This window comes from Hyphomicrobium sp. (assembly GCF_041659645.1).
GTDB lineage: Bacteria > Pseudomonadota > Alphaproteobacteria > Rhizobiales > Hyphomicrobiaceae > Hyphomicrobium_B.
The window spans coordinates 568,308-682,059 of sequence record NZ_JBAZXX010000004.1; the positions used below are offsets into that span (position 1 = coordinate 568,308).

116 protein-coding genes and 1 tRNA gene are annotated in these 113,752 nt (G+C 60.5%); 69 read left to right on the plus strand and 48 right to left on the minus strand.

All coding sequences use genetic code 11. The annotated features are described in order from the left end of the window. Positions 1-51: 51 nt before the first annotated feature. On the minus strand, positions 52-489 hold the full coding sequence (locus WC811_RS17140; protein ID WP_372646539.1) for a GatB/YqeY domain-containing protein: 438 nt from the start codon (positions 487-489) through the stop codon (positions 52-54). 170 nt (positions 490-659) lie between these two features. Here WC811_RS17140 and carA point away from each other — a divergent pair, with 170 nt between their 5' ends. From carA to greA, 7 genes are all read left to right on the plus strand, one after another. Then, positions 660-1,859 carry a glutamine-hydrolyzing carbamoyl-phosphate synthase small subunit gene (gene carA, locus WC811_RS17145; protein WP_372646540.1) on the plus strand — a complete coding sequence of 400 codons (1,200 nt, stop codon included), beginning with the start codon at positions 660-662 and terminating at the stop codon, positions 1,857-1,859. Between the two features lie 40 nt (positions 1,860-1,899). Continuing rightward, entirely contained in the window at positions 1,900-2,931 is a 1,032-nt protein-coding gene (locus WC811_RS17150) for a ChaN family lipoprotein (protein ID WP_372646541.1), read from the plus strand. Between the two features lie 111 nt (positions 2,932-3,042). After that, positions 3,043-3,672, plus strand: a complete 630-nt coding sequence (locus WC811_RS17155) for a hypothetical protein (RefSeq protein WP_372646542.1) — start codon at positions 3,043-3,045, stop codon at positions 3,670-3,672. 32 nt (positions 3,673-3,704) lie between these two features. Then, on the plus strand, positions 3,705-4,412 hold the full coding sequence (locus WC811_RS17160; protein WP_372646543.1) for a hypothetical protein: 708 nt from the start codon (positions 3,705-3,707) through the stop codon (positions 4,410-4,412). A gap of 104 nt (positions 4,413-4,516) precedes the next feature. After that, a complete protein-coding gene (locus tag WC811_RS17165; RefSeq protein ID WP_372646544.1) occupies positions 4,517-5,743 on the plus strand; it encodes an MFS transporter in 1,227 nt (408 codons plus the stop codon). Positions 5,744-5,895: 152 nt separating this feature from the next. After that, a complete protein-coding gene (gene carB / locus WC811_RS17170) occupies positions 5,896-9,171 on the plus strand; it encodes a carbamoyl-phosphate synthase large subunit (RefSeq protein WP_372646545.1) in 3,276 nt (1,091 codons plus the stop codon). 152 nt (positions 9,172-9,323) lie between these two features. Beyond that, a complete protein-coding gene (gene greA / locus WC811_RS17175) occupies positions 9,324-9,800 on the plus strand; it encodes a transcription elongation factor GreA (RefSeq protein ID WP_372646546.1) in 477 nt (158 codons plus the stop codon). Positions 9,801-9,812: 12 nt separating this feature from the next. Here greA and WC811_RS17180 read toward each other — a convergent pair whose 3' ends face one another. Next, a complete protein-coding gene (locus WC811_RS17180) occupies positions 9,813-10,379 on the minus strand; it encodes a hypothetical protein (protein WP_372646547.1) in 567 nt (188 codons plus the stop codon). A 27-nt stretch (positions 10,380-10,406) separates the two neighbouring features. Further along, positions 10,407-10,895: an Lrp/AsnC family transcriptional regulator gene (locus WC811_RS17185; RefSeq protein WP_372646548.1), complete on the minus strand. Its 489-nt coding sequence runs from the start codon at positions 10,893-10,895 to the stop codon at positions 10,407-10,409. 145 nt (positions 10,896-11,040) lie between these two features. Here WC811_RS17185 and WC811_RS17190 point away from each other — a divergent pair, with 145 nt between their 5' ends. Beyond that, positions 11,041-12,072, plus strand: coding sequence for a mitochondrial fission ELM1 family protein (locus WC811_RS17190; RefSeq protein WP_372646746.1), 1,032 nt, complete (start codon positions 11,041-11,043; stop codon positions 12,070-12,072). Positions 12,073-12,092: 20 nt separating this feature from the next. Continuing rightward, entirely contained in the window at positions 12,093-12,842 is a 750-nt protein-coding gene (locus WC811_RS17195; protein ID WP_372646549.1) for a CPBP family intramembrane glutamic endopeptidase, read from the plus strand. A 73-nt stretch (positions 12,843-12,915) separates the two neighbouring features. On the opposite strand, the gene WC811_RS17200 is transcribed toward WC811_RS17195, so the two are convergent. Continuing rightward, positions 12,916-13,632 carry a DUF1003 domain-containing protein gene (locus WC811_RS17200; RefSeq protein ID WP_372646550.1) on the minus strand — a complete coding sequence of 239 codons (717 nt, stop codon included), beginning with the start codon at positions 13,630-13,632 and terminating at the stop codon, positions 12,916-12,918. Between the two features lie 149 nt (positions 13,633-13,781). On the opposite strand from WC811_RS17200, the gene ettA reads away from it, so the two are divergent. Next, a complete protein-coding gene (gene ettA, locus WC811_RS17205; RefSeq protein WP_372646551.1) occupies positions 13,782-15,440 on the plus strand; it encodes an energy-dependent translational throttle protein EttA in 1,659 nt (552 codons plus the stop codon). Positions 15,441-15,568: 128 nt separating this feature from the next. Here ettA and WC811_RS17210 read toward each other — a convergent pair whose 3' ends face one another. The 3 genes from WC811_RS17210 to WC811_RS17220 form a co-directional block, all read right to left on the minus strand. Further along, positions 15,569-16,195, minus strand: coding sequence for a PRC-barrel domain-containing protein (locus WC811_RS17210; protein ID WP_372646552.1), 627 nt, complete (start codon positions 16,193-16,195; stop codon positions 15,569-15,571). A gap of 267 nt (positions 16,196-16,462) precedes the next feature. Beyond that, positions 16,463-17,050, minus strand: coding sequence for an ABC transporter substrate-binding protein (locus WC811_RS17215; RefSeq protein WP_372646553.1), 588 nt, complete (start codon positions 17,048-17,050; stop codon positions 16,463-16,465). Positions 17,051-17,192: 142 nt separating this feature from the next. Beyond that, entirely contained in the window at positions 17,193-17,813 is a 621-nt protein-coding gene (locus tag WC811_RS17220) for a hypothetical protein (protein ID WP_372646554.1), read from the minus strand. 163 nt (positions 17,814-17,976) lie between these two features. On the opposite strand from WC811_RS17220, the gene WC811_RS17225 reads away from it, so the two are divergent. From WC811_RS17225 to metH, 4 genes are read left to right on the plus strand one after another with little or no spacing between them, the layout of a single operon-like run. Then, positions 17,977-18,990: an ArsR/SmtB family transcription factor gene (locus tag WC811_RS17225; RefSeq protein WP_372646555.1), complete on the plus strand. Its 1,014-nt coding sequence runs from the start codon at positions 17,977-17,979 to the stop codon at positions 18,988-18,990. Next, positions 18,990-19,904, plus strand: coding sequence for a methylenetetrahydrofolate reductase [NAD(P)H] (gene metF, locus WC811_RS17230; RefSeq protein ID WP_372646556.1), 915 nt, complete (start codon positions 18,990-18,992; stop codon positions 19,902-19,904). The genes WC811_RS17225 and metF overlap by 1 nt, the downstream gene beginning before the upstream one ends. 26 nt (positions 19,905-19,930) lie before the next feature. After that, positions 19,931-20,992 (plus strand): homocysteine S-methyltransferase family protein, encoded by a 1,062-nt coding sequence (locus WC811_RS17235; RefSeq protein WP_372646557.1) that lies wholly within the window; start codon positions 19,931-19,933, stop codon positions 20,990-20,992. Positions 20,993-21,001: 9 nt separating this feature from the next. Beyond that, positions 21,002-23,698, plus strand: a complete 2,697-nt coding sequence (gene metH, locus WC811_RS17240) for a methionine synthase (protein WP_372646558.1) — start codon at positions 21,002-21,004, stop codon at positions 23,696-23,698. Between the two features lie 313 nt (positions 23,699-24,011). On the opposite strand, the gene WC811_RS17245 is transcribed toward metH, so the two are convergent. The 4 genes from WC811_RS17245 to WC811_RS17260 all read right to left on the minus strand — a co-directional run bounded on the left by WC811_RS17245 (position 24,012) and on the right by WC811_RS17260 (position 26,827). Then, positions 24,012-24,245, minus strand: a complete 234-nt coding sequence (locus WC811_RS17245) for a hypothetical protein (protein WP_372646559.1) — start codon at positions 24,243-24,245, stop codon at positions 24,012-24,014. A gap of 161 nt (positions 24,246-24,406) precedes the next feature. After that, entirely contained in the window at positions 24,407-24,904 is a 498-nt protein-coding gene (locus WC811_RS17250; RefSeq protein WP_372646561.1) for a GNAT family N-acetyltransferase, read from the minus strand. A gap of 1 nt (position 24,905) precedes the next feature. Further along, the gene (locus WC811_RS17255; RefSeq protein WP_372646562.1) at positions 24,906-26,027 is read right to left on the minus strand and encodes a polysaccharide deacetylase family protein; all 1,122 of its coding nucleotides are present in this window, start codon (positions 26,025-26,027) and stop codon (positions 24,906-24,908) included. Continuing rightward, positions 26,024-26,827 (minus strand): enoyl-CoA hydratase, encoded by an 804-nt coding sequence (locus tag WC811_RS17260; RefSeq protein WP_372646563.1) that lies wholly within the window; start codon positions 26,825-26,827, stop codon positions 26,024-26,026. The genes WC811_RS17255 and WC811_RS17260 overlap by 4 nt, the downstream gene beginning before the upstream one ends. 201 nt (positions 26,828-27,028) lie before the next feature. Here WC811_RS17260 and cysE point away from each other — a divergent pair, with 201 nt between their 5' ends. The 3 genes from cysE to WC811_RS17275 are packed head-to-tail and all read left to right on the plus strand — an operon-like array spanning position 27,029 to position 28,638. Continuing rightward, positions 27,029-27,856, plus strand: a complete 828-nt coding sequence (gene cysE, locus WC811_RS17265) for a serine O-acetyltransferase (protein WP_372646564.1) — start codon at positions 27,029-27,031, stop codon at positions 27,854-27,856. A gap of 20 nt (positions 27,857-27,876) precedes the next feature. Next, positions 27,877-28,092, plus strand: coding sequence for a DUF3126 family protein (locus WC811_RS17270; protein ID WP_372646565.1), 216 nt, complete (start codon positions 27,877-27,879; stop codon positions 28,090-28,092). A gap of 15 nt (positions 28,093-28,107) precedes the next feature. Continuing rightward, positions 28,108-28,638 carry a gamma carbonic anhydrase family protein gene (locus tag WC811_RS17275; RefSeq protein ID WP_372646566.1) on the plus strand — a complete coding sequence of 177 codons (531 nt, stop codon included), beginning with the start codon at positions 28,108-28,110 and terminating at the stop codon, positions 28,636-28,638. Positions 28,639-28,697: 59 nt separating this feature from the next. Here the strand turns inward: WC811_RS17275 and WC811_RS17280 are convergent, their stop codons facing one another. The 3 genes from WC811_RS17280 to WC811_RS17290 form a co-directional block, all read right to left on the minus strand. Next, a complete protein-coding gene (locus WC811_RS17280; protein ID WP_372646567.1) occupies positions 28,698-29,378 on the minus strand; it encodes a transglutaminase-like cysteine peptidase in 681 nt (226 codons plus the stop codon). 160 nt (positions 29,379-29,538) lie between these two features. Further along, entirely contained in the window at positions 29,539-30,168 is a 630-nt protein-coding gene (locus tag WC811_RS17285; RefSeq protein ID WP_372646568.1) for a PilZ domain-containing protein, read from the minus strand. A gap of 169 nt (positions 30,169-30,337) precedes the next feature. After that, positions 30,338-30,973, minus strand: a complete 636-nt coding sequence (locus WC811_RS17290; protein WP_372646747.1) for a PAS domain-containing protein — start codon at positions 30,971-30,973, stop codon at positions 30,338-30,340. 245 nt (positions 30,974-31,218) lie between these two features. On the opposite strand from WC811_RS17290, the gene WC811_RS17295 reads away from it, so the two are divergent. After that, entirely contained in the window at positions 31,219-31,956 is a 738-nt protein-coding gene (locus tag WC811_RS17295; RefSeq protein ID WP_372646570.1) for a rhomboid family intramembrane serine protease, read from the plus strand. 187 nt (positions 31,957-32,143) lie between these two features. Continuing rightward, positions 32,144-32,572, plus strand: coding sequence for a CBS domain-containing protein (locus WC811_RS17300; protein WP_372646571.1), 429 nt, complete (start codon positions 32,144-32,146; stop codon positions 32,570-32,572). Here the strand turns inward: WC811_RS17300 and WC811_RS17305 are convergent. Both WC811_RS17305 and hisI read right to left on the minus strand, forming a co-directional pair. Then, on the minus strand, positions 32,554-33,552 hold the full coding sequence (locus WC811_RS17305; protein ID WP_372646572.1) for a patatin-like phospholipase family protein: 999 nt from the start codon (positions 33,550-33,552) through the stop codon (positions 32,554-32,556). The two genes, WC811_RS17300 and WC811_RS17305, sit on opposite strands and share 19 nt — an antisense overlap. A 163-nt stretch (positions 33,553-33,715) precedes the next feature. Then, positions 33,716-34,144, minus strand: a complete 429-nt coding sequence (gene hisI / locus WC811_RS17310; protein WP_372646749.1) for a phosphoribosyl-AMP cyclohydrolase — start codon at positions 34,142-34,144, stop codon at positions 33,716-33,718. 252 nt (positions 34,145-34,396) lie between these two features. Between hisI and WC811_RS17315 the strand changes: the two genes are divergently transcribed. The 6 genes from WC811_RS17315 to WC811_RS17340 all read left to right on the plus strand — a co-directional run bounded on the left by WC811_RS17315 (position 34,397) and on the right by WC811_RS17340 (position 39,304). Next, a complete protein-coding gene (locus WC811_RS17315) occupies positions 34,397-34,858 on the plus strand; it encodes an iron-sulfur cluster assembly scaffold protein (RefSeq protein ID WP_372646574.1) in 462 nt (153 codons plus the stop codon). 296 nt (positions 34,859-35,154) lie between these two features. Continuing rightward, the gene (locus tag WC811_RS17320) at positions 35,155-35,760 is read left to right on the plus strand and encodes a hypothetical protein (RefSeq protein ID WP_372646575.1); all 606 of its coding nucleotides are present in this window, start codon (positions 35,155-35,157) and stop codon (positions 35,758-35,760) included. Positions 35,761-35,817: 57 nt separating this feature from the next. Continuing rightward, the gene (gene yidD, locus WC811_RS17325; protein ID WP_372646576.1) at positions 35,818-36,096 is read left to right on the plus strand and encodes a membrane protein insertion efficiency factor YidD; all 279 of its coding nucleotides are present in this window, start codon (positions 35,818-35,820) and stop codon (positions 36,094-36,096) included. A 109-nt stretch (positions 36,097-36,205) separates the two neighbouring features. Next, on the plus strand, positions 36,206-38,149 hold the full coding sequence (gene thrS, locus WC811_RS17330) for a threonine--tRNA ligase (protein ID WP_372646578.1): 1,944 nt from the start codon (positions 36,206-36,208) through the stop codon (positions 38,147-38,149). A gap of 20 nt (positions 38,150-38,169) precedes the next feature. After that, positions 38,170-38,979, plus strand: coding sequence for a hypothetical protein (locus tag WC811_RS17335; protein WP_372646579.1), 810 nt, complete (start codon positions 38,170-38,172; stop codon positions 38,977-38,979). Positions 38,980-39,055: 76 nt separating this feature from the next. Next, complete coding sequence (locus WC811_RS17340) at positions 39,056-39,304, plus strand: YqjD family protein (protein WP_372646580.1); 249 nt, start codon at positions 39,056-39,058, stop codon at positions 39,302-39,304. Positions 39,305-39,427: 123 nt separating this feature from the next. Here WC811_RS17340 and WC811_RS17345 read toward each other — a convergent pair whose 3' ends face one another. The 3 genes from WC811_RS17345 to WC811_RS17355 all read right to left on the minus strand — a co-directional run bounded on the left by WC811_RS17345 (position 39,428) and on the right by WC811_RS17355 (position 42,536). Beyond that, entirely contained in the window at positions 39,428-40,231 is an 804-nt protein-coding gene (locus WC811_RS17345; protein ID WP_372646582.1) for a GTP-binding protein HSR1, read from the minus strand. 86 nt (positions 40,232-40,317) lie between these two features. Next, the gene (locus WC811_RS17350; RefSeq protein WP_372646584.1) at positions 40,318-41,151 is read right to left on the minus strand and encodes a lysophospholipid acyltransferase family protein; all 834 of its coding nucleotides are present in this window, start codon (positions 41,149-41,151) and stop codon (positions 40,318-40,320) included. 167 nt (positions 41,152-41,318) lie between these two features. Next, on the minus strand, positions 41,319-42,536 hold the full coding sequence (locus WC811_RS17355) for an FAD-dependent monooxygenase (RefSeq protein ID WP_372646585.1): 1,218 nt from the start codon (positions 42,534-42,536) through the stop codon (positions 41,319-41,321). A gap of 241 nt (positions 42,537-42,777) precedes the next feature. Between WC811_RS17355 and WC811_RS17360 the strand changes: the two genes are divergently transcribed. The 8 genes from WC811_RS17360 (at position 42,778) to WC811_RS17395 (ending at position 47,623) form a co-directional block, all read left to right on the plus strand. Continuing rightward, complete coding sequence (locus WC811_RS17360) at positions 42,778-44,097, plus strand: porin (RefSeq protein WP_372646586.1); 1,320 nt, start codon at positions 42,778-42,780, stop codon at positions 44,095-44,097. Positions 44,098-44,368: 271 nt separating this feature from the next. Continuing rightward, on the plus strand, positions 44,369-44,710 hold the full coding sequence (locus WC811_RS17365; protein ID WP_372646587.1) for a hypothetical protein: 342 nt from the start codon (positions 44,369-44,371) through the stop codon (positions 44,708-44,710). Positions 44,711-44,843: 133 nt separating this feature from the next. Beyond that, the gene (locus tag WC811_RS17370) at positions 44,844-45,173 is read left to right on the plus strand and encodes a septum formation initiator family protein (RefSeq protein ID WP_372646588.1); all 330 of its coding nucleotides are present in this window, start codon (positions 44,844-44,846) and stop codon (positions 45,171-45,173) included. Between the two features lie 143 nt (positions 45,174-45,316). Further along, positions 45,317-45,643, plus strand: coding sequence for a DUF5076 domain-containing protein (locus WC811_RS17375; protein ID WP_372646590.1), 327 nt, complete (start codon positions 45,317-45,319; stop codon positions 45,641-45,643). 208 nt (positions 45,644-45,851) lie between these two features. Continuing rightward, positions 45,852-46,217, plus strand: a complete 366-nt coding sequence (locus WC811_RS17380; RefSeq protein ID WP_372646592.1) for a hypothetical protein — start codon at positions 45,852-45,854, stop codon at positions 46,215-46,217. A gap of 239 nt (positions 46,218-46,456) precedes the next feature. Further along, positions 46,457-46,717 carry a hypothetical protein gene (locus tag WC811_RS17385; RefSeq protein WP_372646593.1) on the plus strand — a complete coding sequence of 87 codons (261 nt, stop codon included), beginning with the start codon at positions 46,457-46,459 and terminating at the stop codon, positions 46,715-46,717. 75 nt (positions 46,718-46,792) lie between these two features. After that, a complete protein-coding gene (locus WC811_RS17390; RefSeq protein WP_372646594.1) occupies positions 46,793-47,047 on the plus strand; it encodes a GlsB/YeaQ/YmgE family stress response membrane protein in 255 nt (84 codons plus the stop codon). Between the two features lie 102 nt (positions 47,048-47,149). Continuing rightward, positions 47,150-47,623, plus strand: coding sequence for a type II toxin-antitoxin system RatA family toxin (locus WC811_RS17395; protein ID WP_372646596.1), 474 nt, complete (start codon positions 47,150-47,152; stop codon positions 47,621-47,623). Here the strand turns inward: WC811_RS17395 and WC811_RS17400 are convergent. The 5 genes from WC811_RS17400 to WC811_RS17420 all read right to left on the minus strand — a co-directional run bounded on the left by WC811_RS17400 (position 47,613) and on the right by WC811_RS17420 (position 51,548). Further along, positions 47,613-48,485 (minus strand): pentapeptide repeat-containing protein, encoded by an 873-nt coding sequence (locus WC811_RS17400; protein WP_372646598.1) that lies wholly within the window; start codon positions 48,483-48,485, stop codon positions 47,613-47,615. The two genes, WC811_RS17395 and WC811_RS17400, sit on opposite strands and share 11 nt — an antisense overlap. Beyond that, entirely contained in the window at positions 48,482-48,973 is a 492-nt protein-coding gene (locus tag WC811_RS17405) for a CinA family protein (protein ID WP_372646599.1), read from the minus strand. The genes WC811_RS17400 and WC811_RS17405 overlap by 4 nt, the downstream gene beginning before the upstream one ends. 108 nt (positions 48,974-49,081) lie before the next feature. Next, a complete protein-coding gene (locus tag WC811_RS17410) occupies positions 49,082-49,567 on the minus strand; it encodes a MarR family winged helix-turn-helix transcriptional regulator (RefSeq protein WP_372646600.1) in 486 nt (161 codons plus the stop codon). Positions 49,568-49,743: 176 nt separating this feature from the next. Beyond that, positions 49,744-50,364: a cation transporter gene (locus WC811_RS17415; protein ID WP_372646601.1), complete on the minus strand. Its 621-nt coding sequence runs from the start codon at positions 50,362-50,364 to the stop codon at positions 49,744-49,746. Next, on the minus strand, positions 50,361-51,548 hold the full coding sequence (locus tag WC811_RS17420; protein ID WP_372646602.1) for a bifunctional 2-C-methyl-D-erythritol 4-phosphate cytidylyltransferase/2-C-methyl-D-erythritol 2,4-cyclodiphosphate synthase: 1,188 nt from the start codon (positions 51,546-51,548) through the stop codon (positions 50,361-50,363). Before WC811_RS17420 ends, WC811_RS17415 begins: the two co-directional genes overlap by 4 nt. Positions 51,549-51,832: 284 nt before the next feature. Here WC811_RS17420 and dusB point away from each other — a divergent pair, with 284 nt between their 5' ends. The 9 genes from dusB (at position 51,833) to WC811_RS17465 (ending at position 63,402) form a co-directional block, all read left to right on the plus strand. Further along, positions 51,833-52,819 (plus strand): tRNA dihydrouridine synthase DusB, encoded by a 987-nt coding sequence (dusB, locus tag WC811_RS17425; RefSeq protein ID WP_372646603.1) that lies wholly within the window; start codon positions 51,833-51,835, stop codon positions 52,817-52,819. Beyond that, a complete protein-coding gene (locus tag WC811_RS17430) occupies positions 52,816-53,985 on the plus strand; it encodes a nitrogen regulation protein NR(II) (protein ID WP_372646604.1) in 1,170 nt (389 codons plus the stop codon). The genes dusB and WC811_RS17430 overlap by 4 nt, the downstream gene beginning before the upstream one ends. Next, positions 53,985-55,430 carry a nitrogen regulation protein NR(I) gene (ntrC, locus tag WC811_RS17435; protein WP_372646605.1) on the plus strand — a complete coding sequence of 482 codons (1,446 nt, stop codon included), beginning with the start codon at positions 53,985-53,987 and terminating at the stop codon, positions 55,428-55,430. The genes WC811_RS17430 and ntrC overlap by 1 nt, the downstream gene beginning before the upstream one ends. Before the next feature lie 247 nt (positions 55,431-55,677). After that, positions 55,678-58,008 carry an ATP-binding protein gene (locus tag WC811_RS17440; RefSeq protein ID WP_372646606.1) on the plus strand — a complete coding sequence of 777 codons (2,331 nt, stop codon included), beginning with the start codon at positions 55,678-55,680 and terminating at the stop codon, positions 58,006-58,008. Between the two features lie 32 nt (positions 58,009-58,040). Further along, positions 58,041-59,441, plus strand: a complete 1,401-nt coding sequence (locus WC811_RS17445) for a sigma-54-dependent transcriptional regulator (RefSeq protein WP_372646607.1) — start codon at positions 58,041-58,043, stop codon at positions 59,439-59,441. 11 nt (positions 59,442-59,452) lie between these two features. Beyond that, entirely contained in the window at positions 59,453-60,316 is an 864-nt protein-coding gene (locus tag WC811_RS17450) for a D-amino-acid transaminase (RefSeq protein WP_372646608.1), read from the plus strand. Between the two features lie 184 nt (positions 60,317-60,500). After that, the gene (hfq, locus tag WC811_RS17455) at positions 60,501-60,749 is read left to right on the plus strand and encodes an RNA chaperone Hfq (protein ID WP_372646609.1); all 249 of its coding nucleotides are present in this window, start codon (positions 60,501-60,503) and stop codon (positions 60,747-60,749) included. Then, a complete protein-coding gene (gene hflX / locus WC811_RS17460) occupies positions 60,746-62,164 on the plus strand; it encodes a GTPase HflX (protein WP_372646610.1) in 1,419 nt (472 codons plus the stop codon). The genes hfq and hflX overlap by 4 nt, the downstream gene beginning before the upstream one ends. An 11-nt stretch (positions 62,165-62,175) precedes the next feature. Then, the gene (locus WC811_RS17465) at positions 62,176-63,402 is read left to right on the plus strand and encodes an FAD-dependent oxidoreductase (RefSeq protein ID WP_372646611.1); all 1,227 of its coding nucleotides are present in this window, start codon (positions 62,176-62,178) and stop codon (positions 63,400-63,402) included. Here WC811_RS17465 and mazG read toward each other — a convergent pair. Continuing rightward, entirely contained in the window at positions 63,399-64,274 is an 876-nt protein-coding gene (mazG, locus tag WC811_RS17470) for a nucleoside triphosphate pyrophosphohydrolase (RefSeq protein WP_372646613.1), read from the minus strand. The genes WC811_RS17465 and mazG overlap by 4 nt on opposite strands. A gap of 71 nt (positions 64,275-64,345) precedes the next feature. Beyond that, positions 64,346-65,035 (minus strand): DUF2306 domain-containing protein, encoded by a 690-nt coding sequence (locus WC811_RS17475; protein ID WP_372646614.1) that lies wholly within the window; start codon positions 65,033-65,035, stop codon positions 64,346-64,348. On the opposite strand from WC811_RS17475, the gene WC811_RS17480 reads away from it, so the two are divergent. From WC811_RS17480 to WC811_RS17500, 5 genes are all read left to right on the plus strand, one after another. Further along, the gene (locus WC811_RS17480) at positions 65,034-65,519 is read left to right on the plus strand and encodes a hypothetical protein (RefSeq protein WP_372646616.1); all 486 of its coding nucleotides are present in this window, start codon (positions 65,034-65,036) and stop codon (positions 65,517-65,519) included. The genes WC811_RS17475 and WC811_RS17480 overlap by 2 nt on opposite strands. A gap of 75 nt (positions 65,520-65,594) precedes the next feature. Further along, positions 65,595-66,323, plus strand: a complete 729-nt coding sequence (locus WC811_RS17485) for a hypothetical protein (protein ID WP_372646618.1) — start codon at positions 65,595-65,597, stop codon at positions 66,321-66,323. A 17-nt stretch (positions 66,324-66,340) separates the two neighbouring features. After that, positions 66,341-66,697, plus strand: a complete 357-nt coding sequence (locus WC811_RS17490; protein ID WP_372646620.1) for a hypothetical protein — start codon at positions 66,341-66,343, stop codon at positions 66,695-66,697. Between the two features lie 144 nt (positions 66,698-66,841). After that, the gene (locus tag WC811_RS17495) at positions 66,842-67,612 is read left to right on the plus strand and encodes a glycosyltransferase family 25 protein (RefSeq protein ID WP_372646622.1); all 771 of its coding nucleotides are present in this window, start codon (positions 66,842-66,844) and stop codon (positions 67,610-67,612) included. A gap of 141 nt (positions 67,613-67,753) precedes the next feature. Then, positions 67,754-68,296 carry a hypothetical protein gene (locus WC811_RS17500; RefSeq protein ID WP_372646623.1) on the plus strand — a complete coding sequence of 181 codons (543 nt, stop codon included), beginning with the start codon at positions 67,754-67,756 and terminating at the stop codon, positions 68,294-68,296. 127 nt (positions 68,297-68,423) lie between these two features. On the opposite strand, the gene WC811_RS17505 is transcribed toward WC811_RS17500, so the two are convergent. Beyond that, complete coding sequence (locus tag WC811_RS17505) at positions 68,424-69,953, minus strand: leucyl aminopeptidase (protein ID WP_372646624.1); 1,530 nt, start codon at positions 69,951-69,953, stop codon at positions 68,424-68,426. Between the two features lie 394 nt (positions 69,954-70,347). Here WC811_RS17505 and lptF point away from each other — a divergent pair, with 394 nt between their 5' ends. From lptF to rsmA, 6 genes are all read left to right on the plus strand, one after another. Then, the gene (lptF, locus tag WC811_RS17510) at positions 70,348-71,538 is read left to right on the plus strand and encodes an LPS export ABC transporter permease LptF (RefSeq protein ID WP_372646625.1); all 1,191 of its coding nucleotides are present in this window, start codon (positions 70,348-70,350) and stop codon (positions 71,536-71,538) included. Beyond that, positions 71,535-72,629, plus strand: coding sequence for an LPS export ABC transporter permease LptG (gene lptG, locus WC811_RS17515; RefSeq protein WP_372646627.1), 1,095 nt, complete (start codon positions 71,535-71,537; stop codon positions 72,627-72,629). Before lptF ends, lptG begins: the two co-directional genes overlap by 4 nt. 3 nt (positions 72,630-72,632) lie before the next feature. Continuing rightward, positions 72,633-75,176: an LPS-assembly protein LptD gene (locus WC811_RS17520; RefSeq protein ID WP_372646628.1), complete on the plus strand. Its 2,544-nt coding sequence runs from the start codon at positions 72,633-72,635 to the stop codon at positions 75,174-75,176. A gap of 170 nt (positions 75,177-75,346) precedes the next feature. Beyond that, positions 75,347-76,687 (plus strand): peptidylprolyl isomerase, encoded by a 1,341-nt coding sequence (locus tag WC811_RS17525; RefSeq protein ID WP_372646630.1) that lies wholly within the window; start codon positions 75,347-75,349, stop codon positions 76,685-76,687. After that, positions 76,671-77,720 carry a 4-hydroxythreonine-4-phosphate dehydrogenase PdxA gene (gene pdxA / locus WC811_RS17530; RefSeq protein ID WP_372646631.1) on the plus strand — a complete coding sequence of 350 codons (1,050 nt, stop codon included), beginning with the start codon at positions 76,671-76,673 and terminating at the stop codon, positions 77,718-77,720. The genes WC811_RS17525 and pdxA overlap by 17 nt, the downstream gene beginning before the upstream one ends. Next, positions 77,717-78,589 (plus strand): 16S rRNA (adenine(1518)-N(6)/adenine(1519)-N(6))-dimethyltransferase RsmA, encoded by an 873-nt coding sequence (gene rsmA, locus WC811_RS17535; RefSeq protein ID WP_372646632.1) that lies wholly within the window; start codon positions 77,717-77,719, stop codon positions 78,587-78,589. The genes pdxA and rsmA overlap by 4 nt, the downstream gene beginning before the upstream one ends. Here rsmA and gmk read toward each other — a convergent pair. The 9 genes from gmk to WC811_RS17580 all read right to left on the minus strand — a co-directional run bounded on the left by gmk (position 78,586) and on the right by WC811_RS17580 (position 86,638). Further along, positions 78,586-79,263 (minus strand): guanylate kinase, encoded by a 678-nt coding sequence (gene gmk, locus WC811_RS17540; RefSeq protein ID WP_372646633.1) that lies wholly within the window; start codon positions 79,261-79,263, stop codon positions 78,586-78,588. The genes rsmA and gmk overlap by 4 nt on opposite strands. A 1-nt stretch (position 79,264) precedes the next feature. After that, positions 79,265-80,155, minus strand: coding sequence for a YicC/YloC family endoribonuclease (locus WC811_RS17545; protein WP_372646634.1), 891 nt, complete (start codon positions 80,153-80,155; stop codon positions 79,265-79,267). A gap of 100 nt (positions 80,156-80,255) precedes the next feature. Continuing rightward, the gene (gene mltG / locus WC811_RS17550; RefSeq protein WP_372646635.1) at positions 80,256-81,605 is read right to left on the minus strand and encodes an endolytic transglycosylase MltG; all 1,350 of its coding nucleotides are present in this window, start codon (positions 81,603-81,605) and stop codon (positions 80,256-80,258) included. A gap of 132 nt (positions 81,606-81,737) precedes the next feature. Beyond that, positions 81,738-83,000 (minus strand): beta-ketoacyl-ACP synthase II, encoded by a 1,263-nt coding sequence (gene fabF, locus WC811_RS17555; protein WP_372646636.1) that lies wholly within the window; start codon positions 82,998-83,000, stop codon positions 81,738-81,740. Between the two features lie 137 nt (positions 83,001-83,137). After that, on the minus strand, positions 83,138-83,380 hold the full coding sequence (locus tag WC811_RS17560; protein WP_013215676.1) for an acyl carrier protein: 243 nt from the start codon (positions 83,378-83,380) through the stop codon (positions 83,138-83,140). Positions 83,381-83,781: 401 nt separating this feature from the next. Next, on the minus strand, positions 83,782-84,525 hold the full coding sequence (gene fabG / locus WC811_RS17565) for a 3-oxoacyl-[acyl-carrier-protein] reductase (protein ID WP_372646637.1): 744 nt from the start codon (positions 84,523-84,525) through the stop codon (positions 83,782-83,784). Between the two features lie 10 nt (positions 84,526-84,535). Further along, on the minus strand, positions 84,536-85,483 hold the full coding sequence (fabD, locus tag WC811_RS17570; RefSeq protein ID WP_372646638.1) for an ACP S-malonyltransferase: 948 nt from the start codon (positions 85,481-85,483) through the stop codon (positions 84,536-84,538). Positions 85,484-85,646: 163 nt separating this feature from the next. Further along, a complete protein-coding gene (locus WC811_RS17575; protein ID WP_372646639.1) occupies positions 85,647-86,171 on the minus strand; it encodes a VOC family protein in 525 nt (174 codons plus the stop codon). A 224-nt stretch (positions 86,172-86,395) separates the two neighbouring features. Continuing rightward, the gene (locus tag WC811_RS17580; RefSeq protein WP_372646640.1) at positions 86,396-86,638 is read right to left on the minus strand and encodes a hypothetical protein; all 243 of its coding nucleotides are present in this window, start codon (positions 86,636-86,638) and stop codon (positions 86,396-86,398) included. Between the two features lie 371 nt (positions 86,639-87,009). On the opposite strand from WC811_RS17580, the gene rpsF reads away from it, so the two are divergent. The 11 genes from rpsF to WC811_RS17635 all read left to right on the plus strand — a co-directional run bounded on the left by rpsF (position 87,010) and on the right by WC811_RS17635 (position 97,458). Next, the gene (gene rpsF, locus WC811_RS17585; protein ID WP_372646641.1) at positions 87,010-87,594 is read left to right on the plus strand and encodes a 30S ribosomal protein S6; all 585 of its coding nucleotides are present in this window, start codon (positions 87,010-87,012) and stop codon (positions 87,592-87,594) included. A 3-nt stretch (positions 87,595-87,597) separates the two neighbouring features. Continuing rightward, positions 87,598-87,852: a 30S ribosomal protein S18 gene (gene rpsR / locus WC811_RS17590; protein WP_372646643.1), complete on the plus strand. Its 255-nt coding sequence runs from the start codon at positions 87,598-87,600 to the stop codon at positions 87,850-87,852. Positions 87,853-87,966: 114 nt separating this feature from the next. Beyond that, positions 87,967-88,917: a DUF2232 domain-containing protein gene (locus WC811_RS17595; RefSeq protein ID WP_372646644.1), complete on the plus strand. Its 951-nt coding sequence runs from the start codon at positions 87,967-87,969 to the stop codon at positions 88,915-88,917. A 52-nt stretch (positions 88,918-88,969) separates the two neighbouring features. Beyond that, on the plus strand, positions 88,970-89,548 hold the full coding sequence (gene rplI, locus WC811_RS17600; RefSeq protein WP_372646646.1) for a 50S ribosomal protein L9: 579 nt from the start codon (positions 88,970-88,972) through the stop codon (positions 89,546-89,548). 146 nt (positions 89,549-89,694) lie between these two features. Further along, a complete protein-coding gene (locus tag WC811_RS17605; RefSeq protein WP_372646647.1) occupies positions 89,695-91,203 on the plus strand; it encodes a replicative DNA helicase in 1,509 nt (502 codons plus the stop codon). A gap of 34 nt (positions 91,204-91,237) precedes the next feature. Continuing rightward, positions 91,238-92,380 (plus strand): alanine racemase, encoded by a 1,143-nt coding sequence (gene alr / locus WC811_RS17610; protein ID WP_372646648.1) that lies wholly within the window; start codon positions 91,238-91,240, stop codon positions 92,378-92,380. Between the two features lie 4 nt (positions 92,381-92,384). After that, the gene (gene radA / locus WC811_RS17615) at positions 92,385-93,761 is read left to right on the plus strand and encodes a DNA repair protein RadA (protein ID WP_372646649.1); all 1,377 of its coding nucleotides are present in this window, start codon (positions 92,385-92,387) and stop codon (positions 93,759-93,761) included. Between the two features lie 55 nt (positions 93,762-93,816). Further along, entirely contained in the window at positions 93,817-94,449 is a 633-nt protein-coding gene (locus WC811_RS17620) for a CvpA family protein (protein ID WP_372646650.1), read from the plus strand. 90 nt (positions 94,450-94,539) lie between these two features. Continuing rightward, positions 94,540-96,027 (plus strand): amidophosphoribosyltransferase, encoded by a 1,488-nt coding sequence (gene purF / locus WC811_RS17625; RefSeq protein ID WP_372646652.1) that lies wholly within the window; start codon positions 94,540-94,542, stop codon positions 96,025-96,027. Positions 96,028-96,063: 36 nt separating this feature from the next. After that, on the plus strand, positions 96,064-96,813 hold the full coding sequence (locus WC811_RS17630) for an SDR family NAD(P)-dependent oxidoreductase (protein ID WP_372646653.1): 750 nt from the start codon (positions 96,064-96,066) through the stop codon (positions 96,811-96,813). 252 nt (positions 96,814-97,065) lie between these two features. Further along, positions 97,066-97,458 carry a DUF930 domain-containing protein gene (locus tag WC811_RS17635; RefSeq protein ID WP_372646654.1) on the plus strand — a complete coding sequence of 131 codons (393 nt, stop codon included), beginning with the start codon at positions 97,066-97,068 and terminating at the stop codon, positions 97,456-97,458. A gap of 27 nt (positions 97,459-97,485) precedes the next feature. On the opposite strand, the gene WC811_RS17640 is transcribed toward WC811_RS17635, so the two are convergent. The 7 genes from WC811_RS17640 to WC811_RS17670 form a co-directional block, all read right to left on the minus strand. Next, complete coding sequence (locus WC811_RS17640; protein WP_372646656.1) at positions 97,486-98,283, minus strand: MBL fold metallo-hydrolase; 798 nt, start codon at positions 98,281-98,283, stop codon at positions 97,486-97,488. After that, on the minus strand, positions 98,280-99,098 hold the full coding sequence (locus tag WC811_RS17645) for a TatD family hydrolase (RefSeq protein WP_372646657.1): 819 nt from the start codon (positions 99,096-99,098) through the stop codon (positions 98,280-98,282). The genes WC811_RS17640 and WC811_RS17645 overlap by 4 nt, the downstream gene beginning before the upstream one ends. 53 nt (positions 99,099-99,151) lie before the next feature. Further along, entirely contained in the window at positions 99,152-100,690 is a 1,539-nt protein-coding gene (gene metG / locus WC811_RS17650; RefSeq protein ID WP_372646658.1) for a methionine--tRNA ligase, read from the minus strand. 50 nt (positions 100,691-100,740) lie between these two features. Next, on the minus strand, positions 100,741-101,862 hold the full coding sequence (locus WC811_RS17655) for a DNA polymerase III subunit delta' (RefSeq protein WP_372646660.1): 1,122 nt from the start codon (positions 101,860-101,862) through the stop codon (positions 100,741-100,743). Further along, positions 101,862-102,491, minus strand: coding sequence for a dTMP kinase (gene tmk, locus WC811_RS17660; protein WP_372646661.1), 630 nt, complete (start codon positions 102,489-102,491; stop codon positions 101,862-101,864). Before tmk ends, WC811_RS17655 begins: the two co-directional genes overlap by 1 nt. 29 nt (positions 102,492-102,520) lie before the next feature. After that, on the minus strand, positions 102,521-103,699 hold the full coding sequence (locus tag WC811_RS17665) for a D-alanyl-D-alanine carboxypeptidase family protein (RefSeq protein ID WP_372646663.1): 1,179 nt from the start codon (positions 103,697-103,699) through the stop codon (positions 102,521-102,523). Between the two features lie 122 nt (positions 103,700-103,821). Next, on the minus strand, positions 103,822-104,973 hold the full coding sequence (locus WC811_RS17670) for a septal ring lytic transglycosylase RlpA family protein (protein ID WP_372646664.1): 1,152 nt from the start codon (positions 104,971-104,973) through the stop codon (positions 103,822-103,824). 285 nt (positions 104,974-105,258) lie between these two features. On the opposite strand from WC811_RS17670, the gene WC811_RS17675 reads away from it, so the two are divergent. Beyond that, positions 105,259-105,348, plus strand: a tRNA-Ser gene (locus WC811_RS17675). 147 nt (positions 105,349-105,495) lie between these two features. On the opposite strand, the gene WC811_RS17680 is transcribed toward WC811_RS17675, so the two are convergent. Together WC811_RS17680 and WC811_RS17685 are read right to left on the minus strand one after the other, a co-directional pair. After that, on the minus strand, positions 105,496-106,857 hold the full coding sequence (locus WC811_RS17680; RefSeq protein ID WP_372646665.1) for a tetratricopeptide repeat protein: 1,362 nt from the start codon (positions 106,855-106,857) through the stop codon (positions 105,496-105,498). Positions 106,858-106,974: 117 nt separating this feature from the next. After that, the gene (locus tag WC811_RS17685; protein ID WP_372646666.1) at positions 106,975-108,174 is read right to left on the minus strand and encodes a YbfB/YjiJ family MFS transporter; all 1,200 of its coding nucleotides are present in this window, start codon (positions 108,172-108,174) and stop codon (positions 106,975-106,977) included. 497 nt (positions 108,175-108,671) lie between these two features. Here WC811_RS17685 and WC811_RS17690 point away from each other — a divergent pair, with 497 nt between their 5' ends. From WC811_RS17690 to cysC, 3 genes are all read left to right on the plus strand, one after another. Next, positions 108,672-109,118 (plus strand): DUF1810 domain-containing protein, encoded by a 447-nt coding sequence (locus WC811_RS17690; protein WP_372646668.1) that lies wholly within the window; start codon positions 108,672-108,674, stop codon positions 109,116-109,118. Between the two features lie 189 nt (positions 109,119-109,307). After that, the gene (locus WC811_RS17695) at positions 109,308-109,649 is read left to right on the plus strand and encodes a hypothetical protein (protein ID WP_372646670.1); all 342 of its coding nucleotides are present in this window, start codon (positions 109,308-109,310) and stop codon (positions 109,647-109,649) included. Between the two features lie 205 nt (positions 109,650-109,854). Continuing rightward, complete coding sequence (cysC, locus tag WC811_RS17700) at positions 109,855-110,496, plus strand: adenylyl-sulfate kinase (protein WP_372646671.1); 642 nt, start codon at positions 109,855-109,857, stop codon at positions 110,494-110,496. Positions 110,497-110,568: 72 nt separating this feature from the next. On the opposite strand, the gene WC811_RS17705 is transcribed toward cysC, so the two are convergent. Both WC811_RS17705 and WC811_RS17710 read right to left on the minus strand, forming a co-directional pair. Then, the gene (locus WC811_RS17705; RefSeq protein WP_372646672.1) at positions 110,569-111,111 is read right to left on the minus strand and encodes a peroxiredoxin; all 543 of its coding nucleotides are present in this window, start codon (positions 111,109-111,111) and stop codon (positions 110,569-110,571) included. A gap of 130 nt (positions 111,112-111,241) precedes the next feature. After that, positions 111,242-112,117 carry a ParA family protein gene (locus WC811_RS17710; protein WP_372646674.1) on the minus strand — a complete coding sequence of 292 codons (876 nt, stop codon included), beginning with the start codon at positions 112,115-112,117 and terminating at the stop codon, positions 111,242-111,244. Positions 112,118-112,800: 683 nt separating this feature from the next. On the opposite strand from WC811_RS17710, the gene WC811_RS17715 reads away from it, so the two are divergent. Then, the gene (locus WC811_RS17715; protein ID WP_372646675.1) at positions 112,801-113,229 is read left to right on the plus strand and encodes a hypothetical protein; all 429 of its coding nucleotides are present in this window, start codon (positions 112,801-112,803) and stop codon (positions 113,227-113,229) included. A gap of 6 nt (positions 113,230-113,235) precedes the next feature. On the opposite strand, the gene WC811_RS17720 is transcribed toward WC811_RS17715, so the two are convergent. Next, positions 113,236-113,712 (minus strand): hypothetical protein, encoded by a 477-nt coding sequence (locus tag WC811_RS17720; RefSeq protein WP_372646677.1) that lies wholly within the window; start codon positions 113,710-113,712, stop codon positions 113,236-113,238. Positions 113,713-113,752: the final 40 nt, after the last annotated feature.

Consider the following 113,752-nt stretch of genomic DNA (forward strand, 5'->3'; position numbering starts at 1 on the left):
AGCACGGGCGCAATTTCTGTGCACGCGCATTGAGCACAACGCGCCGTGCCATCAGGCGAGCGCCGCCTTCACCGCCGCGCTGGCCTTCTGGAAATCCATCTGCCCGGCATACTTGGCTTTGAGCACGCCCATCACCTTGCCCATATCCTTGGGCGAAGCCGCGCCAGCTTCTTTGATGGCGTCGGCAATGGCGGTGGCAACGGCGGCTTCGTCCATTTGCTGCGGCAGATAGGCTTCGATGATGTCGATCTCGGCTTGCTCGACGGCTGCAAGCTCTGGACGGCCCCCGCTTGTATACTGAGCGATTGAATCCCGTCGTTGCTTCACCATCTTGGTCATGACTGCAAGGATACCCGCGTCATCCAAGTCTTTCTTCGCTTCGATCTCTGCGGATTGAATGGCCGCGTTGATGAGCCTGAGTGTTCCCACTCTTTGCTTTTCGCCGGCTTTCATCGCCGTTTTGAGGTCCGCGTTGATCTTCGCGCGCATGGTGCGTCTCCTTGAGGTCTGAAGAATGGTTTACGGGTTGCGCATATGCCCGGGCAAGCCTTTGCGACGAGAGAACTTTCTCGGCCTGTCCGTAATTGACGTCGAAAGGTCGTTACCCTAGGTTCCGCGCGACTTGGCGCCCCCACACGCTTTCCATTAACGGATGACAGATGACCGCACCGGAACCCTGGACAGAAGTGCCTCTGACGGCGCGCCTCGTGCTCGACGACGGAACCGTCATCGCCGGACGCGGTCTCGGTGCAACGGGAACAGCCGTCGGTGAGGTCTGCTTTAATACTGCGATCACCGGCTATCAAGAAATCCTGACGGATCCGAGCTACGCCGCGCAGATCATCACCTTTACCTTTCCGCATATAGGCAACGTCGGTGCCAACCCGGAAGACACCGAGACATCGAACCTTGCGTCGCGCTCGGGCGTGCGCGGTTGCATTCTGCGCGCCGACATCACCGCTCCGTCGAACTATCGCTCGGCCGACAATCTCGATGCTTGGCTGAAGACGCGCGGCATCATTGCCATCTCCGGCGTCGACACCCGCGCGTTGACGGCGCGCATTCGCGAGCGCGGTATGCCGAACGGCGTCATCGCGCACGCTCCGTCGGGCAAGTTCGACATTGAGGCGCTGAAGGCCGAAGCGAAGTCCTGGCATGGGCTCTTGGGGCTGGACCTCGTTCCCGAAGTGACGAGCGGCCAGAGCTATTCGTGGGACGAGCAGCGCTGGGTCTGGAACAAGGGCTACGAGCGCAACGAAAACCCCGATTTCCACGTCGTCGCCGTCGACTACGGCCTGAAGCGCAACATCCTGCGCTGCCTCGCGTCGGCCGGCTGCAAAGTCACCGTCGTGCCCGCGACCGAGAAGGCTGAGGATATCTTGGCGCGCAAGCCCGACGGCGTATTTCTCTCCAACGGACCCGGCGACCCGGCGGCGACCGGCGAATACGCTGTTCCCGAGATCAAGAAGCTCGTCGATAGCGGTAAGCCGGTGTTCGGCATCTGCCTCGGCCATCAAATGCTCGGCCTCGCGCTCGGCGCGACGACGAAAAAGATGCACCAGGGGCATCACGGCGCCAACCATCCCGTGAAGGACTTCACGACCAACAAGGTCGAGATCGTATCGATGAATCACGGCTTCGCGGTCGACCGCGATAGCCTGCCGGACGGCGTCGTCGAAACCCACATCTCGCTGTTCGATGGTTCGAACTGCGGCCTGTCCCTCCAAGGCAAGCCGGTGTTCTCCGTGCAGCATCACCCCGAAGCGTCGCCAGGTCCGCAGGACAGCCATTATCTCTTCACGCGCTTCGTCAACATGATGCGCGAGCAAAAAGGCTTGCCGACGAGCCGCGAGCGCTGACAGCCAATCCGTGCTCTCACCGGATCAAATGATGGTTTTCATGCGCAGCTGTCTCGCTGCTGCTTTCCTGTTCGTCGGCTACGCGGCGAACGCAAACGCCTGCTCGTCCGAACAAGGACCGTTTCTGCAGGAAATTGCACGCACCACGAAGTCGTGTGCGCATCCGCTGTGCGGGCAAATCTACGCCACGGCAAAGCCGTTTGCGGAAGATCCGAAAGAGCCGTGCCCCGACGATGAGTGGCAGCGCCTCAAATCGGCGGCGTCCGCCGCGCTGGCGTCGGGCGGCGTGCTGATCCTGGGCGAAGCGCACGACAACGCCACACATCACCTGCTGCAAGCAGCCGCAGTCACGGAATTCGCGCGGCCTTCGCCGCCGAACGTGACGGCTATCGTGTTCGAGCAGCTTCGGGACGATCAGCAGGCAGGCATCGATAAGGTCATCGCTCAACAGCAGAGCGGCAGGTCGGTGACGGTCGCCGATGTCAAGCAACTCGTCGATTGGCAGAAAGCGAAGTGGCCCGATCTCTATGATCCGCTGTTTGAAGCGGTCATCTCAGCCAAGCGGCCGTTCTATGCCGGGGACGTGTCCCGCGCCGAAATCATGAAGGCCGCCAAGGGAGGCGAGGGCGCTCTTTCCGCCGACGACAGCAAACGCCTCGTGCTCGACGTGCCACTTGGCGCCAAGTTCGATGCGGCCTCGATCAAGGAAATCGAAGACGCTCATTGTGGCGCGCTTCCGCAAGAAGCCTTTGCCGGCATGGCATTCGCACAGCGCTACCGCGACGCCCATTTGGCCGACGCAGTATTGAAGGCCGTACAACAAAACGGCTCGGCAATTCTGATCGCCGGTACGGGCCATGCCCGAACGGATCGCGCGGTCCCCTGGTACATCCGCGAGCGCGCAGCACACAAAAAGGTCGTGTCGGTCATGTTCATTGAGGTCGATAACGACAGGACCGATCCGCACGCCTACGTTCCGCTCGATCCCGACGGCGAGCCCGCCGCCGACTTCGTCGTTTTTACACAGCCTGCCGAACGCGGCGATCCGTGCGAGAAGATGCGCAAAAAATAAGCGCTCCCCATCTTCCCGTGTTGCGATGCCCAAAATCAACCTTGCCGAACTTTAAGATCGCATCTGCGGCAAATTTGCTTATAACCCGGGAAAAACTCTGGGAGGAATTTGATGCGCCTGTTCGTTATCGCTGCCGCAGTTCTCGCGGCCGCAACCCCGGCATCCGCCGCCGGGACGGATTGTTCTGCGGATGTCTTGGTCGCCATTCAGAAACAGCTGGCATTGAAGTCGTTCCGGATCGAGTTCACCCAGCCGACGGCCGAAGGCGAGGCGCACATGAAGATTGACTATGTGCCTCCGATGAAAATGCTCCAGACCGTAACGTCGCCGGCGATGCCCGGCGAGCAGCAGACAATGCTAGTCAACGATCGCGCATTTTCGGGCTCAGGCGGCAGTTTCGAAGAACTTCAACCGCAATTTACGCAATCGATCGTTGCCGAAGTTACCTCGGCACTCGCTCGGCCGACCAAACTTGAGGGTTATGAGTGTCTCGGGACGGTGAAATACGAAGACCAGGATCTCTTCGGCTACCGCTTCGAAGACAAAACCCATCCCCAAACGGATCCGTCGAAGGCGATTGCCCGAACCATCTACGTTGATCCCAAATCCGGATTACCCGCCTACAACGTCATCGCCTCTCTCGCCGCGGGCGCGAAGCCGCTACGTGAGGTCAAATACTCGTATCCGACCGACATCGAAATCGTTGCGCCGACGAACGCGCCCGTGCAAAAGCTCCGTTAACGCCGTTCGCCGGCATCGTTTGGGACATCTCCATGCGCCGTACTGCAATTGCCATTGTTTTGATTGCCGCGTTTTCAGGCCAGGCGTCGGCGCAGGTCCCGGAGGCAACCCCCGCGCCCGCCAAGCAGAACGCCAATCCGTGCAGCGATGAAGTTTCCGCGGCGCTTCAAAAGCTCCGGAAGTCGTCGTGGTTCCGCATGGACACGCAGATGATCACCGAGAACGGTCCGACAACGATGCAGATCGACTACGTTCTGCCGGACCGGATGCATCAGACCGTCACGCAAAAGCTCACCAATCAGACGTCTGAGCTGATCCTTATCGGCAACAACGCATGGTCGAAGCAGAATGGCAGCTGGCGGCCGGTTCCGCAGCAGGTCGCCGCACAGCTCCGCGAGCAGATGGACGATACGGTCGTTAAACAGCAGACCGACGTCGGCAGTTATTCCTGCAAAGGACGCGCCCAGATCGACGGCCGCGACGTTCTTTCCTACAAGCTCGACAGCGAGTCCGAAAAGGGTTCGAGTGCGCCCCAGAACCAAGCGTTCCGTATGTTCTTTGTGGACGCGATGACGGGGCTGCCCGCGAGCAACGCTCTCTTGGCGCCTGGGCACGAAGACAAGCCCATTTTCAAGACGAGCTATTCCTTCCCGATCGACATGAAAATCGAACCACCGAAGGACGTTTCTTCAGATCCGCCTGCTGAGCCGGCGAAACCGGCGCCTGCCGAGGGCAAATAAGCCTTTTCAAGGCCTCTGCGGCATCACGGAGCCGGATGGCAGCCATGTCGCCACGCGCGATGCAATGAACCCGCTCCGGCGTTAAAAGCGCGCCGGAGATTCCAATGACCGTCATCGATTCATCCCGCGCCGCGCTACGTTCGCCGGTCGCAAGCGCCTCTCTCGCTGTCCTTCTCGCCGTGAGCTTCTGTCATTTGCTCAACGACGTGATGCAGTCGCTGTTCGTCGCCATCTACCCGATGCTGAAGGAGGATTATCACCTCAACTTCTGGCAAATCGGCCTGTTGACGATGGCCTTCCAGATTACGGCGTCGTTGCTGCAGCCATTCATCGGTCATTACACCGACAAGCGCTCGGTTCCGTATTCGACGAGCATTGGCATGGGCTCGACGTTCGCCGGCCTGATCCTGTTGGCGTATGCAAATAGCTACGCCGGACTTCTTGTCGGCGCCGCCTGCGTCGGTATCGGATCGGCGATCTTCCACCCCGAATCTTCGCGCATCGCGCGCCTCGCGTCCGGCGGACGTCACGGCTTCGCCCAATCGCTATTTCAACTCGGCGGCAATTTCGGAACGGCAATCGGTCCGCTTTTGGCGGCGTTCATCGTCATACCGCACGGCCAGATGAGCATCGCGTGGTTCGCCGCGATCGCGCTCGTCGCGATGGTGATCTTGTGGAAGGTCGGCCAGTGGGCCACTGAAGTCGGCGCCAAGCGCCGGGGCGGCGTCCAAAGCGCCACGCTGATACATTCGCGCGGCCGAACCGCCGTCGCATTGACGGTGCTTGCTGTGCTCGTCTTCTCGAAGAACATCTACACGGCAAGCTTCGCGAGCTTTTATACCTTCTACGCCATCCATCACTTCGGCATGTCGGTACAGGCATCGCAGTTGATGCTGTTCGCATTTCTCGGCGCGTCCGCCGTCGGTACGATCCTCGGCGGACTGTTTGGCGACCGCTTTGGTCCGAAGATGGTGATCTGGTTCTCGATCCTCGGCTGCCTGCCGTTCTCGCTGGCGCTGCCCTACGCCGATCTCACTTGGACAGTCATTCTTTCGATGCTGATCGGCCTGATTCTGTCGTCGGCATTTCCGGCCATCGTCGTGTTCGCCCAGGAACTCGTCCCCGGCCGAGTCGGCATGATCGCCGGCATCTTCTTCGGTGCGGCATTTGGAATGGCGGGTATCGCCGCCGCCGTGCTCGGTCTGGTCGCCGACGCGAAGGGCGTCGATTACGTATTCGAGATTTGCTCGTATCTGCCATTCCTCGGGCTTTTGACGGTGTTCCTCCCGGGAACCGACAGGCCCGAATATGACAAACTAAAAACAGCTTAAATTGCCTTTGGGGCAGAGAACTTCGCGACGCGGTAATTTCGGGGTTTCCCCGGGCCAACGCATTGCCTATAAGCCCCACTTAGCCCGACGTTCCACCCACCCCTGAGCCGACCGCGCCCGCAGCGCGAGCCTCGGCCAATTTGTTGCGCCCCATGCCAAAACGCACCGATATTAAGTCCATCCTCATCATCGGCGCCGGCCCGATCGTCATCGGTCAGGCGTGCGAGTTCGACTATTCCGGCACTCAGGCCTGCAAGGCGCTGAGGGAGGAGGGCTATCGGATCATCCTGGTCAATTCGAATCCCGCAACGATCATGACCGATCCTGATCTTGCCGATGCGACGTATATCGAGCCGATCACGCCTGAGGTGGTGGCGAAGATCATCGCCAAGGAGCGCCCCGACGCGATTCTGCCGACGATGGGCGGCCAGACTGCGCTCAACACCGCGCTCGCGCTTCACAAGCAGGGCATTTTGCATCGCTACGGCGTTGAGCTGATCGGCGCCAAGGCGGAGGCCATCGATAAGGCCGAAGACCGCCAGCTTTTCCGCGAGGCGATGGAAGAAATCGGCCTTGAAACACCGCGCTCACGCATGGTGAACACGCGCGAGGACGCATCCGCGGCCCTCGAACACGTCGGCTTGCCCGCGATCATCCGGCCGTCGTTCACGCTGGGCGGTACCGGCGGCGGCATCGCCTACAATCGCGAAGAATTCTTCGAGATCATCGATCGCGGTCTTGACGCTTCGCCGACCTCTCAGGTTCTAGTCGAGGAAAGCGTCCTCGGCTGGAAAGAGTACGAGATGGAAGTCGTTCGCGACAAGGCGGACAACTGCATCATCATCTGCTCGATCGAGAACATCGATCCGATGGGCGTCCACACCGGCGACAGCATCACGGTCGCGCCAGCGCTGACATTGACCGACAAAGAATACCAGATTATGCGCGACGCCTCGATCGCGGTTCTGCGCGAGATCGGCGTCGAGACGGGCGGCTCGAACGTTCAGTTCGCGGTCAATCCCGCCGACGGCCGCTTGATCGTCATCGAGATGAACCCGCGCGTGTCGCGGTCCTCCGCGCTGGCGTCGAAGGCGACCGGCTTCCCGATTGCCAAGGTCGCGGCGAAGCTCGCTGTCGGCTATACCCTCGACGAGATCCAGAACGAGATCACGGGTGGCGCGACGCCCGCGTCGTTCGAGCCGACGATCGATTACGTCGTCACCAAGATTCCCCGCTTTGCGTTCGAGAAATTTCCCGGCGCCGACACCACTTTGACAACGTCGATGAAGTCGGTCGGTGAAGCCATGGCCATCGGGCGCACATTCGCGGAAAGCCTGCAAAAGGCGCTCCGCTCGATGGAAACCGGCTTGACCGGCTTTGACGATATTCGGTTCGAGGGCCTCGGCCAGGGCGACGACAAGAACGTCGTTCGCGCCGCCGTATCGCGTCCGACGTTCGACCGCCTTTTGAAGGTCGCCCAGGCCTTCCGCGAAGGCTTCTCGCTCGACGAGATCCATCAGTATTGCAAGATCGATCCGTGGTTCCTCGCTGAGATCAAGGCCATCATCGACACGGAAGCCCGCATCATCGCGCACGGATTGCCGAAGACAGCTTCGCAGTTGCGCGGCCTCAAGGCTCAGGGATTCTCGGATGCGCGCCTTGCGAAGCTCGGCAAGGTCAGCGAAGCTGACGTCAGCAAGATGCGCAAAGATCTCGGTGTCATGCCGGTCTTCAAGCGCATCGATACCTGCGCCGCCGAATTCGCGTCGCCGACCCCTTATATGTATTCGACCTATGAAACGGGCCTTACCGGTGAGCCCGTCTGCGAGGCCGACCCGAGCGAGAAGACCAAGATCGTCATTCTCGGAGGCGGCCCGAACCGCATCGGCCAGGGCATCGAGTTCGATTATTGCTGTTGCCACGCGTGTTTCGCGCTGACGGCGGCCGGCTTCGAAACGATCATGGTCAACTGCAACCCCGAAACCGTCTCGACCGATTACGATACGTCCGATCGGCTCTTCTTCGAGCCGTTGACCGCCGAAGACGTTCTCGAAATCATCCGCGTCGAAAGCGCGAAGGGGACGCTCAAGGGCATCATCGTTCAGTTCGGCGGACAGACGCCGTTGAAGCTTGCAAGCGCGCTGGAAGAAGCCGGCGTCCCGATCCTTGGGACGTCGCCCGACGCCATCGACCTCGCCGAAGACCGCGACCGCTTCAAGGTGCTGATCGATAAGCTGAAGCTCAAGCAGCCCAAGAGCGGCATCGCCAAGACGCCCGGCGCCGCGCGCGGCATCGCCGAAGAGATCGGCTATCCCGTAGTCATTCGGCCGTCGTATGTGCTCGGCGGCCGCGCGATGGAAATCGTCCATGACGGCGCCGAGGTCGATCGCTACGTCGCGCGCCTTTCCGCGACCCTCGACAGGCCGTCGGAACTTGTGGTGTCGGACAAGCGCCCGCTGCTGATCGACAGCTATCTGACGGATGCCGTCGAGGTTGACGTCGACTGTCTGTCAGATGGCAAGGATACCTTCGTCGCCGGCATCATGGAGCATATCGAGGAAGCCGGTATTCACTCCGGCGACAGCGCCTGTTCGCTGCCGCCGCATTCTCTGTCGCCCGCGATCATCGCAGAACTCGAACGGCAGGCACGCGAACTCGCTCTCGCGCTGCGCGTCGTCGGCCTGATGAACATCCAGTTTGCGATCAAGGACGAGCAGGTCTTTATTCTCGAGGTGAACCCGCGTGCGTCGCGCACCGTGCCGTTCGTCGCCAAGGTCGTCGGCCTGCCGATCGCCGCGATCGCGTCCGAGATCATGGCTGGCAAGCCCCTCGCGGCATTCAATCTGAAGAAGCCCGACTACAAACACATCGCGGTCAAGGAAGCGGTTTTCCCGTTTGCGCGCTTCCTCGGCGTCGATCCGATCCTCGGGCCGGAGATGCGCTCGACGGGCGAGGTGATGGGCATCGACCACGACTTCGCGATGGCCTTCGGCAAGAGCCAGCTTGGCGCTGGCCAGATTCTACCCAAAAAGGGCACGGTCTTCGTTTCGGTCAAGGAAAGCGACAAATCCCGCGTCGTCGCCCCCGTCCGCGATCTTGCCGGCATGGGCTTCAAAATTGTGGCGACCCGCGGCACGAAGCGGTACCTTGAGGCGAACGGCATCCAGTGCGATGCCATCAACAAGGTGCTGGAGGGGCGTCCCCACATCGTCGACGCCATGAAAAACGGGGATATCAATCTCGTTTTCAATACAACCGAAGGCTCGAAAGCTCTGAGCGACAGCAAGGACATCCGGCGCACGGCCTTGCTTCACCACATCCCGTATTATACAACATTGGCGGGGGCGGTCGCGGTTACCCAAGCCATTAAAGCATTGGCATCGGACACGCTTGAAGTCGCTCCGTTGCAGGCTTTTGCGCATCGCTAGGCCGTTCGATCAAGTCGCCGGGCTACGCTAAGGGTGGCACGCTGAGGAGCGTCTGCCCTTCGCTACTTCCCAATTTGACAAGCTTACTGGTACCGTGTGTCGGGGTTTTCCCCCGCAGGGATTGAACCGTTCGGAAGACGCTGGAGAAGATAATGGAACGGGTGCCGATGACCGTTGAGGGTTATAAAAACCTCGAACAGGAATTGCAGCGGTTGAAAGCCGTCGAGCGCCCCCGCATCATCGCGGCGATTTCGGAAGCGCGCGCCCACGGCGACCTTTCCGAAAACGCCGAATACCACGCGGCCAAAGAACAGCAGGGCCTCAATGAAGCCCGCGTGTCCGAAATTGAGGACAAGATCAACCGCGCTGAAATCATTGACGTTTCGAAGCTGTCTGGTGACACCGTCAAATTCGGCGCCACTGTCACCCTTGAAGACGAAGATTCCGGCGAAAAGGTCAGCTACATGATCGTCGGCGATACTGAGGGCAATCTGCGCGACCGCAAGATTTCCATCTCGTCGCCGATTGCGCGCGCGCTGATCGGAAAGACGAAGGGTGAGAGCGTCGATGTCACGACGCCGAAAGGTACGCGCACGCTCGAAATCTTGAAAGTGAGCTGGGGCGGCTGATCGCGCTCCGTCCTAGTCGCTGCCGCCCTCGAAGAAAGCCGCCGCGGCCTGGCATTCAGCCTTCGACGTAACGAGATCGAAAACGCGATCTATTCCGTCCTTACCCGTGAGTTCGATATCGCCGTCCGTCCCCTCGAGCGAAAGGCCGTTCTCACCGGTTTCAAGGCGAAGACCGCCGTCTTTTTGCGGCGTCAGCCGGAAGACGCCGCCGTCGGATTCGAGATAGCATTCAAAATCCGCGTCGTTTGTCTTGCAACTCGCGGCCTGTCCGAACCAACTCGGACCCGACGTCAGCATCAGCGCAAATCCAAGCGTAAAATGGTCGGCGGCATTGGGTCGGCCGTCTGAATTGGCTTTGGAAAGGTCGACCTCGATGGCACGCACCTGCTGGCCTGGGTGTTTTGCCAGATGGGCGTCGTCGTAGGTGCGCGCGAAGCAGGGGGCGCCGTCGAGCACGTTCGCGAAATAGGTGTTGAACAGATCGTCCGACGTCGCCGCCATCGCCAGCGATATGTTCGGGACTAAAGAAAGAACAACCAACTTTGCCGCCGATGCCGCCAGTTTAGAAAAGGTTCCCATCGACCCTCCGCAATACGCACCGCGCTATCATGGTCCTTCGGGGCCGGATACGCTGATCGGCACGCCCGGTTCATGCTTGGCTCGCCGGATCGTGAGATAAGTTTTCACGCTGGCCACGTTCGGCGCGGCGGTCAATTCTTCAAGCACGAAATTCTGAAATCGTTGCAGGTCTCGTGCGATGCATTTCAATATAAAGTCGCTTTCGCCGGACAGCATGTAGGCCTCCCGGACGAGGGGCCATCCGAGTATGCGGTTCTCGAAGGCGCGAAGGTCGGATTCCGCTTGATTGTGCAGTCGTACCATCGCAAAGGCCGTCAGCGCATAGCCGAGCCTGACTTCGTCCACCAGCGCGGTATAACGTGTGATAAGACCGGCTTCTTCCAGCGCCCTGACTCGGCGTAGGCAGGGGGGCGCCGACAGGCCGATGCGATTGGCGAGAGCGATGTTGGTCATCCGTCCGTCGGATTGCAGCTCGCGCAAGATCCGCCAGTCTGTTTCGTCGAGTTCTATCGCCATGGACCGCGCCGCCGCAGGAAGCTTGGAGTAATATCAGGAATGTCGCCGGGCGCGCACATTTTCGCAAATTTCTTTAACGCGGCCCTGACATCAGGTTTGACCCCGGCCTCGATGCCGCCGAGCAGGAAGTTAGAGTTTGTCCGACATGACACGCGCTGAAGCCGATTCCGGAAGGCTTGAGGGTCGATCGGCCTGGATCTTTTCCGACGGCAAGGCCGGGCACGAGGCCCAGTGCCTCGGTGTCGTCGAGGCGCTCGGGCTGTCGCCGGAGATCAAGCGGATAAACCTCTCGGGCATATACAAGTTGATGGCGCCCTGGGGGCCGTTGCCAGTCGGACAGGGGACTGGTGCGCAGGGCGGCTCTCTCGGGCCTCCGTGGCCGGCATTTGCCTTCGCAACGGGCCGCACGACCATCCCCTACATCCGCGCCCTGAGGCGGCGTGCCGGGCTTCAGACGTACACGGTCATTCTGATGGATCCGAAGACCGGCCCGAACAGCGCCGACGTGATCTGGGTGCCGGAACACGACCGCCGTCGCGGCCCGAACGTCGTCACGACGCTGACGTCTCCGCACCGCTTTTCTTCTTCCAAGCTTGAAGCACTCAAGGCCAACATTCCGCCCGAGATCGCGGCCTTGCCGAAGCCAAGGATCACCTGCCTCATCGGCGGTCCGAACGGCGATTACCGCTATACCGGCGCTGACGAGGATCGCCTCGTCAGGTCGCTGACGGCACTCGTCGAAACCGGGGCGGGGCTGATGATCACGGCGTCGCGTCGGACACCCGAACGGCTCGCAGCCCGGCTCCGGCACGCCATGGACGGAAAGCCCGTGATTTTCTGGGACGGCTCGGGGGCAAATCCGTATCCGGATTTTCTCGCCGCCGCCGACGCCTTCGTCATCACCGCCGACAGCATCAGCATGACGTGCGAAGCGGCAGCCACAGGGCGGCCAATCTTTTTGTTCACGCCGACGGGCGGCAGTCCGAAATTCGACCGCTTCCACGCGGCTCTCGCCGCCTACGGAGCAACTCGCCCGCTTCCCCAAACCGGTGAAGCCCTGACGACTTGGAGTTATCCGCCGCTCCACTCCGCCGAAACGATTGCAGCCGAAATTCGCAAGCGCTGGCTGAAGCGCGCCGAGCTGCTACCCGGCCTCGTCAATCCAAAGCGATCATAGCGCCGCCAGCGGGAGCATCGATGACAATCTCGTTCTCTTCCGAAGGCATCGCCGAAGCAGCCAAAGGCTTCGTTGCTGCAGGTACGCTCGACGGTGGCATCCGCGCGGGACAGCCGTCGGAAAAACGTCGGCTGCAGCTTTGGGCAGAGCTTGGAGTGGTCTACATCGCGCTGCCGCTGTTGATGCGGATCGCGGTGTTCGACTATCGCGTGCCGCTGTTTTACGCCTTGCCCCCGGTGCTCGTCGGCTTCATCGCTTTTCTGTATTTTGATCGAAGCTTCAGTCTGAAAAAGGAAATCTCCCGCTGGCCTGATGTGCCGACGCTGATCTCGATCCTGCTGATCTTTAGCGCCGGATGCCTTGTCGTCGCCGGTATTGTCGCGGCCGTCATGCCCGATCGCCTCTTTGCCCTCGCATCCGAACGTCCGGGGCTTTGGCTCAAGATCATGGTGCTTTATCCGTTCACGTCCGTGCTGCCGCAGGAGTTTGCCTATCGCGTCTTTTTCTTTCACCGCTACGGCGTTCTTTTCGGCGCGCGTTGGAGCCTGATCCTCGCCAATGGATTGGCATTCGGCTTCGGGCACATCTTGTTCCGCAATTGGATTGCCGTCGGTGGAACCTTCCTTATCGGCATGCTGCTCGCGTGGCGATACGAACGCACCCGTTCGTTCTGGGCCGTTTACGTCGAGCACGTACTTTGGGGCTGGCTCGTCTTCACGATCGGGCTCGGCGTCTACTTCTTTACGGGCGTGAAGAACCCGGCTTGGTGATCTGCCGGGCAGCCGGCTCTCGGTAGGAAAATTGCCCGGCACAATTTGAAAATCCGGCGGGCATCACGAAAAACTACTTTCTCCGCTCGGCCATCTTGTCGAGCTGCATCTCTTGGATCTCCGCGAGACGCTGCCACTGCTTGTTGATCAGATGATCGATCTTTTCATGCAGGTGCCGGATCTCGAGCTCAGCTTTCAGATTAACTTTGTAGTCGTTGAGCGAGCGCAGTCTGTCCTTCGTCTCCTGGCGTTTTTGGCTCATCATGATGATCGGCGCCTGCACAGCAGCGATCGTCGACAGGATCAAGTTCAATAGGATGTAGGGATAAGGATCGAACGCCGCGCCGGCCTGGTAGGAGTTGAAGAGCATCCAGACCGCGAGAAACCCGGCGAAGACGATAAGGAAGCTCCAACTGCCGCCGAATGAAGCGAGCCCATCCGATAGGTACTCGGCAAACGTCCGCTTGGCCGTAAACTCGCCTTCGACGTTCTCGGCAAGCATTTCGTGTGTGGCGAGACTTTCCGCTACCTGCTTCTCGATATCGCTCAGATCGCCGCTTTCGTCGCGCAGCAATTCGCTGACGTAGAGGCCGCGATATCGGTCGAGTTCCTTGCGAGCGACGAAGGCATCATCCTTGAGGTCGGGATGGTCCTTGCGCATGCGCTCGATCAGCGACGGCATCACCGTCGCCAGATTGATTACGGCTCCACGCGGATATTCTTTCCCCGTTAGCGCACAAACGACCTTGGGCTTCGGTGATTTGCCGCTTTCTGCGTTCTGATCCGACATTCCGGTCATTCCCTGGCGATGCTTCCTATATAAAGCCGATGCCATGCGCGGCACGTCGCTCGCGCGGCAACGATCTAATTGAGCAAGCCGCAGCAATCGGCTAGAAGTCCGCTCAAATCCCTCAGGTTCAAGTCATAGAGGCGCCGCTAATGGCTGCACATCAGTACGTTTATCACATGCATAAGCTTTCCAAAGCCTATCCGGGCGGCAAGCAGGTGCTGAAGGACATTTCACTGTCGTTTCTGCCGGGCGCCAAAATCGGCGTCGTCGGCCTTAACGGCGCCGGCAAATCGACGCTCCTGAAAATCATGGCCGGCGTCGTCGATGACTTTATCGGCGAGGCGCGTGCGGCCGAAGGTATCAAGGTCGGCTATCTGCCGCAGGAGCCCGAGCTTAATCCCGATAAGGACGTGCTCGGCAACGCCATGGAAGGCGTGGCGGAGAAGAAGGCCATCCTCGACCGCTATAACGAAATCGCGTCCAACTACTCGGAAGAGACAGCCGACGAGATGACGGCTCTCCAGGACCAGATTGACGCTCAGGACCTTTGGGATCTCGATGCTCAGGTTGAGCAGGCCCTCGACGCGCTGCGCTCTCCGCCCGGCGATTCCGACGTTTCGAAACTCTCCGGTGGCGAAAAGCGCCGCGTCGCGCTGACGAAGCTTCTGCTATCGAAGCCGGACATTCTTCTTCTCGACGAGCCCACCAACCATCTCGACGCCGAGAGCGTCGCGTGGCTCGAACGCTATCTCCGCGAATATACCGGCTGCGTCATTCTCGTGACCCATGACCGCTACTTCCTCGACAACATCACCGAGTGGACGCTGGAGCTTGATCGCGGCCACGGCGTGCCGTGGAAAGGCAACTACTCGGACTGGCTTGAGCAGCGCGCCAAGCGCGAGGCGACTGAGAAGGCGCAGGAAGAGGGTAAGCAGAAGGCTCTTTCCCGCGAACTCGAGTGGATCAGGTCGTCGCCGAAGGCACGTCAGGCAAAATCCAAGGCGCGTATTACGGCCTACGAGAAGCTCGCCGACGAAGCCGGCCGCGAGGAAAACAACCGCGCCACGATGCAGATCGCAACGGGCCCGCGTCTCGGCGGCATCGTCATCGAGGTCGAGGACCTTTCCAAGGCCTTCGGCGATAGCCTGCTGATCGACGGGCTCTCCTTCAAGCTCCCGCCCGGCGGAATCGTCGGCGTGATTGGTCCAAACGGCGCCGGCAAGACGACTTTGTTCAAGATGCTGACCGGCTTGGAGAAGCCCGACAAGGGCACGATCCGCCTCGGCGAAACGGTGAAAATCGCCTACGTCGATCAGAGCCGCAGTCACCTCGACGACAAAAAGACCGTCTGGGAGGAAATCTCCGGCGGCCTCGACCAGATGCTGCTTGGCGGCAAGAAGGAAATGCCGAGCCGCGCCTACTGCGGCTGGTTCAACTTCAAGGGCGCCGACCAGCAGAAAAAGGTCGGCCTGCTCTCAGGCGGCGAACGCAACCGCGTGCATCTGGCGAAGCTCCTGAAGGAGGGCGGTAACCTGCTCCTCCTCGACGAGCCGACCAACGACCTTGATACCGAGACCTTGGCCTCGCTCGAAGCGGCGCTCGAAGATTTTCCGGGTTGCGCCGTGGTCATCTCGCATGACCGCTTCTTCCTCGACCGCCTTGCGACGCACATCCTTGCCTTCGAGGGCGACAGCCACGTCGAATGGTTTGAAGGCAACTTCGCCGACTATGAGGAAGACAAGAAGCGCCGGCTCGGCGATCAGGCCGTCGAGCCGCATCGCATCAAGTTCAAGCGCTTCGATCGATAGAGGACGAAAAACGCGGTTTCCGGCTGGACGAACGAGAGTCGGAAGCCGCGATCAAAATAAGTTCCCCTCCCCTTGCGGGGAGGGGTTAGGGGAGGAGGCCTATCCGGGGCGCGCCCCTGTCCATTCCATCAACCGCTACTGTTGTCGATGATTGGGAGCTGCTTGGCCTCTTCGGAGCTGAGAGACAGCTTCACGCCGTCGGTCGCGCTGACGATTTTGTCCGCCGATATCTCGAAGACCTTGGCGTTCATCCCTGCGGGCACGCCGTCGGTGACGAGAATTTCCTGAACCTTACCGCTATCGTCGGACTTCACGCCGTTGATCTCACCGATCTTGGCGCCGTCGGACCCGAACACGGCGGCACCGATCGGCACCTGACTGGCACTGATGGCTGCCGCGCCTTCCGACGGGGCAGCGGCTTCAGAGGGAGGAGCTGTGGCTTCTGGCGCAGCTTCGGCCGGTGGCGCAGCAGCCTCTCCTGCGGGAGCTTCGGCCGCGGGAGCTTCAGGGGTGGCCGCGCCGCTGTCTGGCGACGGCGCCGGCTCGGCGCTCGGCGCTGCCCCATCCGGAGCGGGCTCGGCGGCCGGTGCCGTCTGCTCGGGTGCTGGCTGTTCGGGCGCAGCTTGATCGCTCGCGGCCGGAGGTTGCTGTTGGTCCTCCTGGCTCGCGACAGGCGCCGTCTGTGAAAGCCAACCGCACGCGATGGCGACGGCGAACGCAACACCCGGCGCCGAACGCAATTTCGAAATGATCATTGCCCCACTCCCATCCCCACCCAAGGTAACTCGCGTTCCATATAGAACGTGCGCGAGCGTTTTGCTCCCCCTATGCTCGATCAAGATGCAAAGGTGCGGCGCTTTGTCGATGTAAAGCTGGACGTAAATGGGGCGGCGGAACGAAACCGAATAGGTCACGGCGTCGCCCATATGAGCGGCACCGCAACGACGCGGATAATTTCAAAATCACGACGGCGCGGCAAATAATGCCTTCTTTTAGGCCGCCCGGATCCGGCGAGGTTTATCCTAGCGGCTGAGCGCCAAAACGAGCGCGCGGGGATTGTTGCCGTTCTCAGTGATGTAATTCTGGAACAGATCGTCAAGAAACGACGTCATCCAGAAACCGACGACCTGCGCATCCCTGACCTTGTAACCCTGGCTGGTCTTCATCACGAGCCAGCGAATGTCATAGCCGGAGCCATCAGCGAGCGTGATGTGGGTGTCGACGTTCGTGCCGCCCGCGTCGCCCGCGCCCTGACCGGTCACGACCGCGCTAGTGACGATATATTTCGGACCTTCCTTTGCGGCATACTTCGCGATGAAGTTGATCATGCCGTTGTAGTAGGCAGGGCGATCCGCTTTCGGCAGCGTCCGCGCGTGCGGTCCGAGAGCCGTCAAGCCGATGTTCTGAACATCCATGTGCTGGCGAAGGACATTGGCATAAGCGGACACGCCGCCCTGGCGCTGCGCATACATCAGCTCGTTTTGCACGCGCTGCATATAAACTGCCGGGGTCTCGGCACGCGCGCCGCTCGCGGAAAGTCCGGCAAAGCACGCAATCACGGCCAACAGCCATCCGGCGGAGCGAATTCGCGTAGAAACTGTCCACCCCATGTCAAACCCTCGCATTCGTCGTCCCCTAATCAATCCCGAAGTAGCAGGTGGCCGGAACCTGATTCTGCTACCGTAACCCAATCCAAACAAGCCTCTCGCTGCGCTAGAGAGGCAACAATCGCGTCAAAACAATGCCGGATGGCTATGCGGCCACAGCATTTTGACGGTCCCGAGGCTTATCGCCCAGATCGTATAGCCGTCCTGCGGGAACCACCGGAAGGTTCAGGGTATTGCAAAGCCTCTCGAATTCCTGATGTGCGATCCGATCGGCGGCCATCAGAATGATGCTGCGATTTCTATTCGGGTGCACGAGAACGGCTTCCTGCCGGACGCCCGATAGAGAAGACCGCGTGTGCAGCGCGACGCCCTCGAAACTGCCCAGCGGCATCTGCCAAAGCATCGTCGAAAACGGTGTCCGGTCGACGACCTTCACATCCCCGTCGCGAATATCGACCAGCCGGTCGGAGATCAACGCCATCAATATGTTGCGCAATGGCCAGACGATCAAAGCCGCCCAAAAGACCAGCGCGAGCGCCAACTCGACGGCCGCCGCCGGATGCGCGATCAAAGCGGTGCGAACCTCAAAAGACGTAAGCGCGTAAATCGCAAAGCCGATCTGCGGCAGAACGATCAACGCCGCCAGCGCCGTCATCAGAAGCAGACCGGGAAGCTTAGCGAGCTTCGGATTGGTCTGCCTGATGGTAATTGGGAGGGAATAGGGATCACCTGAAACTTCAATGACTTCAAAACTCTGACGCTGCATGACGCTACTCGACCCCCGCGCGGATACAGTCCAGCACTTTATGGTAAACATCGCTAAAGGGCGGTTAAGCACTGTCTGTCTTTCGGTGAGGACAGACGCGAGCGTCCCACTTGACATATAAACATATCTTTATATGTTGTGCTGCATGTCCAGCTTCGAGGAAATGCGAACGACAGATCTGGTGGCGGCGCTAAAGGCGGCCGCTGAAACGACACGTCTGCGGATTCTCCTATTGCTTGCGGGCGGCGAACTGAACGTCAAGGATCTGACACTGATCCTGGGCCAGAGCCAGCCGCGCATCAGCCGGCACCTGAAGCTGCTGTGCGAAGCGGGCCTCATAGAGCGCTTCCGCGACGGGAGCTGGGTCTACTTTCATATTTCCGACCGCCAGGCAGGTGGTCGCTTAGCGCTGCGCCTCGTCGCCGACGTCGATCCGTCCGAAGCCTCCGTCCGTCGCGATCGCGAACGCGCGGAAGCCCTGAAGCGGGAACGCGAGGCCGTCGCGCAGACCTTCTTCGAGGAACACGCCGCCGACTGGGACCGCATCCGCACGCTTCACGTCGCCGAGAAGGACGTCGAAGCCGCTATGCGCCGCGCGCTTGGCGAGGAGACCTTCGATTTCTTCGTCGACCTCGGCACCGGCACCGGACGCACGCTTGAACTCTTTGCCGACCGTTTCGAGCGCGGCCTCGGTCTCGACGTCAATCAGGCGATGTTGACCTACGCGCGCGCCAACCTGAAATCCAAAGGCTTCACGAAGGCGCAGGTTCGCCACGGCGATATCTATTCGCTCGCGTTGGCCGATGAGCAGGCCGACGCCGTCGTCATGCATCAGGTGCTGCACTTCCTATCTGACCCCGCGCTCGCCATCCGCGAAGCGGCGCGCGTTCTGGCGCCGGGCGGTAAATTGCTCATCGTTGATTTCGCGCCGCATGAGCTTGAATTCCTGCGCACCCGCGAAGCGCACGAACGTCTCGGTTTTACGCGCGAACAAGTTGCGGGATGGCTCAAAGATGCCGGTCTCGTCGCCAGGACCGTCGAAGATCTGGCGCCCAAGGCCGGTGGCGGCAAAGACATGCTGACCGTCACGGTCTGGCTGGCGGAACGTCCTGTTACACAAATGCCGATTACAAAAATAAGCGCGTCCATGGGTGACGTGCGTGAGGGAGCGCGCTGATGGCACAGAGCAACGAACGAAAGAGCAAACTGCTCGGCTCCGGCGATATCGTCGTCAGTTTCGAATTCTTCCCGCCGAAAACGCCGAAGATGGAAGAGACGCTATGGGGCGCGATCTCGCGTCTCGCGCCGCTGCGTCCCGAATTCGTTTCGGTGACATACGGCGCCGGCGGTTCGACGCGTGAACGAACCCACGCGACGGTAACGCGGCTTTTGACCGAAACCGAATTGAAGCCCGCCGCGCATCTCACCTGCGTCGATGCGACGAAGGACGAAGTCGACGCCGTCGCGCGGCAGTATTGGAACGAAGGCGTTCGCCACATCGTGGCGCTACGCGGCGACCCGGTTCATGGCGCAGGTACCGCCTACGAGCCCCATCCAGACGGCTATCAGAATGCGGCCGACCTCGTGGCGGGCCTGAAGAAGATCGCCGACTTCGAAATTTCCGTTGCAGGATATCCCGAGAAGCATCCTGAAAGCGTCTCCATCGAAGCCGACCTCGATAATCTCAAGGCCAAGGTCGATGCGGGCGCCGATCGCATCATCACGCAGTTCGGTTTCGATAACGCCTATTTTCTCCGCTATCTTGAGCGCGCGCGGGCTGCGGGCATTTGGGTGCCGATCGCACCCGGCATCGTTCCGATCCACAATTTCAAGCAGGTCGCGGGCTTTGCCAAGCGCGCGGGAGCGAGCGTTCCATCGTGGCTCGCGCGGCGCTTTGAAGGCCTTGAGGACGACAGCGCGACGACCCATCTCGTCGCCGCGGCCGCCGCAACGGAACAGGTGATGGACCTCGTGGACGAGGGCATCAAGAAATTCCACTTCTACACGTTGAACCGAGCCGATCTCGTTTACGCGATTTGCCATCTGCTGGGCCTGCGCCCGGCGCGGGCGGCGAACGCCAACGCGGCGTAAGACATACAGGAAAGACGAGGCGTGCAATGAGACGGAAACCAAGTTGGGCCGCGCTGGAAAAAGCCGCGAGCGAGCGCATCCTTATAATTGACGGCGCCATGGGCACGATGATCCAGCAGTATAAGCTCGGCGAAAATCACTATCGCGGCGAGCGCTTCCAGGATCATTCGAAGGACATCAAGGGCAACAACGATCTGCTCGTGCTGACGCAGCCCGATATCATCGAAGAGATTCACGGCAAGTATCTCCGCGCTCACGCCGACATCATCGAGACGAACACGTTCAACGCGCAACGCATCTCGCTCGCCGATTATCATATGGAAGATCTCGCTTACGAGATGAACGTCGAGGCGGCGAAGATCGCGCGCCGCGCTGCGGACGAGTGGACGAAGAAGACGCCGGAAAGACCTCGCTTCGTCGCGGGCGCCGTCGGCCCGACCAATCGCACCGCGTCGCTCTCGCCGGACGTCAACAATCCGGGCTTCCGAAACGTCAACTTCGACGAGCTTCGCGATGCCTACAAGGAGCAGGTGCGCGGCCTTATCGACGGCGGTTCGGATATCATCCTGATCGAAACGATCTTCGATACTTTGAACGCCAAGGCAGCAGGCTTCGCGACGCTCGAAATCTTCGAGGAGAAAGACCTTGAGCTTCCGGTCATGATTTCCGGAACGATTACGGATCGGTCGGGCCGTACGCTTTCGGGGCAAACGGCGGAAGCTTTCTGGTATTCGATGCAACACCTGAAGCCGTTCTCTATCGGCTTGAACTGCGCACTCGGCGCTGAGCTGATGCGGCCCTATATCGCCGAGCTTTCGCACGTCGCCGATGTGCGCATCTCGGCGTATCCCAACGCTGGGCTTCCGAACGCGATGGGCGAATACGACGAAAACCCGCACGAGATGGCGTGTAAGATCGAACCATGGCTTGCTGACGGCCTGATCAATATCGTCGGCGGCTGCTGCGGCTCGACACCCGACCACATCGCGCATATCGCCAGCCACGCCAAAGGCTATAAGCCCCGCGCGATTACAAAAATCGAGCCGCGCCTGCGGCTCTCCGGCCTCGAACCGTTCGTTCATGGGTGATTGAGAACAATGACCAAAGCCAACGCCGCACAATCGTTCATCAACGTCGGTGAGCGCACGAACGTCACGGGCTCTGCGAAATTTCGCAAGCTGATCGAGCAAAACGACTATTCCGGCGCGCTTGCAGTCGCGCGCCAACAGGTCGAGTCCGGCGCCCAGATCATCGACGTCAACATGGACGAAGGCCTTCTTGATTCCGAGAAAGCCATGGCGACGTTCCTCAACCTCATCGCCTCCGAACCCGACATCAGCCGTGTGCCGATCATGATCGACAGCTCCAAGTGGAGCGTCATCGAAGCGGGCCTCAAGTGCGTTCAGGGCAAGCCCATCGTCAATTCGATTTCGATGAAGGAAGGCGAGGGGCCGTTTCTGGAGCACGCGCGGAAAGTGCTGCGCTACGGCGCGGCAGTCGTCGTCATGGCGTTCGACGAGGAAGGCCAAGCCGACACGACCGAGCGCAAGGTTTCAATCTGCGAGCGCGCTTACAAACTCTTGACGGAGAAGGTTGGCTTTCCGCCGGAAGACATCATCTTCGATCCGAACATCTTCGCAGTTGCGACGGGTATCGAAGAGCACAACGGCTACGGCATCGCCTTTATCGATGCGGCAAGGCAGATCAAGGAAAAGATGCCGCTCGTCCATATCTCGGGCGGCGTCTCGAACCTCTCGTTTGCTTTCCGCGGCAACGAGCCGGTGCGTCAGGCGATGCATTCGGTATTTCTTTATTATGCCATCCAGGCGGGCATGGACATGGGCATCGTCAACGCCGGGCAGCTCGCGCTCTATGACGACATCCCGGCCGAGCTTCGCGATCTCTGTGAGGATGTCATCCTCAATCGTCGCGCGGACGCGACCGATCGCTTGCTCGAAGCCGCGCCGAAGTTCAAGGGCGACGGCTCCGGCGTAAAAGCGAAAGAGAAAGATCTTTCCTGGCGTGAGGCGCCGGTCGAAGCGCGGCTGACGCACTCGCTCGTCCACGGCATCACGGATTTCATCGAAGTCGACACCGAAGAAGCCCGCGCTAAGGCCGACAAGCCGCTGCACGTCATCGAAGGGCCGCTGATGGCCGGCATGAACGTCGTCGGCGATCTATTCGGTGCTGGAAAAATGTTCCTGCCGCAGGTCGTGAAGTCGGCGCGCGTCATGAAGCAGGCGGTCGCATATCTGCAGCCCTACCTTGAGGCAGAAAAGATCGCCTCGGGCAGTGCGGCGAAGCCTGCCGCCGGAAAGATCCTGATGGCGACCGTCAAGGGCGACGTCCACGATATCGGCAAGAACATCGTCGGCGTTGTTCTTCAGTGCAACAACTACGAGGTTATCGATCTCGGCGTCATGGTGCCGGTCGCGAAGATCCTCGCCACTGCGAAGAAAGAGAACGTCGATATGATCGGCCTCTCCGGTCTCATCACGCCGTCGCTTGATGAAATGTGCTTCGTTGCGGCCGAGATGGAGCGTGAAGGCTTTTCAGTGCCGCTGCTGATCGGCGGCGCGACGACGAGCAAAGTCCATACCGCCGTCAAAATCAATCCGAACTACAACCGCGGACAGACGGTCTACGTGCTTGACGCCAGCCGCGCGGTCGGCGTCGTGTCGAAGCTGCTGTCGGAAACGGAAATGACGCCGTTCGTCCAGAGCATCAAATCGGAATACGCGAAAGTACGCGAAACCCATCTGGCGAACGAAGCCCGCAAGCAGCGCGTCACGCTCAAAGCCGCGCGCGACAATAAGTTCAAGATCGATTGGCAGACGTACAAGCCTGCGAAGCCGAGCTTCCTCGGAACACGCACGTTCGCAAACTACGACCTCGCCGCGCTCGTGCCGTATATCGATTGGACGCCCTTCTTCCAGACTTGGGAACTCGCGGGCCGCTATCCGCAGATTCTCGCGGATAACAAGGTCGGCTCCGAGGCAAAGAAGCTGTTCGACGATGCGCAGGCTCTGCTGAAGCGCATCGTCGCCGAGAAGTGGGTCACCGCATCGGCGGTCGTCGGCTTCTGGCCGGCGAACAGTATCGGCGACGATATCGCGCTGTATCAGGACGACACCCGTAATTCGCAGATCGCGACACTCCATACGCTCCGTCAACAGATCGCGCGCGATCCCTCGCGCAATCGCGCGCATACGGCGCTCGCGGATTTCATCGCGCCGAAAGAAACGGAGTTAGAGGATTACATCGGTGGCTTTGCCGTCACGACAGGTCTCGGCGAAGAAGAAGCGATCGAGCGTCATATCAAGACGACCGACGATTACTCGCGCATCATGGCGAAGGCCCTATGCGATCGTCTCGCGGAAGCCTTTGCCGAAGCCATGCACGCGAAAGTTCGCCGCGAGTTGTGGGGATACGCGAAGAGCGAGAAACTCTCGCACGATGATCTGATCCTCGAAAAGTATCAGGGCATTCGTCCGGCGCCGGGCTATCCGGCGCAACCCGAGCACACCGAGAAGGCAACGCTCTGGCAGCTGATGGATGTCGAGAAGGCGACTGGAATCACGTTGACGGAAAGTTACGCGATGTGGCCCGGATCGTCCGTTTCCGGCCTCTATTTCGCAAACCCCGAAAGCCACTATTTCGGTGTCGGCAAGGTCGAGCGCGATCAGGTCGAAGACTACGCCGCTCGCAAGGGCTGGACGGTCCAAGAGGCCGAGCGTTGGCTGGCGCCGGTCTTGAACTACGAACGTTCGGGCGCCGTCACAGCGGCGGCTTGATCGTCGCGGACAAAAAAACGGCGCGGTCCGTGTTGGATCCCGCGCCGCATGTTCGTTTGGCTTCGCGCCAGACGTCCCAGAAATAGTCCCCCGTCTCGTTGGCTCCTTGGAGCATCGCGCGTGGGATTACTGCTTCAGGTATTTCCTCCAGGAGGTCGTTCTCAAAAGGTCCCGAGCACGACCAAAATCACGAACCCAAACGACATTCCTATCGCAAGAACATTAAAACCGCCTTGCAGACCCATGTCACACCTCCGAGGTTGAGATGCTCCAGAATTCGCCATGCCCCCCTCGATCGAGGCACGGCCAAACGCTACGCAGCCCCAGCCATTGCTGACAAGCGAAAAGCATTTTGCGCCGCAGAGAGCTTTGCTGCCTCGACACCGCCAATTGCCTGCTTCGCTTCGACGGCAAACAGTTGAGGATTGTTGCGGTTCCCCGAAAGCGGTGAAGCACGAATGAAAAAGCCTTGAAAACGCGCATTTTCAGCAGCGCCGAGCGGGACGGCAATGCCGGTTAACGAAAGAACAATGACGTTCGCAACCAACTGGAACCGCCGACGCACCGCACAAAAATGATCCCAAACTATTTTGCTTGCGTCGCTCTCAATGATGAATACGAAGCACCGAACGCCGCGAGACGGCGGGCGCTCGACTCGCTCCGTGAGCGGATGATGGGCCGATGCAACGCGAGTGCGCCGCCCGCATATCAACCGATTATTAGCCGCTTTCTCAAAAGAATTTCGGCGGTTCCTTCGGCGACGAGCCCGTCGAACGTCGCCGTTCGAGAAAACCCGAAGCGCTCATAGAAGGCGAGGGCGCCATGATTAAATTCGGATGCGACGACCCAAATGTTTTGAGCTTTGTCTCTCCGGGCTTCGTCTTCGAACCACAATAGCGCGATGGCGCCGAGGCCTCGCTTCTGGAACGTGGGAAGGATGCCCAGCAACTGCAGGTAAGGTCCACGCAGCCAGTTTTTCCGGATGCAGATCGCTCCAGCCAGAGTTTCGCCGAACACGATTTCAAAACGCGGTGCGTCCTCTTCCTTGCCGCCAAGATACGCCGCGAGGGCTTTCGCCGTGTAGTGATAGTGTGCCCATGGATCGATACCTGAGAGCGCTTCGCCGAGATGTTCGGCGCTCGCAGCCGTCATTGGCCGGAATGAAACGTCCGCGGCGGCAACGTTCTGAGTTCGCTTTTTCGTCATTTTAGTTTGTGGCCGGAACGGATGTCTGCGACACGGCCTTACGCTTCTTCTTCGTCGCTGGTTTTGTTCCGGCCAAAGGCATCGTTGAGGCAACTTTCGCGCCTGTCGCGGTGTTGGCGTTCAGCGGCTTCTTGAGAGCCCAAAGGAAATCGTAGCGATTGACGTCTCCGGGCTTGCGATCATAGCACTCCGAGGAGATGACCGGCTTTCCCATCGTCATCAGCTCGCTCACCGTTACGAACTTATAGCCCTTGGCTTTGAGCTTGGGGATTGCGATCAACAGCGCTTCAGCCGTGTGCCAGCCACGTCCATTGGCATGGTTGACGATGATCGATCCGGGCTTCGCTTCGTTCACCATCGCCCCCGCGATCCGGGCGGCGGACTCGTGCGGATCGGGATCGCCGGTTGCAACGTCCCACTGGATGGCGAGCATCCCAGCATCGTTGACGGCTTTCAGAGAGGCTTCGTTGCAAGTGCCGTAAGGAAAGCGGAAAAGCGTTGGCTTCTCTGGAATGCCGCGCATCCCTTCGGCTGATGTCGCAACGCATTGCTTCGATGCCAGATCCGCGCGGGTATCCTCATACGCCTTCTGCGGCGCCAGAACCTGTTGGCGTATGGCATCCGGCTGCAGCAGTCTGAGGTTCGCGTGCGTTTCGGTATGGTTCCCGATTTCGAACAACGGATCGGTCATCAGTTGCTCGGTACGCGCACGGTGCGAAACCATCCATTTTCCGCCCGCAAAAAACGTCGCTTTCACGCCCTGTTCGCGCAAATAATCGAAGATGCGGCCATCATAGCCCGCGATCTCGCCGCGCTGTTCGCAGAGATCGAACGTCAACGCGATGACCTTTTCGCTTTTAGGAACATCGACGCGCCGGATCGATCCTCGCAACGCATCCGGAACAGGCGTTGCAGGCGCGAGGCCATTGATCTTGATCGGAGCGTCGAAGGAGTGGTTGCCACGGTTCACGATCTCTTCGCCGGTTACACCCGCGAGCGCCGCCGGCGAATAGCACGCGTGCAGCACGGCGGCGTCACCAGCCAATGCCGGGACTGCATGTGCCGCTGCGAACGCCGCGCCAGCGAGAAGAGCGATGATCGAAATGCGCTTTGCCAAAATCATTTGCCCTTGAATTGGGGTTTACGCTTTTCGAGGAAGGCGCGGCGGCCCTCTGCGTAGTCGTCACTTTCGAAACATGCAGCTACGGCCGCGTCGAGAACTGGCATATCGGGATGCTCCGGATGACGCGAGATCTCGTCGATCACTTTCTTGGCAGCCGCGACCGACAGCGGCGCATTCCCGGCGATTTCCAGGGCGAGCGCCCGGACGGTCGTCTCAAGATCCGTTTTCGGAACGAGCTGTGAGATAAGCCCCATGGCTTCCGCGTCGGCAGACCGGAAACGCCGTCCGGTGAACAACAGCTCCTTGGCGCGCGCAGCCGGGACCGCCGCCAGGATCGGACGCACCCAGCGAGCATTATAGCCGATGCCGAGCTTTGCGGCTGGAATGGCAAATTGGCTGGCGTCGTCGGCGATCCGCATATCGCAACAGAGCGCGAGGCCGAGACCGCCGCCGAGACAGAAGCCGTGGATCATCGCGATCGTCGGCTTCGGGCAGCCGATCAAGGCATTGAAGGCTGCTTCGTTCAGCGCGTCGTAGGTCTTCGCGGCGTCACCCGTTCTGGAACTCTCGAATTCCGAAATATCCGCGCCCGCCGAGAACGCCTTGTCGCCCGAACCCCGGAAAACGATGACGCGCACGTTCGGGTCGCGAACGGCCTCGGCCACGGCATCGGGGATGGCCTTCCACATCGCCGCCGTTAGGGCATTCATCCGGGCGGGATTATCGGCCGCGATCCAGGCGACCGCCCCATCCGTGGCATATCGCAATGTCGGGTTGGCGACTTCGGCGGCATCTGCCATATACGTGTGTCCTCTCGATCTTTGCGGCCATTTAAGTTGCAATTGAAGACACCGCAAACCGCCGTCAGGGTGGCAGATGCACGCGGCCGTCAGAAAGTGTATAAGTTTAACGGCAACACCGATTGACCGGCGTTGGCGGCGCCGTTAATCGCCTGCGGTAACAAATTGCAAACGGACCCGATTTCGAGCCAGAGGCTGCCCGTGTCGAATACGAAAACAGCGACATCCAAAGTCCAGGTCGTCGACCCGATCTGGGCGCAAATCCGCACCGAAGCCGAAGCGGCCATGAAGGCCGAGCCGGCGCTCGGCAGCTTCATCTTCGCAACCGTCCTCAGCCATCAGGCGCTCGAGGAAGCGGTATGCCACCGCCTGGCCCAAAGGCTGAACCACACCGACGTCGATGCCGGCCTCATGTCGCAAACCTTCCAGGGCGTTCTCTCCGAGCAGCCGGAACTCGGCGCGATATTCCGTGCCGATCTGCAAGCCGTTTACGATCGCGATCCCGCCTGCACGCGCTATCTCGATCCTCTCCTTTACTTCAAAGGTTTCCACGCGCTCGTGACCCACCGCTTTGCCCATGCGCTTTGGAAAAGCCGCCGGCGAGATTTTGCTCTGTATCTGCAGAGCCAGTCGTCGCGCATGTTCGCGGTCGACATTCACCCGGCTGCCCGCTTCGGCAAGGGCATAATGCTCGATCACGCCACGGGCTTTGTCGTCGGCGAGACGGCAGTCGTCGGCGATAGCTGCTCGTTCTTGCACGCCGTCACGCTCGGCGGCAGCGGCAAGGAAACAGGCGACCGCCATCCCAAGATCGGCGATAATGTCTTGATCGGGGCTGGCGCCAAGGTTCTCGGCAACATCAAAGTCGGCCGCTGCTCACGAGTGGCCGCTGGTTCGGTTGTGCTCTCCGAGGTGCCACCCAACGTCACCGTCGCTGGCGTGCCGGCCAAGATTGTTGGCAGCGCTGGCTGTGCCGAACCGGCCCGCTCCATGGAGCAAGGCTGGGTTGATGATTTCGGCGGACTTTAAAATCGTTCAGGAGAAAGAAATTGAAAAAGGAAGAGCTCGCTCGCCTGCAGTCGTATCTGCGCAAAACGCTGGGAGCGACATCGCTTGAGGTGAAGGCCCAGCCGAAGAAAGACGATATGGCGGAGGTTTTCGTCAACGGCGAGTTCATCGCCACGCTCTATCGCGAAGTCGAAGAGGGCGAAACGTCCTATCAGTTCCAGATGGCGATCCTCGATATGGATCTCGAAGGCGTCTGAGACAGAGTTCCGCGAATGCCCCTCTACAAGCTCGATGGTGAAAGCGTCAGAACGCCCGCAAGCGGTGCGTTCTGGGTCGCCCCGAATGCTGTTCTTATCGGCAAGGTCCAGCTTGAAGAAGACGCCAGCGTCTGGTTTGGCGCGATCCTCCGCGGCGATAACGAACTGATCACCGTCGGCTCGCGATCCAACGTGCAGGACGGGTCTGTGCTGCACACCGACCCTGGCTTTCCGCTGACCATCGCCGAGGATTGCACGATCGGGCATATGGCGATGCTGCACGGCTGCACCATCGGGCGCGGCAGCCTCGTCGGTATCGGCTGCATCATCATGAACGGCGCGAAGATCGGCGAGGAATGTGTCATCGGCGCCGGAGCTTTGGTGCCGGAGGGTAAGGAAATTCCACCGCGTTCGATGGTCGTCGGTTCGCCCGGCAAGGTCATCCGCCAGTTGACCGCCGAGGACATCAAGCGTTTCGGTCGCGGGGCCCCGCGTTACGTCGCCAACTGGAAGCGCTATGTCGCCGGACTCTCGTCCCAGAGTTGAGGCCCCGAATCGGCGAGGCGAGACCCTGTAAGCTTCAATTCAACGATGCCGAAAAGCCATCACGGAAAATTCGGCATCGCGTCGAAGATTGTTGAATCGACCGACTGCACGCCCGACAGCGCCGAAGGCGTCGAAGCGTCGTTCGGATCGAGCGAGACCCAAACCCTCGGATCCATATATGACTGCCGCATCACGTAGTGATAGGGCGTTTGGTTCCAAAGACGTACGACGTCGATCTTGTTATCTAATATGAAGTCGCCCTGGGTCGTGCGTGCCGTGAGAACGGCATGGCCTTCATTCTTTTCGTCGCGCACGACCGTCATGAGCAAAACGCCGGACGGCCAGCCACGAGCGATAAGGCGATGACGCTTCAGCAGAGCATAATCTTCGCAGTCGCCGCGGGTCTTGGGGATCGTCCAGTATTCCGCGACCCCGTAAACTTCCATGTCGGTCGCAGGTTCAATCGCGTGATTGACTGTACGATTGACCTCATCGAGCTCGCTCAAAACTTGAGGCGTAGCTTGATATCGGGCGTCGTCTGAAGACGAGACGACACACTCCTGAGGCATGCGCTCGCAAAAGGCAACGAAGCCGTAAGGAGGCTGCGAACTGCCGTAAACACGCATAAATTCCGGTGCCCGCGTCGCCGGACTGATGACGGCGACTTGCTGCGCCGCTACCGGAAATGCCACACCACACAACCACACCGCCACAGTGGCGGCCACGCTACCGTACTTCATGAAACGCCCTCGTACACGGTACGATACAGTACGCGAAACAGCTGGTTTTAGCATGAATACCCACCGCGGCATTCGCGCTAAATTCGTATACAAATTTAACTTTAGGATTTTGGCAACTCGGCGAGCGATTTGAGGCATCACACAACCAACGCAACGATTATCAAGGAAAACTGTCGCGCAACGCCTCGGGCGAAAGCAGCGACAGAAACTGAAGGCCAATACCGTGTTCGTGATGACGGCGGACGATCGCCCGCGTTTTTCCGGCGACGACGAAACTCCCGATCTGCGGCCGAGCCGGAGTGCCGACGGACGCGCCAGAAGCCGAAAGGTCAAGCAATTCAACGTCGATAACGACGCCCTCCTCGACCCTCAACGTCGTGCGGCGGCCGCGAGTTCCGACGCGCTCATGAATACGGTTGGCCTCCGCTGGGAAGTCGTCCCTGTTGACCAGCCACATAATCTGCGCCGCGAGCTTTTCCCGCTTATGGTCCGTGACTTTGAAAACGAATGCGAAACCATCCGACGTAATTCTCGCGACGATACCGTCGAGACCTCCGAGATGATCGAAATAGACCACGACGCGCTCGCCGACTTCAGGCGTATGCGCAGTGACGACGGCCGCGCCGCCGACGGATACGTTTTTCAGTTGGCAGGTATATTCGCTGCGGTCAGCGCGCATGAAGCGGCCCGCTAGCGAAAGCGGCAGGCGGCGATGTTTGCGCAGATCACCCGCAATCACTGCATCGGATGGATGCCGGACGTCCCGGATGATGCGCGCATGCATGGCCATCGCCAACCTTCGAACTGTCAACAAGAGGTGGTCCTGCGAGCGCTCTCCGCATTGTCAACGTGCGAAAGGCGCCCAACCTAACTATGCGGGCACGGTCCTTAATGAAGCTCTAATCGGCGCACCAAATTCGGCTTTTCGAGAAAAGGGAACGTTATGGATTGACGGGAGATTACCTCTCGTCGCCAGCCAGACTCAGCCCACCTTCGTAAACGCGGAATTGACGCCGCGCGGATCGCACAATTCTGGCCTCTCGCCGTGTGTGGAGAATAGGCACCAGATCGTTGCTGCGACTTCCCTCTCTCGAAGGCTCACCATTCGGCCAGATGATTTCATGATCGATAAGCGTGCGCTTCGTCAGCGGCACCGCTCCAAGCCAACCCGGCTTGTCGATCGAAGTGATGGATCCGAGAAAGCGCTCGACGGAATCTTGCGTGTGGGTCAGCGGCAGGACAAGAACTTCGAACGTCGTCGACCGTCCTTCGCCGTTTTCGGCGGAGATGCGAAAGACGCCGACGGCGCAATGCTCGGTGATGATTTCGATCTGGCTTTGAACCGTCGCGGCATCGTCGGCGTCGAACATATCGAACAGGTTCTTGCCGCGCAGCTCCATGCCGAGCGCTTCGGTGATCCGAGTACCGGCGAGCCGGAAGCGTACGTTTCGGGGATTCATCCGTTCTAGAATGAATGTATCGGGAAGATCGTTCGCGATGCGCGACGGATCGATCTCAAAGCGCTTGGGCGCCCGGCGTTGTCCCCGCAGGGTATTCCAGTAGGAGAATAGCGACTGAGTGACGGCTTCTTGCATGCTCACGACTAAAGACCCCGATGATCCGCTGGCCGGTTGGCGCCCGGGGGGCGTCTTCCGTACCAATTCGAAGCACGCTTCCTTTCGGCGGCTCCGTTATCGGCTATGGGAGCATCGTTCGTGCCAGCGCCAGGAAAGCGGCGAGAGACGGTGGTCTTGTGCGGTGTTGCCCGCATTTGATCGAACCGTTAACAACGGCAGTCCAGCCGGCAGGAGACCGGATCGCTTCAAAGTGGGACGACGCAGTGACTCGAGAACCCATCTTCAATGTGCCCGGCCCCGTGCTGGCGATACTCGCAGTCTTGATCGCCGTGCACGTCGCGTTGTCGATGTTGTCGCCCGATGACTACTCGTGGTGGGTTTTGGCGCTTGCCTTCATCCCGGCGCGCTACTCCGGTTTCGCCGATCAGATCCCGGGCGGCAGCGTCGCCGAAGTGACGTCCTTCGTGACGCATATGGCCGTTCATGCCGACCTCACGCACTTGGCCTTCAACGGCCTTTGGCTGCTCGCGTTCGGTTCCGTGCTCTGCGCCCGCATGGGCGGTTTGCGCTTTATCGCCTTCTCGATCGCCGGAGGCATCGTCGGCGCGTTGCTATTTCTGCTGTTCAATCCCGGACTGCCGGCGCCCGTCATCGGCGCATCGGGAGCCGTCTCGGCCATGATGGGCGGCACGATGCGCTTTCTCTTTAACGCCATCGATCGCGGCGAGGGCTATCTGCTCCGCCATAAACCATCTGCAATTCCCGCGGTGACGATCGGCGGCGCTTTGCGTGACCGCCGCATCGTTTTGTCTTCGATCGTATTCCTTGGGATCAATTTGCTCGCCATCATCGGGTTCGGAAAATTCGGCGAGACCGGAGCGATCGCATGGGAGGCGCACATCGGCGGTTATCTTTTCGGTCTGCTCGCCTTCGGAGCTTTTGATCGTTCAGATGACAGTGCGTTGCAAAATGATTTACCGCCTTCCGCAGAATTCGACTGAAGGCTTGCAATCTCGTTAGAATTGCCTCAGCCTTCAATCATTCCGCCGTAAGAGCGGATGACAATGGGTGTGACACGCAGCGGAATGCCGGCCGAAGACCGGGTAAGCTTGCGGGCCTTTAGGTGATACGCAAGCGTACCACCACGACTTCAGTTCGGCACCACGTTCCGAGAACGGAGCTGAACATATGATTATCGCACAAATCCTTAAGTCGAAGGGACGGGGCGTCATGACCGCGGCGCCCGCCGATACTCTTCAAGAAATCACTTTGCGTCTCGCCAGCCGGAAGATCGGCGCGATCGTCATTCTCGAAAACGGAAACGTCGCCGGTATCATTTCGGAGCGCGACATCATCCGCTTGATCGCCGAGCACGGACCGAAAGCGCTCGACATGCAGGCGAAAGATGGAATGACCCGCAACGTCATCTCATGCACGCGTGACTGCACGCTCGACGAAGTCATGGAAACGATGACGAAGGGCCGCTTCAGGCATGTTCCAGTCATGGAAGACGGTGCACTTGTCGGCATCATTTCCATCGGCGATGTCGTCAAACACCACATCTCCGAAGTCGAGTTGGAAGTAACCGCAATGCGCGATTACTTGGCGACCGGCTGATAGTCCTGCGTCGCGCCGCGGTCGCTGTCGCCGCGCGCGCGCTTGGGATCGCAGATCTCAATCTCACGAACGATGTTGTCGAGCTGACGCTCGACAGCATGAATGCCGGCCTCGATGGCCGCCTCGGCGCGATGAAAATCAAAAAGGCCGATATCTTGCAGGCGCGGTGAAATCATTGCGTCGGGCGGATCGCCAGCGAGACGTGAACGGGCGATGCGGTCCTGCACGATATTGAGCGCATCGACCATCACGGTCGAAATCCCCGGTGCGCCATCGCCCTTGCCGAGAATCTGGCGCTGCAGAAGCCCGCGCACGCCGCCCTTTTTGCCTTCGCGTTCCGCTTCCGCGACAAGTTCCAGTTGCCCGCCGGCATCCGGGAACATCGCTTCCGGCGACGAGATCACGCTGCCGCGTCCAAGAATGTCGAAATTCAAATTCACCGCGATCACATAGCGCGCGCCGAGTGCCCGGCAGACCGAGACCGGAATTGGATTGACGAGAGCGCCATCGAACAGCCAGCGGCCATTGACCTTGACCGGCTTGAAAACGCCCGGCAGCGCGTAGGAGGCTCGCACGGCTTCGACGAGCCGACCGCGCGACAGCCAATGTTCGTGTCCGGTTCCGATTTCCGTCGCGACCGCCGTGAAGCGCGTCGGGAGATCTTCGATGTTGCGGTCGCCGAGGTGCTGTTCGAGCCGGTCGCAGAGGCGCTGCCCGGTGATCAGTCCCGTTCCGGCGAAATTGAAATCGAGGTATCCGAAGATGCGCTTGGGAGTGAGTTCGAGCGCCCAGCGCTCCAGGTGGTCGAGATGACCTGCCGCATGGCATCCGCCGACGACCGCGCCGATCGATGTGCCGGCGATGACATCCGGCTTAATGCCGGCGCGCTCCAGGGCCTTCAGGACGCCGATGTGCGCCCATCCACGCGCCGCGCCGCCGCCGAGTGCTAGTCCGATCCTGACGCCCGCTTTGCCCAACACGACCGTGCTCCCGATAAAATCCCTCTGCTGCCGCCTTGGGCCGTGCAAGCGGCATGCATGCCTTCAGGCTACGCCCGCACGATTAAGGTCCCCCTACCAATTGGTAATCAAGGTATGAACGTGGATATGGCAAACGCCGAAGACGAGAGAGCCGTCTTGAGACTCAGACGGGCGTGGTCTTGGCCGGCATCGTCTTAGGCTGCGGCAGATCCGCAAACTCCAACACCGCACCGCCCGGACGATTGGCCTGTACGACGCGCCGGTAAAAGCACGAGCGCTCACCTGTGTGACAGGCAACTCCATCGCCCAGCACCTCGGCCGCGATCCAGACGACGTCCTGATCGCAATCGGTCCGCATTTCAATCACTTTGAGGAGATTGCCGCTTTCCTCGCCCTTCTTCCACAGCTTGCCGCGCGACCGGCTCCAGAAATGGCCGATGCCGCTCGCAATCGTCTCCTCCAAAGCCATCTCATTCATGTACGCGAACATCAGCACATCGCCCGAGCGCTGATCGGTGACGATCGCGGGAATAAGCCCCTCCGGCCCGAAATTGGGTTTGAAAGAGTGGGTCGTTTCGATTGTCTCGGTCATGCCGCCGTCTGGGCCCTCTATTGTCGCCTTGCTCGTCATGACAATCCTCTTGAGCGAAAAACGCATACGTGACGAGCAAAGGGGCTCATAGGCAAATCCGCTCGGCATCCCAATGGCCGGAACCAACGGCCGCCATCTCGCATTCGATCCCGGCTCGGCTTATATACGGCGACCGGAACGTCTGGAGGAGGGCCCCGCACGGCTTAAGTTCCGAAAGACGGATCCGAAGGACCATACAACGCGAAGATCGACATGGCTAACCTCGATGAGATCTACAACACGCGCATCCTCGAACTCGCAGGAGCGATTTCGCATACGGATCGGCTGACCGATCCCGACGGTAGCGCCACCGGCCATTCGAAACTCTGCGGCTCGACCGTGACCGTTGACGTCAAGCTTACGGGCGGACGGGTGAGCGAGTTTGGCCAATCGGTCAAAGCCTGCCTGCTCGGTCAGGCGTCCTCGTCGGTTATGGCGCGTGAGATCGTAGGCTCGACACCGGACGAACTCCGCGCGATTGGCCGCGAGATGCGCGCCATGTTGAAGGAGGGGGGAACTCCCCCGTCCGGCCGCTGGTCCGACCTGGCCTTCCTGGAACCGGTGCGGAATTATAAAGCCCGTCAGGCTTCGACACTGCTCGTCTTCGATGCCGTCGAGAGAGCCCTCGACGACGCCGAGGCGAGGGGTGGGGCTCAGCTTCAGGCTGCGCGCTAACCTTTACTACAATTTTTCCGTCGGATTTCGCTGTAGCCTCCCTTCACCCAATCGACGAGCACGGCTCCGGCGTGCTGTATATTCGCTCCGTTGCACCCCTCGATCATGCAGCGAGTTATTTCGACAACTTGGCGAAAGTCTTTCTTTGCCGACGTGCCGGAAGGGGCTTCCGGATTGGGAAAAACTGAGGGTAGAAGACTGCTTCGCCCGCTGACGGCATCAGTCACAAAAATGAAGAAGAATAGACCCGAGCCGGCCGGACTAACTTGACCTTAGAGCACAACTGGAGATCCAAAATGTCAGCGCAGGATAACGATAGCGGCGCGCGCGTAGAGAGTGCGGCCTCATCGACCAGCGCGCTGAAGTGGGTCGTGATCGCGATCCTGGCTTTGGTCGCGATGTATGGCTGGCAGCAGAAGACTTCGGCCGAAGGCGAGCTGACGGCGATGCGCGGAGAAGTGTCGTCTTTGCGCAAAGCAGTCGATGATGCCGCGGAGGTTCGAAAATCGTCGCAAGATGAAATCGACCGGCTGAAGGCCGCGGTAGCCGACGCGCTTCATCAGGTCGACGAAGGCAAGGCCGACGTCTCGACCGCCATGGCCAAAGTCTCGGAACTCGACAACAAGGCCGCCGGCCTCGCCAAGGATAACGACGGCCTGAAAGCGCAGCTCGTTGGCGCGGCCGAAGAGATGAAGGCGAAGCTCGCTCTCGCGGACGATACGACGGGCAAGGTCAAGGCGGAACTCGACATCGCTAACAAGGCGAAGGGCGATGCTGAAGCGGCCGCTTCAGCCCTCCGCGGCGAAATCGATAGCCTCAAGGCGCAGATCGCGACGCTCCAAAGGGATCTCGAAGCCGCGAAGACCGCCGCTCAACCGGCTCCCGCAAACCCGACACCGTAAATCGGGTCGCACCGCTTCGCGCTTGCGTCATGTCACGGAAACGCGTCTGCTCGGGCCATGAGTTCCAGGCTAGCTAAAGCGCTGCTCAAGGCGCCGATCCACGTTTATCGCTACAGCTTTAAATGGCTGATCGGCAGTCAATGCCGCCACTGGCCGACGTGCTCGGAGTATGGCCTGCAAGCCATCGAGCTGAACGGCGCCTGGCGAGGGTTCTGGCTGACTCTCTCGCGCTTCGTGCGCTGCGGTCCAGGCGGCACGCACGGCGTCGATCCGGTTCCCGATATTCGTGACGTCACGCACACGTTCCAGCCCTGGCGCTACGGCCGCTGGCGGTAAGACGCGACGCCGAGCCGCCCCTTGACTTGCGGCGGCTCGCACCCCATTACGCCCTTCCAAATCGTCTTACGCCGCGCTCGTTTGCGGCGAGTGAGCACAGGAGGCCGCGATGACTGACGTCACCATTACGTTCCCGGATGGCAAACAACGCCAAGTCAAACCGGGGACGACGGGCCTCGAAATAGCCAAGTCGATTTCGCCTTCGCTCGCAAAGCGCACTGTCGCCATGCAGCTCAACGGCGTCTTGGCAGACCTTGCCGATCCGATCACCGGCGACGCCTCGATCAATTTCGTTTCGCGCACCGATCCGGCAGCCCTGGAACTGATCCGGCACGACGCCGCGCACGTCCTCGCCGAAGCCGTGCAATCGATCTGGCCGGGAACTCAAGTCACCATCGGCCCGGTGATCGACAACGGCTTCTATTACGACTTCGCCAAGCAGCAGCCATTCGAGCCGGAAGATATTCCGACGATCGAAAAGCGCATGGGCGAGATCATCGCCAAGAACGCGCCGTTCACCAAGGAAGTGTGGTCGCGCGATAAGGCGAAGGCGTTCTTCAAGGACAAGGGCGAGTACTTCAAGGTCGAGCTGGTCGATGCGATCCCTGAGGACCAGGACCTCAAGATCTATAAGCAGGGCGAATGGCTCGACCTCTGCCGCGGCCCGCACATGACCTCGACCGGCCAGGTCGGCAAAGCGTTCAAGCTGATGAAGTTCGCCGGCGCCTACTGGCGCGGCGATTCAACCAAGCCGCAGCTCCAGCGCATCTATGGCACCGCCTTCGCGATCGAAGACGAGTTGAAGGCTTATCTTCATCAGCTTGAGGAAGCCGAGAAGCGCGACCACAGAAAGCTCGGCCGCGAGATGGATCTCTTCCACTTCCAGGAAGAAGCACCGGGCTCTGTCTTCTGGCATCCGAAGGGCTGGACTCTGTTCCAGACCTTGATTGCCTACATGCGCCGCCAGCAGCAGCGCGCCGGTTACATGGAAGTCAACTCGCCGGACATGATGGAGAAGCACTTTTGGGAGCTTTCAGGCCACTGGGAGAACTACGGCGAGAACATGTTTACGACCGTCCTTCCGGACGAGCGCGTGTTCTGCTGCAAGCCGATGAACTGTCCGGGCCACGTTCAGATCTACAAGAACGGCTTGAAGAGCTACCGCGATCTGCCCTACCGCATCGCCGAGTTCGGCAAGGTGCATCGCTACGAGCCCTCCGGCGCGTTGCACGGCATGCTGCGCGTCCGCCACTTCACGCAGGACGACGCGCACATCTTCCTGACCGAAGATCAGATCATGGAGGAATGCCTCAAGATCAATGATCTGATGTTGTCGATCTATCGCGACTTCGGCTTCGAGGACATTCACATCAAGCTCTCGACCCGGCCCGAAAAACGCGTCGGCGCCGATGCGCTTTGGGACAAGGCCGAGAAGGCGCTGGGCGATGTTCTCGCCGAAGTGAAACGTCGCTCGAATGACCGGGTGAAGACCTCGATCAATCCGGGCGAGGGTGCTTTCTATGGTCCGAAGCTCGAATACGTTTTGAAGGACGCCATCGGCCGCGACTGGCAGTGCGGCACGACGCAGGTCGACTTCAACCTCGCGGGCCGTCTCGGCGCGTTTTACATCGACGATCATTCCGAGAAGAAAACGCCGGTGATGATCCACCGCGCCATGTTCGGTTCGCTCGAACGCTTCACCGGCATTCTGATCGAGAACTTCGCCGGTCATTTCCCCCTGTGGCTGTCGCCGCTGCAGATCGTCGTCGCGCCGATCGTGTCGGACGCGAATGACTATGCGACCGAGGTCGCCGAGAAGGCCAAGGCCGCTGGATTGCGCGTCACCACCGATCTGCGCAACGAGAAGATCAACCTCAAGGTCCGCGAGCACTCGCTCGCCAAGGTGCCGGTGATCCTCGTTGTGGGCAAACGCGAAGCCGAAGAGAAGAAAGTCTCGATCCGCCGCCTCGGTTCGCAAGACCAGACGGTGCTTGGTCTCGACGAGGCCTTAACGGCGCTGTCTGCCGAAGCCGTGCCACCGGATTTGCGATAATCGCTATAGGGGTCGGTGCGATGGCTTTGAACATCGAGCGATTTAAAGTCGATCTCGGTCGGTTGATTAACGAGGGGACCCTTCTTGAATACGCAATGCGTCGAGATACCTCAAATGACGGAGAATTTCTAAAACAAATTCGGAAACAGTTGGGAAAAGACGCCGACGCACTAATTGAAAAACTACCCAAAAACTTTGGCGTGAAATACGAGTCTTGGTACTCTGAAGCGGTTGTGCTTCTTCGACAGATTCTTCCCGACCGCGTTTCAAATTTTATCTCGCTGTACGAGAAGCCAAAATCTCGCAAAGACCTGTCCTGGGGAAATTATGTTATTCAGGATTTTCTACAAGGACTTTGCGTAACCCGAGGTTCCGAAACCTTAGTCGGCCCATCTGCGGCGCTTTCGCAGTTTCGCCAACAGCTTGGAATAGTCAAAGCTGCGCAGGGAAGATTTGAAAGTTCCCTTTTTGAAATTCGGCAGTTAGTCCAAGCAGATGTCTTCGATAATGAGATCGCTGCCGCAAGAGAATTATTGAGCAATAAATTTGTTCGGGCGGCTGGAGCGATTACGGGCGTCGTTCTTGAAAAGCACCTGCTTCAAGTGTGCGAAGATCATGGAACAAAGATTACTAAGAAGAATCCAAGCATCTCTGACTTGAATGAAGCTCTACGGACTGCTGCCGTGATCGATGTCCCGCAATGGAGATATATTTCGATGTTGGGAGACCTACGCAACCTTTGTGCCCACAATAAGAAACAAGAGCCCACAAGTGAGCAAGTGTCAGATTTTATTTCCGGAACCGAAAAGGTGCTGAAGACTATCTCTTGATCCTATTCTAGACGCATGCAACCAACCCCACTCGCTCCGCGTTGCCTCAGTACGTTGCAACAAACGGAGTACCCCCATGGCTACATCATCCGCATCGCAGTACGGATCCGGTTCCGTCGAAGACCTCAAGAGCAAGGCCAAGCAGGCATTTGACGATGCTACCGACCGCGCTCAGGACATCGCCGGTCAGGCAAAACAGCAGGTCGGCGAGGTTGCCGGCAACGTCAAGGGCGCTATCGACAAGTCGGTAAAGGATCAGCCGATCACCACATTGCTGGCGGCGGCAGCCGTCGGCTTCGTCATCGGCGCACTTTGGAAATCATAACGACCGCGCGAACGTCGCTGTGAATTCTCTGCGACGTTCGCAAAATTTTAATCCGCCGAAAGATTGTCATTGCATGACGATCCTTCGGCGGATTTTTTGTGCGCTACCGACACGCGAATTCGATCAGGACTGAGCCTTGCGCGCCGCCGCAGTCTTCCGCAATTCGCCGCTATAGAGATCGATAGCCGCTGCGCCGACCTCGTGAATGTACGCCCGTGTCAACCGTCCCGAGATCGTTCCCTTCAACCATTGAAAGAGAGATTTCGACAGACGCTCGCGCATTTCGTAGGTGGCGGCGGTCGCCGGATTCATCATGCGTGCGACACGCCAGACCGACCACGCGCGTCCGGCAACATCGTAGACGCCGCGCCATCGGTAAACCTGCGCGAATTGAGCGACCGTCAGTCGGCTTCCGAGCGGGATGGTGCCTTCGAACACCGGACGCAACCGTGCGCTGACCTGCTCTACGAGCGTCAACGCTTCCGGCACGGTGAAGTGCAGCATCGGATCTTTGTCCTCGGGATGATAAACCTTGGCCACGATCTCGACGGTCTCAAGACCCGTGTTCAGAAGATCGTTCCAGTTCGAAATGGTTCGGGAATCGGAGTCGTTGCCGAACACCTCAACCGCATCTCGCGCCTCCTCCCGCGCCGGGTCTGCGTCGGTCTGCGCATCGCTTGAATCCGTTGGTGGCACGACCGTCACCGACGCCACGTCGCCTGTCGCCGCGGGACCAGCAGGGCGGCCGAGAGTTTGCCGCTCGAACACGAATGCCAGAGCCGTGCAGGCGAGCGTTCCCAACGCCCAATGGATGAGATAGCCGTGTTGCCAAAGCCAAAGACTACCGAGCGGGATCAACGCCAGCGTCGGCAGCAAAAGGCCCAAGGAAACGATAAACAGCCGTAGAGGCGTAAGGGCATCGCTCATTCCGCGCTCCGTTGAGGCTTCAGCCTCGAAAAACGCAGCCGCCCGTCTCTAAGTTCCGAATTTTCCAGCAGCCCAGCGCCGTGGCGCTACTTCCAGCGCCGGTTTGACCACATCCATTGTCCGGGCATTTCTCGCACCCAGTCTTCGAATTGCCGGGTCATCTCCGCCGTCGCCCATTTGACATCGTCGCCGGGATTGGACGTGCGCGGGATGCGAAGCTCCTTGAGTTCAATCTCGAACCGGCTGTCGTTACCGACGCGCATGCAGCGTGACATCCAGATCCGGGCGCCGACGCGGCGCGCGATCATCGCCGGGATCGTGACGGTTCGCGCGTCTTGTCCGAAGAACGGAACAGGCAAGCCTGTCCTGTCCCAGAGATCGCAAACGACGCCGAGGCGGCCGCCGTTGCGGACGTAATCCATGATGACGCGCGCCGTCTTCTGGCTTTCCCCGTGATCGCCCTCGACCTTGCCGCGCCCGAAAAGGCCGCCCGGATAGAGATCGCGCCGCTGATAGCGAATATATCGGTCGATGTAGGGATTGTTCACGGAGCGATAGACGCACGCGGGATTGGCGCCCGAGAGCGTCAGCGGCCAGATCGCCAGCTCCCAGTTGCCCATGTGCAGCGACGCGCCGACGATCGGCCCGAGCTTGCTGGAATAACGGTTGAAGACTTCCGGGTTCCTGATGGTGAGACGCGACGGTTCGGCGATGATCTGATCGACCCGCATCGTCTCGGCCATCACGCGGCCCAGGTTTTCCCAATGCTGCAGCGCGATCGTCAACCGCTCGCTGTCCGTTTTTTCGGGGAAAGCTATTTTCAGATTTTCCAGCGCGCGCTCGTGCCGCTTCGGATTGATGACCGGCGCAAGCCGACGCCAACACCATGCCGATATATGCGTGGCGGTATCGAGCGGCACAGCCCGGACGATGCCGACGATGGCGCGCAGGACGATGTACTCTAGCCTGAACTGCAGATCCCGCAGTCGCGAAACTTCTGTCGAGGACAGCGCCCTGTTTCCTTATCACGATGATGAATGCCGGAGCGAAATGCCCTTCCCCCGGGCGCGCCGTCAAGCCTCGGCGGTCATATGTCCACGTCTTGCGCGAGCGGTGACGTCGAAGGCTGATGATGCGACGTGGTCGGCATGACCCCCTCCCGCATAACCCGTGCCCTGAGCGCTGGGCTCGACGCGAGCGCAAAAAGCCCAAAGCCGCGTGCGATGCTCACGCCGGGTATATTGCTCAGCAGGGACCGGTTCAGAAGATCGACCGCGAACACGCGCGATCCGACATCAGCCTGTCTGGCGTTCTCGTAGCGCTTCAATGTTGCCTCGCCCCCGATATCTACGCCGCTGCGTTTCGCCTCTCCCGCAATGTCCGCTAACGCCGCCGCATCGCGGCAGCTGAGGTTGAGTCCTTGCGCGCCGATCGGCGGAATGACATGAGCCGCTTCCCCAACGAGGACGACCCTGCTTTTTGCGAGCGATCGGGCGGTCTGGCCGGAAAGGCGGAACGATTGCCGGGGAGTGAAGTCCGAAAGGGCGCCGAGCAGGCCCTTCAGCGCGGTACTCAGTTCGCCGCAGAACGCCTGATCGTCGAGAGCCAGCAGGCGGGCGACCTCTTCGTGCGTATCGATCCAGACCAGGTTCGACGTCTTCCCAGGGCCCGGCACGACGGTCAACGGCCCAGCAGAGCGATGCAACTCGGTGGAGATGCCATGGTGGTCACGTTGATGATGGAACATCGCCACAATCGCAGATTGCGGATAAGTCCAGTTCGACACCTCGATGCCAGCGGCGGCGCGGGTGGCCGAGGAGCGTCCATCGGCAGCTACAACCAATCGGGAGGCTAGTTTCTCACCGGAGTCGGAGGTGAGCGTAACGTCACGCGAGCCGATCTTGACCTCGGTGACACCGGAGGGGACGCGCGTCAGCAATCGACCGCTGGCGCCCTCCAGGGCCTCCGTCAGGGCGGCGTTCGGGATGTTGTAGCCGAACGCCTCGAACCCAGCCTCGCGGGCCTCGAACAGCACCTCCGGGGCGCGCAGCAGGCTGGCACTCCCATCTACAATTCGAATTCCGGTGATCGGCTCCGAGAGCCCACCGAGGCGCTCCAAAATGTCCAATCTTTTCAAGAGTTCAATCGAGCCGCCAAAGAGCGCCGAGGTCCGCCGGTCGTCGCGATTCGATGGTGGCCCGATGATCACCGTACGGAGGCCGGACTGTGCGCACGCGGCTCCTGCAATCAGCCCGGCAGGTCCGGCGCCGACGACAGAAATGTCAAAAATGTCTTGTTCAGCCATGCCTTAGGTCCATTAAGTGTGGTTATTGAAGCACAGAAATGACCGAAAGGGACCCCTGTGGCCCATTCGCAACGAATATGACGGCTGGCTGTCACGCATCTGTTAAATTGGCGTGGTTAGCAGATACTTAAGTTGTCCACATCGCTAAGACGCTTTGAGGGCATAACGGCGAAAACGCCCGGCACGCTAGGGGATTACGTGCCGAACGTTATCTGGGGTCTGTAGAAATAGAGGGGCACCGATGAAATCGGTATTCAAATTATCAACCAGCCGTCTGGCGTTGCTGGCAGCGTTTGGTCTTGCAGCAGCTGGCGTTACTCCCGCTGCGGCGGCCGATCTGGGCGGCGATTGCTGCGCTGATCTCGAAGAACGCGTAGCCGAGCTTGAAGCCACGACCGCCCGTAAGGGCAACCGTAAGGTTTCACTCACGGTTTCGGGTTGGGTCAACGAACAAGTTATGATGTGGGACGACGGCACGGAGCGTAACTCCTACGTCGGCACCAACTCGCTTGAGCAGTCGCGCGTTCGCTTCGTCGGTGAAGCACAGATCGCTCCAGGCTACTCGGCAGGCTACACTCTCGAAATTGGCGTTCAGGGCGCACCGTCGAACCAGTTCACCCAGGCCGCTCCTGACGGAACGAACTCCAACACGCTCAACGTTCGTAAGAGCAACTGGTGGTTGAAGAGCAAAGACCTCGGTAAGGTCACGGTCGGCCTCGAAGGCACGGCATTGTACCACGTGCTCGACGATGCCGATGGCGCCAATACGCGTAACTTCTCGGACGCGCAGGCTGCTGCTGTGTATCAGGGCGCTTTCAAGCTTCGCAGCAACGGCGCTGCTGTCGGCTCTCTGGGATGGAACAACATCCTGCAGGGCGTAGACAATGGAACCGTCGGCCAGGATGGCCGCCGCAACATCATCCGTTACGACTCGCCGACGATCGCTGGATTCACGCTGACGGCTTCGTGGGGTGAAGACGACGACTGGGGCATGTCGCTGACCTACAAAAATACTTGGGGTGACTTCAACATCCTCGGTAAGGCCGGCTATGGTGAGAACTCTGACGAAGCCATCGGCTGCGCAGATAAGTCATCTGCCTCTCCGCCGCCCGCGAGTGTTGCCGGAACCCATTGCGAACTGTTCGGCACTGCCGCCACGATTATGCACGTTCCGACCGGCTTGTACGTGTACGGCGGTTACGCTCAGAATACAGACGATCATATCCGTGATGTAGATCCCGGCGCCAAAGAGACGAGCAGCATGTACTTCGTCCAAGGTGGTATCGAACAGAAGTGGATGCCGCTCGGCAAAACGACAATATTCGGCGAATATCGTCATGATGACGGCGGCAGCAAGCTCACGCAGTCGTTCGGTGGTACAAACCTTCAGGACACCAGTCTCAACTTCGTCGGCGCTGGCGTGATCCAGAACATCGAGCCGGCTGCAATGGACCTCTATGTCATGTATCGCCACGGCGAGGGCAACATCTCGAACCAGACCACGAACGTCGAACTCGACGCATTCGACTCGGTCATCGTCGGCGCACTGATGAGATTCTGATCGCTTACTCCCGTTTGCGACAGATCTTGGGGCCGCCTTTGGGCGGCCCCTTTTTGTTCTCGCTTCGAATATTTACATTCCCCGGGGGAATTTCCATTGGCCCTGTGTCGAATGGGCGATATGGCGACCTTACAACAGGGCCGCCGAGAAACGATGGGAAGCTCAACAACCCTGGGATATTACCATTGAGTTTCTGCTATCTACCGCGCAACACTAGCTTATGTGCGTGCTTCCGAAGCATGGCGGGGTATTTGTGAGACGGTTAGGACTGGTGCTGATCGCGCTGGCGGCGTTGGCTGTTATGCGCGGCACCGATGTAATTGCCATGGAAGAACAGCGGGGTGCAATCCCCGGTGGCATTGCTGTGCCTGATGCTCCGAAAGCTCAAGAGCAGGAGGAAGCGCTTCCTTCCAAGAGCGAGACCGGCACCGAAATCCGCATCCCGGGCCTCGGCAAAATCGGAACTTTGCCAAAAATGGATTTCGGCCTCGACCTTCTCTATGGCGCCGTGGAAGACGACAACAGCAAGACGACGCCCGACTTCCCCAATTCTCAGGATACCGACGAGCAGCGGGATCTGATGATTCACGGCACGGTAAAGCACCGCTTCTAGGTGAGCACGACCGCCGTTCTTTGGCTGGTCCGATCGGTCTCGTCGACGAGTCCCCGGCCTCCTTGGTTTACCCCCCCTTAATCGCGTTGCTTCTATAAGCCTTGATCGCCTTTTCTTGCAGGGATCGAAGCGCGTGCATTACGCGAGCAGCCCCGACCGTCGACGCGGAGCCGTTTGGCTTCTCAAGCAGCTCTCCATTACACTGGCCTGCCTGAGCCTGACGGCTTACTTCAGCTATCACATCCGTTATGGTCGGCACGGCCTCGAGGCGCGGAGCGAACTTCAGGATCGCTCGGCTCTCCTCGATTTCGAGATCAAGGGCCTGGAGAACGTGCGTTCGAAGCTCCGCCATGACGTGGCGTTGCTGTCGCCGGAAATGCCGAATGCCGACATCGTCGAAGAAACCGCGCGCGACGTCCTCGGCTATGTTCGCCCTGACGACAAAATAGTTGTCGCCCGATAAAGACCGTAGTTCATTACTACCTACAAACAGATCGCGATGGCGCGCATGATGGCCAACGGCCGTGCGCAAGAGGCGCCAATCAAGCCAGGATGCGCGTCGCGGCAACGGACTGGCGCGTTCGTAATTCAGGGAGTCCGTCGACGATGTCCGACTTTCACGATTCAGAGCCCCTCCTTGAATTGGACGTTCCGGACGGTGTCCCGGAAGCCGAGCAGGCCGTCGAACTCATCAGGGCCTGGGTCGCCGACGGTGCCTTAGCAGTAACACTCAACGGTGAAGCCTTCGGGCCGCAACTGGAGGAGTGGGGCCGCGTTCTCGCTCAGATCGGCCATCACATCGCTCATGCGGCGTCTCTGAATGGTGAGCTTGGCGAGCAGCATTCGATGGACGCCCTCCGCAAAGGCTTCGACGCCTCATTCCCGGCGAGCGAACTCGCGACCTATGGAAAAGTGCGCAAGCGCGTCCACTAGCGAGCATACGTCGCTATCACGGAGACGGTGCGCCCCGTGGCTGTGGCTGCTTTGCGTCACATGGCCGATGTCCACATCTTCGGACCTTTGCTCGAATATCGGCAGGGGACGACTGAACTTCGCCAGCTTGCGCTGCCGGCTTCCCAATCGCTAAACCACACGATGTGTGCGCGTTGAGTTGCGGACGAGCAACTCAGGGGGATGGTCGATGACAACGGTTTCTTTTGCCAAGGTCGGTTTAGTCGTCGTCGCGACGGCTCTGGTGTGTGGTTGCGCGAATTCGGGCTTCGATCTGTCGACGGCGTCCATATCGCCGCAACAGACGGTCGCGAAGACGGACCCAGTCTGTACTTCGCTCGCGAGCCAGATCAATTCGCTCAAGGCCGACGGTACCATCGATAAGCTCGAACAGGCCGCCGAAGGAAAAACCAGCAAGGTCTCCATCAAGCGGACTGCTCTGCAGAAGCAGGCCGAGTTGAACAAGGCTTACGCTCAATTCCAGACGCGCTGTGGTCCGGTCGTTCCGAACCAAGTTGCGTCCCAGCAGACGAAGGCGCCCGCAGCTGCGAATTAAATAGGCGGAATTATTCGTCGGGTCAGGCATCAGGTACTGCGGCGTTCCCGCAGAAAGGCGCGAGAGCACGAGCGTTTTCATAACGGTGAGTGCTGTTGCGCCGCCACAGGAACGCCACGGGGGATTGCGAAGGCTGCCGGCGTGTGGTCTTTCCGACTAAGAGGCGAACCCTCGTTGGGTTCACGTATGATTTCAAGCAAGCGGGACGGATGATGCGGGGTTGTTTAGCGGTTGTTCTTGTGACCGTCCTCACGGGCGCGCTCCAAGGTTGCGGCGGCGCGGCCGGGGGCAGCGGGGGAGATCCGGGGGCAAGGCCGCTTCCTCCCGGCGAATCATGCGGCTCGATCCGTAGCGAACTCAATCGTCTCGATTCGAAGGGCGTGCCGGCGCAGGTCGAGCGCGCGAGCAATGGCGGCAAGCTCAACGCTGGGCAGCGGTCCGACGTTGACAAGTACAACGACCTGCTCAATCAATATTTGGGCGCGCGCTGCCACGTCTAGATCGCCTTTCGGTAGGCCGAGGTACATCGTTTCGGCTTCCGAATTCCCGGAAAACGACCTGCGACGGAGATCACGATGGACAGTCAAACCCGCGATTTGATCGTTTTCGCCTTGATCGGCATCGTCGCCGGCTTTCTGGCGTCGTTGGTCGTCGGCGGTGATGGGATCATTCGCTATCTGATCACCGGTATCATCGGCGCATTTGTCGGCGGTTATCTGTTCCGGGCACTTGGGATCAATCTCGGGATCGGCAACGCGCTCGTCACCCAGATCGTGACAGCCGCGATTGGCGCCATCGTCGTCGTCGTCCTGGCCCGGCTGATCGCGTAAGCGATCCTTCGCAAGACGCGATTCTTGCCGCCGCAAAGGCGGTGCAGAAATGCCGTCATATGCTTTTCACCCAGGCCCGCCCTGTGCCATAAGACCGGCGCCATGCCGTCTTTTTCCTCCCAGCGCCACGTTTCCTTTTCGGCCGCGCAAATGTATGCGCTCGTCGCCGACATCGAGAAATATCCGGAATTTCTGCCGCTTTGCACCGGCTTGATCGTTCTGTCTCGCCGCCGCCAAGGAGAGGGAGAAGACGTGACCGCTCGCATGAGCGTCGGCTACAAATCGATTGCCGAAAATTTCACGACCCGCATCGTCACCGATCCGGCGGAGCGTCGCATCGACGTCAGCTATCTCGACGGCCCCTTCAAGCGTCTCGACAATCGTTGGCGTTTCATCGATGACGCCTCGGGCTCGACCGTCGATTTCTTCATCGACTACGAATTCCGTTCGAAACTGCTCGGCGTGCTGATGGGCTCGATGTTCGACCAGGCATTCCGCCGCTTCAGCCAGGCCTTCGAAGAGCGCGCCGCGACGATCTATGGCAACGCCCGCTCCGTAACGGCCCCTAGCGGATAATTTTATCCGAGTTTCGAGCGAGCGAAAGACTCTTGAGGGTTTCAAGCCCCTTTGCGTCGTGAAGACGTGCGCCGGAGAGATCCGCGCCGCTAACGTTGGCATCCGTCAGGTCGGCCCCGGTCAGGTCGGCTCCGGTCAGATCCGCGCCGCTGAGATCGGCGCCGGAAAGGTCGGCTTCCTGTAGGTTGGTCGCGCGCATGACGGCGCCCTTCAGCACGGCAAAGCTCAATTGTGCCCGCTCCATGTTGGCGCGCGTCAGGATCGCACCCGACAGGTTGGCGCCGGTGAAGGACGTCCGCCAAAGATGTTCGATGAAGCCCGATTTGTTGGTCGGCGCGCAGACCGAGTCCGTCAGATCGGCGCCGGAAAAATCCGAGCCGGAGAAATCGCCGAAGAATTTCACTCCTTTCAATGACGCGCCTTTGAGGCTCGGAGCTTCATGTGGGACCGGCGTGAGGGCAGACGTGGTCGACGGCCTCATCATCGTCGCGCTATCGAGCGTTGCGCCGTCGAGCCGCGCCCCGATCAGCGTCACGCGATCGAGACTAGCCCCGGTCAGATCCGTCCCCGAGAGATCGGCGCCGGTAAGGTCCGAGCCGAAAAGATTGGCCTGTCGGAGGTCGGCTTTCTTGAAGTCGAGACCCGCAAGATCGAGCCGCATCAAATTCCGGCTGTTGAGCGAGGGGTGGCTTCCAGGCGCGGCGCGGAACAAAAGAATTGAGACGTCGCGCGCGGAGAGATCGGCGGCTCCAGCCGATGATGCAAAGAGCAACGACGGGAGCGGCGTGACGCAGAGCAACGCGCCGAGCGCGACTTTGGCGAACCCTGACAGGTTGAGCGCTAGGCTCCGACATCCGCTCATGTGGCCGCCTCTTCGAGCAGTCTCAAAGCCGCCCTGAGGCTGGCCAAGCGCACGTCATCGCGGCCAGCATCGCCGAACATATGCCGTTCCACGCGTGGAGCATCAAATACTGATGCGGCGGCGATGTAAACCAGCCCGACCGGCTTGTGCGCGCTTCCTCCGCCAGGACCGGCGATGCCCGTGACGGAAACCGCCAGATCGGCGCCCGTCGCGCGGAGGGCGCCTTCCGCCATCGCGTGCGCAACCGCTTCGCTAACCGCGCCGTGGTGGGCGATGAGACCGGGATCGACGCCGATCATCTGTGCTTTCGCTTCATTCGAATAGGTAACGAAGCCGCCGGAAAAGACGTCTGAAGATCCCGGAACAGCCGTTATCGCCGCCGCGACCAAGCCGCCGGTGCAGCTTTCGGCTGTGGTGAGCTTCCTGTTCTGAGCCCGCAGGGCGTCGATAAGCCGTTTGGAGATGTCGAGAACGTCGATGGGGAACAATGGAAGGCCTCGTCGCTGATGCCAAAATGAAAATGGGGAGCGCTTCTGATGAAGCACTCCCCGATAAGGCTATCTAGAGAGAGGAGAAGGTGCAAACGACCTAGCTGATCAGGCCGCGGCCAGGACTTCAGCGTGTGAAAGTAGATTGTCGAGAACGGACCGGCTCTCAGTGCCCATGGCACCAACAGCGCGTTTTTGGGCTTCCTGCCAGATCGGATAGGCATCCTTCAGCACAGCTTGACCTTTGGGCGTAAGGTGCAAGCCGCGTCCCCGCCGACCGGCGGGCGGATCCATAACGATGTGGCCAAGTCCCAACAGGCGTTTCAAGTTGCGGGACAGTGTCGACTTCTCGATGTCAAGCTCGTGACCAATCTCGACGGCCGTGATGCCGTCGCGAGACGCTAGCTGGGCAAGTAGCGTATATTGGCTTGCGGTGATGCCGAGTGGGCGCAAGGCATCATCGTACACCCTCGTGACGATACGCGAGAGCTGACGAACACGAGTCGCCAAGCACATCTCGGCTTGAGCCTCAGCGATTGTGCTGATAGCCGCATCGACATGTTGACGGTCGAGGTTTTGGGGCATGATGTTCATATCGGCTCCCGTATGGGCACTCTCGAGTGGATCGTGGCAATACAACCACGCCTAAGTGTGATGACGCGATTCTGCCTTGAGGGTCAATGGAGAAAGGCGTTGCAAAGCAGCATCTCGTGCTCCCGGGATGCGTTAGCGCGCGCGGCAACAACGCTTTGCCGTACTTCGCTAAAATATCAGGCCCGCGACTGCGCGTGCTCTTCCCGAGCAGCTTCATAAACTTCATGCGCCGCGCCGGCGTTGAGCGCGGCAATACCAAGGCCTACGATCAGGTCCGGCCAGTGCGATTGCGTCACGCCGGTCAATAGCCCCGCAGCTATGATCGCGACATTCGCCGCGACATCGTTTCGGGCCGACAGGAACGCCGCTTTGGTAAGACTGCCGCCCGCGGCTCGGAAAGGCGCCAAAAGCCACGCGCAGATGGAATTGACGATCAGCGCGCCCGCGCCTGTGACGGTAATCGCAACGGCACCTGGCACCAGCCCGCTCGAAAAATTCTGCCATGCGGTCCAGAGCGTTGCCACCCCCGGCACCAGAATGATGACGGCCAGAAGCATCCCAAGTTTCGCCCGCCGGGCCACAGAGAACCCGAGCCCGGCCAGGATCAGCAGGTTGATCGCACCGTCTTCGAGAAAATCGACGCTGTCGGCGAAGAGCGCGACCGAGCCGATCGCGAGCGCCACCGCAAACTCTATTCCGAAGTAGGTGAGATTGAGCACGGCCACGTTTCGAACCGTCAGCCGCAACGCGCTGTTCGTCGCGATATCCGGCTCCGGGTTCTGCGGCACGTCGCTCATGCTGAGGTCTGCTCCGATGGAATAAACACCATCGCCGTGGCCATGGCAGCGATGCCTTCGCGACGTCCGGTAAAACCCATCTGCTCGGTCGTCGTAGCTTTGATGCCGACCCGGTCAGCCGAAATCCCGAGCACGCCGCCAATCAGGTCTTGCATCGCCGGACGATGCGGGCCGACACGCGGCGCTTCGGCAAGAACGGTGATATCGACATTGCCAACACGTCCGCCGCGTTCGCGCACGCGCCGCACGGCATCTTCCAGAAAAAGCTTCGAGGCGGCGCCTTTCCACTTCTGATCGGAAGGCGGGAAATGCTGGCCGATATCGCCGTCGCCGATCGCGCCGAGCAAGGCATCCGTCAGCGCGTGCAAGACGACATCGGCGTCGGAATGGCCTTCGAGCTTGTGCGTATGGGGAATTTTGATCCCCCCGAGCCAGACATGATCGCCCTCGCAGAAACGATGAACGTCAAAGCCTGTGCCGACGCGCGGTTCGATCGCGCGCGCTAATTGCTGATCCGCCACTTCCAAATCCTCTGCCGTCGTGATTTTGACGTTGCCGCTCGAGTCTTCGACGATAGCTACGTCGAGGCCCGCCCATTCGGCAATTGCTGCGTCGTCTGTGAATGTATCATTGCCAGCGTCCGCTGCTTTGCGGTGCGCGGCCAGGATCGGCCCGAAGTGAAACCCTTGCGGGGTTTGCGCCCGCCAGAGGCCCACCCGGGCGATCGTTTCCGTGATGATGCCATCGGACGCGCGCTTCAGCGTGTCGGTAACGGCCAGCGCGGCGAGAGCGCCAGGTCGCTCGCCCAGCGCCGCAATGACGCTCGCGATGGTTTTATCGGAGACGAAGGGGCGCGCCGCGTCGTGAATGAGAACGATATCGGGCGCGGAGGAGGCGAGGGCCTCAAGGCCGCGCAAGACGGATGCCTGCCGGGTTGCACCCCCGATTGCTGGCGCGGAAAGCTTCTCGGACTCGAATTCGGTCGCGACGCCGCTATACAACTGCGCGTCGTCCGCATGAATGACGACCTTGACCTCGTCGATCTTGGAATGCCCTACAAACGCGCCGATCGCCCGGCCGAGAACGGTTTTCCCGCCGATAACCGCGTATTGCTTCGGACCCGAGCCTTGTGCCGCGGCGCGCGTCCCCCGTCCGGCCGCGACGATCAGAGCGGCAATGCGCAAAATAGCTCTCCCCTTAATCCGGATGTGCCCAAGTTCATGGCTGCAACTCCCTGCCTGCTACGAGGCCATTCCGCAACTCCCTCGTGTTCGCGCGCGGTGCCGGAAACCTCGGATGTTGCCAATTTCATAGCCAGAAGACGCCTGGCCGCGTCAAATGGGCAAATTGTAAATGTCTTGTTCGCCCTTGCGAAATCATTCCCCCTTGCCTAGTCTGCACAAACTCACGGCAGAAACGCTTTCTGCTCAACGAATGGGCAAACGCTACGCCATTCGATTAGGACCGCATGCTGGAAAACATCGTAAACGGCGCGCCGCCCGCAGTGCTGGCGCCCATGTCCGGAGTAAGCGATTTACCCTTCCGGCGCTTGGCTCACCGCCTCGGCGCGACGCTCGTCGTCTCCGAAATGGTTGCCAGCGAGGAATTGGCGAAGTCGCGCCGCGATGTCCTGCGCCGGGTCGAGGGCAGGGACCTCACACCATTTGTCATACAACTCGCGGGGCGCGAGGAGCACTGGATGGCCGAAGGCGCGCGCATTGCCGAAGCCAAGGGCGCGAACGTCATTGATATCAACATGGGCTGCCCCGCCCGCGAGGTGACGGGCAAGCTGTCGGGCTCGGCGCTGATGCGCAACCTCGATCACGCGCAATCGCTTCTCCGTTCCGTCATCAACGCGGTCGGCGTCCCCGTGACCTTGAAGATGCGGCTCGGATGGGACGACAAGAACCGTAACGCCGCCGAACTTGCACGCCGCGCCGAGGCCGAAGGCGTCAAGCTCATCACGGTCCATGGCCGCACGCGATGCCAGTTCTTCACCGGAGCCGCCGATTGGACGGCGGTCCGCTCGGTCGTTGACGCAACGTCGCTTCCCGTACTCGTTAACGGCGACATTCTTTTACCGGCTCATGCGCGCGCGGCCCTCGAAGCATCGGGAGCGAAAGGCGTGATGATCGGACGCGGCGCTTACGGCGCGCCTTGGATGCCTGGTCGGATCGCGAAGTATCTGGCGTCGGGCCGTGACCCGGGCGATCCGGCGCTCTCCGAGCAATGCGATATCGCCGTCGAGCACGTCGAAACGATGCTCGGGCACTACGGCAAAGACTTAGGACTGCGCAACGCGCGCAAGCACATCGGTTGGTATCTTGCGTCGAGTGGGGCTAGCGACGCAATCGTGAAGGCATGGCGGGGAAAGCTTTGTGTGATGCTGGAACCGCAACGCGTGATCGACGGACTCAAAGCCTTCTACTCTGGTACGGAGTCTCTCGCGGCATGAGCAGCAAGTCGGTATCGATACGCAAATCTGAACGCGCACCTGCGACGCTCCCTCCGGGATCGATCGTCGATTGCGAGGATCTTCTGAGCGCGCTTCCGCACCCGATCCTCGTTGTCGCCAACGATTACTCGATCGTATTTGCGAACGCAGCCGCCGAGTCCTTCTTCTCGATGGGCGCCGCGGCGCTGACGCGGAGCCGCATCTCCGACATCGTTGCCTTCGGCTGCCCGTTGCTCGGTCTGGTCGAGCAGGTGCAGGCCACAGGCGCAACTGTAAACGAATACGGCATCGAAGTCGCGACACCGCGTTTTTCCGGCGCCAAGCTTGTCGACGTTTACGGCGGGCCGCTGCCGGAAGAGCCGCGCAACATGTTCATCATGCTGCAGCAGCGCTCGATGGCGCAGATGATCGAGCGGCAGCTGACGCATCGCGCCGCCGCGCGATCCGTCTCCGGAATGGCGGGCGTGCTGGCCCACGAGATCAAGAATCCGCTGTCCGGTATTCGCGGTGCTGCGCAGTTGCTTGAGCCCGGCTTGTCGGACGAAGATCGCGCCTTGACCCAGCTCATCTGCTCCGAGACCGATCGCATCTGCAATCTCGTCGATCGGATGGAAGTATTCGGCGACGAGCGGCCGATAACGAAGGACGCCGTCAACATCCACGACGTCCTCAACCACGTCCGCCGCATCGCCGAGCATGGCTTCGGCCGCAACGTGCGCTATGTCGAGGATTATGACCCCTCGCTCCCCCATGTTCTCGGTAACCGCGACAAGCTCGTCCAGGTCTTCCTCAATCTTCTGAAGAACGCAGCTGAAGCTATCGGCGAAAAGCACGACGGTGGCCGCATCATCATGCAGACGGCATTTCGCCCCGGCGTGCGGCTGTCGCTTCCCGGCTCCGATACCCGCGTCAGCCTGCCGTTGATGATCCAGATCGAGGACAACGGCAGCGGCATCCTGGAGCATATGAAGCCGCACCTCTTCGATCCGTTCGTCACGACGAAACCGTCAGGCAGCGGCTTGGGCCTAGCCCTCGTAGCGAAGATCATCGCCGATCACGGCGGCATCATCGAATGTGAAAGCGAACCCAAACGCACGGTCTTCCGCGTGCTGCTCCCGATGCAGCGAACACGCCCCGCGGCCGTGCCGACGACGAGAGAGACTTGATGGCCAGAGGCACCATACTGATTGCCGACGACGACACCGCCATTCGCACGGTGTTGAACCAGGCGCTGGCGCGCGCGGGCTTTGCACCCCGTGCAACCGGCAACGCGGCGACCCTTTGGCGCTGGGTTAGCCAGGGCGAGGGCGATGTCGTGATAACCGACGTCGTCATGCCGGACGAGAACGCGTTCGATCTCATTCCGCGCATGAAGAAGCTCCGCCCCGATCTTCCGATCATCGTCATGAGCGCGCAGAACACGCTGATGACAGCGCTCACGGCGGCCGAAAAGGGCGCGTTCGAATATCTTCCCAAGCCCTTCGACTTGAACGAAGTGGTCGCCGTCGTATCGCGTGCTCTTTCCGAGCCGAGCCGCAAGCGCCAGGCGCCAACGACCGAGCGCGAGACGGATGAACTGCCGCTCATCGGCCGTTCACTACCGATGCAAGACATTTACCGCGTCCTCGCCCGTCTCACTCAGAGCGATCTGACGGTGATGATCAACGGCGAGAGCGGCACGGGTAAGGAACTCGTCGCGCGCGTGCTGCACGATTACGGGAAGCGCCGTCACGGCCCGTTCGTTGCGATCAATATGGCCGCGATCCCGCGTGAACTGATCGAAAGCGAACTCTTCGGCCACGAGAAGGGGGCCTTCACCGGCGCCCAGACGCGCACGCCGGGCCGCTTCGAACAGGCCGAAGGCGGCACGCTATTTCTCGATGAAATCGGCGACATGCCGCTCGAAGCCCAGACGCGGCTTTTGCGCGTGCTGCAGCAGGGCGAATACACAACCGTCGGCGGCCGCACACCGATCAAGACGAATGTCCGCATCATCGCCGCGACCCATCGCGATCTGAAAACGCAGATCCAGCAGGGCCTCTTCCGCGAAGATTTATTCTACCGCCTGAATGTCGTGCCGATCCGCCTGCCACCGCTGCGCGAACGTCTCGAAGACGTCGGCGACCTCGTGCGCCACTTCCTCCGCCAAGCTTCGCGTGAGGGTCTCGGCCAGAAGTCCATCGAGAGTGCAGCCATCGAACGCCTCAAGGCGCATCCGTGGCCGGGCAACGTCCGCGAGCTTGAGAACGTCGTCCGCCGGCTTGTTGCGCTTTATACGCAAGACACGCTGACCGCTCAGATCGTCGAACAGGAACTCGCCGGCTCGGCAATCGCGCCGCCCATCGGGGGCGCGGCCGAAAGCGGAGATCTTGGCGAAGCCGTCGAGCGCTTTCTGGCTCGGTATTTCTCGTCGTTCGGCAACGATCTGCCGCCGCCGGGTCTCTATGACCGCGTCATCCGCGACGTCGAGAAGCCGTTGTTAAGCGCCGCGCTGGCCGCGACGCGGGGCAATCAGATCCGCGCCGCCGAGCTTCTGGGACTGAATCGGAACACGCTCCGCGCCCGTATTCGCGATCTCAACATCCGGGTTTTCCGCACGGTCGAGGGCTAAAGCCCCCGGCCGGACCGCCCTGAGTTATCCACAGGCTGCGGTCTGTCAGACATTTGGCGCTTGAACTGCGCCACACCCGTCGCGAAAATGTCACAGTTAGGTTGTTGTTTCTTCCGGCATGGTGCGGGATCGCCGCTCCATGTGCGTCGGCGGCCGATCCGTGCCGCTGGGAAGCGCCGTCGCCGATGCCTGCTAATCGATAATTAGAAAACGAATTCAGAGCGATAGTTGAGTTGGTCGGAAACTGATGAACGCCAGCAACAGCGATGGCAAACCTGACACGATCGCGCCAAGCGATCCTGAGGTTATGGCTGCCCTGATGGAAGAGGGCGCAACATCGCTCAACCCTTCGGACCGCGCGTTCTGGTTCGGATTGGGCGTCGTCGTTCTCTCGCTCACGTCCGCGCTCGTCAGCTATTTGATCCTGACGGGTCTAACGAATATCGCGCCTCGCAACGAATACGTTTGGGCAGCGCTCGCGGTGAACGCAGTCCTGATCCTCACGATGTTCGGCACGATCGGCTGGCAGGCGTGGGGCCTTCGCCGCGCTTGGAAAAAGAAAATTCCAGGCGCACGACTGCATACGCGCATCGTCTTGCTTTTCAGTTTGATCGCTGCATTGCCAGCGGTGCTTCTCGCAGTCGCCGCGACGACGACGTTCTCACGCTCGCTCGACGGCTGGTTCTCAGGCCGCACGAGCGCGATCGTCGAAAACTCATATGACGTGGCGCGCGCCTACGTCGACGAGCACAGCCAGATCATCCGGACCGACATCGTCAATATGGTCCGCGATATCAACGGCGAGTCCGCAAGCCTCAACAACGATCCCGACGCCTTCCAGAAATTTCTTATCGGCCAAGCCGGTCTGCGCGATCTGACGTCGGCCTACATCATCGATGCCGAAGGCGTGCCGACCGTTCTGGCCCTCGACGACCCGAAGCTGCCGTATGTCCTGCCGCCGCCATCGGCCATCAAGCAAGCGGAAGCCGGTCAAGTCGCGCTATCGCGGCCTTCGAGCGATTACCGCATATCCGCCATCGCCAAGATCGACTCGATGCCCGGCCGCTATCTCTACGTCGCCCGCGGCGTCAGCCCGAAAGTCATCGAGCATCTGAAAAGCACGGAGCAAAACGTCTACGAGTATTCGCGGCTGCGGCAGGCCAAAAGCGGTCTCAAGGTTGCGCACGGCCTCATCTACTTCATGATCTCGCTGACGTCGCTGCTCGCCGCCATCTGGGTCGGTATGTGGTTCGCGGGCCGCTTCGTGGCGCCGATTCGCCGATTGATCGCCGGCGCGCAGGAAGTGTCGCGAGGCAACCTCGGCATCGAACTCCCCGAGCGTCGCGGCGAGGGGGACCTTCGACGGCTCTCGCGAACGTTCAACCTCATGACGCGCGAACTGAAGAGTCAGCAGGACGCGCTCGTCACCACCAACGCCCAGTTGACCGAGCGGCGCAACTTTATCCAAGCCGTTCTCTCCGGCGTGTCGGCCGGCGTGATCGGCCTCGACAGCGCCGACCGGATCACACTCCTCAGCCGTGCCGCCGAGGGACTGCTTGGATGTCAGAGCGCGGACGTCGTCGGCAAGCATCTGACCGACGTCGTTCCCGAATTCGGTGCCGTGCTGGCAGCACCCGATGAGAGCGGCTTCAAGACCAAAGGCCAGCACGAAATCAAAAAACAGCTCGGCGACGAAGAACGGACGTTTGCCGTCAGGATCACGCACGAGCGGGAAGGGGACGAGGGCGACGTCGGCTCCGTCGTGACGTTCGATGATATTTCCGAACTCGTCCTGGCTCAGCGCACGAGCGCGTGGGCTGACGTTGCCCGGCGCATTGCCCACGAAATAAAAAACCCACTGACGCCGATACAACTTGCGGCCGAGCGTTTGCGAAAGAAGTTCGGATCGCAGATCGGCGAAAACCGCGAACTGTTCGAGACCCTGACGCAAACGATCGAGCGTCAGACCGGCCAGATCAAAAGCATGGTCGACGAATTTGCTTCGTTCGCACGTATGCCGCAGCCGGTCATGGCCGACCAGGATTTGCGCCTTGCCGTCCAAGAGCCGGCCGTGCTCTTCCGCGAAAGCAATAAGGACATCGATTTCAAGCTCGAGATTCCGGACCGGCCCGCCAAGGCGCATTTCGATCTGCGGCTGATCTCGCAGGCAGTCACCAATCTGATCAAGAACGGCGCCGAAGCCATCGAGTCTTATGGGGAACCGCAAGGTCGTCCGGCCGGCTACAAGGGCGAGATCGAGGTCCGGCTCGTGCCCTATGCGGATCGGATGGCGATCGAGGTCATCGACAACGGCATCGGGCTACCGAAACAAAACCGCGCCAAGCTTCTCGAACCCTACGTCACGACGCGCGCAAAGGGGACTGGCCTCGGTCTCGCAATCGTGCAAAAGGTCGTCGAACAGCACGGCGGCGCGCTTTCACTTGAGGACGCACCTTTGACCGCCACGCGCTCGCGTGGCGCACTGGTCCGTCTCACTCTGCCTCTCAAGACCATAACCTCTGAACCTTCTTCCGCCGAGCCCCTACGCTCTGCAGCACATGCAGTCGGCGGTGCATGATATGAAACGCTTAACCCCCCAGGAGCGCAGCAATGTCAGCTGATATTTTGATCGTCGACGACGAGGCCGATATCCGGGATCTGGTCGCCGGCATTCTCCAGGACGAGGGTCATCGAACACGCCTCGCGCGAGATAGTGACGAAGCGCTGCGGGCCATCGAAGACCGCAAGCCACATCTCGTCGTCCTCGATATTTGGCTGCAGGGAAGCCGTCTCGACGGCCTCGAAGTCCTGACGGTGATGAAACGCACCTACCCGGATCTCCCCGTCGTCATCATCTCGGGGCACGGCAATATCGAAACGGCGGTGACGGCGATCAAGCGCGGCGCCTACGATTATATCGAAAAGCCCTTCAAGTCCGACCGGCTCGTGCTGGTCGCCTTGCGCGCGCTCGAAGCTTCTCAGTTGAAGCGTGAGGTGAAAGAGCTGAAAGAGCGTTCCGTCGTTTCGGCGGAGATGATCGGCAAGTCGCCGGCTATCAATCAGCTCAAAAACAATATCGACAAGGCTGGCCCGACCAACAGCCGCATCATGCTGCGTGGCTCCTCCGGTTCCGGCAAGGAACTCGCAGCCCGCGTCCTGCATCAGAAGTCGCTTCGTGCCGACGGCCCGTTTGTCGTGCTCAATGCGGCTGCGATGGTTCCCGATCGCGTCGAGGACGAACTCTTCGGCACCGAAGATCGCACCGGCGGCCCGCGCAAAGTCGGCGCCCTAGAAGAGTCACACACCGGCACGCTCTACATCGACGAAGTCGCCGACATGCCGATGGAGACCCAGGGCAAGATCTTGCGCGTCCTCGTCGAGCAGAAGTTCTTGCGTCTTGGCGGCTCGCAGAAGGTATCGGTCGACGTTCGGATCATTTCGTCGACCTCGCGCGATCTAGAGCAGGACATTCGCGAAGGCCGTTTCCGTGAAGATCTTTATCACCGCTTGAACGTCGTCACGCTCCGCGTGCCAAGTCTTGCCGAACGCCGCGAGGACATCCCGGAACTCATCCAGTTCTTCATCGGGCAAGTCGCGCAGACCTCGGGCCTCGCGCCGCGCCGCATCGGTGAGGACGCGATCGCGGTTCTGCAGGCTCACGACTGGCCGGGCAACGTCCGCGAGCTTCGAAACAACGTTGAACGCCTCTTGATCCTCGCGGGCGGGGACGCCAATGCCGCAATCACCGCCGACATGCTGCCGGATGAAATCGGCTCGAACGTGCCGCTCCCCGTCAACGGCGGCGCCGAGCACTTGATGTCGCTTCCGCTTCGCGAGGCGCGGGAAATTTTCGAGCGCGAGTACCTCTTGGCCCAGATCAATCGTTTCGGCGGGAATATTTCCCGAACGGCGGAGTTCGTCGGCATGGAACGCTCCGCGCTCCATCGTAAGCTCAGGGCGCTGGGCGTATCGTCCGAACAGCGCAGCGGCGACCTCAGGTCCGCCTCCTAGGAGCGATCCGTTTGACCCGCATCGTCTACGTCAACGGCGCCTACAAGCGCTATACGGAAGCCGCCGTCCACGCCGAGGATCGCGGCTTTCAATTTGCCGACTCCATTTATGAAGTCATTGATGTTCTCGACGGCCGCCTCGTCGATGCCACGCGGCACCTCGCGCGTCTCGACCGCTCTCTGAATGAGCTTTCGATTCCGCCGCCGATGTCCAACGCCGCACTGCTCCGGGTGATTGCGCAGGTGATCCGCCGCAACCGCATCCGCGATGGCATCGTCTATATACAGGTGACCCGCGGCGCCGGGCCGAGGGATTTTGCTTTGCCGCCATTGGGAACTTTGCCGACGCTGGTCGTTCTGGCCCGGGCTCAACGCAAGGGTTGGGCAGCGGAACTCGCCGAGACCGGCATCGCGGTTAAAACGATTCCAGACAACCGCTGGGGTCGCTGCGATATCAAGACGGTGATGCTGCTACCAGCTGTCCTCGCCAAGGATGAAGCCCGTAGAACGGGCGCGAAAGAAGCCTGGTTCATCGATGCTCAAGGACATGTGACGGAGGGCGCGTCGAGCAACGCCTGGATCGTGACGGCAGACGGGACGCTCGTCACCCATCCGCTCGATCGCCAGATCCTTCCGGGCGTCACGCGCGCGACTGTCATGGATGCTGCCAAAGCGGAAGGTCTGAACGTCGAGGAACGGTCGTTCAGCGTGCGGGAAGTCCTGAGCGCCCGGGAAGCATTTGTGACCTCGGCTACGAATATCGTCATGCCTGTGGTGAAGATCGACGGCGCTCCGGTAGGCGATGGCCGGCCCGGACCACTGGCGCGGAGACTACGCTTGAGATTTCATCATATTGCTGAATTTTCAGCGGGGTAGTGCGAACCTTGCCGCATTGTGCGGGACCTCAATGGATGTAGAGTGCGGTCGCTTCGATCGTCATCGTCCCCCCGGTGAAAATCGAAACCGCTGTAGCGCTTCGTTGCTTTTCAAACGCGACGGCGCAACACGTTTCAGACAAGACGCTCTCACAAGACGTCGTGACAATAAACGGACAACAAAAATGGCGGCCGAAAAAACTCAAAATCTGCAGGACACATTTTTAAATTATGTCCGCAAGAATAAAACACCTCTGACGATCTTCCTCATCAATGGCGTGAAGCTTCAAGGCATCGTCAGCTGGTTCGACAATTTCTGCGTTCTCCTCCGCCGCGACGGCCATTCGCAGCTGGTCTACAAGCACGCGATCTCGACGATCATGCCTGGCGGCCCGGTCAATCTCAATGATCAGGACGAGGGCGGCGCGGGTTGATCTCGCGCCCCACCAAAGAAGACGGCGACGACGAACGGCCTGAGGGCAAGGGAAAGCGCAAGGGCCGGCGAGTTCCGGAAGAGACGCGCGCTCCACAGACACGCACACTCGTTGTCGTGCCGGTGTGGAAGCGCCAGGTTCGCGTTGGCGAAAAGACAAAGCCGTTTCCCCAAATCCACACGCCGGAAAATCGGTTGGCGGAAGCCGTCGGGCTTGCGCACGCCATCGAGCTCAACGTCATTGATGCCGTGATCGTGCCGCTGTCCGAACCGCGCCCATCGACGCTGCTGGGGGCCGGTAAAGTTGACGAACTGAAGCAAACGGTGGCCGATCTCGAAATCGGCTTAGTCGTCATCGACCACATCGTCACGCCGGTGCAGCAACGCAATCTTGAGAAAGCGTGGAACACCAAGGTTGTCGACCGAACAGGATTGATCCTCGAAATTTTTGGTGCGCGCGCCCGCACGCGTGAAGGTGTGCTGCAGGTCGAACTCGCGCACCTGACGTACCAGAAGGGCCGCCTTGTTCGCGCCTGGACCCATTTGGAACGTCAGCGCGGCGGCGGCGGCTTTCTCGGCGGCCCCGGCGAAGCCCAGATCGAACTCGACCGACGTATGCTTCAGGACCGCATCGACGCCATCAAACGCGACCTCGCCGACGTCAAGAAAACACGCGACCTGCATCGCAAGGGCCGTCGCAAGGTGCCGTACCCGGTCGTCGCGATCGTCGGCTACACCAACGCCGGCAAGTCGACTCTCTTCAACAAGATCACCGGTGCTGGTGTCATCGCGATGGATCAGGTCTTCGCGACGCTCGATCCGACGATGCGCGAGGTAAAGCTGCCAAGTGCTCGCCGGATCATCCTGTCAGATACCGTCGGCTTCATTTCGGACCTTCCGACCATGCTCGTCGCGGCCTTCAGGGCAACCCTCGAAGAAGTTGTCGAAGCCGATCTCATTTTGCATGTGCGCGACATCGCGCATGACGAAACCGAAGCGCAGGCGCACGATGTCGAGAAGGTGTTGACCGATCTCGGCATCGACACGCTGCCGGTTGAAAGCAACATCCTCGAAGTCTGGAATAAAATCGATTTGCTCTCAGACGATCGCAAGACGGAGCTGCAACACGAAATTGAACGCAACGGCCGTCCCCCGGTGCTCGTTTCCGCCGCGACGGGGGAGGGGATGGCGTCGCTGCTGGAGGCGATCGACGCCCGCCTCGGTTCATCCGATCAGATCCTCGATGTCATCATTCCGGGCAGCAGCGGCGCGCTTCTCAATTGGCTCCACGAGACCTGCGATGTCCTGGCGCGAGAGGAGCGTAAGGATGGCAGCGTCGAGCTGCGCTTGCGAATTCCGAGCGAAAAGAAAAATCGCGTCGTCGGACAGCTTCGCAAGAACGGAATTTCCGTCTAAGGTCCGTCCCCATGGATCAACGCGTGTCATGCTGCGTTACCGGCGGCGGCCCGGCTGGAATGATGCTCGGCGTGCTGTTGGCGCGCGCAGGCGTCAAAGTCTGCGTCCTTGAAAAGCACAAGGACTTCCTCCGCGATTTTCGCGGCGATACAATTCATCCATCCACGTTGCAGTTGATGGAGGAACTCGGTTGGCTCACCGATTTTCTCAAGCTTCCGCACCAGGAAGCGCAACGCATCTACGCGCAGTTCGGAGATACGCGCGTCGAGATGGCGAATTTCTCCTACCTTCCCATCACCACCAAGTTCATCGCGCTGATGCCGCAATGGGACTTTCTGAATTTCCTCGCCGACAAGGGCCGCGCCTATCCGAATTTCGATCTGAAGATGAGTACGGAAGCAACCGGCCTCGTCTACGACGGTGACCGCGTTTCAGGCGTGAAAGCCAATGGACCGGATGGTCCGATCACAATCAACGCCGATCTCGTCGTCGCCGCGGACGGCCGCTCAAGCACGCTCCGGGCAGCGGCCGGTATGGTCAGCGAAAACTTCGGCGCGCCGATGGACGTCATGTGGTTCCGCTTGCCGCGACTTCCGACCGACACCGAAGAATCGCAGGGCCGTTTCGACGCCGGACATATCTTCATCATGCTCCAGCGCGGCGACTATTGGCAGTGCGCTTACATCATTCCGAAAGGCGGCGACGCCGGCATCCGCGCCGCGGGTCTCGATGCGTTCCGAAAATCCGTTGCGGGGCTTCTTCCATTCGATTCCACGCGCGCCAACGCCATCCCCGATTGGGATCACGTCAAGCTGCTGACAGTCGTCGTCGATCGATTGAAGACGTGGGCGAAACCCGGGTTTCTCTGCATCGGCGATGCCGCTCACGCAATGAGCCCCGTCGGCGGCGTCGGCGTCAATCTCGCCGTACAGGACGCCGTCGCGGCCGCGAACCGGCTGTGGCAGCCCTTGAAGGAAGGCGACCTGCAATTCAGTGATCTCCAGGCCGTGCAGTCGCGCCGCGAATTCCCAACCGTCGCGACCCAGCGCTTGCAGCTCGGCATTCAGAACATGGTCATTTCGAAGACGCTCGCGGCTAAGGGGCCGATCAAACCGCCGCTGTTCGCCAGCTTGGTCAAAGCGCTGCCGTTTCTATCGCGGATTCCAGCGCGGCTGCTGGGCTTGGGCTTTCGCCCCGAACACGTGGCTGAGCACATCAGAGCCGCCGACGGGCGCTAGCTCTTTTCGAGCGCTTTGGCTTCGTCCCAAAGTGCATCCATCTCGGCGAGCGTCGATTGCGATGGCGTCTTCCCGCGCTCCGCCAGCACCGTCTCGATATGCCCGAAGCGGCGGACGAATTTCTGATTTGCGCCGCGAAGCGCCGCTTCCGGATCGATCTCGAGGTGCCGCGCGATGTTCGCCATCGCAAACAACATGTCACCGAATTCCTCTTTGACGGCGTCGGATGGCGCCTTCAAAGACGCTCCGCGTGGGTCATGAAGCAAGGCGACCTCTTCAAATTCGGCGATCTCTTCTTTCAGTTTCTCGAAAACAGGAAGCAGGTTCGGCCAATCGAATCCGACCTTCGCGGCTTTGTTCTGCAACTTGATCGCGCGCGTCAGGCCAGGGAGGGGAGCGGGAACGTCCGCCAATGTGACCGGTCCCTCAACCGAAGCCACGCGACCTCCCGATAACCGCGCGCGCTCGGCGGCTTTCTCGGCGCGCTCTTCCGCCTTGAGTTGATCCCACGTCGCCTTGACCGTCGAAGGATCGCGCTGCGCCCCGGCACCAAACACATGCGGATGACGCCGGATCATCTTCTTCGTCACCGCTTCCACGACGTCGCCGAACGCGAACGCGCCTTGCTCCTCCGCGAGACGCGAATGGTAGACAACCTGCAGAAGCAGATCGCCAAGCTCGTCCTTCAGGTCGGCGAGGTCGTGCCGCTCGATCGCGTCGGCGACCTCATACGCTTCCTCGATCGTATAGGGCGCGATCGTCTCGAAGGTCTGCTCAAGGTCCCACGGACAGCCGGTGACGGGCGTGCGAAGCGCCGTCATGATTTCGATGAGCCGCGAGATCTCGCGCGAAGGTTTCAACGTATCGGCCATGTCCGTCCTCTTATCCGCCGAGGCCGGACACTAATCGACGCCGTGGAGATGGGCGAGAGCCCAAGCTGCGGCTATCTCTCCAGAAGGATTGAGGTAACCCCGGAGTTTCCCATCACGATCGCCAACGGAAGCATCCAACCGGCCCAGGCCGCAAAGGCATATGCTGGCTCGAACGGCAAATTGAGAGCGATCGCCGTTCCGGTGATGACACGAAACCAGACGGCGCCCGTCGTCACCGCAAGCATGGCCACCATCAAGCGCGCATGCCGCGCGATCTCCCGCTGGCGTATCGCGACAAGGGCTGCAGCGAGAAGATAAAGCCAGACGAGGCTTTGCACGAAAAAGCCCAGGCGAGAGGTGAGGGGCGAATGGCTCATGATGGCAACGGGGATTGCAGTCAGCCCCCCAATCACCACAAATGCGCCCAACAGCCGGCCCAGCGGTCTGTGAAGCTCTGGGTGCCGCCGCGCCAACACGACGGCGGGAGCGAGCAGCAGCACCAGCGCCGAAGACACCATGTGGACGGGAAAGAGAAGTGGCGCCCGCCCGGCGAGCTCGAACATTTGATAGGGCAGCGCGATGAGACCTAGGCCCGATCCGATTGCGACGACGCCCACAGGAATAATGAGGACGATCATGAGCAACAGAATCGTGACGCGAAGCACAAACCGGACGTTGCGCGGCGGCGCCTTGTCAGGAGGGAGAGGTGGTGCCGTCAGCGCTGTCTCGATCATCGTGTTATCCGTCATGGCGATAAGCATGATCGCCTTTCGATTTGGCGGTTCCGCGGCGGCCGACGAAAGCCCCGGCGTAAAGGACGTCACACCGATCTCGCTCGCCGGTCGATGGACAGGCAGCTATTACGGCTACGGCCGGAGCAGGGACGGCCAGGATTGCGGCGACTCCGGTTGCCGAATGATGTTCGACATCGTTGCGTGCAAGGATGGTTGGTGCGGGATCGCCGTTAAGACCGACAAATCTTGCGGTGCCGTCGGGCTGCATCTCGCCGCCGATGCTAAAGCCGGCGAAAAAGTTTTTGATGGCCAGTTGGAGCTTGCCAAAGGTGCGGCGCCTTATGTCGTCCAGGCTTGGCACAATACGGATAAGGAAACCGGCATCACCGAGATGCATTTCGTCGGCGACACCGGAACCAAGCTTTTGATGATCCGCCGCTCGTATCCCTTTGAAGCGACCCTGACGCGCGCAGGCGATGCAACCTGTACGCTCGACAAAGCGACGAGCTGAGACGCATCGAAACGAAACGCCGTTGCCGCAAGCCGCGTCTCTGCTAGTCTTCGCAGTCGGGGCAATGGGGCGGCCATGCACATACTTTTCAATGGCCTGATGATGGTGCTGGAGCTTGCGGCGGTCTGCGCCGTGGCCTGGGCGGGATTTACGGCGCCATTGATCTTTGCAGCCGGTACGGCGCTTCTGGCCTTGGCGGTCGGCGCCGCACTGGAAATCGCGCGGCTCAAATACGAATTCCCATTCTACTTCGATCGCGTGCCGGGCCGGTCGATCATTCTCATCGTCGCCGTGGGAACGCTTGAAGCTGTGACCAAAGCCGTCCTCGCCGGCGTCGTCGGTCTGCTGACCTTCCTCGGCACCGACCAGCAGCGCCTGACGTTCGTCGCCATCATCTTCGCGTTTTCGCTCTTTCTCGGAGTGCAGGTCGTCCGCTTCCTGATGGATAAGCTTAAAGCGCGTCCCTTGCGCTGGGGCTATTTTCGCCTCGCAGCGCCGCTCGGCCTCTTGTTCTCTGCTGGCCTCACGTTCCTCCCGGCGCCTGGCATCACCGAACTTGCAAAGCGAGCAGCTTTCGATCTTCCGACGAAGCCGACCATGGAGCAGGCGAGCGAGTTTCTGTTCCTCCTGAAACAGAGCTTCGACGAAATTGTTGTCAGAATGCTCTCATGGGTGTTTGATCCGGCGTTGGCTCAGGCGATCGGCGCGGTGGTGTCGGTCAACATGCTGTCCGGCTTCGTATTGGCGCTTTACGCCGTACTCATTGCCGAGGGCATTAGAACACTCGAACGGCGCGAGCCTTAAATCGCGAGAGGCGTGCCATGCCGCTCCAAATTGCGCACCGGACATTGATGCTGCCGGAGGCGATCGTCATCGAGAGTTTACTGACCGCACACGGGATTCCCTTCGTGGCGGCCGGTAAGGATATCATCTTCCAATGCCCGCACTTCGCGTTCCTGTATGGCGGGGTCGCATTCCTCGTTGAAGAAAGCGATATCGAGGCCGCTCGCCAAATCATCGCCAGCGGCGAAGCCGTTCCCGGCTACGAAACGATCGAAAGCGGCAGCTTCGAGGAGCGTCCGGTGCGCAACGCCGTGCTCGCGTTCCTGATTCTGATCATGGGTGCGCCAATCCCATTTTGGTATCGAAAACAGGGATTGCAGCGCAGCATCGGTTAACTGCAACGTCGAAACGAGTGGCTTCACTCCCACATGAAGTGGGGAAAAGCGAAAACAAAGGGGCAAACGCGTATTCATTGGGCTTTTGCCAAAATATATTGAGGAAGCATACGTTATGCGGCCAGCAACGGATTGAAACGGACATTGCTCCCGATATTCCTCATCAATCTCGACAGATCGCCGGACCGGCTGGCCTCCATGCAGGCACAGGCCGACGCCCTTGGATTTTCATTCGAACGCATCTCTGCCGTCGATGGGCGTAAAATACCGGCATGGTTGAACTCGGAATTTTCTAACAGCGCCCGCATGAGCGATGGAGCCGTCGGTTGCTACGCAAGCCATCTGCTCGCGGCGCACACGATCGTGGGTCGACAGTTGCCATACGCTCTCGTCATGGAGGACGACGCCCAGTTGTCTCCCGATTTTCTCAGTGTGGCCGAGCGCGCCGTATCATGTGCGCCGCTAGGCTGGGACTATTTGCACATAAGCTCTCGCTTCAAGAAGACCGTGATAAAGGTCGCAGACATCGACGCACATCACGCGCTTGTCCGCTATGTTTTGCCGCCGTGCGGAACCGCCGGTTACGTCCTTTCCAACAGTGGCGCGAGGAAATGGCTGGCGCCGATGGATCGCGTGCGTCCCAACGATTTGGACAATCGTTTTGCTTGGCAGCAGCGCCTGAAGATCTACGGCGTCTATCCAGCCATCGTTTCGCAAAACCTCGAACGGCCATCGACGATTGGCCGGGCGAAAATCCGGCCTCATTGGGAACCGTCCGCAGTTGAGCAGCTCCGTGGTTTGCTTTGGACCGTCCGAGAGATCGGGCTCGGCAATTATCTCTCGGCCAAGGCGAGAGACGCCGCGAACTCCATGCGCAAGCGAATGGGCCGAGCCGCGCGGATCGACGTCATCTAAAATTGATATTGATAAGCTTGTTGAGCGGCTTCCACAGGGAAGGGGGATCGCACCAGGATATGATTCCTTTGGGGGCGAGCGATGCCAGCATGTTTCAAATTCGACGTCGTGATCAGTCTCGGACCGGACTGTTTGCCGGCCATGCAGACTTTTCATTATTTTGGCCGGCGGCGACGTCCCACAACAGCTTTTAGCTATCAGACTACACCGCCCAGCGCCGTCATCGCATATCTGCGGCATGACTTCAGGGGCATGATGGAGCTGCCCGATCTGCGGCTGGAAAACGACGCGATCGTATCGAACGTCCGCCACGGCACGCGACACCCGCATGAGTTTAAGAACGGTCTATCGTCATATGCCGAGGCGAAATCGCGGCATGATTATCTGACCGACCGGATGAGGCGCATTTTCTCCAGCCGCGAGCGCATCCTCTTCGTCACGAGAAACTCGGATGAATCCACACTTCGCGAATTGCGTGGAGGCCTCAAAACCTACAATCCCTCGCTGCGGTTTCGTATTTTTAATGTCGCTTGCGACGCCCCAGTGAGCGCATGGGAAAAATCCGTACCCCACTGGCAGGCGGCGCTCGCGGAAGCCGACGCGGGCGAGAGCCGCACCTTGAGCGGCTTGCTCCGCGATCAATCTCAAAGGTTCGTGCGCCATCTGCGCGAGAAAAGCTTCTAGCCCCACGATGATATCGTAGATTCGCATAATATGTATTATGGAAACTAGATACTAAAACCACCATTGTATCAAAATGATACGATGTGCCGAGCCAACCCGATAATCTGGATTGGCTCGGATGGCCTGATTACTTCTCGCCCTTTTCGTGATGCTCGGCGATGAACGCGTTCAGCAGCCGCACACCCCAACCAGAGCCCCAGCTCTGATTGATGTCGTTGCGGTTGCCGTCCATCGCCGTACCGGCCAAGTCGATATGGCTCCAGGGCGTATCCTTTTGAACGAAGCGCTGCACGAACGCAGCCGCTGTCGCGGAGCCTGCCCAGCGTCCGCCGGCATTCTTCATGTCGGCGTTCTTGGAATCCATCATCTTGTCGAACGCCTTGTCGAGCGGCATCCGCCACAGCTTTTCGCCCGTCGAACGCGACGCTGAGAGAAGCTCATCCGCGAGCTTGTCCTCGTTCGAGAACAGTCCCGCGTACTCCTTGCCGAGAGCCACCATGATTGCGCCGGTCAGCGTCGCGAGGTCGATGACCAGCTTCGGCTTGAACTGCTCCTGCGCGTACCAGAGGACGTCGGCGAGCACGAGCCGCCCTTCGGCGTCGGTGTTGATGACCTCGATCGTCTGCCCGGACATCGACTTGACGATATCGCCTGGACGGACGGCATTGCCCGACGGCATGTTCTCGACGCAACCGACGAGGCCGACCACGTTGACGTTGGCCTTGCGCTCGGCAAGCGCGTGCATCGTTCCGATGACGGCGGCCGCACCGCCCATATCGCCCTTCATGTCTTCCATGCCGGCAGCCGGCTTGATCGAGATACCGCCGGTATCGAACACGACACCCTTGCCGACGAGGCAGATCGGCTTCTGCTTCTTGGCGCCCTTGGCGCCGTTCCACACCATGACGGCCAGCCGCGACGGACGAACGCTTCCCTGGCCAACGCAAAGAAGCGAGCCCATGCCGAGCTTCTCCATGTCCTTGACGTCGAGAATTTCAACGGAAACGCCGAGCTTTTCGAGCGATTTCGTCTTTTCCGCCAGTTCCACGGGACCAAGGATGTTGGCGGGTTCGTTGACGAGTTCACGCGCCAGGTTGACGCCATTGGCGACGGCCTTCAGCGGCTGAAATGCTGCCTTGGCCTTATCCGGATGCGGCACCTGAATGACGAGCTTCTTGAGGCCGTCCTTGTCCGCCGCGTCCTCGGAGGACTTCTTCGTCAGATACTTTTTGAAGTTGTAATGGCGGAGCATGGCGCCTTGCGCGATCAACGCCGCGATCTCATCGGCGGAAAGAGCTTCCGTGCCGTCGACATCGACAATAATGCTCGCCGCGCTCGACTTGCGAGCCTGGATCGCACCGACGATCGCGCCGCCCAGATCGACCGCCTGTTGCTCCGTCAGCGCCCCGATCTTGCCTATGCCGCTGACGATGAGGCGCTCGATACCGATTTTTGCGGGCGCGAGAATTTCGATAGAAGACTTGTATTTGCCCTTGAAGTCAGCGGCGGCGGCGGCCTTACTGATGGCGCTTGCCGATTTCGTTTCTAATTCGCGAGCCTTCGCACCGAGGACCAATCCGTCGCCCGCAAATACAACGGTTGCCGTCTCAGGTTCGGCGTTGAGCGGCGAGAATGTGATTTCGAGGCGATCGGACATTTTCAAGACGACTCCAGGTTAAGATAAGATCCCGCTCTGGGATGGGGAGAAAATTGCGGTGCCGAGACGCGATTCAAGACGCGGTGGCGGATCCACGTTGCGACCGGCGGGTCTGCTCAAGGCAGGCGGGCAGGATCGCATCGCCGGGCGCACAACTTAGTCGTTCGCAAAGGCGTGGCAAGCGAACCCTTGCACGCGGGCATTCGCCTAAGACCTTCAAACGGCCTAACTATCTGCGACACAAGTATGATTTTCGTAATATACCACATGGCGGGACAACACTGAACAGCCGAAATTCCGCCATTGTGCTATGGGACCCCGATGCAATCATCGCGAAAGCCGGCGATGATTTGGGGGGCTTCGGTCGCGTGACCGAGGCGGGGACGGCGGTAGCATGCGAATTTTCTCAAGGTATGTGTTTCGGCAGGCGGCGAGTTCGTTCCTGCTCATTCTCATATCGCTGACGGGTATCGTCTGGATCGCGCTGGCACTCCGCCAGTTCAATGTCGTGACCAGCCAGGGTCAGGACACCTGGATGCTCATCCGCGTGACGTCGCTCGCCGTACCGAACCTCATGGCGATCATCGCGCCGTTTTCACTCCTCATCGGTGCGCTCCACACCCTCAATCGCTTGAACACCGACAGCGAGTTGATCGTGCTCTCGGCTGCAGGCTCGACGGTGTGGACGGTCGCCCGCCCCCTCCTCCTCCTGGCGCTTTTCGTCAGTATTTTTTTGGCGTTGGTAAGTCATATCGCGCAGCCATGGAGTATGCGCTTGCTGCGCGACTACATGGTACAGGTCCGTAGCGATCTCCTAACGCAAGTCATTCAGCCCGGTCGCTTTTCGAGTCCCGAGCAGGATCTGATGTTTCATATCCGCGACCGTTCCGCCGACGGCGAGCTCCTGGGCCTCGTCATGCACGATACGCGCGACAAGTCGCAATCGCAGACCTACCTCGCCGAGCACGGCACCATCGTGAAGCAGGACGGCACGGCCTACCTCGCCATGTCGACCGGTCACATCATTCGCCGCTCGGATGCCGACGGGCCGCCCCAAATCATCGCCTTCGACAAATACGTCGTCGATCTCGATCAGTTCGAACCGCAAAACGACGGCTCGGGAGAATTAAAGCCCCGCGAGCGCTATTGGAGCGAACTCGTGCATCCCGACCCGAAGAGCAAACTCTATACGAGCGCGGCGGGCCAGTTCCGCGCCGAAATCCACGAGCGCCTCGTCAGCCCTCTCTACCCAATCGCGTTTGCATTCCTGATCATCGCGTTCGTCGGCCAGGCGCGCTCGACGCGATCGAGCCGAATGCAAAGTCTCGTGCTGACGTTCCTGTTGGGGGCGGCCTGCCGAATGGCGGGCTTGGCCTTGAACAGCGCGGTGGCCCGTAATCCCACGATGTTGTTCGCCCTTTACGGCGTCCCGATCGCCGCGATCATTGTATCGTTGATCGTCATCAAGAGGGCCGACAGGCAGAGGCCCCCATCGCGCGTTCTCAAGATGCTGTCCGACCGGGTCCTGGAACTCGTTGCAGCCGGCCGCCGCCTGATCATGCCGCGCCGAAAGTTGGTGTCATGAGGAGTTCGTTCACCCTCGGGCGCTACATCGCCAAGCTTTTTTTCGTCGCCATCATCTCGACGCTCGCCGTCTGCGCGATGCTGATCTTCATGATCGACTTCGTCGAGTTGTTGCGCCAATCGAGCAAGTACGGCAGCGTTCCGGTGTCGACGCTCGTCTTCATCGCAATGTTGCGGCTCGGCGCGTACGTTGAGTTCCTGCTCGGATTTGCCGTTCTCGTCGGCGCGCTGAGCGCCCTCCTCTACCTCAACCGCAAAAGCGAACTGGCGGTCATGCGCGCGGGCGGCATGTCCGTCTGGCAGTTCCTCGCGCCCGGACTAGTGGTAGGGCTCGCGATCGGGTTGATTGGCGTAACCGTCTACAACCCGCTGGCCTCCAAAGGCCGGGCGAAGTCGGAGCTGGTCTTCGCCAAGGCCTTCGGAAACGACAATAACCTGCTCCGCGCCCAAGGCGGCGGCTCATGGATCAGGCAGAACGGCGTCGACGGGGAATCGGTCCTCGGAGCCGCGGCCGCGTCCAACCGGGGGTTGACCCTGACGGGCGTGATGATCCTGGCTTATGACCGCCAGGGGCATTTCGCGGAGCGCGTTGACGCCGGTCAGGCGCAGCTCAAAGACGGCTATTGGGACCTGAAAGACGCTTGGGTTTCCCGCCTCGGCCAGCAGCCCGAAAAATTCAATTCCTACCTTGTATCGACCTACCTCACGCCCGACCGTGTCCAGGAGGCTCTCGGCACCGTGTTCTCGGTCTCGTTCTGGGATCTTCCAGAACTCATCGATGCAGCTGATAAAGCGAAGCTTTCGACCGAAAGGTTGCGTGTTCAATATCAGTCTCTTCTGGTCCGCCCCCTCCTCTGTCTGGCCATGGTCCTTTTGGCGGCAACTGTGTCATTGCGGTCATTCCGCTCCGGAGGCATCCAGACTATGGTTACGACAGGGATGATCGGTGGGGTTGGTTTCTTCTTGTTCTCGGAAATTGCGAGGCAAATTGGGATCGCGGGGCTTGCGCCGGCGTGGGTCGCCGCGTGGGTTCCTGTTGTCTTGGTTCTAATCATCTCAACCACGGTGCTGTTGCACCAGGAGGACGGCTGAGTGATGCGTGAAGCGCAGACACCGCATGACGGTTGCGGGTCGTCTCGCGAGGCATCTCGCCACCGGAAGGTGGACGGGGTTGCTCGCGCGCTTCTGTGCGTCCTGATGTTTGTCAGCTTTGCCGTCGCATGGAGCCCTCGCGCTTCGGCCCAAGGCTACAGCGCGTCGACCAGCGATCCCGGCGGCAGCGTCAGTGGCACGACGAAGTCCAAAAAGAACGCCTCTTCGTTCGGCGCCGCGAATGCGCCCAGCGCCGTATTCGGCAAGATCAACACGAATCTCGACCGCGCCCAGCCCATGCGCTTGCAGGGCGATCAGCTCATCTACGACAAGTCCGGCGATCGGGTTATTTCTCGCGGCAACGTCGAGATTTTCTATAACAACTTCATCCTGACAGCCGACGAAGTCGTTTACGACCAGGGCTCCGGAACGCTGACCGCCATCGGCAACGTCACGCTGAAAGAGCCCCAGGGCAACATCGTCCACGCCGACCGCTACACCCTGACCGACGACTTCCGCGACGGCTTCGTTTCGGCGTTGTCGATCACTTCGAAGGACAAGTCCCACATCTCGGCGGATAGCGCGACGAGACGTGAGGGTAACGTCACCGAATTCCACAATGGCCGATTCACGCCGTGCCAAAGCGATGGGGGCACTCCGCCGCTTTGGTGCATCAGCGCGACGCGTATCATCCACGATCAGTCGGCCGCGACCCTCACCTACCAGGACGCGTACTTCGAGATCTACGGCCAGCCGATCTTCTATCTTCCCTATTTCCAGAGCCCCGACCCGACCGTGAAGCGGAAGTCGGGCTTCCTCACGGCTGACTATGGCCACTCGTCAACGCTCGGCTACATCACGGGCATCCCCTACTTCTTCAACTTGGCGCCGAACTACGACGCCACGATCGAGCCAATCTACTTCAGCGATCAGGGCTTGATGTTGAAGGGTGAATGGCGGCAGCGGCTCGCCAACGGCGAGTACAACGTCCGTCTTGCCGGTATCGATCAAAACTCGAATGACTTGCCGGGCGGTAACGCCTCGAACAACTTCAATCAAGACCTGGACGGCCTCCGCGGCAGCGTCGAGACGCACGGCCGCTTCTCGTTGTCGAGCTGGTGGCAGTTCGGCTGGGATGCGATCGTCGAAAGCGACGACCAGTTCCGTCGCTTCTATAAGCTCGACAGCATCCTCGTCACCGATCGCGTCAACCAAGTCTATTTGACCGGTCAATCGGACCGGAACTATTTCAGCGCCAAACTCTATCAGTTCGGCGGATTGCTGACGAACGACACGCCGCAGACCGAGAGCTACACGCATCCGATCATCGACTATAACTACGTTTTCAAAGACCCTGTTCTCGGCGGCGAGCTGAAGTGGAACACCAATGTTCTGAGCTTCACACGCGCCGACGGTTCCGTCGTGGATCCGCAGACCGGCCGTGACGCGGACCAGAACGTCAACCGCATCGTCACCGAACTCAAATGGCGCCGCCGCCTGACGGACGCTATCGGCATCAGCTATACCCCATTCGCTGATATCCGTGGCGACGTCTATCAGTATGACAACGCCACCAATCCCGAAACCGTACAAGTGACGGACGGGGTGATCACCAATCATGGAGAGGTCTTCTCTGACACCGTCACTCGCGGCATCGTGGATGGCGGCGCGACAGTGTCTTATCCGTGGGCCGCCACGAGCGCCGCCGGAACGCATATCATCGAGCCCATCGGCCAATTCGTTGCCCACCAGGAGAGCATTCCGCAGCGCGCTCTGCCTGACGAGGACGCGCAGAGCCTTGTGTTCGACGACACCAACCTGTTCTCGACATCGAAGTTCTCGGGCAACGACCGCATAGAGACGGGCACCCGCGTCAATGCCGGCTTGCAGTACACCTTCCAGTCAAACGACGGCGGCTATGCCCGCTTCCTCGCCGGCCAGAGCTATCACCTCTCGGGCGATAACATCTACCTGAACCCCGGCAGGAACGCCGACGGCAACTACGTCTTCAATCCCTACAACGGCCTCGAGACCGATCGTTCGGACTACGTGATCGGCGCGTACATTGCGCCACTCAGCAACTTCCGCATCATTTCCCAGAGCCGCTTCGACCAGTCCACGTTCGCCTTGAAGCGCCAGGACTCCTCGATGATCACGAGCTGGGGACCGTTGTCGGTTCAGGCCGGTTATTCCTATGACGCCGACGCCCTCTTCACCGATCCGGAAAACCCCGACACCATCGCGACGCTGTCGCGCGAGGAAGAAGTTTTGGCTGCCGCGACCCTGCAGCTAACCAACCGCTGGAGCATCGGCGGTTCGTCTCGCTATAACCTGCAAGACGGCAACTTCCGCTACGACAGCGTTAACCTAAAGTATGTCGACGACTGCTTCGCTCTGACCGCGTCTTATATCCAGTCGAACTACTCGGATGAATCGATCGAACCCGATCAGACGGTCATGCTCCGCTTCGAATTCAAACATCTCGGCGACTTCGCGACCTCGACTGGAACCGATTTCAACCTGGGCGGCGACCAGCGCACGAACTGACGCTCGCAAGGCGTTGACCAAGCTCGGCTCGGCACCATTGGTAGCGGGCGCTTGAAAACTGCTCTAAAACCGGATTTTAGCCATTCTTCATGTGGATAAGGCCACTTCGCGGAGGCTGGCCGCAGTATCGTGAATCTGCGTCGAATCGGATCTATGGGTGTCGTGAGCGCATGCCGTCTGCACGGAGCATTATCGCCAGAGTTCAAATTTTCGCCGGGCGGTGCGCGCTCGCGGGCGTAGCCTGTTCTGTATTTTCACTCGCGGTCGCGGCTCAGGGCGGAACAGTTGCCGTCACTGGAGACGGAACGTCGGCGGCAGTATCGAAGAAGCCGGACATCGGCGAAGCCATCCCCGACGATGCGCCAAAGGGAAAGAACCAGAAGCGAAAGAAAGGCCTCGGCTCCGATTCCGCAAAGTCCGAAGCCGCCGGCCCCGATGCGTCCGGTCCGGTGACGAGCGAACAGCGCTCCATCGCGGCCCTGGTGAATGACGAACCCATTACCGGTTACGAAATCGACCAGCGGGCCATGATGCTCAGCGGCACCAATGTCCAAAGCCAGGCCAAAGCCAATTTCCAAGCCATCATTAAAAACCCGAAGACGTCGGAACGGCTGAAGCAGATCCTCCAGGACACAGCCCGCACCAACCAAGGAAAATCCCGCGACGAAATCATAGCGATCTTCGAGCGGCGCAAGAAAGAATTCGGCATGAGCCTGCAGCGCCAGGCTTTCGAAAGCGCGCGCGCATCCACGCTGCCCGCAATGAAGAAGCAGGCTCTGGAAGAACTGATCGACGACCGTCTCAAAACGCAGGAAGCGAAACGGCAAACGGTGACAATCGAAGACGCTGAACTTGATCGCGTCATCAAAGGCATCGCCGAACGCAATAAGATGACGATGGATCAATTCAAGCAGCAGATCGGCGGCAGTCTCGAACCGATCAAAAACCGTATTCGCGCCACGCTGGCTTGGAACGAAGTTGTGCGCAAGAAATTCGCGCCGTTGATCAACGTCACCAACCGAGATGTCGATAAGCTGGTCGCCACATCGTCGATCAGCGGCGAAGAAGACGTCGAGTTGCAGCTCCAGCGCGTGCGCATCACGATGCCCGCGAAAATCGAAGAACATGGCATCGCCGCCCGCATTCAGGACGCCGACAAGATCCGTCAAAAGTTCACGGGCTGCCAATCGACCTCGACGGCTGCCTTGGGCGTCGCGGGCGCGCGCTTCGAAGACCTCGGAAAGCAGCGGCCGTCGGCTATTCCTGAGCCGACCCGCACTCTGGTCGTCAATGCCGCCAACGGCGAGATGCTGCCCCCGACCGTCAACGACGGCGCGATCGAATTGTGGGTGGTCTGCGGCCGCGAAGCGATCAAAGCGTCGACCGACAAACGCAATCAGGCCGAAGGCGAACTCAAGCAGAAAGAGTTTGAGCTTATGGCCAAGCGTTACCTCAAGGATCTCCGCGAGGACGCGCATATCGAGTACCGGATAAATGTCGGCTCCAAATAAGGAGCCGCGCGCGCCCCTGGCCCTGACGATGGGCGACCCCGCGGGCATCGGCCCCGAACTGGCTCTTCGCGCCTGGCAAGACCGCGCCGTAGACTCCATCCCGAAGTTTGCGGTCTACGCCGACATCGAGTTGATGCGCGAACTCGCCCGCGCCGCGGCTCTCGACCCCGCGACCGCGATCGTGCCGGTGGCGAACGCAGCAGCCGCCAGTCTCGTCTTCGACGACGCCCTGCCGGTCGTCCCCGTTCCCCTCGCCGTGCCCGCGATCTCCGGCTCTCCTGACGTCGCCAACGGAGCGGCGACAATTCTTTCGATCAGGCATGCCGTTGCCGATGTCGCGGCCGGTCATGCTTCGGCCGTCGTTACCAACCCAATCGCGAAATCCATTCTCTACGACGCCGGCTTCGAGCATCCGGGACATACCGAGTATCTGGGCGTCCTCGCCCAGCAGCACTGGCCATCCGAAGCCGCCGATCCTGTCATGATGATCGCCGCCGCGGTGCTTCGCGTCGTGCCCGTCACGATTCACGTTCCCCTCAAGGACGTTCCGTCGCTACTCACGACCGACAGAATCGTCAGATGCGCACGTATCGTCCACGCCGCGATGAAACGCGACTTCGGCGTCGCCGCGCCGCGCCTCGCCCTTGCCGGATTAAACCCGCACGCCGGAGAGCATGGCGCATTGGGATCGGAAGATCTTGCCATTGTGCACCCGGCCGTCGAGCTGTTGCGTTCCGAAGGCATCGACGCATCGGGTCCCTTTGCCGCCGACACCATGTTTCACGCCGCGGCCCGCAAAACCTATGACGTGGCCCTCGCGATGTACCACGATCAAGGGCTGATCCCGATCAAAACGCTGGCATTCGACGAAGGGGTGAACGTCACGCTTGGATTGCCGTTTGTACGCACCTCTCCCGACCACGGCACCGCCTTCGCCATCGCCGGTAAGGGCACCGCTTCGGCGTCGAGCCTCAAGGCGGCTCTGAAGCTCGCGGCCGACATGAGCATCCGCCGAATGGCGGCTTCCTCATGAGCTCCGCGCCCGGCCCCGACGGCCTTCCGCCGCTGCGCGATGTCATTGAGCGCTACGGCCTAAACGCCAAGAAGTCGCTCGGCCAAAATTTCCTCCTCGACCTTAATCTCACGCGCAAGATTGCGCGGCTCGCTGGAGATTTGAGCGAGCGAACGGTTGTAGAGATCGGACCCGGCCCCGGCGGTCTGACGCGAGCTCTTTTGATCGAAGGCGCAAAACGGGTCATCGCGATCGAGCGCGACGACCGCTGCCTGCCAGCGCTCGCAGATATTTCGGCGCGTTATCCGGGCCGGCTCGAAGTCCACGCGGACGACGCGCTCAAAGTTGATTGGCGGCATCTGCTGGGCGACACGGCCTCGGCTTCGCTGGTCGCCAATCTCCCGTATGGCGTCGCGTCGTTGCTGCTCGTGAATTGGCTCGAAACCGAACCATGGCCGCCGTGGTACGATCGCATGGTCCTGATGTTCCAGCGGGAGGTGGCCGAACGCATCGTCGCCGCGCCGAAATCGAAAGCCTACGGCCGCCTCTCGGTCCTGGCTCAGTGGCGCACCGAAGCGAGAATCGTGATGCAACTTCCGCCCGAAGCGTTCACGCCCGCGCCGAAGGTTTCGTCCGCCATCGTCGAATTTCGCCCCATCGCACAGCCACGGCCCTCGTGCCGAGTAAAGACGCTTGCGCGCGTTACTGCGGCGGCCTTCGGGCAGCGCCGCAAGATGCTGCGCTCGAGCCTGAAGCAGATTACCGCGTTTCCCGAGTTGCTGTTGCGGCGCGCCGATCTCGCCCCCGAGAAGCGGGCCGAAGATTTATCGGTGTCGGATTTTGCTCGGCTAGCCGTGATCATCGACGAAAGCGACGCCGCGATCGCTTAGAGCGCAGACTGCAGCGTGCGGACGAAGTCGGATAGTCCGAGCAACCGTCCGCGCTTTAGGCGCTCGGCCGACAGGATCGCTAGCGCCGACGCGACGCTCGTTTCGATGTGCGCATTGACGATGACATAATCGTATTCGGGCCAGTGGCTGATTTCCGCCGCCGCTGCCGCCATTCGTTTCGCAACGACATCCGCCGGATCTTGCGCTCGCGACTTCAGCCGGTCTTCGAGCACATGTCCCGAGGGCGGTAAGACGAAGACGCGCACGACATCATCCCGCATCTTTGCCGTCAACTGTTGCGCACCCTGCCAGTCGATATCGAACAGCACATCTCTGCCGCCGCCGATGGCCGCCTCGACCGGCGCTCGCGGCGTGCCGTAATAATTGTCGAACACCCGCGCCCATTCGAGCAGTTCGTCGCGCTCCTTCATGCGCTCGAATTCGCTGCGATCGACAAAATGATAGTCGATACCGTCCTGCTCGCCCGGCCGCCGCGCCCGCGTCGTGACGGAAACCGACATCTCAATGTTCCGGTCGGCGGCGAGCACGCGCCGCGCCAGCGTCGTCTTCCCCGCCCCCGATGGCGACGAGACGATGTAGAGCAATCCCCGGCGCGCGATCTGTGGCTCGGAAATGCTGCCCTCGTTTTGTCCGTCGTCCGCGTTCTTGCTCATGCTATTCGACGTTTTGCACTTGTTCGCGGAATTGGTCGATAATCGTCTTGAGCTGCAGCCCGAGCCGCGTGACGTCGACGGCATTGGCCTTCGAGCACAGCGTATTGGCTTCGCGATTGAATTCCTGCGCCATGAAATCGAGCTTGCGGCCGACGGCTGTGGTTTCGCCGAGAATGTCGCGAGTGCCGGAGACGTGCGCCGACAACCGCTGAAGCTCCTCTTCGACATCAGCACGTGTCGCGATCAGAATCGCTTCTTGGTGCAGCCGCTCCTTGTCGAGCGGCGCCGTCGTCTCGAACAGCCGCGTGATCGCATCGTTGAGGCGCGCGACGATCGCTTGCGGTGTCCGCGATGGTGAGGCGCGCACTTCCGCAGCCAACCGCTCGATCTGAACCAGCTGTTCGCTGACGATATCGGCAAGCCGCGTGCCCTCGGCGCGGCGCGCTTCGCCGAGTTTGTCGACCGCCGTTTCCAGGCTCTTTAAAATAGCTTTCTCTCGCAAAGCTCGCGCTTCGCTATTCTCCGGCATCTGATCGGCTGTTTCGAGAACGCCCTTGATCATGAGAAGTTGGGCGGCGTCGGGCTTCGCGGCGCCGGAAAGCTCGGAGACGCGTTGCGTCGCCTTGATCACGTCCGCGAGAACGGCCTCGTTCAAACGAACGGAACCGTTCGCCTGCTGCTTTTCGAGGCTCAGCGATATCGAGACGTTTCCGCGCGCAAGCCGCTTCGCAACGGCTTCCCGTACCGGAACCTCCAAGGCTTCGTAACCGGGCGGCAGACGCAGCCGCACATCCAGGCCCCGGCCGTTGACGCTCCGCGCTTCCCACGTCCAGGCGAGGCCGTCGTTCGCGCCATCGACACGGGCAAATCCCGTCATGCTGGAAATCGTCATATGGGAAGGTCTCGCAGGCCGGGTGGGTGATGTGGCGCGCAACTTAACGGGTCGGCTGGCATCCGCCAACCGTATCGTGCGGCCCGGCCCGGTTTGAATGTTATTGCCGCTTCGGCTTTCGGACCGGCAGCGGCATACCGGACGCGTCCGCGGACGCATCGGACGGCAAAGCCCCATCGCCGTCACCAGCTCCCGTCGACGGTGACACCACCTTCGCGGATTTCTGGCCTTTCGAAGTGGCGGATTTCGCAGGTTTTGTCGTCGGTATCGGAGCCGCGTCGTCGTCTTGATCGTCGGCCGATCCGCCCTTCGATTTCGCCTTCTCGACCTGACGCCATTTCTGCACGGCGTTGTTGTGATCTTTCAGGTTCTCGGAGAACGTATGCCCCCCCGTACCATCGGCGACGAAGTAAAGATCGCTGGTTTTCGCAGGGTGCAGCGCAGCAAGAAGAGCCGGTTTGCCTGGATTGCAGATCGGCCCCGGCGGCAAGCCGTTGACCTGATACGTGTTGTAGGGCGACTTGGTCTCGATGTCGGCCTTCGTGATGCCACGACCCAGCGCCCCCTGCCCGCCGACGATGCCATAGATGATCGTCGGATCGGACTGCAACCGCATGCCCTTGCGCAGGCGGTTATAGAAAACGGCCGCGACCCGGTCGCGCTCATCGGCGCGCCCTGTTTCCTTCTCGACGATCGATGCGAACGTCACGAGTTCTTCGATTGACCGCACCGGAACATCCGGATCGCGCTGCTCCCAAAGTTCGGCCATCGCCTTCTGCATGTCCGAACCCATGCGATCGAGGATCTCGCTGCGCGAAGCACCCTTCGAGAAATAATAGGTATCCGGCAGCAGCGTCCCCTCGGGCGGGACGTTCGCGATTTCGCCGCTGAGATTAGGCTCCGCCTTCAGGCGTTCGACGATCTGCTCGCTCGTCAAACCTTCGGGCAGCGTCGCCTTGTAGAGGATAGACTTGCCCCCTGCGAGGGTGTCGATCACATCCCGCATCGACGCATGGTCTTTGATTTCGTATTCGCCGGCTTTCAGCTCACCCGTTTTCCGGCCGCCCAGAAACCCCTGCAGAAGATAACCGCCGACGAACGTCCAGCGGTTCGTGATAACCCCTTCCCGTTCGAGGCGCTCCGCAATGGCGATGCGCCCTTCGCCCTTGGGAATGATGACCGTGCGTTGGGCAGTCAGCGGCCCCGGACTTTCGAACTGATGGAAAACCAGGATGGCCCCGCCGCCGAGGAACAGCATGATCACGAGAGCTGCGGTGAATACGCTGCTGATCGCGCGCACGAATCCGGTGAATGTGCGTGACGGTTCGCGTGCCTGAACACCGCGCGGACGGCTCGGCGCCCGGCCCGGCTCCAACCGTTCCGCAGGGCTTCGAGCTCCGGCCGTTCGAGACGTCTTGGTGCCGTCCGAACGCTTCCTGTTTTGACTCATGATACCGCGAGCACCGTCATTGAAGGAGCACTGCGCACGAGGGCACGTGCCTCAAATTGCGGTGCTCAATCCCCCCACCCGCGCCGGACGCTCGCCGTAAAATGTGGCGAAAACGCGTACCTGACCGTGCCTTTACGCCACCCGGCGCAGAACCAGAGAGGCATTCGTCCCGCCAAAGCCGAACGAATTTGAAAGCGCGATATTGATGTCACGCTTCTGTGCCTTGTGAGGCACAAGATTGATTGAGGTCTCAACCGACGGATTATCGAGATTGAGCGTCGGCGGAACGATGTTGTCGCGAATTGAGAGCGCGCAGAAAATCGCTTCGATGGCACCCGCTGCACCGAGGAGATGGCCGGTCGCCGACTTCGTCGACGACATCGCCAATCCGCCGGTGCTGTTGCCGAACAGGCGTTCGACGGCCTTCAACTCGATCTCGTCGCCCATCGGCGTTGAAGTGCCGTGTGCGTTGACGTAATCGATGTCGCTCGGTGTCACGCCTGCGCGCTTCAGGGCCGCCTTCATACAGCGGTAAGCACCATCACCGTCTTCGGCCGGCGCCGTGATGTGGTAGGCATCCGCCGACATGCCGTAGCCGATGACCTCGGCGTAAATCGTCGCGCCGCGCGCCACGGCGTGCTCATAACTTTCGAGCACCACGACGCCCGCGCCCTCGCCCATGACGAAGCCGTCGCGATCCCTGTCGTAGGGCCGGGAGGCTTTGGTCGGCGCATCATTGAAGCCGGTAGAGAGAGCGCGGCACGCGGCAAAACCTGCCATCGCGATCCGGCAGATCGGGCTCTCCGTTCCACCCGCGACCATGACGTCGGCGTCGTCGAGAGCGATGATGCGAGCAGCGTCGCCAATGGCATGCGTGCCGGTGGCACAAGCCGTTACGACGGCGTTGTTCGGACCGCGCAAGCCGTGCTTGATCGAAACATAACCGCCGGCAAGATTGATGAGGCGCCCCGGAATGAAGAACGGCGACACGCGCCGCGGGCCTTTCTCTTTCAGCAGCAGCGAAGTATCCGCGATGCCCGAAAGACCACCGATGCCCGAGCCGATGAGAACGCCCGCGCGTTCCTGCGCCTCTGCGGTATCGAGCTTCAATCCGGCATCGGCGATCGCCTGGTCCGCAGCGGCAACGGCGTAGATGATGAAATCATCGACCTTGCGCTGCTCCTTCGGCTCCATCCAATCATCGGGATTGAATTTGCCGTCTGAGGCCGCTCCGCGCGGAACGAAGTTTGCGATCTGACAGGTGATGTCGGAAACTTCGAATTCCTCTACGCGCCGCGCACCGCTCTGGCCCGCGAGCAAATTGGACCATGACGCCTCGACGCCAGATCCCACCGGGGTAACAAGCCCCAATCCTGTAATAACGACACGGCGCATCAATGAGTTTCTTACTTGCTGTTGGCAGTACGAGATCGGCGCTGGGCGCGTGAAGGGGGCCGGTCACCCAGCCCCCTGTAAATCCTGCCCAAAAGGCGCAATGGCGCCAGGGAAAATTCCGGAAGCGCGAAAGCTGCTTAAGCCGCGCTCGCGTTCTTTTCGAGGAACTTGACGGCGTCGCCGACCGTCAGAATGTGCTCGGCGGCATCGTCCGGAATTTCGCAGCCGAATTCCTCTTCGAACGCCATCACGAGTTCAACAGTATCCAAACTATCCGCGCCAAGGTCGTCGATGAAGCTGGCGTTGTCGGTGACCTTGTCGGCCTCGACCCCAAGATGCTCCACGACAATTTTCTTCACGCGCTCTGCGACATCGCTCATCGTCAATCCTCGTGTCTTTCTAATTTTTGGCGGCCTTTTATGGCCCGCCTGTTCGCCCTGCAGAACCCGCTATAAACCGCATGACAGGATTTCAACTTACGGGAAGTGTAGCCTGTTCGGATAGGGGTACGCCCAGTTTCAAGAAGTCTTTTTTCCTTAGTCGCCCTAGCGTGAGTCTTCCGCTTAGGCACCGTCCCCACATTGCACGTCACTGGGTTTTCCCCAGTTTCGCACCGTCCCGACGACGCGATTTTCACGCCGCAAAACCGTGGTGTCGTTAACACACTTCACCAGCAATGCAAAGCATCTGGTGACGCAGTTGGCAACGCCGGAAACTACGATAGGAAAGACGCCGATAAATCAAGCATTCTCGGCGTTTACCATCATTCGCTGAATTCCAATCAGACCATCGCCATTCCGCCGTTGATGTGGAGGGTCTGGCCGGTGATGTACCCACCTTCGTTGGAAGCGAGATAGAGGCAACCGGCCGCAATGTCCAACGGCTCGCCGAAACGCTGCGCCGGTATCATTTGAGCAATTTCGCCCTTTTGCTTGTCCGTCAGCACGTCCGTCATGTTGGTTTTGATGAAACCCGGTGCGACGCAGTTCGCGGTAATGCCGCGCGACGCGACCTCGCGCGCCAGCGATTTGGTCATGCCGATCATGCCTGCTTTCGAAGCGGCGTAATTGCCCTGGCCCGGATTGCCGAAAACGCCCGAAACGGATGCAATATTGATGATCCGGCCATAACCCGTCTTCGAGCGCATCATGTGGCGCGAAGCGGCGCGGCACAGCATGAACGTCGACGTCAGGTTGACGGCAATGACGTCGTCCCACTGATCATCCTTCATCACCATGAACAGATTGTCCTTGGTGAGACCGGCGTTGTTGACCAGGATATCGAGCCGTCCCAGCGCCTTTACCGCTTCGTCGATCAGTTTCGCGACGGCGGCGCGATCCGCGAGATCGCAGGGGATAACGTGCACTCGGTCGCCAAGTTCTTTCGCAAGCGCATCAAGCGCCTCGACTTTGCGGCCTGATATCGCGACGGCGGCGCCGGCCTTGTGGAACACGCGCGCGATCTCGGCACCAAGTCCGCCCGTCGCGCCCGTAACGAGCGCGGTTTTGCCGGTCAGATCAAACATAGAGGTCTCCTTATGAACTGAGAGCGGCCAGCGCCGCGTCGATATCGGAAGGGGTGCCGAGGCTCACCGCGTTGACGTTTGGAGCCGTTCGCTTGACGAGGCCCGCAAGGATCTTCCCGGCGCCGATTTCGTAGAAATCCGTCACGCCGTCCGCCGCCATGAACGCAACGCATTCGCGCCAGCGCACCGTGCCCGTCACCTGCTCGACGAGCCGCTTCCTGATTTCGTCGGGATCGGAAATAGGCTGCGCCAGCACGTTCGCGACCACGGGCACGACCGGCTTGTGAACGGTGACGTTCGCCAGCGCTTCCGCCATCGCATCGGCAGCGGGCTGCATCAACTTGCAATGGAACGGCGCCGATACAGGAAGCGGCACGACGCGGCGGACGCCAAATGTCTTGCCGATCTCCACAACGCGATCAATCGCGGTTTTGTGCCCGGCAAGCACGACCTGCGTCGGCTCATTATCATTCGCGATCTGGCAAATGTCGCCCTGCGCCGCCGCCACCGCCACTTTTTCCGCAACGTCGACGCCGACACCGAGAAGTGCAGCCATCGCACCGACGCCGACGGGAACGGCCTTCTGCATAGCGCGACCGCGCAGCCTGAGGAGACGCGCAGCATCCGCCAGCGAAAACGCCCCGGCGGCTGCAAGCGCCGAATATTCGCCGAGCGAATGCCCGGCAACGAATTTCACTTTATCCGCGAGCGAAACGCCCTTTTCTTTCTCAAGCACCCGCATGACCGCCATCGAAACGGCCATGAGCGCGGGCTGCGCGTTTTCAGTCAGCGTCAGGGTCTCTTTCGGCCCCTCCCAGATGAGCGCCGACAGCTTCTCGCCCAGCGCGTCATCGACTTCATCGAACACGGCGCGAGCAGCCGGAAATGCCTCGGCCAGCGCCTTACCCATGCCGACGTCTTGGCTGCCTTGACCTGGAAAAACGAAAGCGCGTGCCATCGTGCTGAGGGATACCTTGTGCTGGAGTGCGGGAAGCTCAAATCGCTGGGCCAAACCGCTGGAAAGCTCGGCGGCCTTAGTCCCCCGCCGCCCCGCCGGTGTCAAGAGACGCGGGGAATAGCCAACCGCCGTGCCTCAGAACGGGCAGCATCCACGAAGGAAGCTATCTGGCGGACGCCGGTTCGCGCAAAAGATCCCGGAGATCCAGCGCCTTGGTGAACATCGAGAGATTGCCGGCGGCGTCGCGCGGCCACTCCCCTTCCGAACGGTCCCAGTAGAGTTCAACGCCGTTGCCATCGGGATCGTCGAGATAGACCGCTTCGCTGACGCCATGGTCGCTGGCGCCGGTCAGCTTGATGCCGGCGGCAGTCAACCTGCGCAGCGCGTCGGCCAGGGCCGCGCGCGTCGGATAGAGAATAGCGACATGGTAAAGTCCCGTCGTGCCCGAAGGCGGCCGGCTCCCTCCCCCGCTTTCCCAGGTGTTGAGCCCGATATGATGGTGATAGCCACCGGCCGATATGAAGGCTGCTTGATTGCCCATCCGTTGGATCAGATCAAAGCCGAGCACCCTACAATAAAAATCGAGTGCCCGCTGAAGATCGGCGACTTTCAGGTGGACGTGACCGATGCGGACTCCGGGATCGATCGGGCCCGGCCCTGCTGCAATCGCTTCGGAAGATGCGCCCATATCGAAGACCTCAAAACGCTGAATAACGAATGATTTGGCCTGATATGTGGGCTGGCAGGACGCAGAGAGCAAGCTCGCTTATCGCGGCGGCTCGCCAGCAAATGAACGAAAAAAAGCGCCGCGAAACCGCGACGCTCAAATGCCGACGAAATCATGCCGCAACGCACCGTCAGCCGTTGGGCAACTGCGGATGTGGTTCGCCACGGATAGACTTTACGTGCCGATTAACCTTCGACCGTCTCGACTTCGCAAAGCTCGCCATCGATCAGGTCGAAAAGCACATCAGTGCCTGACTCTTCAGCGGCCGCGAGCGCTTCGACGAGGTCGTCGTCGATCGGCGCGATTTTCAAAGCTGCGACGTCGGCTGCGCCGTTCTCCTCCATCGACGCCTCGCCTTCGCTGCGGGCAGTCTCTTCATCATCTTCGACCGCCCAGATCGTTTCCTCGGTATAGGCAGCAAACTTCATGTTGGTTGGTCTCCCTCAACGCGCCGGATCCTAGCCCGGCCACCTCCCTTAGGGCATGATTCCCGTGTTCGCGGAGTGGCACCCGTGCGGTTGTCGACGGGAAATTCTGCAAGGTGCGGGGACCTGCCCGGCTTGCCCTCGGCCGAAATTCCTGTATAAGCCCGCCTTTCCGTTCGGTAGGAGGCTGAACGGGGGCTCGGGTTGCATTTGCCGTTAAGGCTTTGCATTTCCGGGAGGTGCTTTCCGGCGCCGCCCCCCAGTGTCTTCTCCTATTTGGTGCCAGATCGGCCTTTCTCGGGCCTTTTGGGGCTTTGCGCCGACGGAAAGCAACACACGTCGAAAGACGAACTCAAACCGAAAGGCCAACCCGTATGCCACTTTACGAGCATACGTTCCTGGCGCGCCAGGACGTTACCCAGGCCCAAGTTGAAGCTCTGATGAAGGAATTCCAGGGCGTCATCGAAGAAGGCCAGGGCAAGATCACCAAGCAGGAATACTGGGGTCTCAAGAACCTCGCCTTCAAGATCAAGAAGAACCGCAAGGCACACTATGCGTTCTTCAACGTCGACGCTCCCCCGGCCGCCGTCACCGAGATGGAACGCCGCATGGGCATCAATACCGACGTCATCCGTTTCATAACCGTCCGCGTCGAAGAACTCGAAACCGAGCCGAGCATCCAGATGCGCAAGCAGGATCGCGACGAGCGCGGCGATCGTGGTGATCGTGGCTTCGGCGGCCCTGGCCGTGGTGGTCCGCCGCGTGGCGACCGTGGTGGCTTCGGCGGCCGTGAAGGCGGCTCGACGTTCCGTTCGCGTCCTCCGCGTGAGGGCGATTCTCGTCCCCCCCGCGACGGTGATCGCGGTCCGCGCCCGCCGCGTGAAGGCGAAGCGCCTCGTGCGCCGCGTCCGCCGCGCGATTCCAATCCCGGTTCATCAAATCCTGGCTCGGAGGGCTAACCCATGGCAGAGATCGCTTCCTCCGGCGGCGCCGCCCGCCGCCCCTTCCAGCGTCGCCGCAAGACGTGCCCCTTCTCGGGCGCCGGCGCTCCGAAGATCGATTACAAAGACGTCCGGACGCTTGGCCGTTACATCTCCGAGCGCGGCAAGATCGTGCCAAGCCGCATTACGGCTGTCTCGGCGAAGAAGCAGCGTGAGCTGGCCCGCGCCATCAAGCGCGCCCGCTTCCTCGGGCTGCTGCCTTACGTAATCAAGTAAGACATCGAGCTGGGCGGACGACGATCCGCCCGGCTTGCCTTTCAACTCGTTGGGTCAGGACGGCGATGCCGGATTTGACCCTAACCGCTCAAGATCGCGGGACAGCAAAGCGACATGCCGACAAAAGTCTTCATACTTGCCCTTGCCGCGGGCTTGATTTCGGCAGTCGTCTTCGCGTCAGCGACGGCGGGAGCGTTCCTGCTCCGCATCGTTCTTTTTCTGCTGACTCCGCTGTCGCTCTATCTGACCGGACTTGGCCTTGGTCCGATCGCGGCCGCCATCGCCGCCATCACCGCGACGGCCGGCGTCCTGCTGATCGCCAATCCTCTCGCGGCCGGCGTTTATGCCGTCAGCACCGCGCTCCCTGCCGTTGTCTGTACTCGGCTCACGCTTCTCAGTCGCGAATCCGACGGCGAGCGCGAATGGTATCCGATCGGCCGGGTTACCGTTGCCGCCGCCATTTTTGCGGCGGCCTTCGCAATCCTCGCCCTGATCCTGATGGGCGGCGATATCGATACGCTGACCAAGTTGCTCCGGACCGTCGTCGAGTCGTTCGTCAAGACAGAGCTTTCGCAAATTCCCGGAGCGCCCGAAATCGGCCCAGCCGAAATAGACGATATCACGCGCTCGACACTCTTTTCCCTTCCCTGGGCGCTGGGCATCCTCGCGATGGGAACGATCCTGCTCAATCTCTGGCTCGCGGCCCGTATCACGCGTGCATCCGGACGGCTTCAGCGTCCGTGGCCTGATTTCGCGACGTTCGCGATGCCGACCGGAGCGACGTTCACACTTTTGATTGCGATCGCGCTAACGTTCGTCGGCGGTCTCGCGGGGCTGGTCGCGGCGGGCGTCGCGGCGCCCTTTACTCTGGCATTTGCCCTCGTCGGCCTGGCGCTCATTCACTCGCTCACGCGCGGATCGCCGTGGCGAACATTCATACTGACCTCGCTGTACGTGGGTCTGATTTTCGTTCCCCACATCGGCCTGCTGCTCGCTCTCGCCGGGCTGGCCGAAACGGTCTTCCACTATCGATCGGCCGGAAAGCCCCCAGAAACACCGAACTGACGTCAAACCGAATATTCGCAAGTCCCGCTTTCAAAACTAGGAGTCACAACACATGCAAGTTATTCTGCTTCAACGTATCGGCCGCCTCGGCCAGATGGGCGACATCGTCAACGTCAAGAACGGCTACGCCCGCAATTACCTGCTGCCCCAGAAAAAGGCTCTCCGCGCAACCGACGACAACAAGAAGGTCTTCGAAGGCCGCCGCGCTCAGCTTGAAACCGAAAACCTCGCCCACAAGGCCGATGCCGAAGCCGTCGCCGCCAAGCTCGAAGGCAAGTCGTTCGTTCTCATTCGCGCTGCCGGCGACACCGGCCAGCTCTACGGTTCGGTTTCGACCCGCGACATCGCCACGGTCATCACCGAGGGCGGCTTCACCGTCGACCGCAACCAGATCGTGCTTGAAAAGCCGATCAAGGCGCTCGGCTTGACGCACGCCAAAGTCCAGCTTCACCCGGAAGTCATCTGCTCGGTTTCGATCAACATCGCCCGTTCGCAGGACGAAGCCGACAAGCAGGCTCGCGGCGAGAATGTCGCCGTCGTCAAGGAAGAGGCACTCGAACTCGAGACGTTCAATCCCGACTCGGCCTTCGACGAAGGCGCGGCCCCCGCTGACGAAGACGAATCGGAATAAGCCCGCCTCAACTGCCCGAAGCTTGGCCGTTGCGCATTTCCCACGGCCAAGCACTTCCGGACGAGCATGTTGATAGCGGGGAAGGTTCGCAGGTTGTATCAACGTAATCTCCCGGACGCGATCAGGAATCGGTTAGCGTCCGGGCCATGGCAGACCCCGCATTCCTCGCAACCGAGAAGCTCAAAAAGGCAGTCTCGGCAAATGAGCCGCTGACATTCCGTCAGCCGCCTCACAATCTCGAAGCCGAGCAGGCGCTCCTCGGTGCGATCCTCGTCAACAACGAGGCTCTCGACCGCGTTTCCGGCTTCTTATCGCCCGATCATTTCTTCGATCCGTTGCACGCGCGGATCTACGAAACGCTCGGAACCCTCATTCATGCCGGCAAGACCGCGACGCCGATCACGGTGAAGACGTTCTTCGAGAACGTCGAGCCGATCGACGCCAACATGACCGTGCCTCAATATCTCGGCCGGCTCGCGGCAAACGCCACGACGATCATCAATGCCGCCGAATACGGACGGACTGTCTACGATCTCGCGACGCGTCGCTCGTTGATCATCATCGGCGAAGATATGGTCAACACGGCCTACGATAGCGCCGTCGACCATGCGCCGCGCGCCCAGATCGAAGAATCCGAAGGCCGCCTCTACTCGCTCGCCGAGCAGAACAAGTACGGCAAGGGCTTCGAGAGCTTCAAATCGGCGTTGACCACCGCCATTGAGATGGCGAACAGCGCTTTTCAGCGCGCCGGTCATCTCTCGGGCGCTTCAACGGGTCTTTCCGATCTCGACAACAAGCTCGGCGGCTTGCAACGGTCCGATTTGATCATCCTCGCGGGCCGTCCCTCGATGGGCAAGACGGCGCTTGTGACGAACATCGCCTACAACGTCGCCAAGGCCTATCGTGGCGAGCGCCAGCCGGACGGCACCATGCTGACTGCCGACGGCGGCATCGTCGGATTCTTCTCGCTTGAAATGTCGTCCGAGCAGCTCGCGACACGTATTCTGGCCGAGCAGGCCGAGGTCTCATCGGAAAAAATCCGCCGCGGCATGATCGACGAGAACGAATTCCGCAAGCTCTCGGAAGTCGCCGCCGAGATGGGCCGCATCCCACTCTATATCGACCAGACTGGCGGCATCACCATCGCGCAGCTCTCGGCTCGTGCGCGTAAACTGAAGCGGCAGAACGGCCTCGACCTTCTCGTCGTCGACTATCTTCAGCTTCTTGCTGGTTCCAAAGCGCGCGAAGGCAACCGCGTGCAAGAAATCACCGAGATCACGACGGGCCTGAAGGCGTTGGCGAAGGAGCTCGCGGTTCCCATCATCGCCCTGTCGCAGCTTTCGCGTCAGGTCGAACAACGCGAAGACAAACGCCCTCAGCTCTCCGACCTGCGCGAATCGGGCTCGATCGAGCAGGACGCCGACGTCGTCATGTTCGTGTACCGCGAGGAATATTACGTCGAACGGACAAAGCCTGCCGAAGGAACGCCCGAATTTGCCGATTGGATGGCGAAGATGAGCCAGGCCTCCGGCAAGGCCGAAGTCATCATCGGTAAGCAGCGCCACGGCCCGGTTGGCACGGTTGAGCTGTCGTTCGAGGGTCAATACACGCGCTTTGGCAATTTGGCCCGAGACTATATGCTGCCCGAACGGTGATCGGGGCTGTCGGGGCTCCGGGTGGGAACGTGACATGACGGTGAATGCGCGAATGCCCGAAAGCCTCGCGAGCGCCACGGGAACGATTACGGTCGATCTCGGACGCGTGGCGTCGAACTGGAAGGCGTTGGCAGCAAAGGTCGCGCCGGCGCGCTGTGCCGCCGTCGTCAAAGCCGACGCCTATGGCCTCGGCGCCGAACGCGTCATCGCGGCTCTCTCGCGTGCGGGCTGCACGGCCTTCTTTATCGCGACGCCGGACGAAGCGGAGGCGGCCCGCAAAATCGCGCCCAGCGCCGACATCTATGCTCTCGACGGACTCGTTGGAAATGTCGCCGCTGCATTCGCGCGCCTCGCGGTGATGCCGGTGCTCTCGACCCTCGATGACATCGTCGCGTGGTCGGCTCTGTGCCGTGCCCGTGGCGAAAGGCTTCCCGCCGCTATTCACATCGATACCGGCCTCCATCGTCTCGGCCTTCCCGTGCGTGACGTGCGCCGTCTTGCGGCCGACACCTCGATGATGACCGGTATCGACCTCGCCTTGGTTATGAGCCACCTCGCATCCGCCGATAACCCACACGACCCGAAGAACCGCGATCAGCTTGTCGCGTTTGAAACACTCACGGCGCTGTTCCCAAACATCCCGAGAAGCCTCGCAGCGTCCGACGGGCTGATGCTCGGTCCGGCATTCCATTTTGATCTCGTGAGGCCGGGCTACGCGATTTACGGCGGACAGGCGTCCCAAATTGCGCCCGCGCCCGTGCAAGCCGCCGTAACCGTTTCAGCCCGCATCCTTGCCGTCGCCGATGTCGCGCCCGGCGAAACGGTCGGATATTCCGCGACGTGGCGCGCCAAACGCCCGAGCCGCATCGCGACGATCGCGGCCGGTTACGCCGACGGCATCCCGCGTAACGCCAGCGCCCCTGACGGCCGCCCTGGTGGCCATGTGCTGATCAGCGGCCATCTTGCGCCGATCGTCGGACGCATCTCGATGGACCTCGTCACCGTCGACGTGACGGACCTTCCGGGTGGGGCTGCGATGCCCGGCGAATTCGCGAAACTCGTCGCGGAAGAACTGACGATCGAGGACGCAGGATATGCCGCTGGAACCATCGGCTACGAAATCCTGACGCGCCTCGGACGCCGCTTCACGCGCCTCTATCTCGACGACAATCCATAAGGCCATGGCAAAGCCCTCTCGCTCTCTCTTCGTCTGCCAGGCTTGCGGTGCGACCACACCGCGCTGGGCTGGAAAGTGCGCCTCGTGCGGCGAATGGAACACGCTCGTCGAAGAGACGGACGCAGGTCCGCCGCCGGGCTCAGGCGTCACGCGTCAGAGCAAGGGCCGCGTCATCAAGCTTGAGACGCTGAAGGGCGAGGCTCAGGAGGCACCGCGATTTTCGAGCGGCATCTCCGAACTCGATCGCGTCACCGGGGGCGGTTTCGTTCCGGGCTCCGCGATCCTCATCGGCGGCGAGCCCGGCATCGGAAAATCGACGCTTCTGCTCCAGGTCGCGGCGTATGTCGCACGGAGCGGCGGCCGGGCGCTTTATTTTTCGGGCGAAGAAGCCGTCGCGCAGGTGCGCCTCCGCGCCACCCGGCTCGGCCTCGCTGACGCCCCGGTCGGGCTCGCGTCGGAAACCAATCTGTCGAGCATCCTGGCAACTCTCAGTGACGGCAAGGCGCCGGACCTGATCATCATCGATTCCATTCAGACGCTCTGGGCCGATACCCTCGATGCCGCGCCCGGGACCGTCAGCCAAGTGCGGGCAGCAGCGCAATCGCTTATCCGTTTCGGCAAGATGGCGGGCTCCGCAATGCTGCTCGTCGGCCACGTCACGAAAGACGGCCAAATCGCCGGACCGAAGGTCATCGAGCACATGGTCGACACCGTGTTGTATTTCGAAGGCGATCGCGGCATGCCTTACCGCATTCTCCGCGCCGTCAAGAATCGCTTCGGCCCGAGCGACGAGATCGGCGTCTTCGAGATGGTGAGCGGCGGACTGCAAGAGGTCGCCAACCCATCCGAGCTGTTCCTTGGAGATCGCGACAGCCGCAGCCCGGGCTCCGCGATTTTCGCGGGTGTCGAGGGGACACGCCCCCTCCTCGTCGAAATCCAGGCGCTAGTCGCGCCGTCCGGCTTCGGCACGCCGCGCCGCGCGGTCGTGGGCTGGGACAGCAACCGACTCGCCATGCTGCTGGCCGTGCTCGATGCCCGCTGCGGGGTTTCGTTCGCAAGCCATGACGTCTATCTGAACGTCGCAGGAGGCCTGAAGATCACCGAACCCGCGGCCGACCTCGCCGCCGCCGCGGCGCTTTTGTCATCGATATCCGGCATTGCCTTGCCGCGTGACGCCGTCTATTTCGGTGAGGTCTCGCTCTCCGGCGCCGTGAGAGCCGCCGCAATGATGACGCCCCGCCTGAAAGAGGCGTCCAAACTCGGATTTGGACAAGCGGTCTTGCCCGAAAGTGGCGAGGTCGATGTCCAGGGAATGAAGGTGTCGCTATCCCGCATCGCGCACCTCAAGTCACTTGCAGAGGCTACGGCACCATGCGACTGATTTTCCGGGCGAGTCTCAGGCTCGGGGGGCACGCAATCAAAGAGGGAATTCGGCCATGGTCGGTCCATTCACTTATCTAGACCTGGCACTGATTGCCGTCTCGTTCATCTCCGGTCTCCTTGCGATGTACCGGGGATTCGCACGCGAGCTGCTTTCAATCGTATCCTGGATTTCCGCAGCCGGCGTCGGCTACTGGATCTTCGCCACCAAAAAGGACATGACAGCCGACATCGCGGCGCAGACGAGTTTGCCGCCGCAAATCGCGACAATCGCCGTCGCAGTGGTCGTCGCCCTCATCGTTCTCATCATTGTACACCTGATCACCGCGCGCATCTCCGATGCAATTCTCGACAGTCAGGTCGGCATGATCGATCGGGCGCTTGGGTTTATTTTTGGTGTCTTGCGCGGCTTCCTTCTCTTCGTCATCCCGTACATGGCTTACGAAGCCTTCATCTCTCCCGAGCAGGACAAGCAGCATCCCCTTGTTCGGGATGCGTTTTTTAGGCCGTATGTGAAGGCGACGGGCGAGTCGATCCGGAATGTTCTGCTGCAGGTCATTCCGCAGCCGTCCACCGCGCCGCCGGCTACGCCTAACGAAGCGCCTGGGCAACAAGGGCGTCTTGAGCAAAAGGGTCGTTCAGTCGCGCTGGTCATCGGCGGCGAGCGGTACTATATGACGCTCGCGTGACGCAGGCCGCGTCATGAGAGTCGACACGATCGGAATTGGTTACCCGGCGTATCGGGCAGAGCAGGGCGGCTCAATCGCGGGAGGTGCCTCATGGCACAGCAAGGCGGCACGACCACGATCGACGGTCTGACCTTCACGCGCTATGGCGATGATCGCCTTCGCGAAGAATGCGGCGTCTTCGGCATCTTCGATCATCCCGATGCGGCGGCGATCACCGCGCTGGGCCTTCACGCCCTTCAGCATCGCGGTCAGGAAGCCTCCGGCATCTGCTCCTATGATGGGCGCAATTTCCACTCCGAGCGCCGCATGGGCCTCGTCGGCGACAACTTCTCCAAGCCCGACGTTCTCGCCCGCCTCAAAGGCCGTATGGCGATCGGCCATGATCGCTACTCCACCACCGGCGATCCCCTCATCCGCAACGTCCAGCCGCTGTTCGCCGATATCGATACCGGCGGCTTCGCCGTCGCCCACAACGGCAATCTGACGAATGCTTTGACGCTGCGTCGCGAACTCATTTCCTCTGGCGCCATCTGCCAGTCGACGTCCGATACCGAAGTTATCCTTCATCTCCTGTCGCGCTCCAAGAAACGCCGCATCGTCGAGCGTCTCGTCGACGCCATTCGTCAGGTCGAAGGCTCCTACGCCCTCGTTTGCTTGACGAACGACATGATGATCGGCGTCCGCGACCCAGTCGGCATCCGCCCGCTGGTCATCGGCCGCCTGGGGACGTCTTATGTCCTGGCGTCTGAAACCTGCGCCCTTGACATGGTCGGCGCCGAGTTTCTGCGTGAAGTCGAAAACGGTGAAGTCGTAGTCATCACCGACGAAGGGCTCGAAAGCCATCGTCCGTTCCCGATGCGCCCCGCCCGGCCCTGCATCTTCGAATATATTTACTTCTCGCGGCCGGATTCGATCACGGGCGGCCAGACCGTTTATGACATCCGCAAGCGCATGGGCATCGAGCTGGCACGCGAATCCGCGCCTGCCGCCGACGTCATCGTTCCGATCCCTGACTCCGGCGTTCCCGCCGCAATCGGCTTCAGCCAGCAGAGCGGCATCCCGTTCGAACTTGGCATCATCCGCAATCACTACATCGGCCGTACCTTCATCGAACCCGAGCAGCGCATCCGCCAGCTCGGCGTCAAGCTGAAGCATTCGGCGAACTCGGGCGTCATTCGCGGCAACCGCGTCGTCCTCATCGATGACAGCGTCGTGCGCGGCACCACTTCGAAAAAGATCGTCCAACTTATCCGTGACGCCGGCGCCGCCGAAGTCCACATGCGGATATCCTCACCGCCGATCACGCACCCTGATTTCTACGGCATCGACACGCCGAGCAAGAAAGACCTGCTCGCCGCCAACATGACGCTCGATGAGATGCGCGATTTCATGGAAGCTGACAGCCTTGCCTTCCTTTCGGTCGACGGCATCTACCGCGCCATCGGTCTCGGCGGCCGGGATAACCGCGCGCCGCAGTTCACCGATCACTGCTTCACTGGCGATTACCCGACCAATCTGACCGATTACGGTGGCGAGCCTGTTCCGCGGCAGCTTTCACTTCTCGCCGAAGTCGGATGATGGCGGCTTGTCCGTCCGTTGCTTAAAGAGTGACACATGACGGGCACGCCTCTTTCCACAACAACTCCCCTATCGGGGCGCATCGCGCTCGTCTCGGGCGCATCGCGCGGCATAGGCCGTGCCGTCGCGATCGGACTGGCGAAGGCCGGAGCGCATGTCATCCTGGCAGCTCGGTCACTCGGTGCGCTCGAAGCTGTCGATGACGAAATTCGCGCTTCCGGCGGCGCGGCGACCCTGCTGCAGCTCGATCTCAGAAAAGGCGACCGCGTCGATCAACTCGGCCCGACGATCTACCAGCGCTGGGAGCGGCTCGACATCCTCGTCGCCAACGCCGGCATTCTCGGTCCACTCTCGCCGCTGGGCCATACGACCGACGACGGTTTCCTCGCGACGATCGACATCAACCTCACGGCCAACTGGCGCTTGATCCGCACGCTCGATCCGCTCTTAAAGCGCTCGGACGCAGGACGCGCCATATTCGTGACCTCGGGCGCCGCCAGCGGCAAGTATGCGTATTGGGGCGCCTATTCCGCCTCTAAGGCCGGTCTCGAAGCCCTCGTCAAAACCTGGGCCGCCGAGCTTGTAAATACCCCGGTTCGAGCCAACCTCATCAACCCAGGCGCAACGCGCACGCAGATGCGCGCTAAGGCGTTTCCCGGCGAGGACGCGGCGGCACTTCCCGCGCCCGAGGATCTGGTTCCGCTCTTTCTCGAACTCGCCTCCCCCGAGTGCAAGAGAAACGGCGAGACGATCAATTTTCGTGAGTGGCGCGACCCGCTGTCGTAGCTGTCGCAGATTGATCCTCCACGAGTGACGGCGCCCGCCCGTGTGCCCATGTCATCAAATTTACATTTTCGACAACTTCACCGCTCGGCGTCCGGAGTTCAGCGAAAACCCCTGCGGGGTTCACAGCGCTGCGCTGCACCGACGAATCTTGCCTCATTACGGTCACATCATCGCGCGCTTTGGCGGTCGCGGTCGGGGGGCCGCTTTGGGTCCGCAAGGTCTCTGGGAATTGAAATTGGGGAAGTCAGGGGAATGCTCTCGAACAGAAGTCTTCTACTGTTGCTGATGTTTGCGGGCAGCACGCAAACGGCGCTGGCAGATGCATCGATGGATCGCGTCCTCCAGGAATTGGAACCCGAAGAACGAGCCCATCAAGTCTGCAATTTGCGCGGCCTCGATGCGGTCCGTAAGGGCAGCCATCTCAAAGGCGTCGATCGCGTTACGACCACTATTCAGAAACCCGCGACTTTCAAGGATAACGTGGTGACCGCGAAGGGTGGCGCGGTGCGCGCTAAAAATCACTGGTACTTCCTCGATTTCACCTGCGCCGTCAGCGACGATCAGATGCGCGCCAAATCCTTCGACTACAAGCTCGGCACGGAAATCCCCGAAGGCAAATGGGAAGACTTCGGTCTGTGGAAATAATTCGCGGCGTTGTCGCCGCCGCCCGCCTCAACTGAACGAAATCATCATTCCGTCGTAGGCCGGTTCGACGCCGGCCGGCAGATCCCGCGCCAGCGTCGCATAGTCGAGCTCGCTCGTCATATGAGTCAGGATCGTGCGCTTCGGTTTGAGGCGTTCGGTCCAAGCCAGCGCCTGCTTCAGGCTGAAATGGCTCTCGTGCCCCGCATGCCGTAACGCATCGACGATCCAAACATCGAGTCCTTCCAGCAGCGGAATAGACTCGGCCGGAATGTCGTTGATGTCAGGCGAATAAGCGAGATTTGAAACGCGGTAGCCGAGTGAGTGGATCGCCCCGTGCCATTGCACGATCGGCTGCGCGGTGATCGCGCCACCCCCACCCGGGATCACAACCGGCGAAACGCCGTCAATTTCGCGGCCATTCAGCATCGGCATGTAGGGCGAGCCGGGTGGTGTCTCGAAGCAATACGAGAAACGCGACTTCAGGCTGTCACCCGTCGCCTTGTTGAAATAGACGTCCACGCGCTTCTTCATCGCGAACGCCACCATGCGCAAATCGTCAATGCCGTGCGTGTGGTCCGCGTGATCGTGCGTATAGAATACGCCGTCGAGCGCCGTGAGACGCGTCGATAGAATCTGCTCGCGAAAATCCGGCGACGTATCTATCAGGACCGATGTTCTACCGCCCGAGCCCGTGCGCTCGATGAGTGCGGAACATCGGAGACGCCGGTTCTTCGGATTCTCAGGGTCGCAAGCGCCCCAGTTCATTCCGATGCGCGGTACGCCACCGGAAGAGCCGCAGCCCAATATCGTGCATCTATAGCTCATGCTGCGGCAGACCCGCCAGCTGTTGACGAAACGGATTTCGGCGGCTTCGCCTTGCTGTAGAGCCTAAAGAAATTTTCCGTCGTCGCAGCGGCGATTTCGTCAGGTGAAATGCCTTTCGTGGCGGCAAGTGTTGCGGCAGTGCGCACGACATACGACGGCTCGTTGCGCTTTCCCCGGAACGGCAAGGGTGCCAGGAACGGCGCGTCCGTTTCGACGAGCACGCGATCGAGCGGCACGTCGCGCGCGATCTCCCGCAGGCCTTCCGAGTTTTTGAACGTGATCACGCCGCTGAAAGACACATAGAGACCAAGCTCAAGCGCGCGCATCGCGAGTTTGCGTCCACCCGTGAAGCAATGCAGCACGGCCGGAAAAGCACCTTTGGAATGTTCCTCTTCCAAAATGGCAATCGTATCTTCGTCGGCATCGCGCGTATGGATCTCAAGCGGCAAACCGGTTTCACGCGCTGCCGCTATGTGCCGGCGAAAACCTTCGGCCTGCGCGCTGGGCGTCGAGTTCTCATAGTGGTAATCGAGACCGGCTTCCCCGATCGCGACCACCTTCGGATGCTGCGCGATTTCGACGATGCGTTCGAGCGGGATATCCAGTTCTTCGTGCGCGTTGTGCGGATGCGTGCCGACCGAGCAATAAACGTCGTCGAAGCGTTCGGCGACCGCTTTAACCTCGTCGAATTTCCGGATGCGCGTCGAGATCGTGACCAGCGTCAGGACACCGGCCGCGCGCGCCCGCGCGACGACGGCATCGAGCTCTGGCGCGAACTCGGGAAAATCGAGATGGCAATGGTGATCGACAAGCATCGGGTCTTTTTACCCTCCAGCGGCCCAAACGCGCCGTGCGGCGCGTTGTCCGCTCACTCCGGGGCGACGTAACGCGGGAAAACGCCTTGCGGCTCAGGGATCTTCGTTCCCGGCTTCAAACGCCCCTGGCTCCCAAGGCTCGCAAACGTGCGGTCCTCCGGCGAAACGGCAAGTAGATCGAGTAACTTCGCCGCGCTCTCGGGCATTACGGGTTGAATGAGAAGCGCGAACTGCCGCACGCATTCCGCCGTCACGTAAAGGATCGTCGCCATCCGTGCCGGATCGGTCTTCTTTTTCGCCCACGGCTCTTCAGCCGCAAAATAGCGATTGGCTTCGGCGATGACGGTCCACACGGCGTCGAGATACCTGGTGACGGCCTGTTTATCCATTTCCGCACGCGCGGCGACGTAAAGCCCATCCGTCGCTGTGACGATGGCGTTATCCGCTTCGCTGAAGGCGCCCGGCTGGGGAATGACGCCGTCGCAGTTCTTGAAGATCATCGACAGCGAGCGCTGCGCCAAGTTCCCGAGGTTGTTCGCGAGATCGGCGTTGATGCGGTTGATGATGACTTCCGACGAATAGCTCCCGTCCTGCCCGAACATCACTTCGCGCAAAAAGAAGTAGCGCACGGCATCGCGTCCATAGGCATTCACCAGATCGAACGGGTCGACGACGTTGCCGACGGACTTCGACATCTTCTCGCCGCGGTTGAAAAGAAACCCGTGCGCGAAGACGCGCTTCGGCAGCGCGATGCCAGCCGACATCAGAAAGGCCGGCCAGTAGACGGCGTGAAAGCGCACGATGTCCTTGCCGATGATGTGCACGTCGGCGGGCCAGTAGTGCCACTTTTCGGCGGCCGTATCGGGATAGCCCGCCGCCGTGATGTAGTTCGTCAGCGCGTCGACCCACACGTACATGACGTGCTTTTCGTCTCCCGGAACCGGAACGCCCCAGTTGAAGGTCGAGCGCGACACCGATAGATCCTTGAGGCCCGACCTGACGAAGCTTGCGACCTCGTTGCGCCGTTCGACCGGCCCCACGAACTCCGGATCATTTTCGTAAAGTTCGAGCAGCTTGTCCTGATAGGCGGACAGGCGGAAAAAATAGCTCTCTTCTTCGGTCCACTCGACCGGCGATCCGAGCGGCTCGCGACGCACGCCGTCGTCTCCGACGGTCGTTTCTTTTTCGTCGAAATAGGCTTCCTGGCGGACGGAGTACCAGCCGCCGTAGCGGCCGAGGTAGATGTCGCCGTTGGCGGCCATGCGCTCCCAGATGGCCTGACAAGCCTTGTAATGGCGCGGCTCCGTCGTGCGGAAGAATTCGTCGTTCGAGCCGCCAAGCGTCTCGATCATCGCGCGGAAGATCGCGGAGTTGCGGTCGGCGAGTTCCAGCGGCGTCACGCCTTCCTTCTCCGCGGTCTGCTGCATCTTGAGGCCGTGCTCGTCCGTGCCCGACAGAAAGAACACGTCCTTGCCGTCGAGGCGCGCGAAACGGGCCAGCGTGTCGGTCGCGATGACGGTATACGCGTGACCGATGTGCGGCTTGCCGTTGGGGTAGAAAATCGGCGTCGTGATGTAATATTTTTCCGCCACTCTCGGGTTCTTTCTGAAGTGCCTGATGTGGGCGCGGAGGAGCGCCCTGCTCAGCCGCGGCTCGCGGCCTCGAGGCGCGCGAAACTTCCGAGGATGAGCGATTTCCGGTCAAGGTTGAGCGTAACCGTGTCCGCCTTGTCGCGGGCCAGTGTTTCCCATAGCTCGGCAAAAGTGGCAAGGCGCTCAGGCCCGATAAGCCGCCGCCCGAGCTCGACGTCGCGTGACGCCCCCTGGCCCGTCGCCGCCGCCGAGATCAGACGCCCGAGACTCGCTTGGTAAAGGTCCATGAACAGTTGGAATTTGCGATCCTGCGCCAATGGCTGCAATTCGTCGGACAAGCCATGAACGGCCCTTAGGTCGAGCTTCGGAAGGCCTCCGAGGAGCTGATCAATGCGGCCTTGGAGCGCAAGACCGCCGCCACCGAGCAATGTCAGCGCCCGCCCCACGCTGCCTCCCGCAAGCGGCAGGAGCTTGTCCCAATCGTGGTCCTCGGGAATGTCTTTAACGGCGGTCGTCAACGCCTGCGATGCGGCGCGCTTCAAATCACTGTCCGCGAGCGAGGCCATCGCAATGACGCGGCAGCGCGAGCGGATCGTCGCGAGCAACCGCCCCGGCGCCGATGTGATCAGCAGGAAAATCGTCCGGCCTGGCGGCTCTTCGAGCGACTTGAGCAGGGCGTTGGCCGCATTGAGATTGAGATCGTCGGCGCTGTCGACAATGACGACGCGACGGCCTTCATCACCCGCGCTCAATGCGAGAAAGCCCTTGAGCTTGCGCACCTCGTCGACCGGAATGATCTGCGAAAAGCGCTTCGTCTTCGGATCGTAAGGCCGACGGATTACGAACAGCGACGGATGCGAGAGCGCGCGTACCTGCCGGTCGGTTCGAGAGCCGGGCTCAACCGCGAGCCCTTGACCGAACATATCGCGCTCGTCGGGTTGTGCCAGAGCCGCACGCGCGACCTGATAAGCAAGCGTCGCCTTGCCGATCCCCGACGTCCCCGTCAACAGCCAAGCGTGATGCGTTCGCCCTCCCGCAAGCGCCTCTGCGAAAATCGATTGGGCGGCGTCCTGGCCGTAAAGCACGCGCGTGTCGCGCGGATGCGGAAAATCGTCGAGGCGATCCGCTTCCGGCAACGCCTCGATGTCGGCCGCAAGCGGCGCGCGCGCCATCAATCCGCCTCAGCGAGGAGGTGTGCCGAAACCGCTTGCCACACCGCCGTCTCGACGCTCGCGACCGGAAGATAGCCGTCGATCAACACACAGCGTTGCGGCTCCGCAGTCGCGATCTCAAGAAAACCCTCACGCAGGGCTTCGTGCGTCTCGATCCGTTGCGCGTCGTACCGCGAAAGCGTGCCGCGCGACTGCGCGCGCTCGACACCTTCGTTCGCGGGCACATCGAGGATCAACGTCAGATCCGGATAATCGGGCGCGACGGTGAAGCGTTCAAGCTGCTCGATGAAGGTCCGCTCGATGCCATAGAGTTTGCCTTGGTACACGCGCGTCGAGTCGATGAAGCGATCGGAGATAACCCATGTCCCCTCGTCGAGCGCCGGACGGATGATCGACGTCATGTGCTCCGCCCGCGCCGCCGCGAAAAGCAAAAGCTCCGTGACGGGGTCCGTCGGGCGATCCTTCATGATGAGTTCGCGTACGTCTTCACCGACCGGGGTACCGCCTGGCTCGCGTGTCACGACAACCGGAATACCGGCTTGTTGAAGCCGCTCCGCCAGACGTTTCGTCTGGGTCGACTTTCCAGTCGCCTCGCCGCCTTCGAATGTGATGAATTTTCCGCGCTTCATGGCTCGCCTCTGTTGCCGGCGGGCGTAATCTAGAGTGCCAACCGGCGCAAGGCCATTAGCACAAGCGAATCCACGCCCTGACGGACGATCCCGCCTTTCGACACGTCTTCCGTAGCATAAAGCGGCACCTCGGCCGAAGCGCTGCTGGAACTCGAAATGCGCAGCGTCGCGACCTGATCGCCCTTTTTCACGGGTGGCTTGAGGGGGGCCTTGTAGACGATCTCCGCCGAAATCTTTTGGCTTGCCGGATATTTGGGCATCGTAAACATGACGTCATCCTTCGCCGCAAGGGGCACATACCAGATCTTCCCGCCCCAAACGCGCGCTTGCCCGACAACCTCCCCTCCGTCGAACAACTTGACCTCGCTGAACGATTGGAAGCCCCAGTTGAGCAGCTTGGCAGCTTCGTCCTTCCGCTGGTCCGCCTTCTCGACGCCGCTGACCACCACGATCAACCGCTTGCCGTCCTGCACCGCCGATCCGACGAGGCCGTAGCCCGCCGCCGCCGTATGCCCCGTTTTCAAACCGTCCGCGCCGATGTTCAAGAACAGGAGCGGATTGCGATTGATGAAACGATGCTTGCGATAGAGAAATTCCTTCTGGCCGAAGGCGGGATAGAATTCCGGATATTCGTTGATGAGATAGCGCGAGAGAATGGCAAGTTCCCGCGCCGTCATCAAATGGTTCGGATTGGGGAGCCCAGTCGCATTCGCAAACGTCGATTTCACGAGACCGATGCGCCGCGCCTCCTCGTTCATCATGCGCGCGAAGGCGGCCTCGGTGCCCGCCATTCCCTCCGCGATGCACATCGCGGCGTCGTTGCCAGACTGGACCGTGACACCCTGAATAAGCTCATCCACCGACGCCTTGGTATTCACCGGCACCATCATCGCGGACGTGCCGGAGGGCGCCCCGCCGTTTCGCCAGGCGTTGACGCTCATCGTGAATTCATCGGTCTTGTGGACGCGCCCTTCCTTGATCGCCCGGAAGAGCACCGCGAGCGTCATCAGCTTGCTCATGCTCGCGGGCGGCACAAGCTCGTCGGCATTATGCTGGAACAGAATGGCTCCGGTGGCCGCATCCATCAGGATGGCGCGGGGAGCCTTCGTCGTGAAAGCGGATTCGGCTGCAGCCGCGCTTCGAGGAACCGCACCGGAAAATCCGACGATCACGACTAGGCTGAGCCAAATGCCCCACGTCTTCCACATCGCTCGAATCGCGTCCGTTTGATGCCGCCAGGAATAGACGACCCGACTGATGCAAGCCGAAGTATCCAACTCCATCGCAACATGGTCAACGCTAGGTTAACGGCAATGACGCAATGGCCGGCTCAATCGCTGACGATTGCAGTATTTCCAACACCATATGTCGCAATGCGGTCTTGCGCACGGGATGCCTCGTTTTGTGAGAACGGCCCGACGCGAACACGGTAGACTTGTGCTCCGTTGCCGGCTTGTAACGGCGCCACTTCGACCGGACCGAGCGCGCCCAGTTCCCGCCGCAACCGCTCTGCGTTCGAGCGATCCCGGAAAATTCCGACTTGTACATAGGCCCGGCCAGAGGCTGCCGCCCCATCCACCGTGCCGGAGGAAAATGCCGCGCCAGGATCATAGGCATCGCCGTTGTCGGATGACACTTGCGCAGGCGCGAAGCGTTGCGGCGTATCGAAGGGCTCAGGCGCCGCCGTGAGCGACATCCGGCCCTGCCCGACATCCCGCTCAGCGATGCTCGCGGTCTGCAGGAATGTGCGTGATCGTTGCGCCGGCGCTGGGGGCGGGGGAACGGATTTGCCCGCGAGCGACGCCCGGTAAGCATTGGGATCCCATCGGTCCGACGCCTCAGGTGCGAAGGTCGCCGCCGGCTGCGCCTCGGCCGAAGCATAGTCCCGAGGAGCCGGAGCGCTCCGATCCGCAAACTGCTGTCGCCACTGGAGCGAGGCCAGGTATTGCCGCTCCCGAGTGTCGTCGCCGTTGAGAGGCGCCAAACCGGCGAACCGCACGCGTACGCGCGCCCGCCCTTTTGCGAGATAGCCGAGTTGCTTAGCCGCCGCATACGACATATCGATGAGACGGTCGTTGACGTAGGGGCCGCGGTCGTTGACGCGAACCAGGATGGTTTTCCCGTTATCGACGTTGGTGACATAGGCATAGCAAGGCAGCGGCAAAGTCGGGTGCGCGGCCGTCAGGGAATTGGCATCGAAGATCTCGCCATTGGCCGTTTTACGACCGTGAAAATCCGCGCCATACCAGGATGCTACGCCATATTCGTCGTAATTTGGATTATCACGTGGGACGTACCATTTGCCCGCCACCTTGTAGGGCGAACCGAGCTTGAAGGAGCCGCCGCCCTTCGGCACGTAATTGGAAGCAACACGCGGGCTGCTGCTGACGCCGTATTCGCTTTCGGAAAAGACCGACCGCGAAACGCCGGTCAGGGATTGCGGAGAAGGATCGCTTGAACACGCGCTTAAAAGCGCGGTCACGCTCGCTGCCAGCATCAGCCGGCAAGACAGCCGGCCACAAGGGCGACTTTCCATGTACGCAAACCCAACTCGATACGCTACGCCCGCCCAAGCGCACCCTCCCCCTCATGACACACGGGAACGGTGGCCGAAGCATGCCTGAATGATGACAAAAGCAGCTTAGGATCAGGTTAAGCGCGCCGGCTTGAGGCTGACGGCTTGAGGCCGGCGTCGGAACCCGCTAGGAGAGCGCTCCGGCCAAGCGGATCGTGTCGCCTCTATCGGGCGTTCTCGCATGTAGGCCCTGGAGGGGTGGCCGAGTGGTTTAAGGCACCGGTCTTGAAAACCGGCGTGGGCGCAAGTCCACCGTGGGTTCGAATCCCACCCCCTCCGCCAACTTGGGTCTGACGGCGTCGGTCTACACACACGCCAGGCCGACCGAGAGTTCCCGCCGATATCCGAAACGATGAAACCAGCCACCTCAACTCCCGACCTGAACGGCATTTAGCGGGCTCAACCGCAGCGCTCTTTATCGGGAAGGTGTCATCCAGCAGGCATCAGAATTAAGCTGGTTCGATCGTGGCCGGCTATCAGCGCAAACTGATCACCCGCTTTAACGCTGATGGGACGTGAGAAAGTGTGAACGACCTGCAACCAGCCGCCGTCCGAATAGTGGTCCGGCGGATTTGAGAATTCGACCCCTTCCGCCACGTCGACCCGTATCCACTGCATGATGCCCATCGCAATACCGTCGGCCGTTACGGGTAGATCCACTTGACGATATGACGCCTCGTGCTTGCGCGCTCGCAAGTCAATGTGAACGAGATCATGAGTATCTGACAGCCGACGCCAGGAGGTCAGTTTCCCGTGGACTGGAAGCCTTGTCGGGGCGAGCTCCGTAAATGCTGCCACATCAAAACCCGACACCTCGTCGACGAACGCGTATTTGGCGAGTACGTCGCTTTCGATAAGGCACCCGAGGGCCGTGATCGCACGGGGCACAATAGTCGCTTCCTCATGCACAAGTCGATCAATCGCATCCTCGAAGGTGCTCAACACACTTTCGGATAACAAGTCGCTGGATAATATTTCCGACACGAGAATGTCGGCGCGCTTGTCGAGATTTTCGCCGACCATCAAATCTTTGGAATTTTTTGGCACCAGCTTAATTTGGTCTGCATAGCCGTTGGCGGAAATTATTTTCTTCGCCACCTCCGCGATGATACCTACGCTTTCGCAGCAGACGATGTTTTGAGCGCCCGCTCGCGCAGCCATCATCGACAACAGACCGCTTCCAGCGCCAATATCCAATACGCGCGCTGTGCTTCCATGCGCGGCGATCGCCTGCTTGATACCTTCTTCGAAGGCATCATTCCTCGGCTGATCGTTCAGCATGGGAATATGCCAGAACGGTACGATAGCCGACGAAATACGTCGAATTTGATGCGCGACCAAGGGATTGCCCGGTCGTATGTCCGCAACACGCTTCAGAACGGTCACGGCTTCATGACCACGCCCCGCATCAATCAATGCGATGCCAAGATTTAAGAGAAGATCGGGGTTGTTGGGATCAATCCGTTCGGCAGCCTGCAGGGACACAACGGCTTCTTGCCACCTGCCAAGCCGGTGAAGGAGAGCGCCCTTTTCCATCAACCCGAAGAGGTGTGACGGCTTTAGATCGAGAAACGTGGTCCAGCGATCAAGAGCGACTTGAAGGTCGCCGTTGATGGTCGCGATGCCGGCAAGCAGCGGTAAAATCTCAGTGACTCGATAGCCACGAGCAATGACCGCAAGATATTCTTTCTCCGCCTCGTGAAGATCGCCGGACGCATGGAGATCCATTGCCTTCGCTAAAATCTGGCTGGATGTTTGTCCGGAGTGTCGATCAATTTGGATGATGTTCATGAGGAGACCCGCTTTTCGCGCGTTGAACCCCCGCTTTCAGCAGAGCCGAGAATCGGGGCGGCCTTCAACTCAACATGCCAACCTTGCAGGGACCTCACTCGCCGGAAACGGCATCACTCAGCGAGCCACTCTCTCGCGCCAAGTCCAAACGAGATCGATCAAGAGCGCGAGCGTCATCGCGGCGCTGCCGATGACGAAGAGGATGCGATAATCCCCGCCGCTCTGCGCGAAGATAAACGACAGCGCATAAGCGGCCGCCGCCTGGCAGACGGCGAACGCAACGGTCGCCATGCCCCACGCCGCCTTCTGCTCCGAAGGACGATGCGGAATAAGCTCGTGAATCCGCCCGAGAACCAACGGCACGGTTCCCGTGATGAATGCGCCTACAACGGCGCTCGATGCGAACAGCCAAGGACGGCTTGTAGGGTTGAGAGCCGGAAACGCGATAGCAACAATTTCCAAGACGAACGCACTTCGCAACGCGGCGCCGAACCCTATTCTATCCGCGATATAGCCCGCAAGAACGGGGCCGATCGTGGCGCTGATGCCGAGAACCACCCAGAACTCCGCACCGGCCTGCACGCCTTGCCCCAGGCCGTGTGCCACGAAGTCGACCAAAAAGATCATGTGGGGAACCCAGCCCGCCGCGTTCAACGCATATTCGACGTAGAGTGCCCTCAACGCTCCTAGGCGCGGCGGATGCGAATGTCCCACTTGGGAAATCTGCAGCGCGTGCGCTTCGGGCCAACCACGCCACGCGACGGCCGTCAGAGCGAACGCTAACACGCCGAGACCGAACCACGTCTGCTGTAGCCCGACGCTCAAGAGAAGCGGAATGAGCGTACCCGAAGCGACGATGCCCGCACCGACGCCCATGAAAATGAACCCGCCCGCCAAACCGCGCCGGGACACCGGCACATGGGCGAGGACCGTCGGCGCCGCAAGGACCATCATGGCACCGCCCGCAAACCCCGCGGCAAACCGCCAAACGAAAAACCAAAGAAAGCCGAGCGGATAACCGCACGCGAAAAATGACACCGTCGCCAGCAGCATCATGGCGCGCAGCACGCCAATGACCGAAAGACGCGCAGAAAGCGGCTGCCCAAGCAGCGCGCCTGCGAGATAGCCCGCAAGATTGGCCGCCCCGAGGTAGGCCGCGTCCGCAGGCGTGAACCATCGCGCATCGACAATGGCGGGCAAAAGCGGCGTATAGGCAAAACGCGCGAGTCCAATTCCAATAAGACCCGCGCAGAAAGCGCAGATAATCGCCCGTCCGATGCTTACGGGATTTGTATGTGCTACGTCGGCGCGCGCCATCTCAGAGTCCTTGCCGTTTGCGGCCGCACCATACGCAGCCCAACGCTCGACAAAAACGGCGCCTGCCGGATACCACCCCCGCGCCGCCGGAGCTTGACGGAGGTCGCCATATCCCCCTCCCAAGCAGTCAGCCCGGGGGCTTACCACAGCAACTGCGATACCGGACTGCCGTTAGAATTGCGATTCCCGCGAACCCTGCCGGAAACATTTGTACGGATCGGCAATAACGCATATCATCCGGATACGTCTTATTCGTTTGGGTATACCGTTTCGGGGCGGTCTGGCTTGTGCTCTGATTATCCGTTCTGATGCCAGCGAACGCCACCTTCGTCCGTTGTTTCACCGCCGGCGGCGCAGAAGCCGCAATTTAGCAATCACGCTCAAGTCTGTTTCGTAAAACCCGATAGCCGACGCGTACATCAGTTCAATGCGACATGCCCCAGATGCGCGTCCCTCCAGGACGCCTCGACGTGCCGAGCAACATCCGCAGAACGAGCATGAAAAAATTTCACGATCCATTCGATCTCGAACGCTTCGTCAGCGCCCAGGCGCACACTCACGCGCGCGTCATCGCCGAACTCACCGCCGGCAAGAAGCAATCGCATTGGATGTGGTACACTTTTCCTCAGATGCGCGGTCTCGGCACGAGCGATATGTCGCAAAAATTCGGCATCGACAGCTACGAAGAAGCGCGAGCTTACGTTTGCCACCCCGTGCTCGGACCGCGTCTCGTGAAGGTGACGGCTTTGATGCTCGATCATCGCTACGAGCCGCTGCTTCAGATTCTCGGAACTCCAGACAACCTCAAATTCCATTCTTCGATGACTCTGTTTGCGGCTGTTACCGGCCAAGAGAGCATCTTCGCCAAAGCGCTCTTTACGTTCTGCAACGGCGCCGACCCGAAGACGATGACGCTCCTCGCCCGTTGTCGGGAAAGCCAGTGATGTCCTGCGCACTCTGCGCCGCTGGATAAATTCCGCGCCGCGACCGCGAGAAGCCCCGCGTCTTAACCGTTCTTTACGTCCGGTCATCGAAGATGAGCACAACTTGCCGTGCCGCAAGTTGTAAAGCGATCCGAATGCGACAGATCTGCACATGACGTGCGCGTCGGCGCCGCGCGATGGGCCTTTGAAATGACGTACCGTCTAAGCACAAACACGCGAACCGCGAACATCCGCTTTGCCGCGGCGGCAATCGCCGCGATGGGGCTCGCATCCTCCTTCGCGTCAGCCGCCGATTTCGGTGGCGAGGAAGCGCCTCCCCAGGAAGCGTTTGTAGTGCCGGTTCCTCCGGTGCTCTTCGCCCGGCCGTACAACGACCTTTACGAAGAAAACGGCGTCTATTACGCCCCGGCCTATCCGCTGCCCTACTTCGGCTTGTTCCCGCAATGGGGACCACAGGTGGCGTTCTATCCCCAGCCGTACTGGCAGCCGCCTCCGAGACCTCCCGGCCGACACGGCTATCGCCGCCGGTAGAGATCCCCTGCGAAGACGAAAACGGCCGCTCTGCCGCGCCGGAAAAACCGCGCTCGCCCGTTACTGGGAGGAAGGGCGCACAGCCCAAAACAGATAAGATTGTGTAAAAAAACGACTTCTTCCAACATACCGCCCAAATGCCGACTATCGTGGACCTGGCCGATTGGGATCGGCCATTCAGTATAGGCGGAAAGAGGGGGTACCGATGCCGAGATCTGGCGCCGATGTCCTACGTGGCGACAAAAAGTTGAACCTGCTTTGGCAGGATACTGCCGTCTCCAAAGACGACAGGTCTCAGGCCAAAGGCCAAAAGGCCGTATGCCTTTGGTTTACCGGACTTTCCGGCGCCGGCAAAACGACGATCGCCAACCTTCTCGATCAAACCTTGCACGCTTCCGGCCAGCACACCTTCGTCCTCGACGGCGACCGCTGTCGCACCGGCCTCTGCAACGACCTTAACTTCTCAGATGCCGGACGGGCGGAGAACGTGCGCCGAATCGCCGAGGTCGCAAAGCTCATGGTTGACGCCGGGCTGATCGTCATTGTCTCTCTCATTTCCCCGCTCATTGCCCACCGCGAGATCGCGCGCAACATCTTCGAAGACGGCGAGTTCCTGGAAGTATTCGTGAACACTCCCCTCGCGGTCTGTGAGAAACGCGACGCCAAAGGCCTCTATAAAAAGGCGCGACAGGGCATCATCCCGGAATTTACAGGCGTCTCCTCGCCGTACGAGCCTCCCGTCGATGCGGAAATCGAACTCGACGGACGCGCTCACCCCGATCAACTCATAACTGCGATCCGGTTGAAGCTCGAAGAACTGGGCACAATGGAAGGCCCCTTTGGTTAGCAGGCGTTCGGCCGCCTGCAAACCACAACAGCGGCGGACTATCGGGTGCTGCCCCCGGCCGCGAAATGTCGGCTAGCCGTGCTTCGCCTTCCAGCTCGCGACCGCCGCAAGGGTGTTCTTGACATGGTCCGACGGATCGAGCGCCGTGTACTCGTATGAGATCCGCCCGTCCGGCGTAATGACGTAAGATGTCCGGCTGGCATAGGGCATGAATCCCATCATCACGGCATCGTAGGCCGTCATGATCCGCTGGTCCTTATCGGCGGCCACCGGAAATTTGCTGCGACACTCCGAGGTCGAGAACTTATCGAGCGTTGCAATGTCGTCGTTGCTGACGCCGATGACGGTCGCGCCAAGCGCGTTGAACTTCGCCGTCGCCTCGGCGAAATCGTGCGCTTCGATCGTGCAACCCGACGTGAAGGCCTTCGGATAGAAATAGACGACGACTGGGCCTTTCTTCAGTGCCGCAGCGAGCGAAAAGGTGAATTGCTTTCCGCCGAGGGACGCCTCCGCCTTGAACATAGGCGCCTTGTCGCCCGGCTTGAGTTGCGCGAGCGCTGGCGTCGCGAGGCCTGCAACACAAATGAGAAGGCAACCAATGGCGCGGATCAGCATGATGGGTCCCCAGGATTACGACAATCGCGCATCTATCGACGAAGGCTCGAAGCCCCTGCCGTGGACGTTATAGCGCGCGAAGCCATCACCGCCATCCACAATCGTCCGGCCGCTAACCTTCGGCGCGCCATCAGCCGTTGGAGCTAATTCTCTCGACCACGGCTTTCGACAAAGCGACGACTTCCGGCAGCGCATTTCCATATTTCTGCCGCGCGGTGCGAACCGTCCCCATCCCGGGATGCGCAGCTGCATTCTGCAAGGCCGCCGTGTACGGCACGGGCCGAGAAATCGCGTTGAGGTGCGCCAGCCCTTCCTTGATGTGCTGCAGCATTTCGCGCTGAATGGAATTCGTCGCCTGATATTGCGTGATCAGCGGATGGACCTTCACGCGCGTCGCAAGGTCCAAATCGTCCGCGAGAATGAACTTCAAGAAATCCGTCAGCGTCGAATAGGCGTTTGTTTCGAGGCTCGTCGGCGCAACGATGTGGTGGGCCAAGCGTATGCCCGTGAGGCCCAGAACGCCGGGTCCCGCGGGGCAGTCGACCAAGACGACATCGTATTCGTCATCGATCTTATTCAGTTCGGCGCGCAACACGCCGGATAGCTGAACATCGAGCCGGTCCCGCCGCCGCTTTCGGTGGGCCGAGCGTTCAAAATCAGCCATGTCGCCAAGAAGCTCGTGGTTCGACGGCAGAATATCGATGAATCCGTTTTGACGATCCTGCAGCTCGATGAGATCGCTTGCGGACACCCTGTGTGAAGCGAGGCGGATATCTCGTCCTCGTGCAAAAGCCTGAAGCATTGCTCCGAGGCCGATCCGCCGTTCGCGCAGTTCCTGTTCGGCATCGATGCCGAGCAACGCCTTCGTCACGCCCGCTTGCGGATCGGCGTCGAGAACAAGAACGCGGGCGCCGTACGAAAGGGCCAACCCATCCGCGAGCATCATGGTCGTCAGCGATTTGCCGACACCACCCTTCGGGTTGGCAATTGCGATCGTAACGCTCATCGCCGCCACTCCGGACCGGCTGGCTCCAGACGACAAACCGGCGCGACGCCATGACGATCAAATCGAAACCGCGTCAACCGCAGCCCGGAGTAAGCCTTACAGTGGTTGTATACAAGCCCGACGAGACCACGCTCGAGCATAGTGAAACGCCCCCAACTCTCGCGGGGACACTACGTGCGCGCACCTACAAATACCAGGGCGCCGATGCCACAAGGTTCCCCCCAGTCAATAAAGCCGCTCACTTGCCGCCGACAGGCCGCCGCGACGGCCCGTCGTCAAACCGCCACGGGCTGTTTTTGCGCGCTCGCTCCCTTATGATCTCGGGATCGATCTTAGGGCGCTTATGATCCAATTTTAAATTATCGGGATTCGACCGATCTAGACCCGATTGATCGGGCTTCGAATTCGGCTTGGCCTCCGCCGGCTGCGGTTGCCGCCGGCTCAACCATCCAAGCATGCTCATGACGCTATGACCCTTGCAACTGCAGCGATTACGACATGAAAGCGTGGCGACGCTGGTTCTCACCCCACTCCGCAGAATCAATATCGACGATAGCAAACTCGGACCGAGGCTGCGACGACGCTAAACCGCGAGTTTGTTATTTGGGTGTCCCACTCGTGGCTCAATTCTCGCGTCTCTGCACGAGTGCGACACGCTCGATCCACCGATACAGGCTTCCGAAATGCAGTTCCGAAAGAGCTCACCGAACGCCGTCTTTGTGGGCATCTTTGCCATCGCATTGTCATTGCCATCGCTCGTATCGCCGAACGAAGCGTGGGCCAAACACAAAAAGAACCATTCGGCGGTAAACAGCGATCCGTGCGCCGTGCCCACGGCTTTCGTAAAGGATCATATAGCTAAGATCCGAGCGTTGCGGGCCTCCAACGCAGAGCACAAGACAACCAGCGTTTATGGCCTGTTCAGCTCTTCCTCCAACACGAGCGAAGATCAGGATACGAATATTAAAGTTTCCGAGTTGCGGCGCGATGCCGACGGAGTGAACGACCTGCTGCGAACTAGCGAATGCAAACCGATCGACATCGATAAAGAAATCAAAGCGCCGGGCGCCCAAGCGACAACCGCAGCGGAAGTCTTAAAAAAACGCCGCTGATGCGATTTACTTGCCGCCGCTTGCGCCGGAAGCACCGCCGCCCACGCTCGATCCCGAACCGATGCCGCCTGAAGTGCTCGGCGAGCCTATTCCCGACGTTCCGCCGCTCGCACCACTCGTAGAGGGTGCACCGCGTAAAATCGTGTTGTACGAGGTTCCCGCCGAGCCTGGATGCAATGCGTTGACATCGGGATTTTGCCGTACCGCAGCGCTCGCGCCGTCATCAATTTGAAGGCGCTGCGAACTCGGAGCGGCCGGATCAATTCGATTCATTTCAACCGGCCCACCGGCACTCCCCGGAGCTTCGGTCGTCGTACGAGATTCGTCGTTGCTGGACGGCGTGGTTTGCGCGTTTGAATTCTGCTGCGTCACACCCTGCTGGATGCGCATACTCTCGGGCAAAGTGCTCGTGCTGTCCTGTGCAAGCGCCTGAGTTATGGGAGCAACCAGCACGGATAAAACTGCTGCTGCAATAAGCTTCATGTGTCGAATTCCTTTTTTGGCAAACGACTTCGCTCATGCA

Coding starts and splice junctions, on each gene's coding strand:
- fabG (WP_372646637.1), bottom strand. CDS start 84,525: ATGTTTGATCTGACCGGCAAAACCGCGCTCGTTACGGGCGCGACGGGC.
- WC811_RS17685 (WP_372646666.1), bottom strand. CDS start 108,174: ATGGCGCGCGCCGACGTAGCACATACAAATCCCGTAAGCATCGGACGG.
- WC811_RS17465 (WP_372646611.1), top strand. CDS start 62,176: ATGGATCAACGCGTGTCATGCTGCGTTACCGGCGGCGGCCCGGCTGGA.
- lptG (WP_372646627.1), top strand. CDS start 71,535: ATGAGGAGTTCGTTCACCCTCGGGCGCTACATCGCCAAGCTTTTTTTC.
- WC811_RS17380 (WP_372646592.1), top strand. CDS start 45,852: ATGACAACGGTTTCTTTTGCCAAGGTCGGTTTAGTCGTCGTCGCGACG.
- WC811_RS17225 (WP_372646555.1), top strand. CDS start 17,977: ATGCGAACGACAGATCTGGTGGCGGCGCTAAAGGCGGCCGCTGAAACG.
- fabD (WP_372646638.1), bottom strand. CDS start 85,483: ATGGCACGCGCTTTCGTTTTTCCAGGTCAAGGCAGCCAAGACGTCGGC.
- carB (WP_372646545.1), top strand. CDS start 5,896: ATGCCAAAACGCACCGATATTAAGTCCATCCTCATCATCGGCGCCGGC.
- WC811_RS17410 (WP_372646600.1), bottom strand. CDS start 49,567: ATGAACATCATGCCCCAAAACCTCGACCGTCAACATGTCGATGCGGCT.
- WC811_RS17140 (WP_372646539.1), bottom strand. CDS start 489: ATGCGCGCGAAGATCAACGCGGACCTCAAAACGGCGATGAAAGCCGGC.
- alr (WP_372646648.1), top strand. CDS start 91,238: ATGACGGTGAATGCGCGAATGCCCGAAAGCCTCGCGAGCGCCACGGGA.
- WC811_RS17475 (WP_372646614.1), bottom strand. CDS start 65,035: ATGCTTATCGCCATGACGGATAACACGATGATCGAGACAGCGCTGACG.
- WC811_RS17220 (WP_372646554.1), bottom strand. CDS start 17,813: ATGCAGCGTCAGAGTTTTGAAGTCATTGAAGTTTCAGGTGATCCCTAT.
- WC811_RS17605 (WP_372646647.1), top strand. CDS start 89,695: ATGGCAGACCCCGCATTCCTCGCAACCGAGAAGCTCAAAAAGGCAGTC.
- WC811_RS17215 (WP_372646553.1), bottom strand. CDS start 17,050: ATGGGGTGGACAGTTTCTACGCGAATTCGCTCCGCCGGATGGCTGTTG.
- greA (WP_372646546.1), top strand. CDS start 9,324: ATGGAACGGGTGCCGATGACCGTTGAGGGTTATAAAAACCTCGAACAG.
- WC811_RS17340 (WP_372646580.1), top strand. CDS start 39,056: ATGGCTACATCATCCGCATCGCAGTACGGATCCGGTTCCGTCGAAGAC.
- WC811_RS17255 (WP_372646562.1), bottom strand. CDS start 26,027: ATGATTTTGGCAAAGCGCATTTCGATCATCGCTCTTCTCGCTGGCGCG.
- WC811_RS17320 (WP_372646575.1), top strand. CDS start 35,155: ATGTCAGCGCAGGATAACGATAGCGGCGCGCGCGTAGAGAGTGCGGCC.
- thrS (WP_372646578.1), top strand. CDS start 36,206: ATGACTGACGTCACCATTACGTTCCCGGATGGCAAACAACGCCAAGTC.
- WC811_RS17645 (WP_372646657.1), bottom strand. CDS start 99,098: ATGCTTGTCGATCACCATTGCCATCTCGATTTTCCCGAGTTCGCGCCA.
- ettA (WP_372646551.1), top strand. CDS start 13,782: ATGGCTGCACATCAGTACGTTTATCACATGCATAAGCTTTCCAAAGCC.
- WC811_RS17315 (WP_372646574.1), top strand. CDS start 34,397: ATGGCTAACCTCGATGAGATCTACAACACGCGCATCCTCGAACTCGCA.
- WC811_RS17690 (WP_372646668.1), top strand. CDS start 108,672: ATGAAAAAATTTCACGATCCATTCGATCTCGAACGCTTCGTCAGCGCC.
- WC811_RS17680 (WP_372646665.1), bottom strand. CDS start 106,857: ATGAACATCATCCAAATTGATCGACACTCCGGACAAACATCCAGCCAG.
- WC811_RS17395 (WP_372646596.1), top strand. CDS start 47,150: ATGCCGTCTTTTTCCTCCCAGCGCCACGTTTCCTTTTCGGCCGCGCAA.
- WC811_RS17480 (WP_372646616.1), top strand. CDS start 65,034: ATGATCGCCTTTCGATTTGGCGGTTCCGCGGCGGCCGACGAAAGCCCC.
- WC811_RS17190 (WP_372646746.1), top strand. CDS start 11,041: ATGACACGCGCTGAAGCCGATTCCGGAAGGCTTGAGGGTCGATCGGCC.
- WC811_RS17575 (WP_372646639.1), bottom strand. CDS start 86,171: ATGGGCGCATCTTCCGAAGCGATTGCAGCAGGGCCGGGCCCGATCGAT.
- WC811_RS17275 (WP_372646566.1), top strand. CDS start 28,108: ATGCCCCTCTACAAGCTCGATGGTGAAAGCGTCAGAACGCCCGCAAGC.
- WC811_RS17180 (WP_372646547.1), bottom strand. CDS start 10,379: ATGGGAACCTTTTCTAAACTGGCGGCATCGGCGGCAAAGTTGGTTGTT.
- WC811_RS17290 (WP_372646747.1), bottom strand. CDS start 30,973: ATGCAAGAAGCCGTCACTCAGTCGCTATTCTCCTACTGGAATACCCTG.
- rsmA (WP_372646632.1), top strand. CDS start 77,717: ATGAGCTCCGCGCCCGGCCCCGACGGCCTTCCGCCGCTGCGCGATGTC.
- WC811_RS17375 (WP_372646590.1), top strand. CDS start 45,317: ATGTCCGACTTTCACGATTCAGAGCCCCTCCTTGAATTGGACGTTCCG.
- WC811_RS17150 (WP_372646541.1), top strand. CDS start 1,900: ATGCGCAGCTGTCTCGCTGCTGCTTTCCTGTTCGTCGGCTACGCGGCG.
- WC811_RS17695 (WP_372646670.1), top strand. CDS start 109,308: ATGACGTACCGTCTAAGCACAAACACGCGAACCGCGAACATCCGCTTT.
- WC811_RS17710 (WP_372646674.1), bottom strand. CDS start 112,117: ATGAGCGTTACGATCGCAATTGCCAACCCGAAGGGTGGTGTCGGCAAA.
- WC811_RS17355 (WP_372646585.1), bottom strand. CDS start 42,536: ATGGCTGAACAAGACATTTTTGACATTTCTGTCGTCGGCGCCGGACCT.
- WC811_RS17250 (WP_372646561.1), bottom strand. CDS start 24,904: ATGACGAAAAAGCGAACTCAGAACGTTGCCGCCGCGGACGTTTCATTC.
- WC811_RS17260 (WP_372646563.1), bottom strand. CDS start 26,827: ATGGCAGATGCCGCCGAAGTCGCCAACCCGACATTGCGATATGCCACG.
- cysC (WP_372646671.1), top strand. CDS start 109,855: ATGCCGAGATCTGGCGCCGATGTCCTACGTGGCGACAAAAAGTTGAAC.
- purF (WP_372646652.1), top strand. CDS start 94,540: ATGGCACAGCAAGGCGGCACGACCACGATCGACGGTCTGACCTTCACG.
- metF (WP_372646556.1), top strand. CDS start 18,990: ATGGCACAGAGCAACGAACGAAAGAGCAAACTGCTCGGCTCCGGCGAT.
- WC811_RS17165 (WP_372646544.1), top strand. CDS start 4,517: ATGACCGTCATCGATTCATCCCGCGCCGCGCTACGTTCGCCGGTCGCA.
- carA (WP_372646540.1), top strand. CDS start 660: ATGACCGCACCGGAACCCTGGACAGAAGTGCCTCTGACGGCGCGCCTC.
- hisI (WP_372646749.1), bottom strand. CDS start 34,144: ATGACCGAGACAATCGAAACGACCCACTCTTTCAAACCCAATTTCGGG.
- mazG (WP_372646613.1), bottom strand. CDS start 64,274: ATGGCCGATACGTTGAAACCTTCGCGCGAGATCTCGCGGCTCATCGAA.
- rpsF (WP_372646641.1), top strand. CDS start 87,010: ATGCCACTTTACGAGCATACGTTCCTGGCGCGCCAGGACGTTACCCAG.
- WC811_RS17445 (WP_372646607.1), top strand. CDS start 58,041: ATGTCAGCTGATATTTTGATCGTCGACGACGAGGCCGATATCCGGGAT.
- WC811_RS17235 (WP_372646557.1), top strand. CDS start 19,931: ATGAGACGGAAACCAAGTTGGGCCGCGCTGGAAAAAGCCGCGAGCGAG.
- WC811_RS17580 (WP_372646640.1), bottom strand. CDS start 86,638: ATGAAGTTTGCTGCCTATACCGAGGAAACGATCTGGGCGGTCGAAGAT.
- metH (WP_372646558.1), top strand. CDS start 21,002: ATGACCAAAGCCAACGCCGCACAATCGTTCATCAACGTCGGTGAGCGC.
- yidD (WP_372646576.1), top strand. CDS start 35,818: ATGAGTTCCAGGCTAGCTAAAGCGCTGCTCAAGGCGCCGATCCACGTT.
- WC811_RS17520 (WP_372646628.1), top strand. CDS start 72,633: ATGCGTGAAGCGCAGACACCGCATGACGGTTGCGGGTCGTCTCGCGAG.
- WC811_RS17505 (WP_372646624.1), bottom strand. CDS start 69,953: ATGTCCGATCGCCTCGAAATCACATTCTCGCCGCTCAACGCCGAACCT.
- WC811_RS17360 (WP_372646586.1), top strand. CDS start 42,778: ATGAAATCGGTATTCAAATTATCAACCAGCCGTCTGGCGTTGCTGGCA.
- lptF (WP_372646625.1), top strand. CDS start 70,348: ATGCGAATTTTCTCAAGGTATGTGTTTCGGCAGGCGGCGAGTTCGTTC.
- rplI (WP_372646646.1), top strand. CDS start 88,970: ATGCAAGTTATTCTGCTTCAACGTATCGGCCGCCTCGGCCAGATGGGC.
- WC811_RS17300 (WP_372646571.1), top strand. CDS start 32,144: ATGATTATCGCACAAATCCTTAAGTCGAAGGGACGGGGCGTCATGACC.
- WC811_RS17195 (WP_372646549.1), top strand. CDS start 12,093: ATGACAATCTCGTTCTCTTCCGAAGGCATCGCCGAAGCAGCCAAAGGC.
- WC811_RS17595 (WP_372646644.1), top strand. CDS start 87,967: ATGCCGACAAAAGTCTTCATACTTGCCCTTGCCGCGGGCTTGATTTCG.
- WC811_RS17500 (WP_372646623.1), top strand. CDS start 67,754: ATGCAGACTTTTCATTATTTTGGCCGGCGGCGACGTCCCACAACAGCT.
- WC811_RS17430 (WP_372646604.1), top strand. CDS start 52,816: ATGAGCAGCAAGTCGGTATCGATACGCAAATCTGAACGCGCACCTGCG.
- WC811_RS17400 (WP_372646598.1), bottom strand. CDS start 48,485: ATGAGCGGATGTCGGAGCCTAGCGCTCAACCTGTCAGGGTTCGCCAAA.
- WC811_RS17655 (WP_372646660.1), bottom strand. CDS start 101,862: ATGGCGCGCGCGCCGCTTGCGGCCGACATCGAGGCGTTGCCGGAAGCG.
- WC811_RS17635 (WP_372646654.1), top strand. CDS start 97,066: ATGCTCTCGAACAGAAGTCTTCTACTGTTGCTGATGTTTGCGGGCAGC.
- WC811_RS17490 (WP_372646620.1), top strand. CDS start 66,341: ATGCCGCTCCAAATTGCGCACCGGACATTGATGCTGCCGGAGGCGATC.
- WC811_RS17390 (WP_372646594.1), top strand. CDS start 46,793: ATGGACAGTCAAACCCGCGATTTGATCGTTTTCGCCTTGATCGGCATC.
- mltG (WP_372646635.1), bottom strand. CDS start 81,605: ATGAGTCAAAACAGGAAGCGTTCGGACGGCACCAAGACGTCTCGAACG.
- hfq (WP_372646609.1), top strand. CDS start 60,501: ATGGCGGCCGAAAAAACTCAAAATCTGCAGGACACATTTTTAAATTAT.
- WC811_RS17285 (WP_372646568.1), bottom strand. CDS start 30,168: ATGGCCATGCATGCGCGCATCATCCGGGACGTCCGGCATCCATCCGAT.
- WC811_RS17665 (WP_372646663.1), bottom strand. CDS start 103,699: ATGTGGAAGACGTGGGGCATTTGGCTCAGCCTAGTCGTGATCGTCGGA.
- WC811_RS17200 (WP_372646550.1), bottom strand. CDS start 13,632: ATGTCGGATCAGAACGCAGAAAGCGGCAAATCACCGAAGCCCAAGGTC.
- WC811_RS17485 (WP_372646618.1), top strand. CDS start 65,595: ATGCACATACTTTTCAATGGCCTGATGATGGTGCTGGAGCTTGCGGCG.
- rpsR (WP_372646643.1), top strand. CDS start 87,598: ATGGCAGAGATCGCTTCCTCCGGCGGCGCCGCCCGCCGCCCCTTCCAG.
- WC811_RS17545 (WP_372646634.1), bottom strand. CDS start 80,155: ATGACGATTTCCAGCATGACGGGATTTGCCCGTGTCGATGGCGCGAAC.
- WC811_RS17525 (WP_372646630.1), top strand. CDS start 75,347: ATGCCGTCTGCACGGAGCATTATCGCCAGAGTTCAAATTTTCGCCGGG.
- WC811_RS17630 (WP_372646653.1), top strand. CDS start 96,064: ATGACGGGCACGCCTCTTTCCACAACAACTCCCCTATCGGGGCGCATC.
- radA (WP_372646649.1), top strand. CDS start 92,385: ATGGCAAAGCCCTCTCGCTCTCTCTTCGTCTGCCAGGCTTGCGGTGCG.
- fabF (WP_372646636.1), bottom strand. CDS start 83,000: ATGCGCCGTGTCGTTATTACAGGATTGGGGCTTGTTACCCCGGTGGGA.
- WC811_RS17155 (WP_372646542.1), top strand. CDS start 3,043: ATGCGCCTGTTCGTTATCGCTGCCGCAGTTCTCGCGGCCGCAACCCCG.
- tmk (WP_372646661.1), bottom strand. CDS start 102,491: ATGAAGCGCGGAAAATTCATCACATTCGAAGGCGGCGAGGCGACTGGA.
- WC811_RS17720 (WP_372646677.1), bottom strand. CDS start 113,712: ATGAAGCTTATTGCAGCAGCAGTTTTATCCGTGCTGGTTGCTCCCATA.
- WC811_RS17210 (WP_372646552.1), bottom strand. CDS start 16,195: ATGATCATTTCGAAATTGCGTTCGGCGCCGGGTGTTGCGTTCGCCGTC.
- WC811_RS17335 (WP_372646579.1), top strand. CDS start 38,170: ATGGCTTTGAACATCGAGCGATTTAAAGTCGATCTCGGTCGGTTGATT.
- WC811_RS17620 (WP_372646650.1), top strand. CDS start 93,817: ATGGTCGGTCCATTCACTTATCTAGACCTGGCACTGATTGCCGTCTCG.
- WC811_RS17640 (WP_372646656.1), bottom strand. CDS start 98,283: ATGAGCTATAGATGCACGATATTGGGCTGCGGCTCTTCCGGTGGCGTA.
- WC811_RS17160 (WP_372646543.1), top strand. CDS start 3,705: ATGCGCCGTACTGCAATTGCCATTGTTTTGATTGCCGCGTTTTCAGGC.
- dusB (WP_372646603.1), top strand. CDS start 51,833: ATGCTGGAAAACATCGTAAACGGCGCGCCGCCCGCAGTGCTGGCGCCC.
- WC811_RS17705 (WP_372646672.1), bottom strand. CDS start 111,111: ATGCTGATCCGCGCCATTGGTTGCCTTCTCATTTGTGTTGCAGGCCTC.
- gmk (WP_372646633.1), bottom strand. CDS start 79,263: ATGAGCAAGAACGCGGACGACGGACAAAACGAGGGCAGCATTTCCGAG.
- WC811_RS17415 (WP_372646601.1), bottom strand. CDS start 50,364: ATGAGCGACGTGCCGCAGAACCCGGAGCCGGATATCGCGACGAACAGC.
- WC811_RS17440 (WP_372646606.1), top strand. CDS start 55,678: ATGAACGCCAGCAACAGCGATGGCAAACCTGACACGATCGCGCCAAGC.
- WC811_RS17345 (WP_372646582.1), bottom strand. CDS start 40,231: ATGAGCGATGCCCTTACGCCTCTACGGCTGTTTATCGTTTCCTTGGGC.
- WC811_RS17715 (WP_372646675.1), top strand. CDS start 112,801: ATGCAGTTCCGAAAGAGCTCACCGAACGCCGTCTTTGTGGGCATCTTT.
- WC811_RS17560 (WP_013215676.1), bottom strand. CDS start 83,380: ATGAGCGATGTCGCAGAGCGCGTGAAGAAAATTGTCGTGGAGCATCTT.
- pdxA (WP_372646631.1), top strand. CDS start 76,671: ATGTCGGCTCCAAATAAGGAGCCGCGCGCGCCCCTGGCCCTGACGATG.
- WC811_RS17185 (WP_372646548.1), bottom strand. CDS start 10,895: ATGGCGATAGAACTCGACGAAACAGACTGGCGGATCTTGCGCGAGCTG.
- ntrC (WP_372646605.1), top strand. CDS start 53,985: ATGGCCAGAGGCACCATACTGATTGCCGACGACGACACCGCCATTCGC.
- WC811_RS17280 (WP_372646567.1), bottom strand. CDS start 29,378: ATGAAGTACGGTAGCGTGGCCGCCACTGTGGCGGTGTGGTTGTGTGGT.